General features: G+C 38.0%; 108 protein-coding genes, 2 rRNA genes, 1 pseudogene and 2 riboswitches. Of the genes and pseudogenes, 87 read left to right on the forward strand and 24 right to left on the reverse strand.

What is annotated here, in order from left to right; all coding sequences use genetic code 11:
• The first annotated feature begins 1 nt into the window (after position 1).
• From rrf to purD, 14 genes are all read left to right on the forward strand, one after another.
• Positions 2-117 (forward strand): 5S ribosomal RNA (gene rrf, locus AC3WSK_RS18145).
• Positions 118-1148: 1031 nt separating this feature from the next.
• Positions 1149-1343: an NETI motif-containing protein gene (locus AC3WSK_RS18150; RefSeq protein ID WP_079562643.1), complete on the forward strand. Its 195-nt coding sequence runs from the start codon at positions 1149-1151 to the stop codon at positions 1341-1343.
• Positions 1344-1436: 93 nt separating this feature from the next.
• Positions 1437-1535, forward strand: a riboswitch (purine riboswitch).
• A 323-nt stretch (positions 1536-1858) separates the two neighbouring features.
• A complete protein-coding gene (purE, locus tag AC3WSK_RS18155) occupies positions 1859-2347 on the forward strand; it encodes a 5-(carboxyamino)imidazole ribonucleotide mutase (protein ID WP_079562644.1) in 489 nt (162 codons plus the stop codon).
• Positions 2344-3468: a 5-(carboxyamino)imidazole ribonucleotide synthase gene (gene purK / locus AC3WSK_RS18160; RefSeq protein WP_492414302.1), complete on the forward strand. Its 1125-nt coding sequence runs from the start codon at positions 2344-2346 to the stop codon at positions 3466-3468. Before purE ends, purK begins: the two co-directional genes overlap by 4 nt.
• A 13-nt stretch (positions 3469-3481) precedes the next feature.
• Positions 3482-4777, forward strand: coding sequence for an adenylosuccinate lyase (purB, locus tag AC3WSK_RS18165; protein ID WP_079562646.1), 1296 nt, complete (start codon positions 3482-3484; stop codon positions 4775-4777).
• 104 nt (positions 4778-4881) lie between these two features.
• Positions 4882-5592: a phosphoribosylaminoimidazolesuccinocarboxamide synthase gene (purC, locus tag AC3WSK_RS18170; RefSeq protein ID WP_492414301.1), complete on the forward strand. Its 711-nt coding sequence runs from the start codon at positions 4882-4884 to the stop codon at positions 5590-5592.
• A gap of 2 nt (positions 5593-5594) precedes the next feature.
• Entirely contained in the window at positions 5595-5843 is a 249-nt protein-coding gene (purS, locus tag AC3WSK_RS18175; protein WP_079562648.1) for a phosphoribosylformylglycinamidine synthase subunit PurS, read from the forward strand.
• 2 nt (positions 5844-5845) lie between these two features.
• Positions 5846-6529, forward strand: a complete 684-nt coding sequence (gene purQ, locus AC3WSK_RS18180; RefSeq protein WP_079562649.1) for a phosphoribosylformylglycinamidine synthase subunit PurQ — start codon at positions 5846-5848, stop codon at positions 6527-6529.
• The gene (gene purL, locus AC3WSK_RS18185; RefSeq protein WP_079562650.1) at positions 6516-8750 is read left to right on the forward strand and encodes a phosphoribosylformylglycinamidine synthase subunit PurL; all 2235 of its coding nucleotides are present in this window, start codon (positions 6516-6518) and stop codon (positions 8748-8750) included. Before purQ ends, purL begins: the two co-directional genes overlap by 14 nt.
• Positions 8726-10150: an amidophosphoribosyltransferase gene (purF, locus tag AC3WSK_RS18190; protein ID WP_427484221.1), complete on the forward strand. Its 1425-nt coding sequence runs from the start codon at positions 8726-8728 to the stop codon at positions 10148-10150. The genes purL and purF overlap by 25 nt, the downstream gene beginning before the upstream one ends.
• Positions 10151-10217: 67 nt before the next feature.
• The gene (gene purM / locus AC3WSK_RS18195; protein WP_079562652.1) at positions 10218-11273 is read left to right on the forward strand and encodes a phosphoribosylformylglycinamidine cyclo-ligase; all 1056 of its coding nucleotides are present in this window, start codon (positions 10218-10220) and stop codon (positions 11271-11273) included.
• Positions 11273-11842 (forward strand): phosphoribosylglycinamide formyltransferase, encoded by a 570-nt coding sequence (gene purN / locus AC3WSK_RS18200; RefSeq protein WP_079562653.1) that lies wholly within the window; start codon positions 11273-11275, stop codon positions 11840-11842. The genes purM and purN overlap by 1 nt, the downstream gene beginning before the upstream one ends.
• Positions 11843-12227: 385 nt before the next feature.
• Complete coding sequence (gene purH, locus AC3WSK_RS18205; RefSeq protein ID WP_079562655.1) at positions 12228-13754, forward strand: bifunctional phosphoribosylaminoimidazolecarboxamide formyltransferase/IMP cyclohydrolase; 1527 nt, start codon at positions 12228-12230, stop codon at positions 13752-13754.
• A gap of 74 nt (positions 13755-13828) precedes the next feature.
• Positions 13829-15085: a phosphoribosylamine--glycine ligase gene (purD, locus tag AC3WSK_RS18210; protein WP_079562656.1), complete on the forward strand. Its 1257-nt coding sequence runs from the start codon at positions 13829-13831 to the stop codon at positions 15083-15085.
• 601 nt (positions 15086-15686) lie between these two features.
• Here the strand turns inward: purD and AC3WSK_RS18215 are convergent.
• Positions 15687-16133 (reverse strand): hypothetical protein, encoded by a 447-nt coding sequence (locus tag AC3WSK_RS18215; RefSeq protein WP_492414300.1) that lies wholly within the window; start codon positions 16131-16133, stop codon positions 15687-15689.
• Positions 16134-16330: 197 nt separating this feature from the next.
• Between AC3WSK_RS18215 and AC3WSK_RS18220 the strand changes: the two genes are divergently transcribed.
• The 17 genes from AC3WSK_RS18220 to AC3WSK_RS18300 all read left to right on the forward strand — a co-directional run bounded on the left by AC3WSK_RS18220 (position 16331) and on the right by AC3WSK_RS18300 (position 37229).
• Positions 16331-18052, forward strand: coding sequence for an adenine deaminase C-terminal domain-containing protein (locus AC3WSK_RS18220; protein ID WP_079562658.1), 1722 nt, complete (start codon positions 16331-16333; stop codon positions 18050-18052).
• A 70-nt stretch (positions 18053-18122) separates the two neighbouring features.
• Positions 18123-19178: a DUF3048 domain-containing protein gene (locus AC3WSK_RS18225; RefSeq protein ID WP_492414299.1), complete on the forward strand. Its 1056-nt coding sequence runs from the start codon at positions 18123-18125 to the stop codon at positions 19176-19178.
• A 15-nt stretch (positions 19179-19193) separates the two neighbouring features.
• Positions 19194-19514 carry a YerC/YecD family TrpR-related protein gene (locus tag AC3WSK_RS18230; protein WP_004225717.1) on the forward strand — a complete coding sequence of 107 codons (321 nt, stop codon included), beginning with the start codon at positions 19194-19196 and terminating at the stop codon, positions 19512-19514.
• A 110-nt stretch (positions 19515-19624) separates the two neighbouring features.
• Positions 19625-20314, forward strand: coding sequence for a heptaprenylglyceryl phosphate synthase (gene pcrB, locus AC3WSK_RS18235; protein WP_079562660.1), 690 nt, complete (start codon positions 19625-19627; stop codon positions 20312-20314).
• 153 nt (positions 20315-20467) lie between these two features.
• Positions 20468-22720, forward strand: a complete 2253-nt coding sequence (gene pcrA / locus AC3WSK_RS18240) for a DNA helicase PcrA (protein WP_079562661.1) — start codon at positions 20468-20470, stop codon at positions 22718-22720.
• Positions 22721-22734: 14 nt separating this feature from the next.
• Positions 22735-24741, forward strand: a complete 2007-nt coding sequence (gene ligA / locus AC3WSK_RS18245) for an NAD-dependent DNA ligase LigA (RefSeq protein WP_079562662.1) — start codon at positions 22735-22737, stop codon at positions 24739-24741.
• Between the two features lie 284 nt (positions 24742-25025).
• Complete coding sequence (locus AC3WSK_RS18250; RefSeq protein ID WP_079562664.1) at positions 25026-26159, forward strand: CamS family sex pheromone protein; 1134 nt, start codon at positions 25026-25028, stop codon at positions 26157-26159.
• A 410-nt stretch (positions 26160-26569) separates the two neighbouring features.
• Entirely contained in the window at positions 26570-26857 is a 288-nt protein-coding gene (gene gatC / locus AC3WSK_RS18255; RefSeq protein ID WP_010857153.1) for an Asp-tRNA(Asn)/Glu-tRNA(Gln) amidotransferase subunit GatC, read from the forward strand.
• A gap of 24 nt (positions 26858-26881) precedes the next feature.
• On the forward strand, positions 26882-28345 hold the full coding sequence (gene gatA, locus AC3WSK_RS18260; RefSeq protein WP_492414298.1) for an Asp-tRNA(Asn)/Glu-tRNA(Gln) amidotransferase subunit GatA: 1464 nt from the start codon (positions 26882-26884) through the stop codon (positions 28343-28345).
• A 1-nt stretch (position 28346) separates the two neighbouring features.
• Positions 28347-29774 carry an Asp-tRNA(Asn)/Glu-tRNA(Gln) amidotransferase subunit GatB gene (gene gatB, locus AC3WSK_RS18265; protein WP_079562666.1) on the forward strand — a complete coding sequence of 476 codons (1428 nt, stop codon included), beginning with the start codon at positions 28347-28349 and terminating at the stop codon, positions 29772-29774.
• Between the two features lie 280 nt (positions 29775-30054).
• On the forward strand, positions 30055-30615 hold the full coding sequence (locus AC3WSK_RS18270; protein WP_079562667.1) for a thioredoxin family protein: 561 nt from the start codon (positions 30055-30057) through the stop codon (positions 30613-30615).
• Between the two features lie 125 nt (positions 30616-30740).
• Complete coding sequence (locus tag AC3WSK_RS18275; RefSeq protein WP_079562668.1) at positions 30741-31658, forward strand: diacylglycerol kinase; 918 nt, start codon at positions 30741-30743, stop codon at positions 31656-31658.
• Between the two features lie 369 nt (positions 31659-32027).
• Positions 32028-33374 carry a cytochrome ubiquinol oxidase subunit I gene (locus AC3WSK_RS18280; RefSeq protein WP_079562669.1) on the forward strand — a complete coding sequence of 449 codons (1347 nt, stop codon included), beginning with the start codon at positions 32028-32030 and terminating at the stop codon, positions 33372-33374.
• Positions 33371-34396 carry a cytochrome d ubiquinol oxidase subunit II gene (locus AC3WSK_RS18285; protein ID WP_492414297.1) on the forward strand — a complete coding sequence of 342 codons (1026 nt, stop codon included), beginning with the start codon at positions 33371-33373 and terminating at the stop codon, positions 34394-34396. The genes AC3WSK_RS18280 and AC3WSK_RS18285 overlap by 4 nt, the downstream gene beginning before the upstream one ends.
• A 13-nt stretch (positions 34397-34409) precedes the next feature.
• A complete protein-coding gene (cydS, locus tag AC3WSK_RS18290) occupies positions 34410-34532 on the forward strand; it encodes a cytochrome bd oxidase small subunit CydS family protein (protein ID WP_256469478.1) in 123 nt (40 codons plus the stop codon).
• Positions 34533-34704: 172 nt separating this feature from the next.
• Complete coding sequence (gene rlmD / locus AC3WSK_RS18295; RefSeq protein ID WP_492414296.1) at positions 34705-36069, forward strand: 23S rRNA (uracil(1939)-C(5))-methyltransferase RlmD; 1365 nt, start codon at positions 34705-34707, stop codon at positions 36067-36069.
• Between the two features lie 191 nt (positions 36070-36260).
• Positions 36261-37229 (forward strand): tRNA dihydrouridine synthase, encoded by a 969-nt coding sequence (locus tag AC3WSK_RS18300; RefSeq protein WP_079562672.1) that lies wholly within the window; start codon positions 36261-36263, stop codon positions 37227-37229.
• A gap of 89 nt (positions 37230-37318) precedes the next feature.
• Here AC3WSK_RS18300 and AC3WSK_RS18305 read toward each other — a convergent pair whose 3' ends face one another.
• Complete coding sequence (locus AC3WSK_RS18305) at positions 37319-37516, reverse strand: alpha/beta-type small acid-soluble spore protein (protein WP_079562673.1); 198 nt, start codon at positions 37514-37516, stop codon at positions 37319-37321.
• Positions 37517-37722: 206 nt separating this feature from the next.
• Here AC3WSK_RS18305 and AC3WSK_RS18310 point away from each other — a divergent pair, with 206 nt between their 5' ends.
• From AC3WSK_RS18310 to AC3WSK_RS18325, 4 genes are all read left to right on the forward strand, one after another.
• Entirely contained in the window at positions 37723-38217 is a 495-nt protein-coding gene (locus AC3WSK_RS18310; protein ID WP_492414295.1) for a YehS family protein, read from the forward strand.
• A gap of 316 nt (positions 38218-38533) precedes the next feature.
• Entirely contained in the window at positions 38534-38731 is a 198-nt protein-coding gene (locus AC3WSK_RS18315; RefSeq protein WP_079562675.1) for a hypothetical protein, read from the forward strand.
• A 449-nt stretch (positions 38732-39180) separates the two neighbouring features.
• The gene (locus tag AC3WSK_RS18320; RefSeq protein WP_427484231.1) at positions 39181-40926 is read left to right on the forward strand and encodes a methyl-accepting chemotaxis protein; all 1746 of its coding nucleotides are present in this window, start codon (positions 39181-39183) and stop codon (positions 40924-40926) included.
• Between the two features lie 86 nt (positions 40927-41012).
• Positions 41013-41693: a hypothetical protein gene (locus tag AC3WSK_RS18325; protein WP_079562677.1), complete on the forward strand. Its 681-nt coding sequence runs from the start codon at positions 41013-41015 to the stop codon at positions 41691-41693.
• Between the two features lie 91 nt (positions 41694-41784).
• Here AC3WSK_RS18325 and AC3WSK_RS18330 read toward each other — a convergent pair whose 3' ends face one another.
• Positions 41785-43479, reverse strand: coding sequence for a methyl-accepting chemotaxis protein (locus AC3WSK_RS18330; protein ID WP_427484232.1), 1695 nt, complete (start codon positions 43477-43479; stop codon positions 41785-41787).
• Between the two features lie 483 nt (positions 43480-43962).
• Here AC3WSK_RS18330 and AC3WSK_RS18335 point away from each other — a divergent pair.
• Positions 43963-44687: pseudogene (locus AC3WSK_RS18335) on the forward strand (copper amine oxidase N-terminal domain-containing protein).
• A 127-nt stretch (positions 44688-44814) separates the two neighbouring features.
• Here AC3WSK_RS18335 and AC3WSK_RS18340 read toward each other — a convergent pair.
• The gene (locus AC3WSK_RS18340) at positions 44815-45819 is read right to left on the reverse strand and encodes a M23 family metallopeptidase (protein WP_079562680.1); all 1005 of its coding nucleotides are present in this window, start codon (positions 45817-45819) and stop codon (positions 44815-44817) included.
• Positions 45820-46403: 584 nt separating this feature from the next.
• Between AC3WSK_RS18340 and AC3WSK_RS18345 the strand changes: the two genes are divergently transcribed.
• From AC3WSK_RS18345 to AC3WSK_RS18360, 4 genes are all read left to right on the forward strand, one after another.
• A complete protein-coding gene (locus tag AC3WSK_RS18345) occupies positions 46404-48299 on the forward strand; it encodes a PrkA family serine protein kinase (protein ID WP_492414304.1) in 1896 nt (631 codons plus the stop codon).
• A 149-nt stretch (positions 48300-48448) separates the two neighbouring features.
• Positions 48449-48694, forward strand: a complete 246-nt coding sequence (locus AC3WSK_RS18350; RefSeq protein WP_492414294.1) for a hypothetical protein — start codon at positions 48449-48451, stop codon at positions 48692-48694.
• Between the two features lie 158 nt (positions 48695-48852).
• Positions 48853-50010 carry a sporulation protein YhbH gene (gene yhbH / locus AC3WSK_RS18355; protein WP_079562682.1) on the forward strand — a complete coding sequence of 386 codons (1158 nt, stop codon included), beginning with the start codon at positions 48853-48855 and terminating at the stop codon, positions 50008-50010.
• Between the two features lie 33 nt (positions 50011-50043).
• Positions 50044-51441, forward strand: coding sequence for a SpoVR family protein (locus tag AC3WSK_RS18360; protein WP_079562731.1), 1398 nt, complete (start codon positions 50044-50046; stop codon positions 51439-51441).
• A 464-nt stretch (positions 51442-51905) separates the two neighbouring features.
• Here the strand turns inward: AC3WSK_RS18360 and AC3WSK_RS18365 are convergent, their stop codons facing one another.
• A complete protein-coding gene (locus tag AC3WSK_RS18365) occupies positions 51906-52178 on the reverse strand; it encodes a hypothetical protein (RefSeq protein WP_240518325.1) in 273 nt (90 codons plus the stop codon).
• Between the two features lie 185 nt (positions 52179-52363).
• Between AC3WSK_RS18365 and AC3WSK_RS18370 the strand changes: the two genes are divergently transcribed.
• The gene (locus tag AC3WSK_RS18370; protein WP_079562683.1) at positions 52364-53239 is read left to right on the forward strand and encodes a radical SAM/SPASM domain-containing protein; all 876 of its coding nucleotides are present in this window, start codon (positions 52364-52366) and stop codon (positions 53237-53239) included.
• A 210-nt stretch (positions 53240-53449) separates the two neighbouring features.
• Here the strand turns inward: AC3WSK_RS18370 and AC3WSK_RS18375 are convergent, their stop codons facing one another.
• A complete protein-coding gene (locus AC3WSK_RS18375) occupies positions 53450-53839 on the reverse strand; it encodes a helix-turn-helix domain-containing protein (protein WP_079562684.1) in 390 nt (129 codons plus the stop codon).
• Between the two features lie 212 nt (positions 53840-54051).
• Here AC3WSK_RS18375 and AC3WSK_RS18380 point away from each other — a divergent pair, with 212 nt between their 5' ends.
• Positions 54052-54687: a restriction endonuclease subunit S gene (locus AC3WSK_RS18380; protein ID WP_427484234.1), complete on the forward strand. Its 636-nt coding sequence runs from the start codon at positions 54052-54054 to the stop codon at positions 54685-54687.
• 69 nt (positions 54688-54756) lie between these two features.
• Here AC3WSK_RS18380 and AC3WSK_RS18385 read toward each other — a convergent pair whose 3' ends face one another.
• Positions 54757-56430, reverse strand: coding sequence for a ribonuclease J (locus AC3WSK_RS18385; RefSeq protein WP_079562686.1), 1674 nt, complete (start codon positions 56428-56430; stop codon positions 54757-54759).
• Positions 56431-56600: 170 nt separating this feature from the next.
• On the opposite strand from AC3WSK_RS18385, the gene AC3WSK_RS18390 reads away from it, so the two are divergent.
• A complete protein-coding gene (locus AC3WSK_RS18390) occupies positions 56601-57365 on the forward strand; it encodes a DUF2935 domain-containing protein (RefSeq protein WP_079562687.1) in 765 nt (254 codons plus the stop codon).
• Between the two features lie 167 nt (positions 57366-57532).
• Here AC3WSK_RS18390 and AC3WSK_RS18395 read toward each other — a convergent pair whose 3' ends face one another.
• Positions 57533-58027, reverse strand: a complete 495-nt coding sequence (locus AC3WSK_RS18395; RefSeq protein WP_492414293.1) for a L,D-transpeptidase family protein — start codon at positions 58025-58027, stop codon at positions 57533-57535.
• 147 nt (positions 58028-58174) lie between these two features.
• Between AC3WSK_RS18395 and AC3WSK_RS18400 the strand changes: the two genes are divergently transcribed.
• The 5 genes from AC3WSK_RS18400 (at position 58175) to AC3WSK_RS18420 (ending at position 59869) form a co-directional block, all read left to right on the forward strand.
• On the forward strand, positions 58175-58408 hold the full coding sequence (locus tag AC3WSK_RS18400) for a hypothetical protein (RefSeq protein ID WP_079562689.1): 234 nt from the start codon (positions 58175-58177) through the stop codon (positions 58406-58408).
• A 44-nt stretch (positions 58409-58452) separates the two neighbouring features.
• Complete coding sequence (locus AC3WSK_RS18405) at positions 58453-58662, forward strand: YczO family protein (RefSeq protein ID WP_079562690.1); 210 nt, start codon at positions 58453-58455, stop codon at positions 58660-58662.
• Between the two features lie 15 nt (positions 58663-58677).
• Complete coding sequence (locus AC3WSK_RS18410) at positions 58678-58875, forward strand: gamma-type small acid-soluble spore protein (RefSeq protein WP_079562691.1); 198 nt, start codon at positions 58678-58680, stop codon at positions 58873-58875.
• 134 nt (positions 58876-59009) lie between these two features.
• Positions 59010-59183 (forward strand): cysteine-rich CWC family protein, encoded by a 174-nt coding sequence (locus AC3WSK_RS18415; RefSeq protein ID WP_079562692.1) that lies wholly within the window; start codon positions 59010-59012, stop codon positions 59181-59183.
• Positions 59184-59287: 104 nt separating this feature from the next.
• Positions 59288-59869: a DUF305 domain-containing protein gene (locus AC3WSK_RS18420; protein ID WP_079562693.1), complete on the forward strand. Its 582-nt coding sequence runs from the start codon at positions 59288-59290 to the stop codon at positions 59867-59869.
• 110 nt (positions 59870-59979) lie between these two features.
• Here AC3WSK_RS18420 and AC3WSK_RS18425 read toward each other — a convergent pair whose 3' ends face one another.
• Complete coding sequence (locus AC3WSK_RS18425) at positions 59980-60576, reverse strand: metallophosphoesterase family protein (protein WP_079562732.1); 597 nt, start codon at positions 60574-60576, stop codon at positions 59980-59982.
• Positions 60577-60979: 403 nt separating this feature from the next.
• On the opposite strand from AC3WSK_RS18425, the gene AC3WSK_RS18430 reads away from it, so the two are divergent.
• The 9 genes from AC3WSK_RS18430 to AC3WSK_RS18470 all read left to right on the forward strand — a co-directional run bounded on the left by AC3WSK_RS18430 (position 60980) and on the right by AC3WSK_RS18470 (position 73948).
• The gene (locus tag AC3WSK_RS18430; RefSeq protein ID WP_492414303.1) at positions 60980-62482 is read left to right on the forward strand and encodes a class I adenylate-forming enzyme family protein; all 1503 of its coding nucleotides are present in this window, start codon (positions 60980-60982) and stop codon (positions 62480-62482) included.
• Between the two features lie 303 nt (positions 62483-62785).
• A complete protein-coding gene (locus AC3WSK_RS18435) occupies positions 62786-63772 on the forward strand; it encodes a C39 family peptidase (RefSeq protein ID WP_079562695.1) in 987 nt (328 codons plus the stop codon).
• Between the two features lie 194 nt (positions 63773-63966).
• Positions 63967-65196 (forward strand): carboxylate--amine ligase, encoded by a 1230-nt coding sequence (locus AC3WSK_RS18440; protein ID WP_492414292.1) that lies wholly within the window; start codon positions 63967-63969, stop codon positions 65194-65196.
• Positions 65196-65897: a cysteate racemase gene (gene cuyB / locus AC3WSK_RS18445; protein ID WP_492414291.1), complete on the forward strand. Its 702-nt coding sequence runs from the start codon at positions 65196-65198 to the stop codon at positions 65895-65897. The genes AC3WSK_RS18440 and cuyB overlap by 1 nt, the downstream gene beginning before the upstream one ends.
• Before the next feature lie 261 nt (positions 65898-66158).
• Positions 66159-67307 carry a DEAD/DEAH box helicase gene (locus AC3WSK_RS18450; RefSeq protein WP_427484239.1) on the forward strand — a complete coding sequence of 383 codons (1149 nt, stop codon included), beginning with the start codon at positions 66159-66161 and terminating at the stop codon, positions 67305-67307.
• Between the two features lies 1 nt (position 67308).
• Positions 67309-68538 carry an aminopeptidase gene (locus AC3WSK_RS18455; protein ID WP_079562699.1) on the forward strand — a complete coding sequence of 410 codons (1230 nt, stop codon included), beginning with the start codon at positions 67309-67311 and terminating at the stop codon, positions 68536-68538.
• A 30-nt stretch (positions 68539-68568) separates the two neighbouring features.
• Entirely contained in the window at positions 68569-69378 is an 810-nt protein-coding gene (locus tag AC3WSK_RS18460; RefSeq protein ID WP_492414290.1) for an SGNH/GDSL hydrolase family protein, read from the forward strand.
• A gap of 335 nt (positions 69379-69713) precedes the next feature.
• On the forward strand, positions 69714-70871 hold the full coding sequence (locus tag AC3WSK_RS18465) for an exonuclease SbcCD subunit D (protein ID WP_492414289.1): 1158 nt from the start codon (positions 69714-69716) through the stop codon (positions 70869-70871).
• Positions 70868-73948 carry an AAA family ATPase gene (locus tag AC3WSK_RS18470; RefSeq protein ID WP_492414288.1) on the forward strand — a complete coding sequence of 1027 codons (3081 nt, stop codon included), beginning with the start codon at positions 70868-70870 and terminating at the stop codon, positions 73946-73948. Before AC3WSK_RS18465 ends, AC3WSK_RS18470 begins: the two co-directional genes overlap by 4 nt.
• A gap of 41 nt (positions 73949-73989) precedes the next feature.
• On the opposite strand, the gene AC3WSK_RS18475 is transcribed toward AC3WSK_RS18470, so the two are convergent.
• Positions 73990-74106, reverse strand: coding sequence for a hypothetical protein (locus AC3WSK_RS18475; RefSeq protein ID WP_492414287.1), 117 nt, complete (start codon positions 74104-74106; stop codon positions 73990-73992).
• A 48-nt stretch (positions 74107-74154) separates the two neighbouring features.
• Entirely contained in the window at positions 74155-74487 is a 333-nt protein-coding gene (locus tag AC3WSK_RS18480) for a magnetosome magnetite crystal formation protein family (RefSeq protein ID WP_427484242.1), read from the reverse strand.
• A 127-nt stretch (positions 74488-74614) separates the two neighbouring features.
• Positions 74615-74722, forward strand: a riboswitch (TPP riboswitch).
• A gap of 130 nt (positions 74723-74852) precedes the next feature.
• Between AC3WSK_RS18480 and thiT the strand changes: the two genes are divergently transcribed.
• The 3 genes from thiT (at position 74853) to map (ending at position 77280) form a co-directional block, all read left to right on the forward strand.
• Positions 74853-75413 carry an energy-coupled thiamine transporter ThiT gene (gene thiT / locus AC3WSK_RS18485; RefSeq protein WP_427484243.1) on the forward strand — a complete coding sequence of 187 codons (561 nt, stop codon included), beginning with the start codon at positions 74853-74855 and terminating at the stop codon, positions 75411-75413.
• Positions 75414-75657: 244 nt separating this feature from the next.
• On the forward strand, positions 75658-76203 hold the full coding sequence (locus AC3WSK_RS18490; RefSeq protein WP_079562705.1) for a DUF7010 family protein: 546 nt from the start codon (positions 75658-75660) through the stop codon (positions 76201-76203).
• Between the two features lie 321 nt (positions 76204-76524).
• Entirely contained in the window at positions 76525-77280 is a 756-nt protein-coding gene (map, locus tag AC3WSK_RS18495; RefSeq protein WP_079562706.1) for a type I methionyl aminopeptidase, read from the forward strand.
• Positions 77281-77304: 24 nt separating this feature from the next.
• Here map and AC3WSK_RS18500 read toward each other — a convergent pair whose 3' ends face one another.
• Entirely contained in the window at positions 77305-78018 is a 714-nt protein-coding gene (locus tag AC3WSK_RS18500) for a TspO-related membrane protein (protein WP_079562707.1), read from the reverse strand.
• Between the two features lie 203 nt (positions 78019-78221).
• Here AC3WSK_RS18500 and AC3WSK_RS18505 point away from each other — a divergent pair, with 203 nt between their 5' ends.
• Both AC3WSK_RS18505 and AC3WSK_RS18510 read left to right on the forward strand, forming a co-directional pair.
• The gene (locus tag AC3WSK_RS18505; RefSeq protein WP_427484245.1) at positions 78222-79052 is read left to right on the forward strand and encodes a polyphosphate kinase 2 family protein; all 831 of its coding nucleotides are present in this window, start codon (positions 78222-78224) and stop codon (positions 79050-79052) included.
• Positions 79053-79339: 287 nt separating this feature from the next.
• A complete protein-coding gene (locus tag AC3WSK_RS18510; protein ID WP_427484246.1) occupies positions 79340-79927 on the forward strand; it encodes a GNAT family N-acetyltransferase in 588 nt (195 codons plus the stop codon).
• A gap of 51 nt (positions 79928-79978) precedes the next feature.
• Here AC3WSK_RS18510 and AC3WSK_RS18515 read toward each other — a convergent pair whose 3' ends face one another.
• Both AC3WSK_RS18515 and AC3WSK_RS18520 read right to left on the reverse strand, forming a co-directional pair.
• The gene (locus tag AC3WSK_RS18515) at positions 79979-80542 is read right to left on the reverse strand and encodes a beta-class carbonic anhydrase (RefSeq protein ID WP_427484247.1); all 564 of its coding nucleotides are present in this window, start codon (positions 80540-80542) and stop codon (positions 79979-79981) included.
• Between the two features lie 180 nt (positions 80543-80722).
• Entirely contained in the window at positions 80723-80857 is a 135-nt protein-coding gene (locus AC3WSK_RS18520) for a hypothetical protein (RefSeq protein ID WP_276207769.1), read from the reverse strand.
• 878 nt (positions 80858-81735) lie between these two features.
• On the opposite strand from AC3WSK_RS18520, the gene motA reads away from it, so the two are divergent.
• Together motA and motB are read left to right on the forward strand one after the other, a co-directional pair.
• Positions 81736-82539: a flagellar motor stator protein MotA gene (motA, locus tag AC3WSK_RS18525; protein ID WP_079562711.1), complete on the forward strand. Its 804-nt coding sequence runs from the start codon at positions 81736-81738 to the stop codon at positions 82537-82539.
• Entirely contained in the window at positions 82523-83293 is a 771-nt protein-coding gene (motB, locus tag AC3WSK_RS18530) for a flagellar motor protein MotB (RefSeq protein ID WP_079562712.1), read from the forward strand. The genes motA and motB overlap by 17 nt, the downstream gene beginning before the upstream one ends.
• 66 nt (positions 83294-83359) lie before the next feature.
• Here the strand turns inward: motB and AC3WSK_RS18535 are convergent, their stop codons facing one another.
• Positions 83360-83581 carry a DUF1128 domain-containing protein gene (locus AC3WSK_RS18535; protein WP_079562713.1) on the reverse strand — a complete coding sequence of 74 codons (222 nt, stop codon included), beginning with the start codon at positions 83579-83581 and terminating at the stop codon, positions 83360-83362.
• A gap of 205 nt (positions 83582-83786) precedes the next feature.
• Between AC3WSK_RS18535 and AC3WSK_RS18540 the strand changes: the two genes are divergently transcribed.
• Positions 83787-84113, forward strand: a complete 327-nt coding sequence (locus tag AC3WSK_RS18540; protein ID WP_079562714.1) for a hypothetical protein — start codon at positions 83787-83789, stop codon at positions 84111-84113.
• Between the two features lie 24 nt (positions 84114-84137).
• Complete coding sequence (locus AC3WSK_RS18545) at positions 84138-85076, forward strand: YihY/virulence factor BrkB family protein (protein ID WP_427484248.1); 939 nt, start codon at positions 84138-84140, stop codon at positions 85074-85076.
• Between the two features lie 55 nt (positions 85077-85131).
• Here AC3WSK_RS18545 and AC3WSK_RS18550 read toward each other — a convergent pair whose 3' ends face one another.
• Positions 85132-87036 (reverse strand): heavy metal translocating P-type ATPase, encoded by a 1905-nt coding sequence (locus tag AC3WSK_RS18550; protein WP_427484249.1) that lies wholly within the window; start codon positions 87034-87036, stop codon positions 85132-85134.
• A gap of 392 nt (positions 87037-87428) precedes the next feature.
• The gene (locus AC3WSK_RS18555) at positions 87429-88967 is read right to left on the reverse strand and encodes a fumarate hydratase (protein WP_492414286.1); all 1539 of its coding nucleotides are present in this window, start codon (positions 88965-88967) and stop codon (positions 87429-87431) included.
• A 434-nt stretch (positions 88968-89401) separates the two neighbouring features.
• On the opposite strand from AC3WSK_RS18555, the gene AC3WSK_RS18560 reads away from it, so the two are divergent.
• Positions 89402-90193 (forward strand): YwqG family protein, encoded by a 792-nt coding sequence (locus AC3WSK_RS18560; RefSeq protein WP_492414285.1) that lies wholly within the window; start codon positions 89402-89404, stop codon positions 90191-90193.
• A 46-nt stretch (positions 90194-90239) separates the two neighbouring features.
• On the opposite strand, the gene AC3WSK_RS18565 is transcribed toward AC3WSK_RS18560, so the two are convergent.
• Positions 90240-90425 carry an SE1561 family protein gene (locus AC3WSK_RS18565; protein ID WP_049668848.1) on the reverse strand — a complete coding sequence of 62 codons (186 nt, stop codon included), beginning with the start codon at positions 90423-90425 and terminating at the stop codon, positions 90240-90242.
• A gap of 368 nt (positions 90426-90793) precedes the next feature.
• On the opposite strand from AC3WSK_RS18565, the gene AC3WSK_RS18570 reads away from it, so the two are divergent.
• Positions 90794-91972 carry an MFS transporter gene (locus AC3WSK_RS18570; protein ID WP_079562719.1) on the forward strand — a complete coding sequence of 393 codons (1179 nt, stop codon included), beginning with the start codon at positions 90794-90796 and terminating at the stop codon, positions 91970-91972.
• A 551-nt stretch (positions 91973-92523) separates the two neighbouring features.
• Here the strand turns inward: AC3WSK_RS18570 and rlmD (AC3WSK_RS18575) are convergent.
• Together rlmD (AC3WSK_RS18575) and AC3WSK_RS18580 are read right to left on the reverse strand one after the other, a co-directional pair.
• Complete coding sequence (gene rlmD / locus AC3WSK_RS18575) at positions 92524-93903, reverse strand: 23S rRNA (uracil(1939)-C(5))-methyltransferase RlmD (protein ID WP_427484252.1); 1380 nt, start codon at positions 93901-93903, stop codon at positions 92524-92526.
• 44 nt (positions 93904-93947) lie between these two features.
• Complete coding sequence (locus AC3WSK_RS18580) at positions 93948-94766, reverse strand: polysaccharide deacetylase family protein (protein ID WP_079562720.1); 819 nt, start codon at positions 94764-94766, stop codon at positions 93948-93950.
• Between the two features lie 139 nt (positions 94767-94905).
• Here AC3WSK_RS18580 and AC3WSK_RS18585 point away from each other — a divergent pair, with 139 nt between their 5' ends.
• The 4 genes from AC3WSK_RS18585 to AC3WSK_RS18600 are packed head-to-tail and all read left to right on the forward strand — an operon-like array spanning position 94906 to position 96618.
• Complete coding sequence (locus AC3WSK_RS18585; protein WP_492414284.1) at positions 94906-95196, forward strand: hypothetical protein; 291 nt, start codon at positions 94906-94908, stop codon at positions 95194-95196.
• A 22-nt stretch (positions 95197-95218) separates the two neighbouring features.
• Positions 95219-96022 carry a recombination regulator RecX gene (recX, locus tag AC3WSK_RS18590; protein WP_492414283.1) on the forward strand — a complete coding sequence of 268 codons (804 nt, stop codon included), beginning with the start codon at positions 95219-95221 and terminating at the stop codon, positions 96020-96022.
• Positions 96019-96348, forward strand: a complete 330-nt coding sequence (locus AC3WSK_RS18595) for a YfhH family protein (protein WP_079562722.1) — start codon at positions 96019-96021, stop codon at positions 96346-96348. Before recX ends, AC3WSK_RS18595 begins: the two co-directional genes overlap by 4 nt.
• Positions 96349-96618, forward strand: a complete 270-nt coding sequence (locus tag AC3WSK_RS18600) for a YfhJ family protein (RefSeq protein ID WP_079562723.1) — start codon at positions 96349-96351, stop codon at positions 96616-96618.
• Between the two features lie 39 nt (positions 96619-96657).
• On the opposite strand, the gene AC3WSK_RS18605 is transcribed toward AC3WSK_RS18600, so the two are convergent.
• Positions 96658-97644 (reverse strand): metal-dependent hydrolase, encoded by a 987-nt coding sequence (locus AC3WSK_RS18605; protein ID WP_079562724.1) that lies wholly within the window; start codon positions 97642-97644, stop codon positions 96658-96660.
• Positions 97645-97849: 205 nt separating this feature from the next.
• Between AC3WSK_RS18605 and mutY the strand changes: the two genes are divergently transcribed.
• The 10 genes from mutY (at position 97850) to nikC (ending at position 108568) form a co-directional block, all read left to right on the forward strand.
• Positions 97850-98884, forward strand: a complete 1035-nt coding sequence (gene mutY / locus AC3WSK_RS18610) for an A/G-specific adenine glycosylase (RefSeq protein WP_079562725.1) — start codon at positions 97850-97852, stop codon at positions 98882-98884.
• Positions 98885-98966: 82 nt separating this feature from the next.
• Positions 98967-99143 (forward strand): gamma-type small acid-soluble spore protein, encoded by a 177-nt coding sequence (locus tag AC3WSK_RS18615; RefSeq protein ID WP_079562726.1) that lies wholly within the window; start codon positions 98967-98969, stop codon positions 99141-99143.
• Positions 99144-99490: 347 nt separating this feature from the next.
• A complete protein-coding gene (gene ntdP, locus AC3WSK_RS18620) occupies positions 99491-100039 on the forward strand; it encodes a nucleoside tri-diphosphate phosphatase (protein WP_079562727.1) in 549 nt (182 codons plus the stop codon).
• Between the two features lie 115 nt (positions 100040-100154).
• Entirely contained in the window at positions 100155-100379 is a 225-nt protein-coding gene (locus AC3WSK_RS18625; protein ID WP_079562728.1) for a hypothetical protein, read from the forward strand.
• A 192-nt stretch (positions 100380-100571) separates the two neighbouring features.
• Positions 100572-102317, forward strand: a complete 1746-nt coding sequence (locus AC3WSK_RS18630; RefSeq protein WP_079562729.1) for an ABC transporter ATP-binding protein — start codon at positions 100572-100574, stop codon at positions 102315-102317.
• Between the two features lie 345 nt (positions 102318-102662).
• Positions 102663-103676, forward strand: a complete 1014-nt coding sequence (locus AC3WSK_RS18635; RefSeq protein WP_079564303.1) for an ABC transporter ATP-binding protein — start codon at positions 102663-102665, stop codon at positions 103674-103676.
• Positions 103651-104634 carry an ABC transporter ATP-binding protein gene (locus AC3WSK_RS18640; protein ID WP_079564305.1) on the forward strand — a complete coding sequence of 328 codons (984 nt, stop codon included), beginning with the start codon at positions 103651-103653 and terminating at the stop codon, positions 104632-104634. Before AC3WSK_RS18635 ends, AC3WSK_RS18640 begins: the two co-directional genes overlap by 26 nt.
• A gap of 202 nt (positions 104635-104836) precedes the next feature.
• Entirely contained in the window at positions 104837-106456 is a 1620-nt protein-coding gene (locus tag AC3WSK_RS18645) for an ABC transporter substrate-binding protein (RefSeq protein ID WP_427484255.1), read from the forward strand.
• 198 nt (positions 106457-106654) lie between these two features.
• A complete protein-coding gene (locus AC3WSK_RS18650) occupies positions 106655-107659 on the forward strand; it encodes an ABC transporter permease (protein ID WP_079564309.1) in 1005 nt (334 codons plus the stop codon).
• 15 nt (positions 107660-107674) lie between these two features.
• On the forward strand, positions 107675-108568 hold the full coding sequence (gene nikC, locus AC3WSK_RS18655; protein WP_349661103.1) for a nickel transporter permease: 894 nt from the start codon (positions 107675-107677) through the stop codon (positions 108566-108568).
• 54 nt (positions 108569-108622) lie between these two features.
• On the opposite strand, the gene AC3WSK_RS18660 is transcribed toward nikC, so the two are convergent.
• Both AC3WSK_RS18660 and AC3WSK_RS18665 read right to left on the reverse strand, forming a co-directional pair.
• Positions 108623-109711, reverse strand: a complete 1089-nt coding sequence (locus tag AC3WSK_RS18660) for an FUSC family protein (protein WP_079564315.1) — start codon at positions 109709-109711, stop codon at positions 108623-108625.
• A gap of 285 nt (positions 109712-109996) precedes the next feature.
• On the reverse strand, positions 109997-111283 hold the full coding sequence (locus AC3WSK_RS18665; protein WP_492414282.1) for a glutamate-1-semialdehyde 2,1-aminomutase: 1287 nt from the start codon (positions 111281-111283) through the stop codon (positions 109997-109999).
• Positions 111284-111414: 131 nt separating this feature from the next.
• Between AC3WSK_RS18665 and bcp the strand changes: the two genes are divergently transcribed.
• From bcp to perR, 3 genes are all read left to right on the forward strand, one after another.
• Positions 111415-111891, forward strand: a complete 477-nt coding sequence (bcp, locus tag AC3WSK_RS18670; RefSeq protein ID WP_427484256.1) for a thioredoxin-dependent thiol peroxidase — start codon at positions 111415-111417, stop codon at positions 111889-111891.
• Positions 111888-112832, forward strand: coding sequence for a D-2-hydroxyacid dehydrogenase (locus AC3WSK_RS18675; RefSeq protein WP_492414281.1), 945 nt, complete (start codon positions 111888-111890; stop codon positions 112830-112832). Before bcp ends, AC3WSK_RS18675 begins: the two co-directional genes overlap by 4 nt.
• Positions 112833-112993: 161 nt before the next feature.
• Entirely contained in the window at positions 112994-113437 is a 444-nt protein-coding gene (perR, locus tag AC3WSK_RS18680) for a peroxide-responsive transcriptional repressor PerR (RefSeq protein ID WP_139377005.1), read from the forward strand.
• Positions 113438-113462: 25 nt separating this feature from the next.
• On the opposite strand, the gene AC3WSK_RS18685 is transcribed toward perR, so the two are convergent.
• A complete protein-coding gene (locus AC3WSK_RS18685; RefSeq protein WP_079564327.1) occupies positions 113463-113813 on the reverse strand; it encodes a YgzB family protein in 351 nt (116 codons plus the stop codon).
• Positions 113814-114022: 209 nt separating this feature from the next.
• On the opposite strand from AC3WSK_RS18685, the gene AC3WSK_RS18690 reads away from it, so the two are divergent.
• Together AC3WSK_RS18690 and AC3WSK_RS18695 are read left to right on the forward strand one after the other, a co-directional pair.
• Positions 114023-114916 (forward strand): nucleotidyltransferase-like protein, encoded by an 894-nt coding sequence (locus AC3WSK_RS18690; RefSeq protein ID WP_079564329.1) that lies wholly within the window; start codon positions 114023-114025, stop codon positions 114914-114916.
• Positions 114917-115261: 345 nt separating this feature from the next.
• Positions 115262-115337: ribosomal RNA gene (locus AC3WSK_RS18695) — 16S ribosomal RNA — on the forward strand; the annotation flags it as partial.

A 115337-nucleotide genomic window follows, 5' to 3' on the forward strand; every position in this document is an offset into this window, starting at 1 on the left:
GTCTAGTGATGATGGCAAAGAGGTCACACCCGTTCCCATACCGAACACGGAAGTTAAGCTCTTTAGCGCCGATGGTAGTTGGGGGCTTCCCCCTGTGAGAGTAGGACGTCGCTAGGCACCTTAAAAAGTCGAGGATATATTCCTCGGCTTTTTTGTTTTATAAAAAGATAAAATTATTAAAAGTTAAAATTCACATAATGAAAAAATAGGTTGTATACTATACGTCGAGAAATGACTATAATGGAGCGACACTCCTGCCGAGAAAACTGGCATAGCAGACTGTCTGTGTAGTGTTTATGGAGGAAGCTACTCATTCTGTCTATAGAAACAAAGGCTACAGATAGGAATCTAACGAATAGGTGGATAGAACGTCGTACAACTTGCTGAGATGCTTGAAAATATGCGTAGTCGGTCGCCAGAACGTTTCAAACGGAAGCCTCACAGTGTGCATCGCCTCAATATATAAAATATATCCATCACTTATTGCTCAAAGAATGAAATAGGGCAAGTTTTACTAGCAAATTATGTAGTTGAAAATTGTTTGTATCTATAATATATATCTAGGAGGACTAGGAATAATTAGTGCGATTTTTGGCATTAAAGCTGATTTTCGTCGAGTTCTTATTGTGCTTAATATTTTTTATTGTTCCTTTTCTTAGGTGTATACGTAATGGGGTTTCAACACCTTAATAAAGAACTGCAGATATTGTCTCTGCAGTTCTTTTAATTTTTTTTAAAATTGTAACTGTAAAGCACAGATTACCAAAAGTTAAGAATGGCATTTATTTAACGTAGACCATTACCAAATAGTTGAAGTGAAGGTGTTCGGCTCCTTGCGAAATAGCGTCACAGACGAGTCCCTGTAGAGAGCCAGAAAGGGAATGAAGGTTAAACCTATCACATCCTGTGAGAACGCCTTTGTGACCAACATCGCGTCGTTGCTGAGGCTTCTCTTTCTCACAACTACTGGCGCAAGCGGTTTATCGGACACCCTCAGGAAAGTGCCCAGTCAGAATGGAAATCAACCTAACGTTAGGGTGAAGAGCATTTTATTAACAAATCAAACATACTAATGGGTCAAACTAAAGGTATAATGAAACTCATAAGAGGAAAAAATTATTGGATACAAGATCGAAAGGAAGAAAGATTTGGGAAAAAAGCAAATTTGGTATGAAGTAGAAGAAAATGAGTCAATTGAAGATTGTTTGGAAAGAATGCGTCAAGATGGCTATATGGCAGTGGGAAGAAAAGAAGAACCTATTTTTCACTTAGTCAATGGAGAACCAACGTATTTGCGTCAAAAAATACAATTTAAAGCGATGAACTGCCAAGAATCCGAGTGATTTTGACTAAAATCCGAACGTTTATAAATACCTAAAATAAAATGTTCGCATTTTTGCATTGACGATAGTGGAATGACTTGTTAAAATGTGAGAAGGAAAAACAAATAAATCCCACATATATGCTAGAGGATTGGCTCTAGTGTCTCTACCCGGCACCGTAAATGCCGGACTATGCGGGAAAGCACTTTTGGCATGTTACGGAAGGGTGTGTGTACAGAAATGTACATTCGCATATTCTTTTCATAATAAGTCCTCAAGTAAGCTGCTTTCACGTGTATGGTAGGGAGTAGTTTATTTGAGGATTTTCTTTGTTTAATTTAGATCAGAGGGTGTAACATCCACTGATATAAGTTAAAGCCTCCGGCGGATGTCACGGAAATCGGAAAGGAGTTCTTTGTGCTAGCACAAAACCGATTTCGGACGCAATTATGCAGAGGCCTAATTGATTAAGTAAAGAATTGTAGTAGCTTTAATATATTTGATCATTTTTCTAACGTTAAAAAGGAGCGACAATCATGAATCCGAAAATCGGTGTCATTATGGGGAGTTCAAGTGACTGGGAAACAATGAAACATGCATGTGATATTTTAGATGAATTACAAGTACCATACGAGAAAAAGGTAGTGTCTGCACATCGTACTCCTGACTTAATGTTTGAGTATGCAGAATCAGCACGTGAGCGAGGAATTCAAGTAATTATCGCTGGTGCAGGTGGAGCTGCACATTTACCAGGAATGGTAGCAGCTAAAACAACGTTACCGGTAATCGGAGTACCTGTGCAATCTCGTGCTCTTAACGGTCTTGATTCACTATTATCAATCGTTCAAATGCCTGGAGGTGTACCTGTAGCAACAGTAGCGATTGGCAAAGCAGGAGCGACGAATGCAGGCTTGCTTGCAGCACAAATTTTATCGACAACAGATGCACAGCTTGCTAATAAACTAGATGCTAGACGTGAAGCCACGAAGCAACAAGTACTGGAAAGCACAGGTGACTTAGTGTGACAAAGATAATTTATCCAGGGCAGACGATAGGCATTATCGGAGGAGGGCAACTTGGTCGTATGATGGCACTTGCTGCAAAAGAGGCCGGCTTTAAAGTTGCTGTTCTTGAACCATTAATGGATTCACCATGTGGACAGGTTGCGGATGTTCGTATTGTAGCACCATATGATGATGAGGCAGCTTTAGAAGAACTTGCTGAGGTAAGTGACGTTATAACGTATGAGTTTGAAAACATCGATTATGATGGCTTAAAACGTTTAACACACATGGCTTACGTACCACAAGGAGCAGAGCTAGTACGCATTACACAGAACCGTGTGACTGAAAAAGAAGCGATTATGAACGCAGGTTGTCCGGTAGCCCCTTATTTGGTTGTAAATACATATGAAGAATTACTAGCCAATATCGATATGATTAGTTATCCTTGTATAGTCAAAACAGCAAGAGGTGGTTACGATGGCAAGGGACAGCAGCTTTTAAAATCTGCAGAAGACCTATCGTTAGCAAATGGGCTTTTCTCTCATTCACAATGTATTGTTGAGGGATTTGTACCTTTCGTTAAAGAGGTGTCTGTCATTGTTCAAAGAAACGGTAATGGTGAATCATATTGTCAGCCAGTTGGAGAAAATATTCATGTTCATCATATTTTACATGAAACGATCGTGCCAGCTCGTATAAAAGAGAAAACAGCAAAGGCTGCAGAGCGCGAAGCTTTGAAAATAGCTGATTACTTAAATTTAGTGGGCACATTAGCAGTAGAAATGTTTGTATTAGAAGATGGTGGAATTGTTATTAATGAATTAGCACCAAGACCTCATAATTCAGGTCACTATTCAATAGAAGCATGTAATGTTTCACAGTTCCATCAGCATATACGCGCTATTTGTGGTTGGCCATTGCGTAAACCACAACTTTGGGCACCATCAATTATGATAAATGTTTTAGGGCAACATGTCATGCCACTTAGTAACTCAATTGCTAAATATCCTGAATGGTCTATACATCTTTATGGGAAAGCTGAAGCTAAGGTGAACCGTAAGATGGGCCACGTAACGATTATGACGAAAAACTTAGAAGAAACACTACAACAAATCGAGAGTTCTGGTATTTGGCCAGAATAGAAGGAGAAACGCAATGATCGAACGTTACACAAGACCCGAAATGGGCGCAATTTGGACAGAACAAAATAAATATCAAGCTTGGCTAGAGGTTGAAATTTTAGCATGTGAGGCTTGGGCAGAATTAGGCGACATTCCAAAAGAAGATGTAGCTAAAATCCGTGAAAATGCTTCATTCGATGTGGATCGTATTTTAGAGATTGAAAAAGAAACACGTCATGATGTTGTAGCATTCACTCGTGCCGTATCTGAAACACTTGGTGATGAGCGAAAATGGGTGCACTATGGTTTAACTTCAACGGACGTAGTCGATACAGCCCTTTCTTTTTTAATTAAACAAGCAAATGATATTCTACGTAAAGACATCATGAATTTCATTGACATTATAGCAGCGAAAGCGAAAGAGTATAAGCATACGGTCATGATGGGACGTACACACGGTGTTCATGCTGAGCCAACAACTTTCGGCTTAAAATTAGCTTTATGGTATGAAGAAATGAAGCGTAACTTAGAGCGCTTTGAAGCAGCAGCAAAAGTAATTGAAACAGGAAAAATGTCTGGTGCAGTTGGAACATATGCCAATATCGATCCTCGAGTTGAGCAATATGTATGCGCTAAATTAGGACTTACAGCATCACCTATTTCAACACAAACATTACAACGTGATCGCCATGCACAGTATTTTGGGGCGTTGGCATTAATCGCAACATCAATAGAGAAATTTGCAACAGAGATTCGAGGCTTGCAAAAATCTGAAACACGTGAAGTTGAGGAAGGATTTGCAAAAGGGCAAAAAGGTTCGTCAGCGATGCCTCATAAACGAAATCCAATCGGGTCTGAAAACATGGTTGGTATGTCACGTTTAATGCGTGGCTATATGCTAACGGCTTATGAAAACGTAGCATTATGGCATGAGCGTGATATTTCACATTCATCTGCAGAGCGTGTTATTTTACCGGATGCAACAATTACACTTAACTATATGTTAAATCGCTTCGGTAACATTGTGAAAAACTTAACAGTATTCCCTGAAAACATGAAACGTAATATGGGTCGCACTTTTGGTCTAATTTACTCTCAACGCATCTTATTAGCACTTATCGATAAAGGGTTAGTGCGTGAGGAAGCGTATGATACAGTACAACCTTTAGCGATGCAGGCGTGGGATGAGCAAGTTCAGTTCCGTACGTTAGTCGATGCAAGTGAAAAAATCACATCGTATTTAACGAAAGAAGAGCTTGATGAGTGCTTCGACTACAACTACCATTTACAGCATGTAGATATGATTTTTGAGCGTCTTGGACTTAACTAACATTGATTGAGTAGAGCCACTAGCGGATGTTACAGAATTGAATCGTATACGATTCAATTCTGAACAATACGCGTGTATTTCATAATATCAGGGGGAGTAACGAAATGACTACAGGTCAACTTTTGTATGAAGGTAAAGCAAAAAAATTGTATACAACAGAGGAGCCAGATGTGTTACTCGTTGAATACAAGAATAGTGCAACAGCATTTAATGGTGAGAAAAAAGAAGAAATTGAAGGTAAAGGCGTATTAAATAATCGCATTACCTCTCTAATTTTCGAAAAATTGCAAGCTAACGGAATTGCGTCACATTTCGTGAAACAATTATCTGATACGCAGCAGCTTGTAAAAAAGGTAGATATTATTCCTATAGAGGTCGTAGTTCGTAATAAAGCAGCAGGTAGCTTAGCGAAACGTCTCGGTTTGGAGGAAGGTACACCATTAAAACGCCCAATCGTTGAGTTTTATTATAAAGACGATGAACTAGGCGATCCGCTCATTACGACGGAGCATATTGACGTACTTGATCTTGCAACACCTGAGGAAGTGACAGCCATTTATGATGGAGCAATTGTAGTTAACGAAGTTATGCAACCTATATTTGCAGATGTCAACGTTACACTAATTGACTTTAAATTAGAGTTTGGACGTGACAATGATGGAAATGTACTGTTGGCAGATGAAATATCACCAGATACATGCAGACTTTGGGATGCAACTACAAAGCAAAAGTTAGACAAAGATGTCTTTCGTAGAGACCTTGGTAATTTAACTGAAGTTTATACTATTATACTTTCTAGACTCGGAGGCAAATAACAATGAAAAAAGTTAAAATTTACGTAACATTACGTGAGAGCATTCTTGATCCACAAGGTTCAGCTGTACAAGGTTCTTTAGTGAAAATGGGTTACGCTGAAGTAGAAGATTTACGTATTGGTAAATATCTTGAACTAGCAATTAAAGATACAGAACGTGATATTGATACTCTAGTAAAAGAAATGTGTGAAAAGGTTTTAACTAACGTTGTAATCGAAGACTACCGTTACGAAGTCGAGGAGGCTAACTAATCATGAAATTCGCAGTACTCGTGTTCCCTGGGTCAAACTGTGATATCGATATGTATCATGCGATTAAAGACGAGCTAGGTGAAGAAGTAGAATATGTATGGCATACAGCAACAGATTTAAGTGGCTTTGATGGTATTTTAGTACCGGGAGGCTTCTCATACGGAGATTACCTTCGCTGTGGTGCGATGGCCAATCAATCTAATATTATGGCAGAGGTCAAAAAGGCAGCTGATGCTGGGAAGCCGGTATTAGGAGTATGTAATGGATTCCAAATCCTAACTGAAGCAGGTTTATTACCAGGTGCATTACTTCGAAACAAAAATTTGAAATTCATGTGCCGCACAATCCAGCTTAAAGTTGAAAACAATAATACATTATTCACAAACCAATATGAGCAAGGTCAAGTAATCAATATTCCAATTGCACATGGTGAAGGTAACTACTACTGTGACGAGGAAACTTTACAAGCATTAAAAGATAACAATCAAATCGTGTTTACATACTCAGGCGAAAATCCAAACGGTTCTTTAGAAGATATCGCGGGGATTATAAACGAGCGCGGCAATGTACTAGGTATGATGCCTCACCCAGAGCGAGCTGTTGATGCACTGGTGGGCGGAGCAGACGGTCTAGCAGTATTTAAATCAATTGTGAAGCAGTGGAGGGAAAATCATGTCAACAACTAAGTTTGAGCCAACAGCACAGCAAATTAAAGATCAAAAGCTATACGCTGGTATGGGAATGTCAGACGAAGAATTTGCAATGGTAGAAGGTATTTTAGGACGTCTACCAAACTGGACAGAGACAGGTCTTTTCTCAGTAATGTGGTCTGAGCACTGCTCATACAAAAATTCAAAACCAGTGTTACGTAAATTCCCTACGAAGGGTCCACAAGTTTTACAAGGTCCAGGTGAAGGTGCTGGTATCGTAGACATTGGTGATGAACAAGCAGTTGTATTTAAAATGGAATCGCATAACCATCCTTCAGCAATTGAGCCTTATCAAGGTGCTGCCACAGGTGTTGGTGGTATTATCCGTGACGTTTTCTCAATGGGTGCGCGTCCAATTGCAATGCTGAACTCACTACGATTTGGCGAATTAAAGTCAGCACGTGGTAAATATTTATTTGAAGAAGTTGTTGCTGGTATCGCAGGCTATGGTAACTGTATCGGAATTCCTACAGTAGGTGGCGAGATTCAATTCGATCCTTGCTATGAAGGTAATCCATTAGTTAATGCAATGTGTGTAGGTTTAATTGACCACAAAGATATTCAACGTGGAATCGCAGCTGGTGTAGGGAATACAGTCATGTATGTTGGTGCTAAAACAGGTCGTGACGGTATCCATGGTGCAACATTTGCCTCTGAGGAGTTAACTGAAGAATCTGAGAACCAACGTCCTGCAGTACAAGTAGGAGATCCATTTATGGAGAAACTTTTACTTGAAGCATGTTTAGAAGTTGTAAAATCTGACGCTCTAGTAGGTATTCAAGACATGGGTGCTGCTGGTCTTACTTCTTCATCAGCAGAAATGGCTTCTAAGGCTGGTTCTGGTGTAGAAATGAACTTAGACTTAGTACCTCAACGTGAAACAGGTATGACAGCATATGAAATGATGTTATCTGAATCTCAGGAGCGTATGCTACTTGTTGTGAAAAAAGGTCGCGAAGATGAAATTAAAGCGATTTTCGATAAATATGATTTAGATGCTGTGGCAATTGGTCGAGTGACTGATGATAAAATGCTTCGCCTTTTACATAACGGTGAAGTTGTAGCGGAAGTACCTGCTGATGCACTGGCAGAAGATGCACCAGTTTATCATAAGCCATCTGCAGAGCCTGCTTACTATGCAGAGTTCCAGGCGATGGAAAACACAGAACCAGCGGTAACAGATTACAAAGAAACATTAAATGCACTTTTAAAAGCGCCAACAGTTGCTTCAAAAGAATGGGTTTACGATCAATATGATTATCAAGTTCGTACATCAACAGTCGTTGCGCCAGGTTCTGATGCAGCCGTTATCCGTGTGCGCGGTACGAACAAAGGATTAGCAATGACTACAGACTGTAACTCTCGTTATATTTTCCTAGATCCAGAAGTAGGCGGTGCCATTGCAGTAGCTGAGGCAGCTCGTAATATCGTAGCAACTGGTGGTACACCATTAGCGATTACTGACTGCTTGAACTTCGGCAATCCTGAGAAACCAGAAATCTTCTGGCAAATTGAAAAATCAGCTGATGGTATTTCAGCGGCTTGTACAGCACTGAATTCACCAGTAATCGGTGGTAACGTGTCTCTTTATAACGAACGTTCTGGTGAAGCGGTTTACCCAACACCAACAATCGGTATGGTTGGACTAATTGAAGATTTAGCACATGTAACAACTCAAGAAGTAAAAGCTGCTGGTGATGTAGTATTTGTGGTCGGCGATACAAAAACTGAATTCGGTGGTTCGGAACTTCAAAAATTATTCAATAATGGGGTTATTTCAGGGAAAGCACCAGCGATTGACCTACAGATCGAAGCTGCCCGTCAACAAGCATTACTTAAAGCAATTAAAGCAGGAATCGTACAATCTGCACATGATGTAGCAGAAGGTGGTCTTGCAGTGGCGCTAGCTGAAACAACATTTGGCGCTAATGACTTAGGTCTTGATGTGACATTAACAGGCTCTGCTACAACAGCATTATTCAGTGAAACACAATCTCGTTTCGTTGTAACAGTGAAAGAAGAAAATGCATCTGCATTTGTAGAAATTGTAAAAGACGCAAAGAAAATTGGTGTCGTAACAAACGATGCGCTTGTTAAAATCAACGGTGACAACGGTGTGCTTGTAGAAGGTACAGTGGAGGAATTCCGTTCTAATTGGAAAGGAGCAATCCCATGCTTGCTGAACTCAGAGGCTTAAACGAAGAATGTGGGGTGTTTGGTATTTGGGGTAACCCAAATCCAGCACACCTTAGTTATTACGGGCTTCATGCTCTTCAACACCGTGGCCAAGAAGGCGCTGGAATCGTCGTTTCTGACGGTCAGCATCTTCGCGCGGTGAAAGGCGAAGGACTAGTTAATGATGTTTTCAACGAAGACAAATTAAAGGCAGTGGACGGCAAAGCAGCAATTGCCCATGTCCGTTATACGACTGCTGGAGGTGGCGGTATTGAAAATGTACAGCCGTTATTATTCCACTCGTCAACTGGTAGCCTTTCAATTGCTCATAACGGTAATTTAGTCAATGCAGCGCACTTAAAACAGTATTTAGAGCGTCAAGGTAGTATTTTCCATTCTAGCTCTGATACTGAAGTGCTTGGGCATCTTATTAAGAAAAGCTCGCTTTCACCATTCCGTGCAAAGGTGAAAAATGCCCTTTCATTATTAAAGGGTGCTTACTCGTTCTTAATTATGACTAAAGATGAAATGCTTGTCGCACGTGATCCACATGGTTTACGTCCATTATCTCTTGGAAAGCTAGGAGATGGTTGGGTTGTGGCCTCTGAAACTTGTGCATTTGATTTAATAGGTGCAGAATTTGTTCGTTCTGTTGAACCTGGTGAGTTATTAATTATTAACGATGAAGGTGTAAAATCTGATCGTTTTGTAGAGATGGATAAACGTGCAATGTGCGCGATGGAGTACGTATATTTAGCACGTCCTGATTCTGATATTGATGGTATTAACGTCCACATGGCGCGTAAACGTATGGGAAAACAGCTTGCTCGTGAATGTGCACATATTGAAGCTGATGTTGTTACAGGTGTCCCTGACTCAAGTATTTCAGCAGCAATCGGCTTTGCAGAGGAAAGCGGAATTCCATATGAACTAGGTCTTATTAAAAATCGTTATGTAGGCCGTACATTTATCCAACCGACACAGGAATTACGTGAACGCGGTGTGAAAATGAAGCTTTCTCCAGTTGTTCAAGTCGTAAAAGGTAAACGAGTAGTGATGGTGGACGATTCGATTGTTCGTGGTACAACTTCACGACGTATTGTAAAAATGTTAAAAGATGCAGGGGCAGCAGAAGTTCATGTTGTGATTTCTTCGCCACCGATGACGGATCCTTGCTATTATGGCATCGATACTTCAACACATGAAGAATTGATTGCTTCTAGCCACAATGTAGATGAAATCCGTGAAACTATCGGAGCTGATTCACTAACATTTCTTTCCGTTGAGGGCATGGTGGAGACGATTGCAAGACCTTATGAAGATGAAAACCGAGGATTATGCCTAGCATGCTTTACAGGTAAATATCCAACAGAAATTTTCCCAGATACAATCTTACCGCATGAAAAAGAACTATTACGTTAAGAAAAACATCTAAATACATCTAGCAATGATGACAGATCTAGATTTGGATGATAAGGAGGAACTCTGCGTGTCAAAAGCATATGAACAAGCAGGTGTAAATATTGAAGCAGGCTACGAAGCCGTAAAACGAATGAAGTCTCACGTTGAACGTACAAACCGTCTAGGTGTGATGGGCACGTTCGGTGGTTTTGGTGGTATGTTTGACTTGTCAGAACTAAATCTTAAGGAACCTGTTCTTATTTCAGGTACAGATGGTGTTGGGACAAAGCTAAAGCTAGCGTTTATGGTGGACAAGCATGACACAATTGGTGTGGACTGTGTAGCGATGTGTGTCAATGATATCGTAGCGCAAGGTGCAGAACCATTGTACTTTTTAGATTATGTAGCCCTTGGCAAGGCAGAGCCAGCGAAAATTGAGCAAATTGTAAAAGGCGTTGCAGATGGCTGTGTGCAATCTGGTGCGGCATTAATCGGTGGTGAAACTGCAGAGATGCCAGGTCTTTATGAAGAAGATGAGTATGATTTAGCTGGTTTTGCAGTGGGCGCCTGTGAAAAATCAGCTATCGTAACAGGTGAGAACATCGTGGAGGGTGACGTACTTGTTGGTATTGCTTCAAGTGGGGTGCATTCAAACGGTTACTCATTAGTGCGAAAAATTGTCTTTGCAGATAATCAGTACGCTGTTGATTCGATTGTGGAAGGCTACGAGGATCTTGGTCCTATAGGAGAAGCCTTGTTAGTGCCAACAAAATTATATGCGAAACCTGTACTTGCAGCTTTAAAAGCAGCAGACGTTCATGGCTGTGCCCATGTAACGGGCGGTGGCTTTTATGAAAACCTACCACGTATGATGCCAGAAGGTTTAGCAACTGAAATTGACTTAGGTTCTTGGCCAGTCTTACGCATTTTTGAGTTTTTAAAAGAAAAAGGACAGTTAGAGGACAAGGATTTATATAATGTCTTTAACATGGGCATTGGCTTTGTGTTAGCTGTACCTGCAGCTGAAGTAGATAAAGTGCTTGCAACAGTAGAGGCAAATGGTGAAAAAGCATACAAAATTGGTCGCGTTGTGAAAGGCGAAGGTGTTGTATTCAATGGCTCACATGATGGGAGTTTAGTGTAATGACTGCACCGACTAAAATTGCCGTTTTTGCTTCAGGTAGCGGCAGTAACTTTCAAGCTATTCAAGATGCCATTGAACGTGGCGAACTACATGCAAAGATTGAACTTGTTGTGACAGACAAGCCTAGCGCATATGTAGTGACACGTGCTGAAAACTATAGTATTCCAGTGCTTGCTTTAAGTCCGAAAGAGTTTTCATCAAAAGCAGATTACGAAACTGCTATTATCGAGGCTCTTCACGAACGTCATGTAGAATGGATTGTGCTTGCAGGTTATATGCGCTTAATTAGTGAGGTATTGCTAACTGCCTACCCTCAGCGCATTGTGAATATTCATCCTTCACTATTGCCGGCCTTCCCAGGTAAAGATGCCATTGGTCAAGCGATGGAACACGGAGTCAAGATAACTGGGGTAACAGTCCATTTTGTAGATGAAGGTATGGATACAGGGCCTATTATTGCACAAGCGGCAGTTCAAGTCGTTGAAGGTGACCGTGAGGCAACAGAAGCGGCAATTCATAGGGAAGAGCATGTACTATATACAAAAGCTTTACAGCAATTGTTAAAGTAATTCAGTGGTGAGGAGTTAGGTTTCTGGAACAATACAGCCTAACTCTACTCTATCAATAATAGCAAGACATTTTCGTGGCAAACACGATAAAAATTGGTTCATCACCAAAAGTTGTGGATGACTTTTGTTAAAACGTCTACTATGTAAGTAAGTTGATTGGAGTGGAGGCTGGGCGACTCCTTGGGGATTAGCGATAGGGGAACGAAGGCTAAGAGCATCACATCCTGTGATAACGCCTTCGTGACCAACGTCGTGTTGGCCCGAGACCCTGGAGCGAGCAACGCGAGTGAAGCGGCTCATCGGACGCCCCCAGGAAAGCGCCCAGCCGGAACGGAAATCAAGCATACGTTTAGGTGGTGATCCTAAAAATTAGGAGGATATTGTTGTGACAAAACGTGCATTAATCAGTGTTTCCAATAAAGATGGTATTTTAGAATTTGCAAAAGAACTAGTAGCATTAGGTTATGAAATTTTATCAACTGGTGGTACGAAAAAAATGTTACAAGACAATCATGTTGCCGTAACAGCAGTAGATGAAGTAACTAAATTCCCTGAAATTTTAGATGGCCGTGTAAAAACTTTAAATCCAATGATTCACGGTGGACTATTAGGAAAATTTGACGATGCTTCTCATCAAGCTCAAATGAATGAGCATGGAATTGAGCCAATTGAGATTGTTTGTGTCAATCTTTACCCGTTCGTTGAAACAATTTCAAAGCCTAATGTAACATGGGATGATGCGATCGAAAATATCGATATCGGTGGTCCAACAATGTTACGTTCTGCAGCAAAAAACCATCAATATGTAACAGTAATTGTGGATAGCAATGACTATGCGAACGTATTAGAGGAACTGAAAGCTAATGGTGCAACGACTATTGAAACACGTCGTAAATTAGCTGCAAAAGTTTTCCGTCACACAGCTGCTTATGATTCATATATATCAAACCACTTAACAGAAGAAGAGTTCCCAGAGAACTTAACAATGACATATGAATTAAAACAAAACTTACGCTATGGTGAAAATCCTCATCAAAAAGCAGCGTTCTATCAAAAACGTCTAGGTTCTGATTTTTCATTAGCTTATGCAACGCAATTGCATGGTAAAGAATTATCTTACAACAATATTCAGGACGGGAATGCAGCATTGCAAATTGTGAAAGAGTTTGAAATGCCTGCTGCTGTAGCTGTAAAGCACATGAATCCTTGTGGTGTTGGAACTGGTGCAACATTAGAAGAAGCGTTTGATAAAGCATATGAAGCAGATTCAACGTCTATTTTTGGTGGCATTATTGCTTTAAATATGGAAGTGGATGCAGCAACAGCTGAAAAATTAAGCCATATATTTTTAGAAATTATTATTGCACCAGCTTTCTCCCAAGAAGCACTTGAAATTTTAACGAAGAAGAAAAATATTCGTCTATTAACAATTCCTTTCGGGCAAGCAAAACAAGACAAATTCAATGTTGTATCAGTTGAAGGCGGCCTTCTCGTACAAGAACCAGATCGCTACGGCTTTTCTAATGCAGATATTAAAGTTGTCACAGACCGTGAACCGACAGCACAAGAATGGGAAGCATTACAACTAGGCTGGGCAGTTGTGAAGCATGTTAAATCTAATGCTATCGTCGTTACAGATTCTCAAATGACACTGGGTGTTGGCGCTGGCCAAATGAACCGTGTTGGAGCAGCTAAAATCGCATTTGAGCAAGCTGGCGAAAAAGCAAAAGGTGCAGCGTTAGCATCAGATGCATTCTTCCCAATGAGCGATACTGTAGAAGCAGCTGCAGCGGCTGGAATTACAGCAATTATTCAACCAGGTGGCTCTATAAAAGATCAGGATTCAATCGATAAAGCAAATGAATACGGCATTGCAATGGTATTCACTGGCGTACGTCATTTCAAACACTAATTAAAACACGTTAAAAACTAGACCGAGATGTTGTTTCATCTCGGTCTTACTTACAAATAGGAGGATTCCCTAAAATGAAAGTATTAGTCATTGGAAGCGGCGGTCGTGAGCATGCTATCGCCAAACAATTTAGTATTTCACCATCTGTGAATAAAGTATTTGTAACACCTGGTAATGATGGCATGAGAAATGATGCAGAAATCGTTGCAATAGATACGATGGATTTTGCAGGTCTTGCACAATTTGCAAAAGAAAATGCAATAGATTTAACCTTTGTAGGACCTGAGCAACCACTTGCTGAAGGTATAGTAGATTTCTTTACTGCTCGCGGTTTACGAGTATTTGGTCCAACAAAGGCAGCGGCCCAAATCGAAAGCAGTAAATCATACGCGAAAGATATTATGAATAAATATCATATCCCAACAGCGGCCCATGAAACGTTTACTGAGGCTGCAAAGGCTATCGCTTATATTAAAGAGCAAGGTGCACCGATTGTGATCAAAGCGGATGGGTTGGCAGCTGGTAAAGGTGTAGTTGTAGCAATGACTGAAGATGAAGCAATTGCAGCTGTAGAGGATATGATTGGGAACCAACGTTTTGGTGAATCCTCTTCACGTGTTGTCATTGAAGAATTCCTGGACGGGGAAGAATTCTCCTTTATGTCGTTTGTCCATAAAGGTCACATATATCCAATGGTCATTGCTCAAGACCATAAACGTGCCTATGATGGCGATAAAGGACCTAACACAGGTGGTATGGGCGCCTATTCCCCGGTGCCTCAAATTTCACAAGACGTAGTGGATGAAGCTTATAAGACAATTGTCGAACCGACCGTGAAAGGTATGGAGGCAGATGGTGTATCGTTCACAGGAATTTTATATGCAGGATTGATTTTAACGAAAAATGGTCCAAAAGTGATTGAGTTTAATGCACGCTTCGGAGATCCCGAAACACAAGTAGTTTTACCACGTATGGCATCTGACTTTGGCGAATTTATGATGGCATTAATGGATGAAAAGCCATTTGATTTGCAATGGTCTGAAGAAGCAATGCTTGGTGTAGTAATTGCCGCAGAAGGTTATCCAGGGGACGTTGAAAAAGGCAATGCATTACCAAACTTAGAGTCTCTATCAGCTTCACATGCGGTATTCCACGCAGGTACAAAGCTTGTAGATGAGAAGTTTGTAGGGAATGGTGGCCGAGTTTTATTAGTTGGAGCAAAAGCCTCCACTTTAAAGGAAGCACAAGAAAAAGTATACGCAGGCATTGCAACAGAAAAATGGGACAATTTCTTCTTCCGTAAAGATATAGGCTGGCGTACGTTTAAGTAGTGACTGAGTTAATGATAAAATAAATATCAAGCGCATAGAGTAGGGAAATATAGAGATTTATAATTGCCCGATAAAAGGATAATTTTTTCACATTTTGCTTTCTATCATAGCGTGTGGTTGATTTCCGTTTCGACTAGGCGCTTTGTTGTTGCTGTCGCTTCGCTGCGGGGTTTCATCTGTGACGCTGATCCCCAAGGAGTCGCCCATTCGAAACGAAGATCAACTTATTTACATCGCGAATGTTTTAATAAATGTCGTCCCAAAGTTTTATTATTGAGGGATAAAAGGATTTTTTTATTGCTATTTTGGCAAATATATTTCCATTTTTAACTGATTGTAGCGTAAGGCTACTCGACTCCCGCGGGAAAGCGAGACAGACGAGACCCTGCACGGAGCATAGCGGAGGAAGCGGCTCGACGTTCGCCCGCAGGAAAGCGAGTAGCCCGTAGCGGAAATCAGAGCCTTTGAATTAATGAAAATGATTAATATCGAACCTAAATTAAATATTTTAATCATACTGTGAAACTTCTTATTGTTTTCAAACGTATGATTTACAAGGGTGAAAGCCGTCTCAACTGTATAGTTGAGACGGCTCCTTTGACTAAGAAGGATTTTGTGCATTATTTGTGGAACTTTTACTTTCTGAGGAAGTTTGATTGGAAGTGCTGGAGTCAGATTGCTTTGACGCAGTTGCGCTTGATCCTGACATATTTCCAGTTATAACAGAGGAGAAATCCTTCATGAGTTTTTCGATTTGTTCAGATGACATAGAATTTTGGCCACTGAGCATACTTTGCATAAAAGAGTTGCTATTATTGTTGCTGGTGTTCATAGCACTCTCCATACTTGAGCTCAGTAAAGATTTAGTCGGGCAATACTTAAAGATACCCTCAGCCATTTTCATGGCACCAAAAGCAATCATCAATCGACCTGCCGTACAGTTAGGATTTCTTGAGACCTTAGCGATACCAAATGCCGTTAAACTTGTACCCATTGCAAAGCGACAGAAGGCATTTTTTTCGCTTAAATTCGTTTCCTGCATCATCATATTTCCTCCTTTAGTCATTGTGGAAAAAATAAAGCGGGGGGCACTTTGCTTTATGAAAGTGCTGTGTTACGATTGAAACAAGATGATTGCATAAAGCACTAAATTTATGAAAGAAAGCGTTTATGCAGTAGTAGTATGTGATTTCAAATAGGATTTACACGATGAAATTTTACGTAATTTAGGAAGGGGCGAATAGAATGGGTCCAGTATGGAAAATTACAGAATTACGCCAACAATTAGCTGTAATTGATGGTAAAAAAGCACCTGATATTGTATTAAAAAATGCGCGTTATTTACATAGCATGCTCAAACAATGGGTAGTAGGGAACATTTGGATTTTAGGAAATCGTATTGTCTATGCTGGTGATAGAATGCCTCCGTTATCAGAGGGAGCAGAGGTGGTCGATTGTACGAATAAAACAATTGTGCCAGGATATATTGAGCCACATGTTCATCCGTTCCAGTTATACCATCCACAATCTTTTGCTGACTTTTGTGGACAGCTAGGCACTACAACTTTTATTTCAGATAATTTAAGCTTCGTTTTATCTTTAGAAAATAAGAAAGCGTTTTCAATTTTGGATGATTTGAAAAAACTACCGTTTTCATTTTATTGGTGGACTCGTTTTGATTCGCAAACTGAGATGGAGCAGGAGGAAGAGATTTTTTCTAATACGTCCATTTTAGAATGGTTAGAACGAGATGATGTTTTACTTGGTGGAGAATTAACAGGCTGGCCAAGGTTGTTACATGGAGATGACCAAATGCTTTATCGCATGCAAATGGCTAAAGGCTACGGAAAAAAAATAGAAGGGCACTTCCCTGGCGCATCAGAACGAACTTTAGCACGTATGAAGTTACTTGGTGCAGATGGTGATCATGAAGCGATGACAGTTGAAGAAGTGGAGCGACGTATTATGCAAGGATATGCTGTAACGCTGCGTTATTCTTCAATACGTCCAGACTTACCACATCTATTAAAAGGAATTGTCGAAAAAGAGCTGCCTATTTTTGATCATTTAATGATGACAACAGATGGCTCAACACCTTCTTTCCATGAAGATGGCGTGATGGATAAATGTATTCAAGCAGCCTTAGATGCAGGTGTAGCACCAATCGATGCTTATCAAATGGCTTCCTATAATGTGGCACGCTATTATAATATGACCAGCTTACATGGCTTTATCGCAACTGGTCGATTTGCTTCCTTAAATATTTTACAAGATGAATGGCACCCAGTTCCTGAGAGTGTACTATCGAAGGGTGTTTGGTTAAAACGCGATGGAGAGCAAGTGCAAAGACTTGCTGCAATTGACTATTCAGCGTTACCTGCGTTTGACTTAGATTTTTCATTAACGTCTCATGATTTTCAATTTTCGATGCCGTTTGGAATTGAGTTAGTAAATGATGTTATTACCAAACCATATAACTCATTAATTACTAGAGAAGGGCAGTTAGCAGATCATGATGAATGTTATTTAATGCTTATTAATAGAGATGGCAATTGGCATGTTAACACGATGATTAAAGGTTTTGCTACTAGTGTACAAGGCTTTGCTTCATCATATTCGAATACAGGCGATATTTTGCTAATCGGAAAAAATAAAGATGATATGATTACAGCTTTTGAAGAAATGAAGGCAATGCGTGGTGGGATTGTACTTGCTGAAAAGGGTGAAGTAATTGCAGCTATTCCATTAACGATTGGTGGACTTTTACATGATGGAGATGTTAAGGAACTATCGGAAAAAGAGAAGGTCTTAAAACAAGCATTAGCGGAACGTGGTTACCACTTAGGAGACGCCATTTATTCTTTATTATTCTTACAATCTACACATTTACCATATATCCGGATAACACCAAAAGGGATTTTCGATGTTATGAAGAATAAGTTATTATTACCAGCAGTGATGCGTTAGTTGAAGCTTCCTTATGGTATAGCCACAACAATTACAGTTAGGTGTAATTGATTAAAGGAGAGTAATGCTTGTGTTCAAATCGAAGAAACTATTTATCGCAATGGCTTTTAGTACTTTGTTGATAGGAGGATGTTCTAAAGATTCGTCGGAAGTAAAGGAAGACGATACGAACAAGGTTGATGAAGAAACTGTTATGGAAGATCCTGCTCAACAGGGGGATAAGTTTGCTCCATTAACAGGTGAAGCTGTGAAGGAAGAAATTACGCAACGCCCAATTATGGTTACAATTAATAATCATCCGAAAGCACGTCCGCAATCAGGAATTGAAGCGGCGGATATTATTTATGAAATGCTAGCTGAAGGCGATGTTACGCGTTTATTAGCAGTGTATCAAAGTGAACTTCCAGAAACTGTAGGGCCAGTTCGAAGTGCTCGATCTTATTTTATTGATCTTGCAAAAGGCTTTGATGCATTTTATGTAGCACATGGCTATAGCCCTGAGGCAAAATCGATGCTTACTAATGATGTAGTCGACAATATAAATGGCATGGAATATGATGGCACACTTTTTAAACGTTCGAAAGATCGTGTTGCTCCGCATAACTCGTATATTACGTCTGAAAATATAGTAGATGGGGCGAAAAAAGTAGGCGCTTCAATGAGTTACCGTGAAAAAGTAAGTCAGGCTTTTTATGAACCCGATGAACGTGGTAAAATAGGCATTGAAACAAGTCGAGTTGACGTTACCTACGGAAATAGTGAGTATTTCCATAATTCGTATTTGTATGATCATCAAAATAATCGTTATGGACGACAATCGGCTGGCGTTGACACAAAGGATATGTTAACAGGTGACACATTATCTATTGCAAATGTTCTATTTTTTGAAATGAAACATCGGACGATTGATAATGAGGGGCGCCAAGAAATTGATTTAACTTCTGGTGGAAATGCGTATGTATTTCAAAATGGCTATATGAGAGAAGTCAAATGGGCTAATATTGATGGAATACCAATGGCTGTAGAAGAGTCTGGGGAACTTGTGAAGCTAGTACCAGGGAAATCTTGGGTTCACTTCATACCAACTTCACCAGGGTTAAAAGCAATGGTGAAAACGCAGCCTTAAAGGGAGGAAGATTGCATGCAAATCGAAAAAATTCGTGGGCATCAAACAGATCAATTATTTAAAGCAGTGTTAGAGCTGAAAGACATCGAAGAATGTTATAAGTTTTTTGATGATTTATGTACGATTAGTGAAATTCAATCGTTGGCACAACGCTTTGAGGTTGCGCATTTACTACGTTTAAAGAAAACGTACGAATCCATTAAAAAGGAAACAGGTGCAAGTACAGCAACTATTTCGCGTGTACGTCGTTGCTTTGATTATGGGAACGATACATATGATGAAATGTTAGGTCGTTTGTATCCAGATGAAAAGCCATTTCAAGCACCAAAAGAATAGTAGGTAAAGAGGCTGGGTAGAGGTTCTGCTCAGTCTTTTTCATTTTTTTGTAGACAGTCATAAGCTATACTTGTAAACGAATAGATAGAAAATGATAGGTGGTAAAATAGATGGATTATTTAGAATGGAGACATGTGTTCAAGCTTGACCCAGCTAAGGATATTTCAGATGAGGCACTAGAAAGAATTTGCGAATCAGGGACAGATGTTATTATAGTTGGCGGAACAGACAATGTAACTTTAGATGGCGTATTAGATTTGCTTGTTCGTGTAAGACGCTTTGAAGTACCGATAGCGCTTGAAATTTCTAATATTGATTCGGTAACACCAGGTTATGACTATTATTTCATTCCAACCGTGTTAAATAGTGATGATCCAAAGTGGATTAAAAATCTACACCATGAAGCAATTAAAGAATATGGAGATATTATGGTATGGGATGAATTAGTAGCTGAAGGTTATTGTATTTTAAACCCGACTTGTAAAGTAGCGGAAGTAACGAAGGCGAAAACCGATCTATCCATTGATGATGTTGTTGCCTACGCACGTATGGCTGAAAATTTCTTTAGATTACCTGTATTTTATGTAGAGTATAGCGGTACTTATGGTGATATTGAAGTTGTAAGTGCTGTTAAAAATGAACTGAAAAATACACGACTGTTTTACGGTGGCGGCATTACATCTGCTAAGCAAGCAGCAGAGATGGCAAAATATGCAGATACAGTAGTAGTTGGTAATATTATTTACGAAGATTTAAAAGCTGCACTTGCGACTGTTAAGGCTGTAAAAAATAATATATAATTTAACTTTTTCAGCAGGTTGCTGAAAGAAGTTAAAGCCTCCGGCGGATGTCACGGAATCGAAAAGGAGTGCTTTGTGAAAGCACAAAGCCGATTCCGGACGCAATTATGCCGAGGCATAATTGATAAATAAACGTTTGTAAGGCGGTGCGAAATGGAGCAGTTAACGAAAAACTTATTAGCAGGTATGAACACTGAGCAGGAAAATGCGGTCAAAACAACTGAAGGACCGCTTCTAATTATGGCGGGTGCTGGATCAGGGAAAACACGTGTATTGACACATCGTATTGCATACCTAATCATCGAAAAAGAGATATATCCGTCAAAGATTTTAGCTATCACATTTACAAATAAAGCTGCACGTGAAATGCGAGAGCGTATAGATGGCATTCTCGGTAATGGAACTGGCGATAGTATGTGGGTATCGACTTTCCACTCCATGTGTGTGCGAATTTTACGACGCAATATTGATCAGCTAGGGATATCACGTAACTTTTCAATTTTAGATTCCACTGATCAGCTATCAGTTGTTAAAAATGTTATGAAGGATGAAAATATTGACACGAAACGTTTTGAACCTCGTGCGATTTTAAATGCGATTAGTTCGGCAAAAAACGAATGTATAGCTGCGGACGATTATGCAGGTCAAATCAATGAAAATAATCCTTACGAAAAAACAATCGCCCGAGTTTATAAAGGGTATGAAAAAAGACTACGCCGCAATCAATCACTCGATTTTGATGATTTAATTATGACGACTATTACATTATTCAAGCGTGTACCAGAAGTGCTTGAATACTATCAAAATAAATTCCAATATATCCATGTAGACGAATATCAAGATACGAATAAATCTCAATATTTACTTGTTCAGATGCTTGCCAAGAAATTTAAAAATATTTGTGTTGTCGGTGATTCAGACCAATCGATTTATCGTTGGCGTGGTGCGGACATTGGCAATATTCTTTCATTCGAAAAGGATTACCCAAGTGCTAAGGTCATTATGCTTGAGCAAAATTATCGCTCCACAAAACGCATCCTACAAGCAGCAAATGACGTCATTCAAAATAATACAACACGTTATCCAAAAGAACTGCGTACAGAAAATGCAGAGGGTGAAAAAATCGTATTGTACAAAGCGTATAACGAGCAAGAGGAAGCACAATTCGTTGTACAAACAATCCAACAACATATTCAAAAAGAAAATCGTTCATTTGATGACTTTGCAATACTCTATCGTACAAATGCGCAGTCTCGTGTGATGGAGGAAGTGCTTGTTAAGTCTAATATGGCTTATCAAATAGTTGGTGGTACTAAGTTCTATGATCGTAAAGAGATTAAGGATTTACTTGCCTACTTGCGTCTTATTGCCAATAATGATGATGATTTATCACTTGCTCGTATTATTAATGAACCAAAGCGTAGTATAGGTGCAACTTCCTTTGAAAAAATGGCGCGCTATGCGATTGATCAAGAGCGCTCAATTTTTGATGCCATGAATGATCTTGTATTCATGGGGCTTACAGGGAAGGCTGCTAATTCAGCTGAGCAATTTTATGCGATGATTAAAGGTTTTACAGAGATGCAAGAATATTTATCGGTGACAGAAATTGTAGAGCAGGTCATTGACAAATCTGGTTATCGTGCAATGCTACAAAACGAAAAGACGATTGAAGCAGAAAGCCGCTTAGAAAACATTGAAGAATTTTTATCTGTAACAAAGGCTTTCGAGGAGCGTAGTGATGATAAGAGCTTAGTTGCCTTTTTAACAGATTTAGCGCTAATTGCAGATATAGATGCACTTGATAAAGATGATGCATCGAAGGGCAATATTATTTTAATGACAATGCATGCCGCAAAGGGCTTAGAATTCCCAATCGTCTTTATCATTGGAATGGAGGAAAATATCTTCCCGCATTCTCGTTCACTTGATGATATGGATGAAATGGAGGAAGAACGTCGTTTAGCGTACGTAGGTATAACACGTGCAGAAGAACGTTTATATTTAACGAGTGCACAAAGTCGTACGATATTTGGTCGTTCTAGCTATAACAATGTCTCGCGTTTCTTAGGTGAAATTTCGGAGGATATTACACAATCGGTTTCCAAGGGTGGTGCGAAGCCTGAAGTTCCGTTTGCCTCTAGCAATCGTTCAGCAGGTGGCTATCAAAAGCGTTCACTTGGAGCAATTCAGAAAACACAGCCTGCAACAGCTCGTTTACAAACAACTGGTGGAGACCAATTTGGCTGGAAGGCTGGAGACAAAGCAATCCATAAAAAATGGGGAACAGGTATGGTTGTTAGTGTAAAAGGTGAGGGTGATAGTACAGAGCTAGATATTGCCTTTCCACAACCTATTGGTATTAAGCGATTACTAGCGCAATTTGCACCTATTGAAAAAGGGTAACCGGGGGAACTTAAATGAACGAAATTGAACAGCGCGTTGTTGAATTAAATAAATTGTTACATGAATATGGTCATGCCTATTATGTATTGGATAAACCTGTCGTAGCAGATAGTGTTTACGATCAATTATTACATGAACTTATTGCATTAGAGGAAGCAAATCCGTCACTTATTTATCCAGATTCACCGACACAACGTGTTGGTGGAGCGGTGGTAGAAGGCTTTAAAAAAGTGACGCACGATTACCCTATGCTAAGTCTATCAAACGCTTTTAATGAAGAAGACTTACGTGAATTTGACCGTAAAGTGCGTCAAGCAATCGGTGATAAATTCTCCTATGTTTGCGAGCTGAAAATCGATGGTCTTGCTATTTCTTTAAAATACGAAAACGGCGTTTTTGTACAAGGAGCAACACGAGGAGACGGTGTTGTAGGGGAAGATATTACAGCAAATTTAAAAACGATTCGAGCAATACCACTTCGATTGAAGGAGCCACTTACAATTGAAGTACGTGGTGAGGCGTATATGCCTAAAAAATCATTTGAAAAATTGAATTCTCTACGTGCTGAAAATGGAGAAGAATTGTTTGCAAATCCGAGAAATGCGGCTGCAGGCTCTTTACGCCAGTTAGATCCTAAAATAGCAGCGAGTCGTCAACTATCTACCTTTATTTATGCAATTGGGGGAGATGGTGAGGCATATGGTATTGACGGTCATGCAGAGATGCTTGATTATTTAGAGGGACTAGGTTTCCCATCAAACAAAGAGCGTCAACGCTGTTCAACGATAGAAGAGGTACTAGCATTTATCGAAAAATGGACTGAAAACCGTCCGAATTTAGCCTATGAAATTGACGGTATTGTCATTAAGGTGGATCGTTATGCCCAGCAGGATGAGCTAGGTTATACAGCAAAGAGTCCACGTTGGGCAATTGCTTATAAATTCCCTGCTGAGGAAGTAGTCACAACATTACTTGATATTGATTTAACGGTTGGGCGAACAGGGGTTGTTACACCAACTGCTATTTTATCGCCTGTTCAAGTGGCAGGTACGACGGTTCAACGTGCATCATTACACAATGAGGATTTAATTCGTGATAAAGATATTCGTCTAGGGGATACAGTCATTATCCGAAAAGCCGGAGACATTATTCCACAAGTTGTCGGTGTAATACTGGAGCAGCGACCTGAGGACTCAGTTCCGTATGTAATGCCTGAAAATTGTCCTGTTTGTGATAGCGAACTTATTCGTATTGAAGGGGAAGTGGCCTTACGTTGTGTAAATCCAGCATGTTTTGCACAAATCGCGGAGAGCATTAAATATTTTGTATCGCGTAATGCGATGAATATCGACGGACTTGGTGATAAGGTCGTTGAACAATTATTACGTGCAGATTTAATTCATGATGTCTCTGATTTGTATCACTTAACGGAGAAACAGCTTGTCGAGCTTGAGCGTATGGGAGAAAAATCAGCGGCGAATTTAGTCAATGCTATCCAGGCTTCTAAGGAAAATTCGATGGAGCGTTTACTAATTGGATTAGGAATACGACATGTTGGTGAAAAGGCTGCGAAAATTGTTTCAGAGGAGTTTGGAACAATGGAAGCGGTGATGGTAGCAACAGAGGAGCAACTCGTGGCGATTTACGAAATCGGCGATAAAATGGCTTCATCACTTGTCGAGTATTTTTTAAATGAGGATGCACGTGCAGTCATCGGGCGCCTTGCTGAAGTAGGCGTCAATATGAAGTATAAAGGTAAAAAGGTAGAGGTAGCTGTAGGGGATAATCCTCTTGCAGGAAAAACAATCGTATTAACTGGTAAACTTGAGCAATTGACACGTAACGAAGCAAAGGCGAAAATAGAAGAGTTAGGTGGTATTGTTACAGGCAGTGTCAGCAAAAAAACTGATCTTGTTATTGCAGGAGCAGATGCGGGTTCTAAACTAACAAAAGCCGAGCAGTTAGGTATTGAAGTTTGGAATGAAGATCGCCTGATCGAACAATTTAACCTTGCCCAATAATGGATACTATCAGGTTCATCACCAAAAGTTGAGGATGGCATTTGTTTAAATGCATACTTTATAAATTGATTGGAGTGGAGACTGGACGTCACCAGGAAGCTTTGCTCTGTAGCGAAAGCAAAGCGGCAGCTACAAAGCGCCCAGTTGGAACGGAAATCAATCACACGTTATGGTGATGATCTAAATATTATAGTAAAGAAAGATGAATTGTTCGTCCTTTCCACAGATAGGTACGAACAATTCGTCAAGCAAAATCTGAACATCAGTAAAGGAGTACTAAAATAATGAAGTCATTTCGACTCATTCCAGCAATTATCGCTGCTGCAATGCTAGTCGGCTGTGTGCCTTCTGATAAGAAGGAGACAGAGCTAACACAGGAGACGCAACAGGAAAAAGCGGAAACAACAATTATTCCAAGCTTACAGATTGATAAATCATATTATAGAACGCTAACACCCTATAAACAAAGTGCTAGTAGGGGATTAGTAGTTTCGAATATTTATACAAAATATGATATGAAGGAAGTTGAAACAGGTTTAATGCGTCTTTCTCAAAATGAGTTTGACACAGAAAACTATTTCTTCCAAGAGGGGCAATATTTAGCGGAAAATACAGTGGAAAATTGGCTTGCCCGAAGTTCACAAGAGAAAGACGGCTTAAATCCTCCGACGACGGACTCAATGCCTGCAGAGGAACGTGCAGAAAAGGCTCCAATCTATTTATCACATATTGTTGAGCAAAATTATTTAACAAAAACTAGTGATAACAAAGTAAAATTAAGTGGTATTTCGATAGGACTTGCCTTAAACTCTATTTATTACTATCAAAAAGAAAAGTATGGGGAATACTATGAGAAACCAATTTCGGAGGCAGAACTGATTGAGCAAGGGAAGAAGATGGCCTCAGAAATTGTGTCTCGTCTAAGAACCCGTGATGAATTGAAAGATGTACCGATAGTAGTAGGCTTATTTAAACAAAAAGCGCGCAATGATATTGTTCCAGGAACATATTTTAACTATGGCGTAGCTAAAGCTGGACAAAACGAAGTATCTGATTGGAAAGCTGTGGATGAAGAATATATTCTGTTCCCAACGAGTGAATCACAGGATGTATACCGTGATGACAGCAAAAACTTTGAGAATTTTAAACAAGATGTAGATAAGTATTTTTCAAACTATACTAGTGTAGTAGGAACAGGCTTCTACCAAAACAAAAAAATTCAAAAATTATCGATTGAAGTGCCCATCCAATTCTTTAGTAAACCTGAAATTATTGGATTCACTCAATATTTAACAGGTGTCCTGATCAAACAATTTGATAATATTCATGTTGAAGTAAGTATCACCTCAATTAACGGTCCAGAGGCATTGATCGTAAAGAATGCCAACGAAAAAGAACCATACGTCCATATCTATTAGAAATATAGTCAGCCTTGTGCTGACTATATTTTTTTATGGGATGAATATGAGTTGAAAGCGACGGAAAGAATCCTTGGAACGACGGAAAGCTCCCCGAAGTGAAGGAAAACCTCACCGAAATGATGGATAGAAAAGCAAAAATGGATAGACTCCTCAAAGTGACGGATACATAAGAAAGCACAACAACGCGATCGATGCTCCGCTCACAAAGAGCAAAGTCTTAATGGAGGACTCTAAAAACAGTCCATAAAGACGACACTTCGTCATAGTAGTGAAAGTTTCTTTATTTTTGGTGAAAGTTGTGATTTTTAATATGAAAAATGTTATGATTATTTGCATGGTTAACTTTATTCAACCCTATTGTTATCGACAAAAGCAATGAATTGAATGAGTATTCGGAGGTGTGAAAAATGGCAAAATTAACAAAAGAAGAAGTTAAGCACGTGGCAAACTTAGCACGTCTTGCAATTACGGAAGAGGAAGCAGAGAAATTTGCTGAACAGCTTGGTAAAATTACTGACTTCGCAGAGCAACTAAACGAGTTAGATACAACGAATGTTGAACCAACAACTCACGTTTTACCACTAGTAAACGTAATGCGTGAAGATGTGGCAACAAAAGGTTTAGACCGTGAAGTAATGATGTTAAACGTAAAAGAACAAGAAGATGGTCAAGTAAAAGTACCAGCTATCATGTAATACTAAAACATAGGAGGATTCCTCATGACGTTATTTGAACGTTCAGCGAAGGAGCTACAAGCTGATATTAAAGCGGGTAACTTAACAATCGCTGATTTAACAAAAGAAGCATTCGAACGTGTGGCGAAGCTTGACGGCGATGTACAAGCTTTCCTTGCTTCAAACGAAGAAAAAGCAACTGCACAAGCAGCTGAAATGGATAAAGTGCCATTTGAAGAGCGTGGACCACTTTTCGGTCTTCCTATCGGTGTTAAAGACAACATCGTGACAGAAGGCTTAGAAACAACTTGTGCTTCTAAAATTTTAGAAGGCTTTATGCCAATTTACGATGCAACAGTAGTTAAAAAGCTACGTGACGCAGGTATGGTCACTATCGGTAAATTAAACATGGACGAGTTTGCAATGGGTTCTTCAAATGAAAACTCATACTATAAAACAACAAAAAATCCATGGAACTTAAACCACGTACCAGGTGGATCTTCAGGTGCATCTGCAGCAGCAGTTGCAGCAGGTGAAGTACCATTCTCACTTGGTTCTGATACAGGTGGTTCAATCCGTCAACCAGCTGCTTATTGCGGTGTTGTAGGAATGAAGCCTACATATGGCCGTGTATCTCGTTTTGGTCTAGTTGCATTTGCATCTTCTTTAGATCAAATCGGACCAATTACACGTAATGTTGAAGACAATGCTCTTTTACTTGAAGCAATCGCAGGATTAGATGCAAACGATTCAACTTCTGCAGACGTAGAAGTACCAAACTACGCAGCAGCACTTACTGGTGACGTAAAAGGTTTACGTATCGCTGTGCCAAAAGAATTCCTTGGTGAAGGTGTTGGCGAAGCAGCACGTCAATCAGTGCTTGATGCATTAGAAGTATTAAAAGGCCTAGGTGCTACAGTAGAAGAAGTATCACTTCCTCACTCGAAATATGCACTTGCAGCATACTATATTCTTTCTTCTTCTGAAGCGTCTTCTAACCTTTCTCGTTTTGACGGTATCCGTTATGGTTTCCGTGCAGAAAACGTTGATAATTTGATGGACCTTTATAAAGAAACACGTGCACAAGGCTTTGGCGATGAAGTAAAACGTCGTATCATGCTTGGTACTTACTCGCTAAGTGCAGGTACGTATGATGCTTACTATAAAAAAGCTCAACAAGCACGTACACTTATCAAAGCAGACTACGACAAAGTATTCGAAGACTTTGACGTAATCATTGGACCAACTGCTCCTACACCAGCATTTAAAATTGGTGAAAACGTTGATGATCCAATGACGATGTATGCAAATGATATTTTAACGATTCCTATGAACTTAGCTGGTGTACCAGCCATCTCAATCCCATGTGGAATTGAAAATGGTCTACCACTAGGCTTACAAATTATCGGTAAATATTTCGATGAAGCAACAATTTACCGTGTAGCTCATGCTTTTGAACAAGCAACGGAGTTCCATAAACAAGTTCCTCAAATTTGGGAGGGAAAATAACATGAACTTTGAAACAGTCATTGGTTTAGAAGTACACGTTGAGTTAAAAACGAACTCAAAAATCTTCTCACCAGCACCAGCTCACTTCGGTGCTGAACCAAATACAAATACTACAGTTATCGACCTAGGCTATCCTGGGGTCCTACCTGTACTTAATAAAAATGTTGTAGATTTCGCAATGCGTGCAGCACTTGCACTAAACATGGAAATCGAACAAGAAACAAAATTTGACCGTAAAAACTACTTCTATCCTGATAATCCGAAAGCTTATCAAATTTCTCAATTCGATAAACCAATCGGTAAAAACGGCTGGGTTGATATTGAAGTAGATGGTTATACAAAACGTATTGGTATTACACGTCTTCATATGGAAGAAGATGCTGGTAAACTGTCTCACAGTGGAGACCACTCTTTAGTTGACTTTAACCGTCAAGGTACACCACTTGTAGAAATCGTTTCTGAGCCAGATATTCGCACGCCAAACGAAGCGTATGCGTATCTTGAAAAAATAAAATCAATCATCCAATATTCAGATGTATCGGACTGTAAAATGGAAGAAGGTTCACTTCGTTGTGACGCCAACATTTCACTTCGTCCATATGGTCGAGAAGAATTTGGTACAAAAACAGAGCTTAAAAACCTTAACTCTTTCAACTATGTTCGCCGTGGTTTAGAGCACGAGGAATTACGCCAAGCTGATGTCCTTCTTTCAGGTGGGGTAATTGAGCAAGAGACTCGCCGTTTCGATGAAAAAACAGGTAAAACAATTCTTATGCGTGTAAAAGAAGGAACAGACGATTATCGTTACTTCCCAGAGCCAGATTTAGTTCGCCTATCAATCGATGATGAATGGTTAGAGCGAGTAAAATCAGAAATTCCAGAGCTTCCAGATGCTCGTAAAAAACGCTATGTTGAAGAATTAGGCTTAACGCCATATGATGCAGGAGTTCTTGTTATTTCAAAAGAAATCTCAGACTTCTTCGAGGCGATGGTAGCTAAAGATGCGGATGCAAAACTTTCAGCAAACTGGCTTATGGGTGATGTTTCTGCATACTTAAATGCAGAACAAAAAGACCTTAAAGATACTGCATTAACGCCAGAAAACCTTGCGGAAATGGTGAAATTAATCACTGACGGTACAATTTCTTCTAAAATCGGTAAAAAGGTATTTGCTGAATTAGTAGAAAATGGCGGTTCTGCTGGAGAAATCGTTAAAGCAAAAGGTTTAGTTCAAATTTCTGATGAAGGTGCATTACTTGCTATCGTTACAGAAGTTCTAGACAACAATGCACAATCGATCGAAGACTTCAAAAACGGTAAGGATCGCGCTATCGGCTTCTTAGTTGGTCAAATTATGAAAGCAACTAAAGGTCAAGCGAACCCACCTATGGTCAATAAATTATTACAACAAGAAATTGCAAAACGTTAATTGTAATTGCAACGGAAGGTCAAGAGAGCAAATTTGCTTTCTTGGCCTTTTATAAATAAAAATTAATACATACTAAAGAATCTTTAGGGGCATCTATAACAATAAAAAGGCTTTTTTTGAGTAGAGGCTGGGAGATTTAAAAGCTCAGCAGGAACGGAAATAAACTCGAATTTATGGAGAAAAGAACTAAAAAATACCAAATTAGCACTTTATAGTTGTCTAAATGGAGTATTCATAGCAAAATATAGAAGAACATGATAAAACTTTAGGAGGTCTATCAATGAAAACGGAACAACAATATTTCAATGATGCGATTTCAATTCAACAATATATGGATCATATGACGACATTAAAAGAGGAAAGCTTCCGTATTTATGATGGTTTCGAAGTGCCAATAAACGATGGCTTTATCGAACTATTGAAGAACAATCAACTAAAAATTTTAACAATTACTGAGGACTGGTGCGGGGACGCAATGTTAAACAATCCAATCATTCGCCGAGTTGCAGAGGCAGCAGAACTAGACATGCGCGCAGTATTACGTGATGCGGATACAGATTTGATTGATCGTTATTTAACAAACGGTGGCCGTGCAATTCCGGTTTATATTCTATTAGATGATGCTGGTCAGGTTGTAGGAAAATGGGGACCACGAGCACCAGAATTACAGGAATTAGTAGTAAGTAAACGAGCTACTTTACCTGATAAAGAAGATCCTACATTTGAAGATGCACAAAAAGCGCTATATGCAGAAATTCGTGAAGAGAATATGACGAATAAATCATATTGGACATATGTTTACGAGGATTTTAAAAAGCAAGTAACAGCTGCATTGCAATAATTGTAAATCACAAGGCTGCATGTCAGAAAAATGAGGACATGCCTTGCTCTTGTTGACTTCAATGCAACATTTAAAAGAATAATTCGTTGAAAGAAATAGAATCTTATGAAGCAGGAAGGTATGTTATGAAACGAGCAAGAATCATTTATAATCCTACATCTGGGCGTGAAGTGTTTAAAAAGCATCTACCAGAAGTATTGGCAAAATTAGAGGTAGCAGGCTATGAGACATCTTGTCACGCAACAACCTGTGAAGGCGATGCGACCATTGCTGCAAAAAATGCAGTAGAACGTGGCTTTGATATAATTATTGCAGTTGGTGGAGATGGCACATTAAATGAAGTTGTTGCAGGTGTAAGTCCATTTGAGAACCGGCCGAAAGTAGGTCTAATTCCGATGGGTACAACGAATGACTTTGCCCGTGCCGTGCACATTCCTCGAAATATTGAAGCTGCCGTTGACATTATTATTAAAGGTGAATCGTTACCAGTAGATGTTGGTTTATTAAATGGGGAACGCTATTTCATCAATATTGCTGCTGGCGGACGTATTACAGAATTAACTTATGAAGTGCCAAGTAAAATGAAAACAATGCTAGGGCAGTTAGCTTACTACTTAAAAGCAGTGGAAATGATCCCATCGATTAAAGCTTCTCACATGCGTATTGAATACGATGGCGAAGTGTTTGATGGGGATGCCATGATGTTTTTATGTGGCTTAACAAATTCGGTGGGAGGCTTTGAAAAGCTTGCACCAGACGCAAGTATTAATGATGGCTACTTTACTTTAATCGTATTGAAAAAAGTAAACCTGCCTGAATTTATTCAGCTTGCTGCAATGGCATTAAGAGGCGAGCATTTAAATGATGATCGTGTAATTTATAAAAAAGCAAGTGTCGTCAAAGTATCTACTGAAGATGAAATTCATTTAAACTTAGATGGTGAATATGGTGGTGACGCGCCTGCAACATTTGAAAACTTAAAGCGTCATATTGAAATTTTTGTCCCACTAGCAGATATTCGTGAAGAAGACCGTGTACAATAAACATAAAAAATAGTTCTATTGAAGTTAAAAGAAATCCTTTTGTTATGGGTATTAATGGATTAAACACCACATATGCGTATATGCCCATCCTTTAAATGGTATTGTGAATGAATTAAGAAAAATGTTTGGCAAATGTGAGTATAATACTTGAACAAAATTTGAAACCTTTATAATAGGCCGAAATTCCGGTCCATTATAAAGGTTTTTTTCGTTGCAATAGTGGAAAATGGGGGTATGGATAAGGGAAAGGGAGTGTTGCCGTTGTATAAGTCACAGGAAAGAAAGCTCATTTGGCTAAGCTTTGGTGTTGCAATTATCATGCTACTTTCCATACTTGGAAGAATATTTGGAGGTTAGGGGGGCAATGAAATGGTGAATGAATCAGCAGTCTTTTGGAGTAGAGCATTAACGGAGCTAACTTTATCGTTCCATATTATTTATGCAACGATTGGGGTTGGTGTCCCATTAATGATTATGATCGCACAATGGACTGGGTATAAAAAGAATGATGAGCACTATATTTTAATGGCAAGACGTTGGGCGCGCGGCTTTGTTATAACAGTTGCCGTCGGAGTTGTAACAGGGACAGCAATTGGCTTACAGTTGTCTTTACTATGGCCGAATTTTATGCAGCTTGCTGGCCAAACGATTGCATTACCACTTTTCTTGGAAACGTTTGCCTTTTTCTTTGAAGCCATCTTCCTAGGCATCTACTTATATACTTGGGATCGCTTCGATAGTCAGAAAAAGCATATGCTACTATTAATTCCGGTTGCTGTCGGTGCATCAATGTCAGCTGTGTTTATTACAATTGTCAATGCGTTTATGAATGCACCACAAGGATTTGACATTGTGGACGGACAGCTTGTAAATATTCAACCTTTTTTAGCGATGTTTAATCCAGCGATGCCGACAAAGGTAGCACATGTACTCGTTACAGCCTACATGACGGCCGCATTTGTGTTAGCATCCATTGCAGGATACCGTCTACTTAGAGGTTCTAAGCATGTATACCATAAAAAATCTTTATACCTACTTATGAAGATTGGTCTGATTTTCTCTATTGCAGCAGCGATTATTGGAGACTTTTCAGGAAAATATTTAGCTGAATATCAACCAGAAAAATTAGCTGCAGCTGAGTGGCACTTTGAAACGGGAGATAAAGCTTCTCTTATACTATTGGGTGTATTAGATGGTGAAGAAGTAAAATATGCTATTAAAGTACCTTATGCTTTAAGTGTTTTAGCACATAATAATCCAAATGCAGAGGTAATTGGTTTAGATCAATTTGCTAAAGAAGATCGACCACCGCTGTATATTCATTATCTGTTTGACCTCATGGTGTTTATTGGCATGTTCATGGCACTCGTTTCATTGCTTTATGTAACCGGGAAAGCACGTGATTGGCAGTTTATTCATAGACGTTGGTTTAGATGGATTGTTGTTGCAGGTGGACCACTTTCCATTATTGCAATTGAAGCAGGATGGTGGCTTGCCGAAGTGGGACGACAGCCTTGGATCTTATATGGATTAATGCGAACACCAGAAGGGGCCACAACGAGTGATCATGTAGACTTAATGATGCTATTGTTTACTGGTGTATATGCGGTATTAGCAGTAGGAAGTATCGTAGTGTTGGTTCGCATGTTCAAAAAGAATCCAATTGAGCGTGAAATAGAAGATCGCCATGATGAAAAAGGCGGTGACATCTTATGACATTAGAGATTTTAGGTATTTCAGTTTTATGGATTTTCCTATTTGGTTATGTCATTGTAGCTTCAATCGATTTTGGTGCAGGCTTTTTTAATGCCTACAGCCTACTCATCGGAAAAAATCACATTTTAACGAATATTATTAAACGTTATTTATCACCAGTTTGGGAAGTAACGAATGTCTTTTTAGTATTCTTTTTTGTCGGGATTGTTGGATTTTTCCCACAAACAGCTTTCTATTATGGAACGATTTTACTTGTTCCAGTTAGTATTTCGCTAGTGCTTCTTGCAATACGAGGCTCCTACTATGCATTTGAATCATATGGCGCACGTGGGCATATTGGTTACACGTTGACATATGGTATAGCAGGATTACTCATTCCTGCCTCACTCTCTGTTGTATTCGCGATTGCTGCGGGTGGCTATGTTGATCTTATTGATGGGCAACCGGTCTTGAATTATTGGAAGTTGTATATGAGTCCGTTTGCTTGGAGTATTGTCGTGCTGAGCATTGCTGCGGTACTTTATATTTCAGCCGTGTTTTTAACTTGGTATGCACATAAAGCAAAGGATCGAGAAGCTACAAATTTAATGCGAAAATACGCGCTTGCTTGGGCGATACCATTAATGGTGAGTGCGCTCGGCATTATGTACGAAATGAAATTCATTAACCCTGAAAGTTACAATAACATGGTTAATTTATGGTGGATGTTTGCCATTTCTGCGGTGCTGTTTATTATTACTGTAGTGTTAATATGGATGCGAAAAAATTATGGTCTAGCGGTTAGTTTATTGATTGCCCAATTTGCAGTGGCATTCTTTGCATATGGAATTGCCCAATACCCATATTTACTGTATCCATATTTAACAATTTACGATAGCTTTACAAGTACACAAATGGCAATTGCGCTCGTCATTGCGTTTGTTTTGGGACTATGTCTGCTTATTCCATCACTGTTCTTGTTGTTGAAGCTATTCCTTTTCAACAAAAATTATGTGACAGGAAAAGAAGACAATCACGCATAGGAGGGATACAACTATGACAAGTTTTTTGATTTTTTATGCACCATTTATAGTCGTCATCCTAGGTGTAGTCGCTGCTTTCTGGTGGGCACCTAGAGATTACCATACAGTAAGGAAAGAGGGGAAGAGTCGCGAATAGCGGCTCTTTTTTCTACTCGTGGAAAGGTGATCAGTTTGAAGAGAGAGCGGTTCCCAATCTTGTCTAACCTGATCAGTCGCCGAAAACATTTGAGCCGTCAATATGAAGCCAAGTTCTTTTTTCATCCGCCTCAACATGCTACAATATAGAGATTGAAATGGAGGATGTACGAATGTCAGCACCCGTGAAAAAGAATGACCGACTAACAGTTTATATAGAAGATTTAACACATGATGGAAATGGCGTCGCAAAGGTTGATGGCTATCCGTTATTTATCCAAGGTGCACTTCCTAGTGAAACGGCGGAAGTACATGTTGTAAAAACGTTAAAAAACTACGGCTTCGCAAAGGTCGTAGAAATACTCGAACCATCATCAGATCGTGTTGATGCGCCTTGTGAATATTTTAAACAATGTGGCGGCTGCCAATTACAGCACCTGTCTTATGAAGGACAGTTAAAATGGAAAGAAAACATGGTGCGTAATGTCATGCAGCGCATTGGTAAAATTGATGCGCCTGTTCTACCAGTGAAGGGCATGGAAGAACCTTGGCATTATCGTAATAAAGCGCAAATACCTTTCTCCTCAAATGAAGCAGGACAAGCAATTGCTGGTTTCTACAAAACGAAGTCTCATAGCATTGTGGATATGGAGCGATGCTTAATTCAGACAGGAGAAGCGGACGCTATTCTTGTAGGTTTGAAAAAGGAACTAGCGGCAATCGGTGTTCGACCATACAACGAATTATCGCATGAGGGAATGCTGCGCCACGTAGTTGTTCGTAAGGCACGAGCAACTGGTGAAGTGATGGTTGTTCTCGTAACTAAAAAGAAAAAATTCCCGCAAAAAGATGCTGCTGTTGCGACAATCCAGAAGCTTGTCCCGAATGTCACATCTATTATGCAAAACGTTAATAGCGACAAAACGAACGTTATTTTCGGTGATGAAACCGTAAACCTGTGGGGCAAGGACGTTATTATTGATACAATTGGCGATGTTCGCTTTGAAATATCAGCCCGTTCATTTTATCAAGTAAACCCTGAGCAAACGGAAGTTCTATACAAACAAGCATTAGACTACGCTAACTTACAAGGTGATGAACGAGTAATCGATGCTTACTGTGGTATCGGCACAATTTCACTATTCCTTGCACAACAAGCAAAGGCTGTTATGGGTGTTGAAATTGTCCCGCAAGCGATTGAAGATGCAAAACGCAATGCAGCACTAAATGGGTTTACAAATACGTATTTCGAGGCCGGGCCAGCAGAAGAAGTCATTCCACGTTGGTATAAGGAAGGCAAAGAAGCGGATGTTTTAGTAGTTGACCCACCACGCAAAGGCTGTGATGAGGCGCTTCTTCAGACGATTTTAGTGCAACGTCCTAAGCGTGTTGTTTATGTGTCCTGTAATCCAGCTACACTAGCACGTGACCTTCGAATTTTGGAGGATGGGGGTTATCAAACACAGGAGATTCAACCTGTGGATATGTTCCCGCATTCGACGCATTGTGAAGCGGTCGCTTGGTTGGAGTTAGTATAATAGAAAAGCAGTTGATATAGAAAAAATCTATACCATCTGCTTTTTTCGTTAAAATAAACATTGCCGATTTTTGTGTTTGATAATCAGTTATTGAGCATGATATAAGTGTAAAAAGAAGTGGAACATTTGCTTCATATTTTTTTGATCGAGAGCTTAAAGTTGTATCCATATTGAGAGGAATTGAGTTTGAAATGATAGATAATTTTTGGCGTGATTTACCACGACCATTTTTTGTACTTGCACCAATGGAAGATGTGACGGATGTTGTTTTTCGTCATGTAGTAAGTGAAGCCGGTAAACCGGACGTATTTTTCACAGAGTTTACAAACTCAGATAGCTATTGTCATCCAGAGGGCATGAAAAGTGTGCGTGGCCGTTTGATTTTTACAGAAGATGAACAGCCAATGGTGGCGCATATTTGGGGGGATAATCCCGAATATTTCCGTCAAATGAGTATTGGCGTGGCGGAGCTAGGTTTTAAAGGCATCGATATTAATATGGGCTGTCCTGTCCCGAATGTGGCATCGAGAGGGAAAGGCAGTGGCCTTATTCTGCGTCCAGACGTTGCGGCCGAGCTTATTCAAGCAGCAAAAGCAGGAGGGCTACCTGTCAGCGTGAAGACACGACTTGGCTTTAAAGAGGTAAATGAGTGGGAGGAGTGGCTGACGCATATTTTACAACAGGATATTGCGAACCTTTCTATTCATTTACGTACAAGAAAGGAAATGAGCCAAGTAGATGCACATTGGGAGCTAATTCCGGAAATCAAAAAATTACGTGACCGTATCGCACCAAATACACTACTAACAATCAATGGAGACATTCCTGACCGTCAAACTGGGCTGAAGCTTGCTGAACAATATGGTATTGATGGTGTTATGATCGGGCGAGGTATTTTTAAAAATCCTTTTGCTTTTGAAAAAGAGCCAAAAGAGCATAGCAGTAAAGAGTACCTTGATCTTTTAAGACTTCAGCTGGATCTTCAAGATCAATATGCGGAAGTACTACCACGTTCAATCTCTGGGCTTCATCGCTTTTTCAAAATTTATGTCAAAGGATTCCGTGGAGCTGGTGAATTAAGAAATCAATTGATGAACACGAAATCAACAGATGAAGTGCGTACATTGCTTGATAACTTCGAATCAAACAATGTTGATTGAGATGGACGGGTAGAATGATGTAATAGCAAAAACATGAAAGAACGAATTCCAATTAAATAAAAGGGATTCGTTCTTTTGGATATTTATTATTATAATAAACCTTTTGAACGTTTTTCAGCCATTTCTACGAGGCGTTTTGTAATTTCTCCTCCGACTGAACCGTTTGCACGAGAAGAGGCTTCTGGCCCTAATTGTACATTAAATTCTTGTGCGATTTCATACTTCAATTGAGTAACAGCTTCATGTACACCAGGAACTAGAAGTTTATTTGAACTACGATTAGCCATTTTTCTCACCTCCTTGTGATTAGAATGGTCGAGAGTTGGCTAATCATACATTTAAAAAAGTAAAATGCGCATTCTAAATACTATAGTAAAGTAACTTTTGGAAAGCTAGCTAAAATTGTGAATGTCTCTGCTATAATAAAGTAATGCTACAATCTTGAAGATACGATTGTTAGGAGCGCTTTACAGTTAAAATGGAGGTTTTTTAAATGACGAACAATGATATTTTAATTCGTTTAAGATATGCATTAGATATCAAAAATAAAGATATGGTTGAAATTTTTAAGCTAGGCGGTATGGACTTTACGAAGGAAGAAGTATTGAACATGCTTATTAAAGTAAATGATGAGGAAGAAGCACCAGAAGAATACATCAAATGTAATAATAAAATGGTAGAGGCTTTTTTAAATGGATTTATTACATTTAAACGAGGTCCGCAAAAGCCTAAACCTGGTCAGCCAGAAGGACCACCCCCTGTTTCAGGAAAAGAAAGTCCTAATAATATGCTATTAAAGAAAGTGAAGATAGCGTTAGCCTTAACGAGTGAGGAGATGCTCGATATTTTATATGATGGTGGCGTTAACGTCTCGAAAGGCGAATTAGGTGCCATTTTAAGAAATCCAAGCCATCGTAACTATAAAGAATGTGGCGATCGCTTTGTAAGGAATTTTTTAAGAGGGTTAACATATAAATATAGAGACTAAAATGGCTCGAACTAAAATATATTATTGATTAAAAAGAAGCGTGAAGTCTGGAACGTTCTATTGATTTTAGTCAAGTGGAAATTTAAGTGAATAGCCAATGAATTACTCATAAATAAAGCAGCTGCAATTTTGCAGCTGCTTTATTTATGAAGGATTTTACGTAAATATCTATGATAAGTCGAAAATTTTCTGCAAAAAGCACATTTTTCTTAGTCGAATGTAGTTGACATTTTGTGACGGAATTGTGTACACTGAAATTGACATAAAGTTGTCACAAAGATGGAAAATAAATGTTCACGAACAGAGGGGTGCTTTTATGTTCAGTTTAAAAATTTTATTAGTTGCTATCGCATGTGTTACTATCCCACTTGTTGTTGCTGCAATTATGATAGACATTTTTTATGCAGAAAAGAAACAAGTTCGTTTTTCATTACGCCGTACATCGATGTGGTATGCGAGTATGTTTGCTGTGTCATTTATACCGGCAGTTTTAGTTATGACACTAAACGGATAAGTATTTTTAATATGAATAATCATTTAGGGGTAATTGATTATTTTAAATTATAGTAACAGCTACAATATTGTGTTGTAGCTGTTTTAACTTTTTTAAGGAAATGTCTTTTGTAGCGAAAGCAATGCGTAGACTTCTGCAGGATTATCTTGCGTGGAAAGCGTTAACTCGGAGTAGAAATCAATCTTTGCTTATTGATTTACATTATTTTATAGTTATTTTTATGTCGACAAGCTGACACGAAAGTATGGAAATTTCATGCTCTTGTGTTTTTTTTATGCAGAAAATAATACTCAAAAATGACCAATTCTAGCTAGTTTTAGCAAGTAAATTCGAATGTTTCGAAAATACCAACATTGGAGTAGGGAAAATATTGTAAAATTTATTGCTACTAAAATTTAAAATTTTACAGTAAGCATTCACATAGAAAAAAAGTTTAAAGGAGTTCAACGATGAGAAGTAGCTTAAAAATTAAAATGTTAATGGTATTTTCTATTTTACTTGTTGTTTCGTGTTTACTGATTAGCTTTTTTATTTATCGTTCGTCATTGGAGCTGGTGAAAGAGACAGTTGGTGAGCAAAATAAAAATATGATGGATCAAGCAATCTCAAAGATAGATGTTAAAGGCTATCAAAAATTAGAAATTGATGCAAAAAAAGATGACTTTTATTATGAATTACAAAAAGAATTAAGCTCTGTTAAAGAGCTTCATAAAGTATCTAGTTTATATTCGATGACTCGGATAAAAAATGGTGAGGGATATGACTACTATTATATGGTAGATAGTGTACCGAGTGAGGATTCAACGATTGGGGTTGAGGAGGAATCACCAGAATCTTATCCTAAAATGAAGCAAGTATTTGAAACAGGGCAAATACAATTTCAGTTATCAAATGATTCACAATACGGCGCTGTACTTGCCATATATGCACCGATAAAAAATGATGCTGGTGAAGTTATAGGCTTAGTAGGGGCAGATATAGATGCCACAGAAGTCTATACGGCCATGAATGCGAGTCAAATGAAAATTATATTGATTACGCTAATAGTATTAATAGTAGGAATCGGCATTGTTTATTTCTTTACAGATTATTTAACGAAGCCAATAAGAAAATTAACATCACAAGTAAAGCAAGTTGGTAATGGTGATTTAACAGTAAAAATAGAAACAGATCGAAAAGATGAAATTGGTGTTTTAACAAATGCATTCCAACAAATGGTGTTGGACCTGCAAAATATTATTATTGGAATCAATTCTGGCTCTAAGCAGTTAATCGATACGACGAACGGAGTAGCAAAAAGTAGTGAAAAGGCACATGAAGCAATTAGTCATATTTCAGCCTCCATCCAGGAAGTATCGGCTGGCGCACATGCACAGTATAAAAACTCAGAGGAAAGCTCAGCTACATTAGAGCAAATGTCGCAGGGGATTCAACAAATTGCCGAGGCTTCTTCAAATGTATCTCAATTATCATCTATTAGCTTACAAAATGTAGAGCTTGGAAATGGAAATATTGAAAAAGTAGTTCATCAAATGAATATTATTAATGAATCCGTTCAATTATCCGCAAATGCCATAAAAAAACTAGAGAGTCAATCAAATGAAGTATCACTTATTATAAATATGATTCGTGATATTGCTTCACAAACGAATCTACTTGCATTAAATGCTGCGATCGAAGCAGCTAGAGCTGGTGAATCTGGAAAGGGCTTTGCCGTAGTAGCTGAAGAAGTAAGGAAGCTAGCGGAGCAATCAGAAAAATCGGCGAATAGCATATCAAACTTGATTTCTAAAATAAATACGGATACAAGCTTAACCGTGCAAACTATGAATGTTGTCACTGAAAATGTAGAAGACGGTTTACGTGCTGTAGAAGAAGCCGGAAAATCATTCGAAAGTATTCTCCAATCTATTCAGGGCGTAGTATCTCATACAAAACAAGTTTCGGTAACCTCAGAAGAGATGTCTGCATTTTCTGAGGAGATTACAGCAGGAGTTGTGGAAACAACGATGCTTGCGAATAAGGCTGCAAAGGCAACAGAAAGTGTTGTAGAGCTAACGATGGAACAAGAAAGCTACAATCAAGATATCCTCCATTCTGTTTTAAAACTGAACAAAATGGCGGAGGAACTTGAAAAATCCGTTTCAAAGTTTGATGTGGATGCTAGCAGCACAAATAATTCCTATAGAAATTAAGAATGAAAAGATAATCGTTAGAATAAAATTTCAATTAATATGGATGAAATAATCCTATCGATTATCTTTTTGAGGGTGGGAGATGGATGAAAACCTTTTTTATTTTATTTCTTGGGATGATCTATATATTACTAGCAAACTCAGTCGAAACGGCTATATTTAGTAAGGTATATTTTGTAATTGGCTTAGGGCTAGTAATAGCAGGAATTTTTCGGTATGTGAAAGAACGATTTATCTATATTAATACATTAAATGAAATGAAAGAGGCGAGTGAGGAGGAGCTTATGGCTATCCCTCATACACAGTGCATCATCTCAAATGATTGTTTAAGTGCTTTATTATTAAATGAACCTACAAATACACTTATCCTAGCAAGTAGAGAAGATTTAGAAGAAGATTTGATAAAAAAAGAAATTCCATTCGAAAAAATATATGAAGTAGCTATAGTAGAGGACGACATGTACATTGCTAGGACGAGCAATAACTTCATAAGTGGTTTATTACTTGGCGAAGATACGGATATAGAAGAAGAGGAATTAGATGACGAGGACTCTGAGTCTGACACTATGTCTTCGTTGACGTTGAAAATTGTAACTGATAATTTATCTTACCCCATTTTAGAATATGTTTTTATGGATAACAGTGAGCCTCTATCAAGAGAAGAGGATGAGTATCAAGAAGTGCTGGAACAATGTGAGGAATGGTTTCAGAAGATCAGCGTGATAATCAATCGTTATGAGCTGGAAAGGGTACCAGTTAGGCATTAGTATTAAGGTAAAAACAGCTATCTCGACCGTAATGTCGAGATAGCTGTTTTAAGTAGAATCGCCCTGAAGTGATCAGGTACCACCTTGAACCTTAAATTTTAAATTGCTGTAATTGGCTATTTAGTTCTTCGGCCATACTAGCGAGATGATTTGCACCCCTTGAAATTTCCTCCATAGTAGCAGCTGTTTCCTCTACAGTTGCTGTTGTTTGTTCTACACCAGCTGCAGACTCTTGTGAAATAGAAGCCATTTCATCGATGGAGACATTGATGGATTCGGAATTTTGAGCAACTTTATTTAAATTGCTTGAAATGGTATTTATGTTAAGAATCATTTCCTCAACAGCTTCCGAAATTTGTTCAAATGTTTCATTTGTTTGATTTAGTTGTACGGTTCCTCTTTTTACTTCCTCGTAGCCGGATTGTAGAGCGGTTGTTACATTGCCAGTTTCACCTTGTATTCGGTTGACGATTGTTGAAATATCCGTGACAGAATACTGTACTTCTTCTGCAAGCTTCCGAACTTCATCGGCTACAACTGCAAAACCTTTTCCGTGCTCACCTGCGCGAGCTGCTTCAATGGCAGCGTTTAAGGCTAGTAAATTTGTTTGATTTGAAATATCATCAATGACAGAAACAAGCTTGGAAATTTCCGCAGACTGCACATTTAAGCCTTCAACTTTTTTCACTGAATCTAAAACAATTTCATTAATGGTTGTCATTTGTTGTGTTGATTGTACCATTAAGCCTTTACCTGTAGTTGTTAGTTCTTGTACAAGATTGGAATGCGCTTTTAATTCAATGCCTTCCTGTGTTGTTTCATGAATACTACGTTGGAAAGAAGTCATTGTTTCGGCTAAATCACCTGCAGTAGATGCTTGTGTTTCAGTGCCAGAGGCTAGCTCCTGCATAGTTACGGTAATTTGCTCTGTACCTGATTGTACTTCATTAGCCGATTGGGCCAGTTCTTCGCTACTAGCTGCTACTGTTTCGGAAACAGTATGAATGGAGCTAATTGTTTGCTTTAACTTTTCATTCATATTATTTGCGGAAAGCATTAATTGACCAATCTCATCTCGATGAGTTACTGGAAGTAGTTCATGTTGCAGATTACCATCCGCTAATTCGCTCATGCGCTTTGAGACAATTGTAATAGGTTTAGAAATATTGCTAGCAGTAACAATAGCGATTAGGATACCTGCGACTGTCAATACAATGCTAACAATTAGCCCAACTGTTTTATTGCTTAAACCTGTTGATACTACGTCATCCCCTACCTTAGTAATGGCGACTGAGCGTTTATCGGCCAATTCTTCATAACCAAGACGAACATCGGTTACGAGATTATTGATAGCTGTTAAATTTTTTAATGCTAATTCTTTATCCCCTTTTTTATAAACATCGAATACTTCGGTATTTACGCGATTGCTCCATGTACGTGCCATTTCTACTAGTGCCACACGTTCAGGTGTATTTTCGTATTTTTCTACAATACTATTACTTTCCTCAGCAATTTTACGATATTCATTAAAAGTTTCTATGTATTTTTCATCACCTGATACAACATAACTTAAAGCTGCAGAGAGACGAACACTCATAGACATTGCTAAATCTTTACTTGCTGTTAAGACTTGTAAATCTTCTTTCACTAAACCTTCTGCTTGTTTTTCCATCTTATTATTAGAAATGTACGTATAGGCTGTAAAACCAACAACTAATACAATCAAAAAAAGAAATGCACTTAAAATTCGGGCTTTAAGTGTTTTAAACTGATATATTCCCTTCATCTTTTCCCATCCTTTTATTGTTCATTTTCAATGTAGAACTGTAAAAAAATCGAAATCATAATTGTTATAGTACAAATATATTTTATAACTAATTAGATATATACATAAGCCCTTTTAATGGAAAAAATTAAAAATGGTTTTTTAGTACAATAACAATTTCTAGTTATGAATGATAGATAGTTAAATATATACGTCTAAATAGAAATTCTGATGTTTTTTTAATGCCTTTATGTATTTATACCTAACTGATGAGCTTTTATAAAGTTGTTGCTATTATTATCCATATTTTAGTTTGAATTATAATTGTTCAGAAAAACGATGCGATTATAGGAGGGATATGGTATGAACAAATGCTTCAAAATAATAGGCTTCGTGATACTTGTGAGCTTTATTGGCAATACGTCAGCACATGCGGCTTCCTCTAATTCTCTTTTTGTCAACGGTAAAGCTGAGTATGACTTTATTACGGTTGAAGGACGAACAATGGTTAAACTAAGGTCTCTGAGCGACCCGTCATGGCCTGTGCTCGCTTATAATCCTAAGACCGGTGTCGTCACGATTCAAAATAAAGATAAGAGTAAGAAAGTACAGCTTGTGGCGGGAAAAAAGACAGCAACGGTTAATGGGAAACAATAAAATTAGATGCTGCAGTAGTAAATAAAAACGGTAGCACTTATGTGCCAATTCGTTTCATTAGCGAGACACTTGGCGGTTATGTCTATTACAATAACAAAGATAAACGGGTTATTGTCCGTACACCTGCGGGTCAGGAAGAATACGAGACACTGATGCACGGGGATCTCATGAAGGCGCGTCATATTGCGCTCGGACTAGAAAAACTTACAGAGGAAGTGCCACCTCTTCATGCTGGTGAAGGGTATAATTACTTCTATTACACGTTTCCAGAAGGAGAAGCATTGCGTTTCCCGCTGGATCTCGCCGGCTCTGGCGATGCTTATTATGAAGTGAATAATGAAGGTCTGGCAGTCATTAAATGGCAGAAGGATGATGTGGCTAAACGAGAGTGGGGAGCGAAACCAACCTTTAAAAGCTATGTTTATTTCTTGGACGAGTATATGCGTGGCTTATTCACTTATGGAATTGTAGACGCTCAGGGCAAAGATACGGAGCTGGGAAAATTCCCTCAGGGAAATAGCAACAAGCTAGTTCTAAAAATTGAAGGGGAGAAACGGACAGATCAGAGGTAGAAAGCTTGTGGTAGATTAGCGACTGAGCTCGGCTAAAAAATCATAGAAGCTTTAGAAATTACCGGATATATGTAGCAAAAAAGAAGGATGGATAATTTTATCTATCCTTCTTTTTTGTGTGCAACATTTAATTACTGTTTTGCTTTGCTTTTTTTGCTTGTCGTTCCCATTGTAGTAAAGATGGATATGGATCAAATGCCCATTCTGTACGTCCATTGAATTTGTAAATGCCGTAGTGAAGATGAGGCGGGAATTTTCCGGAAGTTCCTTCTTTACCGTAGCCAGAGCTACCAACAGTACCGAGGACAGTTCCAGGTTCGACAAGGTCTCCTACTTTAATTTTCTTATTATAACTACCGAGATGGGCATAATAATGATAGGAGTTGTGATTATCTCGAATGCCTATGCGCCAACCACCAAATTGGTTCCAGCCCTTTATCTCTACTACCCCATAAGAGGTAGAGAGCACTGGAGTACCATAGCTAGCGAAAATATCTGTACCTTCATGAATACGTCGTCCACCCCAGCCCCTATTGGCACCCCATGTACTTCGATAGCTGTAATCATAATTAGTAGGGACTGGGAATGTGTGATCGTCAAGCTCAGTTGTTTTGAAATGACTATACATTTTGGAAATGGTGAAGATTTGATTTACAGCCTGTTCACTTCCGTAATACTCCCATAAAGCTAATTTAAAGTCTTCATCAGTTGTTCCAAATTTGCTTAAAAAAGTAGCCATGGAGAATATTGTATCGGTATCATCCTTTGGACTGGCAACTCCATCACCGTTGCCATCTAACCCCATTCCGCCAAAGTAACTAATAGTATCTGGGCGAGTATCATCTCTTACAGGATTTAAAGCGCCTGACCAATATTCATCAGAAAATTGAATGGAAATAATACCATCCCGTTCCGGAATATCTTTACGAACGGATTGCAAATTGCGTTCGTATTGGTCAATGGCTGCTAAGAAATGCCAAGGGATGAGTAATTCGTCAAATTGTACGTAGTAGGCCATACGTTGCTGCACAATTTCTTCTTGTGTAGGTTCTTCTTTTGCGAACGCAACAGTGGGGAGAGTAAAACTCCATAATAACATCCATGATAAAAGGAATATAAAATGGCGATTCAATAAAGGACCTCCTTTCTAACGTTAGAATAACCGAATTTTTTATCTTCATTCAGTACTTTTTGTGGGAAAACGAAGCGGTAAAAATGAGCAATTTTCGTGAAAAAAACCTGGCTCATAGCGTAGGGTTGATTTCCGTTCCGACTAGGCGCTTTGTAGCTGCCGCTTCGCTTTCGCTACAGAAAACATTTGTTGTTGCTGTCGCTTCGCTTTCGCACAGAGCAGAGCTTCCTGGGGCGTCGGGGCAACAGGATGTTGGTCACGAAGGCGTTATCACAGGATGTGATGCTTTTAGCCTTCGTTCCTCTATATTGCTAATCCCCAAGGAGTCGCTCAGTCGTAACGAAGATTAACTTATATTCAGGCATAGTTTCAAAAAAATAATCCCTGGAAATTGGCTAAAAAGCGTCAGGTGAAATGGTTCATGTTTAAATCCGTTATTTTTGTTTTTGCGATAAAATTCCTTATTCAGCAGGAAAAAATTAAAGGCAATAAGAAGAAACTTTGACAAAGAAAAAGTATTGGGTATCATAATGCCATTTCCTTCATACTATGTTATAAATCAAGCCCTGAATGGAGGGAAGGCTATTAACATTTTAGATAAAGTGAAAAGCTATCGCCAAGAAGAAAACCGGCTAAAGTGGGAAGGTACATTTGCAGATTACTTAAACATCATCAAGGAAAGACCTGAAGTCGCTCAAACAGCCCATTCACGCGTCTACAATATGATAAAGAGTAGTGGTGTAGAGGAACGCGATGGGCAAAAAATGTACAAATTTTTCGGGCAAGAAATTTTTGGGCTTGAAACAGCAATTGAAAGACTGGTGGAGGAATATTTCCATCCGGCAGCACGAAGATTAGATGTTAGAAAACGTATTTTGTTATTAATGGGACCAGTAAGTGGTGGTAAATCAACAATAGTGACCTTGTTGAAACGCGGACTTGAGCAATTTTCGCGAACAGATGAAGGCGCGGTTTTCGCAATTAAAGGATGTCCAATGCATGAAGATCCACTACATTTAATTCCACATCATTTGCGTAATGAATTTTACGAGGAGTATGGTATACGAATTGAAGGAAGTTTATCGCCTTTAAATACGGTGCGTCTTGAAAAGGAGTATGATGGACGCATTGAAAATGTGATGATTGAACGTATTACTTTTTCGGAAGACAAACGTGTAGGCATAGGAACATTTACACCATCAGATCCTAAATCGCAAGATATTGCTGATTTAACAGGTAGTATCGATTTTTCCACAATTGGCGAATTTGGTTCAGAATCTGATCCTCGTGCTTATCGTTTTGATGGTGAGCTAAATAAGGCAAACAGAGGTATGATGGAATTCCAAGAAATGTTAAAACTTGATGAAAAATTCTTGTGGAATTTATTGTCTTTAACGCAGGAAGGTAATTTTAAAGCAGGGCGATTTGCGTTAATTAGTGCAGATGAGTTAATTGTTGCACATACAAACGAAACGGAGTATCGCTCATTTATTTCAAATAAAAAGAATGAAGCATTACATTCTCGTATTATTGTGATGCCGATTCCGTATAACTTAAAAGTTAGTCAGGAAGAATTGATTTACGAAAAAATGATTAAAGAGAGCGATATGTCCCATGTTCATATTGCGCCACATGCATTAAAGGCCGCAGCAATCTTTTCGGTTCTAACAAGACTGGAAGTACCGAAAAAACAAGGTGTGGATCTTATTAAAAAAATGCGACTGTACGACGGAGAAAATGTGGAGGGATTTAATTCCGTTGACTTAGAGGAACTTAAAAAAGAGTTTCCGAACGAAGGCATGAACGGTATTGATCCACGGTATATTATTAATCGTATTTCTTCTGCTATTATCCGAAAAGAGGTACCATCCATTAATGCGTTAGATGTTCTGCGTGCACTAAAAGATGGGCTTGACCAACATGCTTCAATTTCTCAGGAAGATCGAGAAAAATATATGAACTATATTGCAGTTGCTCGAAGAGAGTATGATGATATTGCGAAGAACGAAGTGCAAAAAGCTTTCGTTTATTCATATGAAGAGTCTGCAAAAACATTAATGAATAATTATCTTGATAATGTAGAAGCGTTTTGTAATAAAAATAAAATTTTAGATCCATTGACTGGTGAGGAAATGAATCCAGATGAAAAATTAATGCGCTCTATCGAGGAGCAAATTGGCATTTCGGAAAATGCGAAAAAAGCATTCCGTGAAGAGATACTCATTCGTATTTCTGCTTATGCTCGAAAAGGTAAGCGTTTTGACTATAATTCTCATGAAAGATTACGAGAGGCAATACAGAAGAAACTATTTGCGGATCTCAAGGATGTCGTGAAAATTACAACATCTTCAAAAATGCCAGATGAATTACAGCTGAAGAAGATTAATGAAGTTGTAGCGAGACTTGTTGATGAACATGGCTATAATCCAACATCTGCTAATGAATTATTGCAGTACGTAGGTAGCCTGTTAAATCGTTAATAATTTTGACCTATTCAGAGGAAATTATAAGACTATTGATAGGAGTGAATAGGAGTGTCCATTTAAGGGCACTCCTTTTATCTTCATTCAGTGGGTGTCCAAACATCTACTGAAATAGAGGAACTCGCTATGTCCTGTGGCAAATTTCTGTGGGACAGCAACAAGGTTTTATCTGTGCGAAAGCGAAGCGGCAGCAACAAGGTTTTATCTGTGCGAAAGCGAAGCGACAGCAACAACAAGTTTATCTGTGCGAAAGCAAAGCGACAGCAACAACAAGGTTTTATCTGTGCGAAAGTGAAGTGGCAGCAACAACAAGGTTTTATTTGTGCGAAAGCGAGCGGCAGCAACAACAAGGATTTATCTGTGCGAAAGCGAAGCGACAGCAACAACAATAACAACAATTACGCCAAGGCGAAATTGATCTTCATTCACTTAGTTTTTGCCATAAGTGAAGTAACCACGAAGTGTAATTGATTTTTCTAAAAAAGTTCAAGAAAGTGAATCACTAGCATAGTATAGAAAAAACGAATTTGATAGATGGGTGAGGATAAAAATGACTGAAAACGAAAATAAACGTTTTGCCATTTCTCAGGAAAATTGGTCCCTCCATCGTAAAGGGCACCAGGACCAGCAACGGCATATGGAAAAAGTAAAAGATGCTATTAAAAATAATTTACCTGATTTAGTTAGTGAAGAAAGTATTGTCATGTCCAATGGTCGCGAGGTTATAAAAATCCCTATACGTTCACTTGATGAATATAAAATTCGATATAACTATGATAACTCCAAGCATGTTGGGCAAGGGCAAGGAGACAGTAATGTAGGTGATGTGGTTGCGCGTGATGCAAGCAAAGGCAATCAGGCTAATGGTAAAGGAAAAGAAGCTGGTGACAAGCCAGGCCATGATTATTATGAAGCTGAAGTAAGCATTGAAGAGGTTCAAAATGTATTATTTAACGAGCTTGAACTACCAAACCTGCAGCAAAAAGAAAAAGCGGATATTAAAACGGAAAAAATCGAATTTAACGATATTAGGAAAAAAGGTTTAATGGGAAATGTCGATAAAAAGCGCACCATCCTTAATGCGCTAAAGCGTAATGCGATGAAAGGAAAACCAGAAATTACGCCGATTCATAATGATGATCTACGTTTTAAAACGTGGGATGAAGTGGAAAAACCTGAATCAAAGGCAGTAGTTCTTGCCATGATGGATACAAGTGGCTCGATGGGTTCTTTCGAAAAATATTGTGCTAGGAGCTTCTTCTTTTGGATGACAAAATTTTTGCGCTCCAAGTATGAAACCGTGGAAATTGAGTTTATTGCGCATCATACAGAGGCAAAAGTAGTGACAGAAGAAGAATTTTTCACGAAGGGAGAAAGTGGAGGGACGATTTGTTCATCTGCCTATATAAAGGCATTGGAGCTAATTCGGGAAAAGTATAATCCTTCTCGCTACAATATTTATCCAGTACATTTTTCAGATGGTGAAAATATATCAATGGATAATGAAAAGTGCTTGAAGCTAGTGGGAGAGTTGATGGAAGTATCGAGCATGTTTGGATATGGGGAAGTCAATCAGCATAACCGCTTCTCTACACTTATGTACACCTATAAAAAAGTAGATGATCCTAAGTTTAGGTATCATATTTTAAGAAAAAAAGGCGATGTATACGATGCCTTAAAGAGCTTTTTCAAAAAAAATGAATCATAAACCATGTTCAAAGGAGGGGACTAAAAAGTGGAGATGAAAGAGCTTGAACGAGCGATTGATGAAATTACAGAAATTGCCTCAAGCTTTGGCTTAGATTTCTTTCCGATGCGTTATGAAATTTGTCCGGCAGATATTATTTATACATTTGGCGCATATGGTATGCCTACTCGATTTTCACATTGGAGCTTCGGTAAACAATTTCATAAAATGAAGCTTCAATATGATTTAGGGCTAAGTCAAATCTATGAGCTAGTGATTAACTCAAACCCATGTTATGCATTTTTACTTGATACAAATACGTTAACACAAAATAAATTAATTATTGCGCATGTATTGGCGCACTGCGATTTCTTTAAGAATAATGTACGCTTCTCCAATACTAGAAGAGATATGGTGGAGAGCATGACGGCAACAGCTGAAAGGATAGCTGGTTATGAAAGAGAATATGGAAAGGATGAAGTCGAGCAGTTTTTAGATGCGATTTTAGCGATTCAGGAGCATATCGACCCATCCCTTTTACGACCAAAATTGGCTTGGAATACGGAGGATGAATTTGAAGAGGAGATTTCTCAATCAAAATCGCCGTATGATGATCTATGGAAGTTAGATGAAAAGGAAAAAGAGTATAAATCGATCAGGCGAAAAATAAAGCACTTCCCCCCAAAACCAGAAAAAGATTTATTGCTATTTTTAGAGGAGCACAGTCGAGAGCTCGAGGACTGGCAGCGAGATATATTAACGATGATGCGTGAGGAAATGCTTTATTTTTGGCCACAATTAGAGACAAAAATTATGAATGAGGGTTGGGCTTCTTTTTGGCATCAACGTATTATGCGTGAGCTCAAGCTAACAACAGCTGAAACGATTGAGTATGCGAAATTAAATGCAGGTGTTGTGCAGCCTTCAAAAACGACGATTAATCCTTATTACCTTGGTGTGAAAATTTTCGAGGATATTGAAAACCGTTATAATCATCCGACAGAAGAGATGAGAAAGCTAGGCGTTCAACCTAACTCAGGTCGAGAGAAAATGTTTGAGGTAAGAGAGATAGAGTCGGACATATCCTTTATACGCAACTATTTAACGAAGGATCTAGCTAAGCGAGAGGATCTTTATTTGTTCCAGAAAAAGGGGAATGAATACCGTATTACAGATAAGGATCATGAAATGGTACGTGATCAGCTCGTATCGATGCGTGTAAACGGGGGATTCCCGTATATCGTCGTTAAAAATGGCGATTACCTTCGCAATGGAGAGCTCTATTTATCGCATGGCTTTGAGGGAACGGAGCTCGATCCGCACTATTTAGAGAACGTTTTGCCCTATGTTTATCAGCTATGGGGTCGTCCTGTTCATTTAGAAACATATGTGGATGGAAAGCCAATGCTTTATTCATATGATGGGACAAAAAACTATAAACGTAATGTGTAACAAAAAACTTCTATCTGTTGGTATAAAATATTCCAGCAGATAGAAGTTTTAATTTTTGAAAGTCTTACATAAAGGTTCATTTCCATAATGTAGGGTTGATTTCCGTTCCTACTGGGCGCTTTGTTGCTGACGCTTCGCTTTCGCACAGTTAAAACATTTGTTGTTGCTGTCGCTACGCTTTCGCACAGCTTCCTGGAGGCGTTATCACAGAACGTGGTGGTTTTAGCCTTCGTTCCTCTACCGCTGATCCCCGAGGAGTCGCCCAGCCGTAACGAAGATCAATTTATAACATAGCGTACTTTCAATATATTTTATCCAGAACTTTGGTGATGAGCCCATAAGTTTTATTCGTTTTTATATTCATCTAACAATGGAGAGGATTCATCTTCACTACTTTCACTATGTTTCGAAGATGAATGGATATCGCTGTTGATTACTAAGCTGTCCTTTACTTTTATTCTTTGTTATCCCCAAGTTTCATCATTATCGTCACCAGCGATTTCACTTCTGCCGTCTCCATCAGCCAATTGTGAGTTTACATTTCTAGTACTACCGTTTTTGGCGTTTTGGTCGCCTTGGTTGGCGTTAGTACCTACATCATTATTTATTTGTCCTCTACCTTCAGCCTTTTGTTTAACATGGTTATCTGTATTGCCAATATTAATAGTAAGATGGATGGTAATATTATTTTTAGCTGGCTCCTTTGAACGTTCATTATCAAATTTATCGTCAGACATAGTTTTCACCTCCTTATTTTCAGCATTAATACTAAGTTATTAATCTTTCTCAAGTTTACTTGTTCATGTAGCCCTAAGTTGATAAATAATGTGAGGGATGGAGACTGAAAAACTGTTCCTTATCGTAAAATTTGTTAAAATGAATAGGATTTGAATATAAGAAGAACTGGAACGGTGAATCAACGTTGAGAACATTTAAAAAGGTTTATATAGAAATAACGAGTGTCTGTAATTTAGCATGTAGCTTTTGTCCTCCAACAGCTCGTGCAAAGGGACTTATTAAAGTAGAACAATTTAATAAAATATTAGATGAAATACGACCTCATACGAAATATATTTATTTGCACGTAAAAGGAGAGCCTCTTTTACACCCGCGTATTGATCAGTTGCTTGACGCAGCACATGAGAAAGGTTTTAAAGTTAATATTACAACGAACGGTACACTGATTAAAAAGAATCGTGAAAAGATATTAGGGAAACCAGCTTTACGCCAAATCAATTTTTCATTGCATAGTTTCGACGGTCATGAGGGATCGGAAAATCGTGAGAAATACTTAGGGGATATATTAGACTTTGTGCGTGATTCAAAAGATTATAATACGATTATTTCATATCGTTTATGGAATTTACAAAAGGATCATATGACAGATATCGCGGCACGAAGAAATCGTGAAACACTCGAAATTCTAGAAAATGAATATAATCTGGATTATCGCATCGAAGAAAAAGTACAGCCTGGTAAAGGTGTAAAGATTGCTAATAATATTTATTTAAATCAGGATCATGAATTCAAGTGGCCAAGTTTATTGGAGCCTGAGGATGAAGGAAAAGGCTTTTGCCATGCACTTAGAAGCCAAGCCGCTATTTTAGTGGATGGTACAGTAGTGCCATGCTGTCTTGACGGTGAGGGCGTCATTAATTTGGGGAATGTGAACGAGAAATCCTTCACAGACATTGTTCAAGGTGAACGTGCGAATAATATTGTCGATGGATTTTCACGTAGGGAAGCAGTCGAAGAGCTATGTAGAAAATGCGGCTATCGTCAAAAATTTGGAATGTAATAAACAGATCCATTTGGTTTTAAACTAAATGGATTTTTTGTATAGGGGGATTTTACTCTATTCAAGCAAATAGAGAAGTCCACATTAAAAATAGGGCACTTGTTCATACGTATGCGATTTATTAAATGTGAGCGAAGCGGGTCAACCAAAGCCCTACACATTAAGTAGAACTTTAGAAAAAAATTGTAGCTCGCTAAAATAGCTCCAACGTTATTGATTATTGGAGCTATTTTTCTTTGATTGTGAATCAATAGTATTTAAAAAATCATTCGTAATACGTACTACGTATTTCACCTCGTCTAAATTGCGCTCCCTTAATAATGATCGATGTATGTCGAGCATAATGTTCTTTTCTTCAATATCAGTGACACCAGATAATTTTTGAAAATTAAAAAGCTCCTCAGGTGCAATATCTAATGCTTTCATCAGCGTTTCTAAAGTACTTAATGTGATATTAGATTGCCCATGTTCAATGTTTGAGATTCGTCCTTTACTAAAACCTAGTTTCCCTGTTTTTTCTGCTACTTCTTCCTGACTAAGCCCCTTTGAAACTCTAATAATACGGAGTTGTTCGCCTACTAGCTTTAAAAAGTCTGACATATGATTCACCTCTATGTAAAAAGCTAGTGAAAAACATTAAAAATGCCTATACCATTATAGTGGTATAATAGACAAAATGTTATAGTAAAATGGTACAATAATTAGTAGGGGTTTTTATTATGAGGAAAGACTTGTGTAAAACAGTGTGGTTGATTCTTCAGTAGCTTGTTTTAGAGTATACCTAATTAAGTGAAGGATTGGAGGATTCAGGCATGGTAAAGTGTTATCGATTAGATGAGGTTGCTACAATAGAAGAGGGAAAAATAATACCGAGCAAAAAGTATTTTACAAACATCGGTGTACCTCTCATTACAGCAGATAATTTAAAAAAGTTAATGCTAGACGGTGATATTGAGCAATTACCAAAAGTTAATATTACCTTTGGAAAACATTGTAAATGTGTACCGGTACCAGCTAAAACCATCATTCTTACTAAAGCTAATTTGAAGGACACCAATAAATATATATATCAGAGTGAAACTGAACTATGTATCGCAAGTGAGATCGTTGCTATTATTCCAAATGAAACAATTGTTTTAAGCGATTATTTATTACATTTTCTTAGATGGTATAAAATGAATAAAGAATGGCAGCATTTGTACCATATACCGATTAATCTTCCGATGATAGATATCCAACATAAAATAGTGCAAACTTTAAATACGATTCAGCTTTTATTAAAAAGTAAAGAGCCGTTGCTGACAGCAGTAGAGGGGCTACCGCAGCATTTTGACAATGTTTCGGTGCAAGTTGAACATCATTCAAAAAGTTTACATTATGGGTTTCAACAGGCTCAGTATCTTTACAATCATATGTTATATAAAATTTTTAAGGGTGAGCATAAATAAATTCATCACAGCCTCAATTTACGGGATAAAAATGTCGGTGTTTGGGCTTGTGCCTTTACACCGACATTTTTAAATTTCAATGATTATTGGTAAAATCATTGGTTTTCTTTTTGTTTGCGAAAATAGATACTGACCGACAGCTCTTTTGATTTCTCTTTTTAAAACATGTATTTGCTGCTTATTTTCTTCTTGAAGCTCATTTACCGTTTCTTTCACGAGAATATTTACTTTCGTTAAAAGCGCCTCAAAGTCTTTAGCATAAACAAAGCCTCGTGAAATTGTATCTGGTTCTGAAATAAAAGCACCATCTACTTTATTAAGTGTGATCACGATGACAAGCATACCGTCTTCAGAAAGCTGTTTACGATCGCGTAAAACTATTCCTTCGACTTCACCGATACCGATTCCGTCGACATACGTATCCCCTGAAGGAATTTTACGTGTTTGTCTAGCCATGGAATTTTCAATATCAACAACATCCCCGTTTTTCATAATAAACGTATGTCCTCTTTTGACACCAACGGACTCAGCTAGTAAACGATGCTGATGTAACATACGGAATTCACCATGAATCGGAATGAAAAATTTAGGTTTCATTAGTGTCAGCATCAGTTTTAAATCTTCCTGATGACCATGACCAGAAACGTGCATACCTGTATGACTAGAGGAACCATAAATAACTTTCGCACCTAGCTGGAATAAATTATCAACGATCCGTGAAACACCTTTCTCATTCCCTGGAATAGGGGATGAAGCTAAAATAACTGTGTCCTCAGGTAAAATTTTCACTTCGCGATGATTGCCGCTTGCTAAGCGAGAGAGTGCAGCTAATGGCTCTCCCTGACTTCCCGTACATAGTACAACAATTTCTTCAGGGGGGAGATATTTCACTTCGCGTGCATCAATTAACAAATCCTCTGGAACGTCTAAATAGCCTCGCTCAAGTGCGACATCTACAACATTCACCATACTACGGCCAAGTAATGCAAGCTTTCTATTTGTAGCAATCGTTGCATTTACAATTTGCTGTATGCGATTAACATTAGAGGCGAAAGTAGAGATAACAATTTTACGGTCGGCATGTAAAAAAGCATCTTCAATATGATTACCGACAAGCTTCTCGGAAGGAGTTAGACCAGGTCGTTCTGCATTTGTACTTTCAGAAATAAGTAATAGTACACCTTCTGATCCAATCTCGGACATCTTATGAATATCTGCAAACTGATCATTGACAGGTGTTAAATCAAATTTAAAATCGCCAGTGTGTACAACATTTCCTTCAGGTGTATTCATAACGATACCTAAGCAATCAGGTATACTATGGTTTGTTCTAAAGAAACTAACATCAACTTGTCCGAAATTTAAAGATGAATCGGAATTAATTTCAATTAATTCTGACTCTCTTAAAAGCTTATGCTCTTTCAGCTTTAGTTGGATTAACCCAAGCGTAAAGCGTGTAGCATAAATAGGGACATTTATTTTTTTAAGCAGATAAGGGATACCGCCAATATGATCCTCGTGACCATGTGTCACAATTAATGCTTTAATTTTCTCTTTATTTTCCTGTAAGTACGTAATGTCAGGAATGATTAAATCGATGCCTAATAAGCTTTCGTCTGGAAATTTAGCGCCACAGTCGATAATTAAAATATCATTCCCAACCTGTACTACATACATATTTTTACCAATCTCATTAATGCCACCTAAGGCGAAAATTGATACTGTATTGTTTTTTGTGGACAAGTATATCTCCTCCTAATTTTCAAGTGTTTTGGATGTCATTGGATTTATTTCGCATTATGTAGTATAGCTTGAAGCGTTTCATCCTATACGAAAAGAACATTTGGCAATAATATTAGGTTTTCAAGAAGAATAGAATAGAGGAACGTAGAGCATAAAGGGGATGTGACTGGTTGTCGAATTACTTACAGCATGCGATGTTTGAACATAGGTTTTGGCTAAGAATATTAAAAGACCATTCTCAATTTATTCATGATTCATTGTATCCATCGGAAACAGAGGATATAAAAAGAGCAAGTTCATTTATTCATCAATTTTCTCAGCTTCTTACCTATGTGAATTCAATTGATGCCAATAATGCGGCTTCTTTTTCACTTACTGTCGATGAAGCTGTAACGCAATTAAAGCAATTTAAATTTTATATCCTTCGAAAGCAATTATCGGGAAATATTAATATCCATTTATCACCTTCCTTTATTAATCACATGGTGAATGAACTAGAGGAATATCAAAATGTACTTAGCTATCTGAAGAAAGGGGAAGTCCCGCCAATCTTTCATGAGCTACATCATCACTTACTCTGGCTTTTAGATGCTTCAGGACATGCAGGTATTATTCATGACGATTTGGATGGCGTAGAAAGAAGATTGAGACAAAAAAGTACTACCTTTGCCCAACATTTTGAACAGTTTTATTTAAAAGCAGTGGAGCTTACAGGATATTTACGTTCAAATATAGACTCTTTCCCTGCATTAACTCGCTTTAATCAAGATGTAGATCTAGAAATGAAATTATTCAAAACGTTTTTACGCGAGTTAGAGGAAATGGAGTTAAGTGCAGAAGTATTAGGAACGTTTACAGCTCTAATGGCGGATCATATGCTAAGAGAGGAGCAATACTATTTATCGAAGCTTGCACAATCTAGAGGTGAAGGTTAAAAGCGATGGCAATCTGAGGTTTGATTTCAGGTTGCTTTTTTATTCCAATAAATCAGCATAATGTACCGATGAATTTGGAAAACATTCCGATAAATCTACATAATGTTCCGATAAAACTAAAAAACATTCCGATAAAATTTTAGGAATGTTTTTAGTCTGGAGGCTTTTTATGGATGAATAAAAACTCCAGTACCGATTGGGACAATGCTTGCAAGCTCTTCGACATCCTTATTATGCATACGAATACAGCCACGTGAAACAGCATGACCAATAGAGCTAGGATCATTAGTTCCATGAATACCGTAATGCTCTTTAGATAAACTCATCCACATTGTTCCAAAAGGACCACCGGGATTTGGAGCCTTGTTAATGATTATAAAATCGCCAGTAGGTGTATCTTGTAACATCCTTCCAACCGCAATTGGGTATTGCTTTTGAAGAACATTATCCTTATATAACCGTAGCCATCGATTTTCAGTAGAAATATCTATTCTATAAGGGATCGTATTTGGATTAGGGAATCCAGGAATAACAATTTGTTGTCCTATATAAAGTACATTCGGATCTATCCCTGGATTAGCAGCAATTATGGACGATAACGGTGTACGATAATTTCTAGCTATTTGGGACAAGGTTTCGCCTACTTTAACTGTATGGATCAAAATCATCACCTCCTATAAAGTGGTTGCATTAATACAGGTTATGCCGTAGATATAAAAAATACCTTTATATTTTCATGAGAATAGCAACTGTAGTTAGTTGGATAGGATAAGCAGTAACAAACCATTTCCAGTAATCGAGGAGTTATTATGAAAGAATTTAAAATTACTTATTTTTTTGATGAAATGCATTATGTAAGGAGATTTATCCATATAGAATCACAAGAAAAAGCAGAGGCATTAGTTCGAAGCGAACGAGATCAATATATATCCTTTACAGACAGTAGAGGGATGTATCATGAGCTGCATACAAGATATGTTCGGGTCATTCAAATATCTGAATATCATCGCATCGATAAAAGCTCGAAAACGAAAGGTACATGATTTGTTCAACACTGCACATTCTATTAGTAAAGGAGTGAGCAATGATGGACATAGAAAACTTACCACATGAAAAAAAGGTGTTTATGAACTTAGCAAGCAAGAACAAGCCAGACATGGTGGAATCTGATAATATAAGTATTTTCGATTTACACGAAGATATGCAAACGGTTGATGCTATACCGGTTAAGGAGCTCAATAAAAAAGTAGAACGAGAAGGCGATGAATTGATCGAATTGCAGCCAGATGAATTATAGAAGGTAGGGATTTTCATGACTGATCATAACGAAACTCAGTTTACTTCTGCTGGAACGGATATTAATGAAGTAAAAAGACAAAATGCGGAAAGTGGTTTATCTTACAATGAAGTGAAAAAACTGCTAGCCCAAAGCGGTGGGGTTGGTACGAGAAAATATAGTGATACAGATGTTGAAGAAGTAAAGCAAGAGATTCATGGGAAAAACCAATAAATTATTATGGGGGGAGTATGAAATGAAGTACTCCTCTCTTATTTATGCCGTAAAGCTCGATTGAAATGAAGAAAATTCACTGACTAACATCTCGCTATATTATAAAATATAAGCACATGTAAGGAGGTGGACGAATGAAGGAAAAACGTTGTCCGTTATGTGGGCAAGAAAATCATTGTGGGATAGTAAAGGGGCAAAAGGATTGCTGGTGTATGACAGAAAGTTTTCCTAAAGAAATTTTTGAAGCGGTACCTAAAGAGCGATGTATTTGTCAAAAATGCTTGGATACATATAAAAAAGATGATTAAAAATAACTTCAACTGCTGTTACGAAACAATAAAGGTCATTTGGTACAATTGTCTACCGCACAACAACCTATCGGACATATATTACTCTGAAAGGAGTGTGTCTAATGACTAAACCAATTGTACTTAGTAATGTAACAAAGGCATATTTAGAGGAATACGAAAGAATCCTCAATAAAATGATGCAGGGTATGACCTATGTGACAATTACCTGCAGTATTTCAGAAAATTTTATTAAGCAAATATTACCGCATCAAGTAGCTGCAATTAGAATGTCGGAAAATGTTTTACGATATACCACTAATATATTTGTGCAAAATCTCGCATTAGAAATAATAGCAACTAGTACAGAAATTGTTGAATGCCTGGAAGCGATACAAAATAGGTGCTGTATCGTACAAAATTCGGAATGTGAATTGTATGAATATATGTGTGCATACAAAGAAATTACCGGGGCTATGTTCCAAGCAATGAGTTTACCACCAGTATCTAATAATATTAATATAAACTTTCTTCGAGAAATGATTGTTCATCATCAAGGAGGCGTTCGACTAGCACAAAATGTTTTAAGGTTCTGTATTTGCCAGGAATTAATACCGATTCTTCAAAATATGATTAAAACTATGTGCGATCGTATTTGTGAAATGGAAAAATTACTGGATGCTTTAAAGGATTGCGAAAATTGCTAGTTGAGCATGGAGCTAAAAAACGCTAGGGTCGAAGCCGACTTTAGCGTTTTTTGTGAGTGCTATGTATATTAGCGAAACTACAGAGTAAGGCTTACCTAGGATTTAAAAAATTAATCATTCTCAACAGATGGAGCGCACATAAATGTTACTGTTCGTTTATGACTATCGTAGAGACACCATTCACGGTGATCGACAACTGATCCAACATTGATGCCATACTGCTTTTCTTGTAATGCGATTGGTTCGCCAAAGCGAATACGAATACGTAACTTTTTATTGCGATGATAAAGACCTGATTCATGACTATGTCCGAAGAAAAGGAGCGATTTTTTGAATGGCGGAAATGTTGGTTGCCACGTCACACTCCATTGAAATTGATGGCCATGCATAAGCGTAGCACCATCAATCTCCATTGTTTCAGGTAGCTCTTTAAAACGTTCGATGCCAGTTACGCGCGTAATTCGCTCCTCTTGATTGCCACGAATAGAGGGGAACGTTAGCAAACTTTCAAAATCATTTTCCACTATTGCAGCTTTTTGAAGCGGTAAACCCGACATTGTTTGTGCTTTTTTCTTACTTACAGTACATTCGTATAAATCACCTAATCCCAATACTTTTGCATCTTTCGCAGTGTGTTGAATATGGGCTAGAACTGCCTTCGTATCTTCTATATTAGAATGTAAATCTCCTAAAAGTGCGTACAGCATTTTAATCAGGCCTTTCTTAAAACTTTTTTCAGCGGGTGTCAAAGCACCTGTACCTGTCGCTTTGCTTTCGGTACATAAAACATTTGCTGAAAGAAGCTAATCATTATACAAATATCATACACCTAACAGAAATTGATAGAAAAGTAAAATGTTTATGTATATTTAGTTACATATTCGTCATATTTTCGTTCATCACTATAACGCGGAGTTAATTTCAGTTCCCAATTGGGGCCCTCAGGGCTTTCACTCAGAATCTCAACTTTTTTATGGGAAGAAAAATTGCCAACCTTTTCATAGATTGATAAAATATAATTGTAATTTTCTGAATTTTATTAGTGTTATTTAATTTATGGCGATTTTGTACGGTAAGAGGGAAATGAATTAAAGATTTGGGGGGCTTATGATGACGATGTTAATGACAGACATTTTACAAAACTATGCTATGCAACAACCAAAAAGGATTGCGACGATATACGATGGGACAGAGCTATCCTATAGTGAATTTTATAAAAGTGCAGAAAAATTCGCAGCGTACTTACAAGAGCAAGGCTTTGAAAAAGATGATGTAATTGCAATATACACGCTCAATTCAGATTTATTTTTAATTGCTTATATCGGTGTTCAGTTAGCGGGTTACGTTGTCATGCCCATTAATACAAAATTAGCAGCTCCAGAGGTCGAATATATTTTTAATCATTCAGAAGCTAAAGGACTTATTTATGATGAAAGGTTAGAGGATGTACTCACAACGATTGCGAATCCATTTCAACATATTGTAGGGCTCAATGAAATGAAAGACATTATTAAAAACAATTCAGGTCAAAGAAAAGATATCAAATTGGAGCCTCATGATACTGCTGTTGTTATGTATACTTCTGGCACGACGGGAAAACCAAAAGGAGTAATGCTAACTCATCAAAATATTGTTTCAACTGCGGATATATGGTCGTCATCAATGGATATGAGCAATGAGGATCGCATGTTTATTTGTACGCCTTTATTTCATTGTGCAGGTCTTCATGTATTTGCGATGCCGATGTTTTATAAAGGCGGTACGATTTTTATAGAAGAGGCGTTTTCTTCGTCAAATACATTAGAACAGCTTGCTGCTACAGCTGCGACAATTTTCTTTGGTGTTCCATCAATGTATACAATAATTTTAAACACACCTAATTTTAAGGAACATACATTTAAAAATTTACGTTTATTATGTTACGGGGCGGCACCGATGCCTTATGAACTTGTTAAGCAAGTGAAAGAGACTTTTCCTAATGTGAAAGTACAAAACCTGTATGGACAAACTGAAAATTCGCCTGCGACCTCTTCCCTTTTAGATGCCGATGCCTTGACGAAAATTGGTTCGGTAGGAAAACCTTTAGCACAAACAGAAGTCCGTGTTGTTGATAGCTTTGGTGAAACTGTACCAACGGGTGAGGTAGGAGAAATATGTATCAAAGGACCCCAAGTAATGAAAGGCTATTTACGTAATCCTGAAGAAACAGCTAGAACAATTAAAGATAGCTGGCTCTATTCAGGAGATTTAGGGCGTTTTGATGAGGAAGGTTATCTCTATATTGTAGATCGTAAAAAGGATATGATCATTCGAGGTGGCGAAAATATTTATCCTATCGAGATAGAAGAGGTTTTATATCAACTGCCAGAAATTTTAGAGGCAGCCGTTGTAGGTTTACCACATGAAGTGTATGGCGAAGTTCCGAAAGCGTTTGCCGTATTGAAGGAAGGGGAGTCTTCCGATGAAGAGGCGATATTGGCTTATTGTCGGACGCAGCTTGCAAAATATAAAGTGCCACATGAAATTGAATTTTTAACTGAACTGCCGCGCAATGCTTCTGGTAAGGTTTTGAAGCATACATTACGACCAAGCGTAAGCAGCACCATAAACTAAGCGTGTAAAGTGAAACCCGAAAGTAGCAAAGCCAATAATACCTTTATCGGTAAAGTGTGAATGAAGATCAATGATGTCTCGGCCTAATTCCGTAACTTTCGATAGAGGTTTTAGGCCAGTGGCAGTCTTTCATTCCAAAAAACATCTGTAGCTGACGCTTCGCTTTCGCTCCAAAAAACACTTTGCTGAAAGAGGTTAAAATAGGAACGTCTATGAAATTAGCGTATAATAGAGTCTACGACAAATTGAAATATAATAGAGTTGAAGTTATTGTCTTCAAACAAGATAGGAGCGGAATTTGTCTTGTGGACGAGGTATAAACGCCTTTTACTAATAGGTATTATGATCATCATGCTACTTTCGAGTTGCAATTCGTTTTCTCAGCAGGAAACGCAAAACAATGGATTAACTGTGTTAACGGTAGAGTTTAATAGTGGTGCACCGATACCTAACCTTTATATCACTGCTACAGATGTAAAGACAGGTGAGGTAGTGGAGGATGCAGTTGGCTCTGAAGAGGGCGAAGCGAAATTTTCGAAACTTAAAGAGGGGCAGCAATATGCGATAGCTGCAACTACACTTGAAAATAGTACGAAAAACGATGGTTATACGACAATCGAACATTTTACATATGATGCGACAAAGCCGTATTATCGATTGCAAACACATTTTTCAAGAGACGAGCAGGAGCTAGATGTACCAGTTGTTATGCAAAATCCGGAACTACCACATGGATGTGAAATAACATCATTAACAGCTGTATTAAATTATTATGGGCTGGATGTTACGAAGCTGGAAATGGCTGATCACTATTTACCAAAGCAAACAATAAGCACTGTCAACGGACAGCGATTTGGTCCAAATCCAGAGCAGGCTTTTGCAGGCAATCCTCGTGATAAAACACATGGAATGTATGTCTTTGCAGCTCCGATTGTCAAAGCAGCAGAAGCAGTCATAGCGGATAAACAGGCAGATTTACGAGTGACAAATAAGAGCAATGCCTCGCAGGATGAGATTTTACAGCTTGTTCGAGATGGAGTCCCTGTTGTGACATGGGTTACATTGGATTTATCAAAGCCGGAGGAAAATTCAGAAAAGGGCTGGGTATATGAAGGTGAAACATTGCCGCATGAAGCGTATATGAACTTACATGCTGTTGTTTTAACTGGGCATTTAGGTGATAAAGTAGTTGTCATGGACCCATTAAAAGGCTTTGTCACGTATAATGTGGATCAGTTTTTTAAAAGCTATAGAGAGTTAGGTAAACATGCTGTAGCCGTTCATAAATGATTCAAAGAAGAGGTATAAGGAGTACAAGGAAAGTATGTTACACTTATAAAAAAGACTCATCACCAAGTAATAAGGATGACATTCGTTAAAAAGTCCATTTATATAAGTTGATTGGGGTGGAGGCTGGTAGCCAGAACGGAAATCAACCCCACATTATGGTGATAGGCCTAAAAAACTAAAGTGAGTTGAGCAGAATGGTCATTGAGCACGCTTTTTTACCGGTTTTATTAGGAGATGAAATGAATGCTTATGGCATGGCGAGAGCATTTTACGAGTCCTATGGCGTTAAACCACTTGCATTAAATCATACGAATATGGAAAAAATACAGCACAGTGATTTATTAACATTTCGTGAAGTTCCAAGACTCCATATTGAAGATCGTTTTGTCGTGGCGTTAAAGGCAATTGCAGAGGAATTTACAGGTAAAAAATTGCTTTTATTAGCCTGCGATGAATTTTACGTAAAAAAAATTGTACAACATAAAGAGGAGCTAGCAGAGTATTTTGTAGTTCCTTATGTGGATGCAAACCTTGCGCAAGAGTTATTAACACGCGAGAGTATGTATGAACTTTGTGCAAAGTTCGGCTTTCGCTATCCGGCAATGCATGTTTGCACTGTCAATGACTATGAGGAACTTGACATCCCTTTTGAATATCCAGTAGTCATTAAACCGCTGAATATGACAAAGTATGCTGCATGTATTTTTCCAGGTAAGAAAAAAGTGTATATTGCGAAAGATAACGACGAAAAGGATGCTATTTTCCACGCCATTTATAAGGAATCTGCATACCGAGATGACATAATGGTACAGCAATATATTCCAGGCGAAGATGCTCATATGTGTGTCGTAAATGCTTATGTTGGGCAAGATAATAAGGTAAAGTTGCTTTCTGTAGGTAACCCGATTTTAGAAGAGCATTCTCCAGAGGGGATTGGTCGCTATGTAGCCATAATGACAGCATATGATCAAGACTTAATGGAACGCGTCAAATTGTTTCTAGAGGAGATTCGATTCCAAGGCTTTGCCACGTTTGATATGAAGTATGATGAACGCGACGGTCAATATAAGTTATTAAGTATTGAATTACATAATGAACTTTCTAATTATTATGTGACAGCAAGTGGCTATAATTTAATGCAATATGTTGCGGATGATTTTATCCGAGGAAGTAAGCAACAGCTAACTTATGTTCAGAATAAGCATCTTTGGACGATTGTGCCAAATGGTGTACTCTTTAAATATGTACAAAATGAACAGCTAGTAATTGAAGCGAAGAGCCTTATTCGCCAAGGAATGGCTACGGATTCCATCTTTAATTATAAGGATATGAATGCGAAGCGTTGGTTGAATATAACGCTCGATAATTTAAGTTTTTATCGCCAATATAAGAAATATTTTAACAACAAAGGTCTGTCAAACTAATGAAAAAACAAACTTTAGGTATAATAGGTGGCGTAGGTCCACTAGCAACGATGTTTATCGGTGAAATGATTGTAAGACGTACGAAGGCATCGAAGGATCAGGAGCATTTACATACAATCATTGATAATGATACGAATATCCCTGATCGTACTGCCTTTATTTTAGATGATACAAAGGAAAATCCTGTACCAGTAATAGTCGCAGATGCTAAAAAGCTTGCTTCTGTTGGGGCAGATATGATTGCTATTCCATGTAATACAGCACATACCTTTTACGATGAGATTGTTGAAGGTTCTCCAGTCCCTGTATTACATATGATAAAGGAAACAGCAAAGCGTGCCTCTGATTTAGGGGCTGAGCGTGTAGGTATTTTAGCGACAACAGGTACATTGACTTCACGTATGTATCAAGATGCGTTAGAGGAATTTGGCATAACACCAGTTGTCCCAGACGATGTGATGAAAGAAAAAGTCATGTCTATTATTTATGATTATGTAAAGGCTGGGAAAGATGTCTCTCAAGAGGATTGGCAACCGATAGAAGAGGCAATGCTTGCACTTAATTGTGATCGTATCGTATTAGGATGTACAGAATTATCTGTCGTCAATCGAGATTTAAAATTAAGTGACACCTATATCGACTCATTAATTGTTTTAGCAGAGCGTGCTATAGAAGCATGCGGCTATGAAATAGTAGATTAACAATTGAATCAACCAAATAAAAATCTGCTCGCTCTACGCGGGTAAGCTGTAAACCTTCAAAGAAACTCCGGTGTCTATGAGGGCTTGTAGGCTTACAATTCCCGTGGATGAATCGGGCAGATTTTTTTCGCATTATTGTGCAAGAAGACGCCCATCTCAAAATTCGTTAGGTGAGTTTATAAATTGGTTTATGTACATATGAAGTAGGAAAATGATTAGTGTGTTAAACTAGTGTCAAGTAGATAGAAGGTGGGAAATTACATGTCAGTAATAAATTTATTAAATGAAGATTTACAAGCAAAATGGAAATTTGAAGAACCGATGAAAATTCAAGAAGAAATGATTCCAGCAATGCTTGAGGGCAAGGATATTGTAGCTGAATCGCCGACAGGATCCGGGAAGACGTTAGCATATGTACTTCCTTTACTAAATAAAGTAAACGGTTCAAAAAAACAAACACAAGGACTTATCGTAGCCCCGTCACAGGAGCTAGCAATGCAAATTGTAGAGGTTATCCGTGAATGGACAGCAGGTTCTGATATTTCGGTTCAGCAACTAATTGGTGGTGCAAACTCTGCACGTCAAATCGAAAAGTTAAAGAAAAAACCGACGATCGTTGTAGGAACACCAGGCCGATTAAATGAATTAGCACGTGCTGGAAAATTAAAGCTAAAAGAAATAGAAACAGTTATTTTAGATGAATGTGATCAGTTACTTAGTCGTGAATATCGCGTTGTCGTAAAATCCTTTATCGAAGGTTCAGCATATGGACGACAAGTAGTTGTTGTTTCAGCAACAATTACGGAGGAAATTGAATTAGTAGCTAGTCGCATGATGTTCGAGCCAGTACGCTTCAAAATTAAACCTGAAGATATGTTGAAGGTTGGTAAAGTTGTACACTCTTTCGTGAAAGTAGAGGAGCGAGATAAAACTGATTTCCTACGTCGACTATCACATACTGAAGGATTACGTGCACTAGCTTTCGTCAACAATATAGATCAATTGCTGATGAAGGAAACGAAATTACAATACCGTGCGGCACCGATTGTGACATTACACTCTGACATGAAAAAAGAAGAACGTAAAAAGACATTAGATGCATTCCGTAAAGGAGAAGCGCGTGTTTTAATTGCTACTGATATTGCTGCACGTGGTTTAGATATTGCAGGTTTAACACATGTTATTCATGTCGATGTTCCAAGAACAATTGAGCAGTACTTACATCGTTCTGGCCGTACAGGTCGTGCTGGAGCAGATGGCGAAGTATTAACATTATTATCATATCGTGATGAAAAAACGTATAAAAAATGGACTAGAGAAATCTCTGGAAAACCTGTGCAAAAAGTTTGGCATGAAGGCAAGCTAATGGAGGGCAATTCAAAAACAATTGGACAAAAGCGAGGTAAATAATATGACGTTTGAAGAAAAATTACAAGCATATGCAGAACTTGCGGTAAAAGTCGGTGTTAATATTCAACAAGGGCAATATTTATTAATCAATACATCAGTCGATGCATTGGATTTCGCCCGTTTAGTCGTGAAAGAGGCTTATAAAGCTGGGGCAGGACGTGTTCATGTTAATTTTTCAGATGATGAAATGGATCGAGCTTATTTTGAGAATGCCTCAGATGAAGAATTTAATCGTTTCCCAGAATGGGTAGTTAAAATGCGTGATGAGGTGATCGAACGTAAAGGAGCACTATTATGGATTGATGCTGCAAACCCTGATAAATTAGCAGGTATTTCAGCAGATCGTCTAGCTACCCATCAAAAAGTATCAGGAGCTGCTCTGAAAAATTATCGCAATGCAATAATGAAAGATTTAATCGCCTGGTCGATCGTTGCCGTCCCTTCACTAAAGTGGGCTTCGAAGGTATTCCCGAACTTAGCTGCTGAGGAGCAAGTACCAGCATTATGGGAGGCTATTTTTAAAACTGTTCGTATCGGTGAAGGCGATGCTGTTGAAAACTGGAATGAACATGTAACAAATTTAGAATCTCGTGCGACCCTACTGAACAGTAAAAAATATGCGAAGCTTCACTATACAGCGCCAGGTACGGATTTAACAATTGCCTTAGCGCCACAGCATAAATGGATTACTGGAGGTGGTAAAACGCCAGATGATACGATCTTTATTGCTAATATGCCGACAGAAGAGGTTTATACGTTACCGATGAAACAAGGTGTTAATGGCTATGTCAGTAATACAAAACCATTAGTTTATCAAGGGAATATTATCGATGGATTTAAGCTAACATTTGAAGAAGGAAAAATTGTTAATGCTGAAGCACAGGTAGGGCATGATTTATTACAGGAGCTTATTAATGTAGATGAAGGCTCTTGCTATTTAGGTGAGGTAGCGCTTGTACCGCATGAATCACCAATTTCAGCATCAGAGATTTTATATTTTAGTACATTGTTTGATGAAAATGCATCGAACCATTTAGCGATTGGCGAAGCTTATCCAACTTGCTTAGAGGGTGGAAGAGATTTAGAAAAAGGGCAGCTTGAAGCATTAGGTGCAAATATTTCAGTAACACATGAGGACTTTATGATTGGCAGCGGTGAGATGGACATCGACGGTATTTTACCAGACGGAACTGTAGAGCCAATTTTCCGCAAAGGTAGCTGGGCATTTTAGGCTCTTGATTTAAAGAAGGGAGTTGAGCAGATGAAACGATTATTAACCATAATTGGTACAGTTATACTCACGATGGTATTTAGTATTTCATCTGCTTTAGCTCAGACCGAAAACTACCTGCCAATTGGAGATTCCTTGGCGGCTGGTCAAACACCTTATCAACAGATTGATACAGGCTACAGTGATTTAATCGCCATGAAATTAGGAATGACTGGACAATTGAGCTTCTATACGAAGGAGCTCGCTTTCCCAGGCTATACAACAGCCGATGTTTTGAAACGAGTAAAATCAGAGGAAGCAAGTGACTTATTAGAAAATGCAACACTTATTACTGTTTCGGCAGGCGCCAATGATTTACTGCGGCTAGTGCAAGTTAATCCAACTGCTGGTACATTAGCCTTTTCACAGCTACAAACCGATTATGCATTAAACATTGCCAGAAAAAATATGGAGAAGATTTTAGAAGCGTTAAAAGAGCGAGCACCTAAAGCAAAGATTTATGTAATGGGCTATTATTTTGCTTATCCAAATGTTCACCCTTCGCAAAAAGAAGGAACAAATGCACAGCTCGTTAAGCTAAATAAGATTTTACAGCAACAGGCAGAGCATGCTGGAGCAGCTTATGTAGACATATATGATGCTTTTGGGTTAAACGCTAGAAACTTTTTATCCAATATCTCTGATGTACATCCTAATTTTGAAGGCTATCGCCAAATGGCAAATGCATTTTTACATGAATATAGTGGAAGTAAAGCTCTAGCCATTTCTTCAAACGAATTGCCAAAGCCCAACCCTATTTCATTTGACCAGATTTTAGAACAACTGGTGAAGGCAGAGTAGAAACGAGAGGAAAAAGAAAAAAAACTCCTACAGCGCGTGCCCTCCCAAGTTTTAAAGGATATGCTACTTTTATGGAGAAGGTAAGAGCTAAAGAAAATTTTTAATGTAACAGGGCATTCGATAAGGATGCTCTTTTTTATGTTGAAGATCTATCAAAATATAGGCGACGGAAAGAATCATCGAAGTGACCGATACAGCCCGAAACGATGGATACACCCTGACACGTCAGAACCCTAAGTTATGATGAGGGCCCTATTATAATTTTCAAACTAATAAAAGGAAAAACAAACAATCCAACAGCCATGATAAAATGAAATAGATAGGAGGCGCACAAAATGAAAATATTTCATACAGCAGATTGGCATTTAGGGAAGCTTGTACAAGGCGTCTACATGACCGAGGATCAACATTTTATTTTACAGCAATTTAAGCTAGCTATAGATGAAGAGAAACCAGATGTTATCGTTATAGCAGGTGATTTATATGACCGTTCGATGCCTCCGATTGAGGCAGTGAATTTACTAAATGATATTTTGGCGGAAATTGTGCTTGATAAGAAAATTCCTGTGTTAGCAGTTGCCGGGAATCACGATAGTGCAGGTCGATTAAACTTTGGCAGTAGTTTAATGAGTGATAGTGGATTACATATTAAAGGCCAGTTTACGAAAGACCATGCACCGATCGTTTTACATGATGAATATGGTGAAGTACATTTTCATCTCGTACCTTATGCAGAGCCAGCGTCAGTACGGACGATTTTAGAGGATGATTCCATTCGTTCTCATCAAGAGGCGATGGAAAAAATTATTGAATATATTGGGCAAAGTTTAGATTCTACAAAACGTAATGTTTTTGTGGGACATGCCTTTGTGACGAAGTATGGAGAAGAAGAAGCAAATACGAGTGAATCAGAGCGACCTTTATCAATAGGGGGCTCGGATTGCATAAATGCGGCATTGTTTAAGCCTTTTCATTACACGGCACTTGGACATTTGCATAAAGCGCATTTTGTGTTGAATGAAACGATTCGATATGCCGGTTCTCCATTGAAGTATTCATTATCAGAGCACCTACATGAGAAGGGCTTTTTAATAGTTGAGCTAGATGAACAGGGAGAAATAACAGTTACGAAGCGAAAGCTTATACCGAGACGAGATTTACGAGTGGTAGAGGGGATACTGGATGATTTATTGCAATTACCACCAAGTGATGATTATGTATTTGTACGTTTAACAGATACTACGCCAGTAACTTCGCCGATGGAACGTATTCGTACAGTGTTTCCTCATGCGATGCATGTTGAGCGTAAAACAATACGCCAAGAAGTAGCACAAGAAATTCAAGCGGTTGAGACAGAGAAGATAGAAGACATCGATTTATTCCGATCATTTTTTACAGATATAATAGGTATACAGCCAGATCAAGATACAGAGCGTCTATTTACAGAGATGCTGCAAGAATTATTAGATGAGGAGCGAGAATCAGTAAAATGAAGCCTTTAAAGTTAACGATTACTGCATTCGGTCCATATAAAAATACAGAGGTTATTGATTTTCAACAGCTAGGTGAACATCGTCTATTTGCGATATCTGGAAAAACAGGTGCGGGGAAAACGACGATTTTTGATGCTATATGCTATGCACTTTACGGATCGGGTAGTGGTGAAGACCGTCAAGATACGGCAATGTTACGAAGCGGGTTTGCAGATGATGATGTGTATACTGCTGTGGAACTTGTTTTTGAAATGCATGATAGAGTGTATCAAATAGTACGTCAGCCAGGTCATATTAAAGAAAAGAACAAAAGTGTTACTGGTAAGAAAATAGAGCTGGCTGAAATCAAAGGAGACACACTTGATTATAGTATTGTAGAAAAACAGCAAACACTTGAGGTAGATAAAAAGCTACAGGAAATAATAGGCCTGACAAAGGATCAATTTAGTCAAATTGTTATGCTGCCACAAGGTGAATTTCGCAAACTATTAACTTCAGATTCTACGAATAAAGAAGTCATTTTGCGCAAGATTTTTAAAACAGACCGTTTTGGTGCTATGACAAAAAGACTTGATGCGAAACGAAAAGAAACAGAAAGTGATTTACTGCGCGCGAAGCAATTAAAAGAGCATCTTCTTGGCCAAATTGCGGGGGCTTTGCCACAGCGCACGTCATCTCTATTTACTTGCATTACTAATAATACCGAAAATATGCATCAGCTAAAGAAGGCTCTGGAAGAAGAGCAGACCTACTATACTGAATGTATACAATTGGAACAGCAGCGTTATAAAGCAGCTTATGCGCATCATCAAAAAGAGCAAGAGTTTTATAGTATGGCGAAAACATTGAATGAGCAATTTGATGAGCAAACGAATCGCCAGAACCGTCTGCAAGCATTGCTACAAGAGCAAGGTGTATATAGCGCAAAAGAACGTGAAATTGCATTAGCAGAAAAAGCAGAACGTCTTGTTATACTTGAGCAACAATGCGTCGATTTACGTGCTGAGCAAAATCGTAAAGAACAATCCTGTCAACAAGCAGTGACAGAGCAACAAAACGCAGAAGCTCAGTTAAAAATAGCGCAAGAAAGATTTAATGTTGAAGAGGCGAAGGAACCTGAACGCCAACACGTTTTACAACGGGAGTTACAGCTCCAAGCATTATTACCAACTTTCGAGGCGTATGAGAATAATCTTCAGCAACTGCAAATAGCTGAACAATATGTTACAACAGCCAAACTAGCAGTAGACGATAATCGTAAAATTGTAGAAACAGGACAAATGCAAGTTCAGCATCTAGCAACAACAATTGAACAATATGAAAAACAACTTGAGCCATATGAAGGTTTTTTAGAACAGTTACCGAAGCTAAAAGAGCAAGTATCATACTTAGCGCAAGTTGAAAAATACACTAGAGCAGTAGAAATGGCAGAGCAGGATGTAGCCACGACTAATGTTCACTATCAAGAAAGTAAGAAAGCTCTTCAAAAGTTGGAGCAGCAATGGATTGCGAGTCAGGCAAGTATTTTAGCACAGCAGCTTAAGGATGGAGAGGCTTGCCCAGTGTGCGGTAGTACAACACATCTCGAAACACATCGTGAGCAATTAGAGATGATCGAATTAGCACAGGTGGAAGTTTTGCGAGTAAAGGCTACTGATGCTGAGCGCAAGTTTTTAGAGAAAGAAGCTTTATTGAATTCTTCAAAGCATCTTCTGCAAGAGGCATTAGAACAGTTAGAGTTGAGTGAGGTTGATCAATCGAACCAAGCACAAATTGTAGCTTCCTTACAAAATATAGAGCAACAAATTACTATCTTAAAAGTAGTAAGCAATCAATTGTCTGATGTACGCATGCAACAAAAGGATCATCGTGCACGAATGGAGCAGCTACAAGAAAAGCAATTAAAGCTAGAGCAATATTTAGCTGAAAAGACGAAGGAATTGACTAAACAACAAGTAGTTGTGGAAGAGCAGCAAAAACATATTCCAGAAAATCTTACGACGCTACATGCAATGAAACAGGAAATTGCTCATATAGGTTCTCAAAAGGTTGCCTTACAAACTGCGTGGACTATTAGCCAACAAAGTTTGCAAGCTGCCAAGGAAGCAGCAAACAATGCTAGAATGACCGTCGAAATAGCGAAACAGGCTTTTGAGGAGCTAAAGCTGAAAATGGATGAAAAGCGCGAACAATTTTCAGTAAGTATGAAGGAAGCCGGCTTTGAAAGCTATGAAGAATTTGCTACTGGGAAGCGTAGCGTGTTGCAAATAGAAGCTTTACGGAAGGCATGCAGTGATTATGCTATGCAAATCCACACTTTACAGGTGCAAATTACTGAGGGAGCGAAGCACCTTAAAGGACAAGAGAAACAAGATTTAACGGCAATGGAAGAAAAGTTAGAGATGCTTCGTGTAACCTATGAGGAAGCCTTTAAAGTATTGCAGCAGATGGAAGGATTTGCGAAAGCTTGCACAGACTTTATCGAAAAAGTAGAGGAAGCGGAGCTGGAAATACGCTTACTTGAAAAAGAAGCGGGACGAGTAAAGGAACTTTATGCAATGTTAAATGGGCAAAATGTGAAAAAGCTGTCCTTTGAGCGTTATATTCAAATCAATTATTTAGATAAAATTACAGAGGCAGCAAATGTCCGGCTTTATCATTTATCCAACGGTCAATTTGAGCTACGACGTTCAGATCGTTTAGAAAAGCATGCTAAGCAAAGTGGACTTGGGCTAGATGTGTATGATGCCTATACAGACCAATTACGTGATGTAAAAACATTATCAGGGGGAGAAAAGTTTAATGCTTCTTTAAGTCTTGCCCTTGGGATGGCAGATGTCATTCAAAGCTTTCAAGGTAATATCCGTATTGAAACAATGTTTATTGATGAGGGCTTTGGTTCTCTTGATGAAGAGTCATTAAATAAGGCGATTGATACGCTTATTGATTTACAAGATTCTGGACGCATGATTGGCGTCATTTCGCACGTTGCAGAGTTAAAAGCTACAATGCCTGCAGTGTTGCACGTTGAAAAAACAATGAATGGTCACAGTCAAACATATTTTGAAGTGAAATAAAAAAGAGGCGTATTTCCGATGTGTGGAAATACGCCTTTTTATTACTTTTTATTTACGTTAGGATATGTTCCTTTTTTTGCAGCGATTACTTTTTTTACAATTGGAATAACGATTGGTGCTAATTTTACGGCGGTTTTGACAACTTTAGATACTTTCAAAAAATAACAGCTCCTTTTAGTACTCTCTGTTCAAGGTTGAAATGAAACTTATCGGATAACGCGAACTGCTTGAATAATATTCCAAATGACAATTCCGATTGAAACAAGAATGTAAATCAAAAATGAAACTAACCAAATGATAAGAAAAGAACTACTACCTGAATCTGGTTCAAAAGTGTTGAATGATAAAGTTGAGAAAATAAAGACTGCAAAAAATATTATTCCAAATACGACTGGGATTAAATGTGATATTAATGCTCGAAGAGAATGACTCTTTACGTCGTTATCTTTTGAAACAAAGTAAACGACTAATGGCACAATAAAGGGTGCAAAAAAGATACTGAGATAACTAAAGGCAGATAAAATTTTTTGGTTCTCCATAGTTGTACCTCCTTTTTAAATATTTACGCATGAAAAACAGTAAAGTTTCAAAAAAAATTAATGTGGAAGAGGTTGTAATCGTTACAGTGTTTGCGTACAATGAGGTTGTTCAACTAAATTAAGATGTAACGACCACAAGGGGAGCTGATGATGTCAGCTGAGACTGGGCACGTAATGCCTTAACTCTTTGAACCTGTAAGTTAACGCTTGCGTAGGGATGTGGATAGAAACCGACACTTTTACGATGTGAGGCTCTGTCCTGGCATCGTTTTTTTATCTTTATTGATGCTAGATAGGGACATATTTGCCAACTGATTTCTATTCCTGCTCTTGTATCCTACATCGGAACAAAGGAGAGAATAATTATGGACAATAAAAAACTATTAATGCTTGTGGAAATTGCGATATTCGCAGCGATTGGCCTTGTGCTTGATCAGGTTTCCTTTAAAGTATGGGCACAAGGAGGCTCTGTTAGTCTCGTAATGGTGCCAATAATGTTAATAGCATTTCGCTGGGGCCTTATTCCAGGCATGGTAACGGGTTTACTTATTGGTGTTATGCAAACAATGTTTGGTGCCTATATTATACATTGGCTTCAAGGAACACTTGATTATGGTGTTGCCTTTACGGTAGTAGGCTTAGCGGCCGTAGTGCGTGGGCCAGTGCTTGAGGCAGCAAAAGATTTAAACAAAAAGAAAATGGCGCTTTATATTATTGTAGGAACGGTATTAGCGGGCTTTTTACGTTATGCAGCACATACCATTGGAGGCGCTGTATTTTTCGCAGAGTATGCTGGCAATCAAAATGCATGGGTTTATTCAATCATCTATAATGGAACATATATGCTACCAGCAACGATTTTAACAGCGATTGTCGGTGTTTTGTTATTTACGGCAGCACCTCAATTAATGCAACGAAAATCATAATGATTATGCCCTTCACATGAGTGAAGGGTTTTTATTTTTAGGCTGTTAAAGATTGTTGCTATCAAAACATAAAGACAGATTAAATTTAGATACTGTGCAGTAATCAAGTTTCCCTTCCTAAGCAATTTCTCCATAGCTTTCAGTTATGACAAAAATTGCATTATTGAATAATCAATGGTAAAAATAGTTGAATGATGGTATATTATATAAATCTTTTGCCGATTTTACGAAAGGGAGCGCGTTAATGAATAAAACACTTGAAAATTTACAAAAAGAAATTATATTTGAAGCAAAAAAAGGATACCCCATTTTGCTTTCTGGCGCCGTTGTCTTTTTAATTTTCGCCTTTATGCCCTTAGTTTTCCCAATAGAAGCTATACGTTTAATTTGGATATTTGGCTTAGGTGTCATCTTTCCTATTGGGATTGTCATTAGTAAAATTCTGGGTGTTAATTTACTCTCTACTGACAACCCTTTAGGTACTTTAAGTGGAATAGTAGCAGCTCCTCAAGCTTTTTATATACCTGTATTTATAATTGTGTATATGAAAATACCTGAATACCTGCCCTTCACAATTGGCCTACTAGCAGGCTCTCATTTTCTGCCTTACATATGGATTTATAAAAGCAAAGCATATTTATTTGTTACTTTAGGAATCTGTCTTTCTGCTCTAATTTTAGGTGGCTTCTTTGTTGGTCAAGCTTTCACTCTAGTACCTTTAGCAATGTCTATTGTTTATGGAGTTGGTGCTCTTTTAATTCTAAGAGAACTCAAAGTCAGTCATGTTTAAGCACCTATTGTCAGTTGAATAACAGTAAACCACTGAATCTTTTTAAAAAGCATCTGAATAAAGGTGCTTTTTGTCTTTTCTAATGCTGCAACTGTGAAATAGTTAGATTCAGTTAGCGGAAAATAAAAAAGCAGAGTTAAGCGAAGCGCCAGCAACAAAGCGCCCAGCCGGAACGGAAATCAATCTCACGTTATGGAGATAAGCCTGTTTTCAGCACTTTATAATTTAAGATGGCATATAATATTTAAAGCGTTTAGCGTTTTAAGCATAGAAAGTTATGTTATATTAAATAGTAGATATTAGATGAAAGGGACGTTAAAAATGATTGTAAAAACGCAAGAAGAAATTGAAGCCTTTAAAAAAATCGGCCGTATTTGTGCTGAAATTCGTGAAGCAATGAAGGCTGCTACAAAACCAGGTGTAACAACACTAGAACTAGATGAAATTGCAGGCCGTATGTTTGCTGAGGCCGGAGCAGTTTCTGGACCTAAAGGGGAGTATGATTTCCCAGGATACACATGTATTAGTGTTAATGAGGAAGTCGCACATGGTATTCCAGGTGAACGTGTGATTAAAGAAGGAGATATCGTCAATATAGATGTATCTGGTTCATTAAACGGCTATTTTGCTGATACAGGCATTTCATTTGTAGTTGGTGAAGGTTATGAGGATAAAGAAAAGTTGTGTCGCGTAGCCAAAAGTGCTTTTGATCGTGCGATGACAAAAGTAAAAGCTGGATCAAAATTAAACCAAATCGGAAAAGCTGTTGAGCGTGAAGCATATGCTAATGATTTAACAGTGATTATGAACCTAACAGGACATGGTTTAGGTCGTTCTTTACATGATGAGCCAAACCATATTTTAAACTATTATGATGCATGGGATTCTACAATTATGAAAGAGGGTATGGTTCTTGCAGTTGAGCCATTTATCTCAGCGAAAGCGGAGCATATTGTGGAGTCTGGTGATGGCTGGACATTCGTTACGCCAGACAAATCATTAGTTGCTCAAATCGAGCATTCAATTATCGTTACAAAAGACAAACCAATTATTTTAACTTCACTTGATGAACAATAAAAAAGCTAAAATCCTGCTACCAATTTATTTTTGGTGGGCAGGATTTTTTTTAATAAATAATATACCGACAAGTAGCACCCCACATAAAAACAAGGCTGCCGTTGACACAAGTAGCTCATCAAAACCATTATGTAATACGACCCCTATATAGGACCAGATAAATACACTTGGATAGATAATATCAAAATAATGGAATCGAATATGTAGTGCTATTGCAACCCCAAGTGTCAGTAAAATAACTGCCCACAATGGATCACTAAGTCCAAAACCATTCCATTGGTAGGATGTTAGCGTGAAGCTTACATTTGTCATCAGGCTGAATGTAACCCATGCGAAGTAAATCGAGAAGGGTAAACGACCTGTAAGTGAGTTATTGCTGAAAGGGTACGTTTTGTACAACTTTGATAAATACAGTACTAAAATAAACGTACTGACGATTGACATGATAAATAATTCGTGATGCCAAACAACAATTGCTAGCGCCTGCATGATACATATGCTACTAAAGAGAACAGTCTGTTTAATAGATGTCTTTTTTAGATTCATGACTAACCAATAACCAAGTAACATGTAAACCACAATCCAAATCACATAACTAACATTAAAAGGTGCAAATATTACTGGAAAACGATTTGAAATCTCTAAGGAAGATTGACCGTTTATTTTCATGAAATAGGATGAAAAGGTTAGGATAAGTGAGACAATGTAAGTGATTGTCATCAAAAAAAATCGAGGCATGTTTTCCTCTCCCTTCGTGTTAAATTGTATAGGGAAAAGACAAATAAGTATAGGACTGTAACGTACTATTTTCATTATAACGGAAATTTCCAACAATGTATCGTGTTGTTTCGCTAAAATTATCTACAATTTACCATTTAAATAGGCGTTCATATATTTCTTTAGTACAATGGAAGTATACAAATGTAAGGAGTGAAGTTTTAATGACTCAAAATTTAAATGATCTAGATCTAACAGTTAATCTAGATAAGAAAATGTATAAAAAGAAATTAAAAGTACTCCAGTATGAAATGTTAAATGCTCAACAGTTTTTATTAAACAATAAAATAGGGTTAATTTTAGTATTTGAAGGTATGGATGCCGCTGGTAAGGGGGGCGCTATTAAGCGTCTAATTGAACGTGTTGATCCACGTGGTTATGTCGTACACCCGATTTCAGCGCCTCAGCCCCATGAACTACGCTACAATTATTTACAACGCTTTTGGAGAAAGCTGCCACAGCATGGACAAATCGCAATTTTTGATCGCTCTTGGTATGGTCGTGTATTAGTTGAGCGTATTGAAGGATTTGCAACAAATGAAGAGTGGTCTCGTGCATACGGAGAAATGAATAATTTTGAAAAGATTTTAACGGCAGGAGATTATATTGTCATTAAGTTTTGGCTTCAAGTATCAGATGAGGAGCAACTTAAACGTTTTAAAGAACGTGAGCAGGATCCATATAAGTCTTGGAAGCTAACAGATGAAGACTGGCGAAATCGTGAAAAAACACCACTGTATGTAGAGGCTGCAAATGAAATGTTTGAGAAGACTGATAAGAAAAATGCTCCATGGGTTCTAATATCAGGAGACGATAAAAAGTATGCTCGTGTACAGGTACTGCAAGAGACACTAGCACATATCGAACGTGAAGCAAAAAAACGTGGCCTTCATTTAACGAATGTCTTAGACAAAACGCATTTAGAAGATGCTGAATCGTCTAGCCTTGAATTGCTAGAAGAGAAGCCTAAAAAACAAAAACAAAAAGTGAAATAATGTTATTGATGCTGTAACAACAAGACGAGATGTTTTAGTTGTAGCAGCATCTTTTTTTACATACAATAAAATAAAACTTCAATTCGGTGGGTGTTTACCCACAAATTGTTAGTGAGCATAATAGTCAGCTAATCGTCGACTATGTTGATTGAAAATCAATTTAAAACAGGGAACGACAGTTATTGACCTTTAAAGTGAGATACAGTGAAACTTCAGGCTATTAGGGTTAGATCCATTGAAAATTGAATGCAGGCTTTAAACAATTATCGGAAGGTTAGTGTGGAGAAATGGTGCTTAAAATTTGGAGACTATTGAGGAAAAAGGGTGAAAATGTGGTATCAATTCAGGGGGATAAATGCTACATTCGCACATTTTACGAAAAAGATGCACAAAGTTTAACTGATCTCGTAAGCCGCAATAAATATTTTTGGTCTACATACGAACCGTTACAACGACCTGAATATTATACAATTAATGCTCAATATAAAAAAATTCAAGAAAGCTTATACTTAATGGACTCAAAGAGGGAGTTTACTTTCGGTATTTTTGAGCCGGGTACAAATAATCTAATAGGACATATTGCTCTTTATGCAGTAAAACGTTTACCGTATTCCAGTGCATTTGTTGGCTATGCGATGGATGAAATTTATGTGGGGAAAGGGATCGTAACAGAAGCGGTTAATATGGTTGTGCAATTTGCGTTCGAGCAAGTAGGCTTACATCGTGTAGAGGCTTATGTTTCAACACAAAATAATCCTTCTATCCGTGTTTTAGAAAAGTCTGGGTTTCAGCAAGAAGGCCTCTTGAGAAAGCTGCTGTACATTAATGGCAAATGGGTGGATCATTACATGTATGCACGTTTAGAGAACGAATAAAAAGAAGCGTCTAACTTTCAAGTCATGAAGGATAGACGCTTCTTATCTTTACTATTGTTTGCTACCGTCTATGATTAAGTCAAGGCGACCTGTATTTGGATCAACTACTAATCCATGAACGGGCACATCTTTCACCATTAACGGGTGATTGCGAATTGTATCTACGCTTTTCTTAACACTTGTTGCTACGTCGCCAAAGCCACGTAAAAACTCTTTTAAATCAAGACCTGAATTTTCTACCGTTTTGATAGTTTCAGGGTTAATTCCTCTAGCAACCATTTTACTTAGCATTGCTTCTGGGTCAACTGCGCTCATACCGCAGTCGTAATGTCCAACAACATACACTTCATCTGCTTGTAGTTCATAAACAGCTACAAGTAAACTACGCATAATTGCACCAAAAGGGTGACTAACTAATGCCCCAGCACTTTTAACGATTTTTACATCGCCATTACGTAAATTCATAGCTTTAGGTAACAGCTCTACAAGTCGAGTATCCATACACGATAACACAACGATGCGTTTATCAGGATACTTTGTTGTAATAAAAGGCTCATACTTTTTTTCTTGAACGAAATCTTCATTAAATTTAAGAATATCTTGTAACATTGTCATGAAAGATTGCTCCCTTCCCTACAGAAATATTTTAGAGCAAAATGATCAATATGCAAATAATAATGACAATATTCACGCAATTTTTTTAAGAAAAAAAGAAGTTTAGTAATCTTTTAGCGAAATGAAATAAGTAAAAAAATAAAAAACAGCTACGTTATGTAGCTGTTTTTTATAGATAGATTAGAATTTTTCACTTGGTTTTGGATCTATAGTTACTGAAGACTTAGTATCTAAACCAACTTGTAGGTAGTGGATGAAGAATCCCGTAGAAATTAGTAAAACGGCTGAAAAGCCTAGTACAGTCGTAATGAACATAATAAAAGCTCCTCTCTACTGAAATAATCTACAATAATATCTAAAGTAATTATACAATAGGTTGCTAGGAAAATCTAAGGAGAATTTATGACATCCATAAGATACCTAGTCTGGACTAAGATTAGTAGGTATAAAATACTTAAAATGCCTAGTTTTTATTACAAAGAACAGATTCTTTTTTCCCTATCCGCAGTAATGTTATTTATATTCATTTACCTCAAGATTGATCGTAAAGTCATGCGTCAAGCTTTGATTTAGCTCATTCTTCAATAGCTCTCCAAACGACATTCTCTTTCTACCCTCCATACGAAAATAATAGGCAGCATTCTCTGTAGCAAGACAGTGAAATAGGTAATTCCGTACCTTTAGGTGGTGAAAAAAGTTTTTTGCCCAAGCATAAAGCCGAATCCATACGCAATTATGCCGAGGTATAATTGATTAAATAGAGGAAAAAAATAAATGATTCTTTAGAAGTACTTTAATTGTGAGAGTGAAAAAAAGTATCGTCTGACACATCAATAAACAGTTGTTTTACACTATTTTCTTATAAAATTTTAGTAATTATCTGAAGTTGTTTTTGATTGTCCGTCGAATAGCTTATATAGTGAAATTGATATTTTTAGGTATTTACTCCTTCTTTTACGACTCATTCAGCAAATTTTAATAGTTTTGTGTTGAAGGATAATAACAAATTCTTAAGTGATTTCAAATAAAGACAATTTAATGTATTATTCTTAATTCGATATAATCAAATATGGTCGGAAAGTGAATAAAAAGTATTTATTACATCGAAAAAAATGTGAAATACATTTATACTATATTAAAATTATGGAAAAAAAGACGAAATAAAGCTTAATAGGAGATTTGGAGGTTCTAGAATGGATATATCGTCGATTGTAGGGTTAATACTTGCGCTAGTAGCGCTATTAACAGGAATGGTGCTAAAGGGTGTAAGTTTAAGTGCGTTTTATAACCCAGCTGCCATTCTAATTATCATCTTCGGTACAATTTCCGCAGTAACAATTGCCTTCCCAATGAAGGAGTTAAAGCGTGTACCAAAGCTATTTAAAATTCTTTTTAAAGAAACAAAATTAGCGGATGATATTGAGATTATTAAGATGTTTTCACAATGGGCTGATTTAGCTCGCCGTGAAGGTCTACTAGCGCTTGAAAGTAAAGCTTCAGAAATAGAAGACCCATTTTTGAAAAACGGACTTACGTTAGCAATTGATGGTCAAAATGCGGATTATATTCGTGACGTCCTAACAGAAGAAGTCGAAGCAATGGAAGAACGTCATGCTAGTGGTTCTGCAATCTTTACACAAGCTGGTACATATGCCCCGACTTTAGGGGTACTCGGTGCGGTAGTAGGTTTAATCGCCGCGTTAGCAGATATGAATGACATAGAAAAGCTAGGACATGCTATTTCAGCTGCTTTTATGGCTACATTACTAGGTATTTTTACAGGTTATGTTTTATGGCATCCATTTGCGAATAAATTAAAACGTAAATCTGCTATCGAAGTTAAGCAAAAAAGAATGATGATTGAAGGCATCCTTTCTGTCTTAGAAGGGGAGGCGCCACGTGTTATCGAACAAAAATTATCTTCTTACTTAACAATGGAAGAACGTCGTCAAATTTCTGATGAAAGCGGGGCGGGCGGCCTTGGCAAAGAAAGCTAAGAAAAAAAAGCATGATGAGCATATCGATGAGTCTTGGTTAGTTCCGTATGCAGATATTTTAACGCTGCTATTAGCAGTATTTATCATATTATTTGCATCAAGTTCAGTAGACCAAGAAAAACTAGAGAGAATGTCAGCTGTGTTTAATCAAGTATTTGATGGTGGTACAGGCTTTTTAGAGCAGCCTGCACCGATAGAAAGTCCAAATGCAGAAAGTGACAAAACACCACAACAAGCGCAAAACTCCGCGTATTTAAAGGATCAGAAGGAGTTAGCTGAAATTAAAGATAACGTTGATAATTTTATCGCAGTTAATGAGATGGAAGGTCAATTTGCAACAGCGATGACTGATGAGGGTTTACTTGTAACAATTCGTGATAGTATTTTGTTTGATCCAGGGAAAGCAGAGATTAAACCAGAATATAATTCGATAGCTAAAGAACTTTCAGATGTATTAGTATCTAATCCACCGCGTAGTATTGTGATTACGGGCCATACGGATAATGTTCCAGCTGGTCCTAACTTCACTTCTAACTTACAACTCTCAGTATTGCGTGCAGTGAACTTCGCAGAAATTTTAATAAACAGTAACTCGGAGTTAAATCGTCGAAACTTTAGTGCACAAGGTTTCGGTGAGAACCGTGCCATTGCACCAAATGATTCTGCAGAAGGACGTTCTAAAAACCGTCGTGTAGAAGTCTTAATACAACCTCTTGTCACTGAGGATGGTACTGCTGCAAAAAAAGCAAAATAGAAAAAAGCTATTAGTAACAGGCTTTGATGCCTTATTGCTAATAGCTTTTTATTTACAAAATCCTATTTATTTGCGCAAAGCGCCTAATTCAGCAACGATAGCCTGCATTTCGCTCGGACTAAATGTATCACGCTTCATGACCATTTCGTATAAATAAACAAGATCTTCGTAATCAGCTTCATTGAAATTTTCCGATTTCATTGCATCGACATTCACCATACGAAGCTTTTCTTTCATTTGATCAACCATATAAATAACGTTCTCTTTTGACGGTACTGATAAATCCATTATTTAAACCTACCTTTCATCATCCTCGGAAATATCATTTCATTGAATAAAAAAAATGTCAACACTGATTTGGGCATTGCTTTAAAAATAGACTGTTATTGGGTAGAATAAGGGCAGTAAGAAGTTAAAGCCTCTGGACGGCAAGTATGTCGAGGCGTAATTAATTTATTATTCTAAAACACATTTAAAACAGGGGGTATTTAATATGGGACGAAGTAAATTATTAGCATCCATCGTAGTTGGTGCTGCAGTTGGTGCTGCGTTAAGCATGTTGGACCGTACAACGCGTGAAAAAACAATAGCTACAACGAAACAGATGAAAGAAGCAATCACGTATTATGCAGCCAATCGAGAGGAATTACAAGTGCTAGTTGAGGAAAAAGTATTGGCCGCAAAAGTGCTATGTGAAGGTGTGTCAGAAAATGTAAATTCGATTGCTGATAAAGTGGATGAATTTAAAGAATTACCTTCCACAATCGAAAGCATGATTAATGATACAAAAGCAGCCTTTGCTTTACCTGATAAAGAATAGTTGTTCGTACAGGAGGAAATTTGTATGAAAAAGAAAAAAGCATCGATACGTACAGCTGTTGGTGTGGTGAAATCATTTGTCTCACCAGACGAAGACACTGTAGATGTAATGACATCGAGAGGCTTTATGCAAGATTTAATTCTCCGCTTTCAACGAGTGGAAATATCAGCTCTTGCCGCAGAATTGGCTTATTTCTTTTTACTATCTTTTTTCCCGCTATTAATTTTTTTAGTTACATTACTACCGTATTTGAATTTAGAGACGACGCAAGTGTATTCCTTTCTGGTGAATGTTATGCCGGACGAGGTATATAGGCTTATTGAAAATACATTAAATGAAATTTTAACAAGTCGTAATAGTAGTCTATTATCCATCGGGGTGCTTGGAACAATTTGGTCTGCATCTAAAGGGATTAATGCGTTGATTAGAGCCTTGAATAAGGCCTACGATACAGAAAATAGGGGGAGTATATTAGAACGAGGGTTATCCCTTATTTTCACTATAGCATTTGTCGTTGTTTTTGCTGTCGCACTACTTTTACCGGTTTTTGGGCAACAAGTGGGGCATTTCTTATTTTCGATTGTTGGCATTGAGGAGCAATTTGAAATTATCTGGCATAGAATGCGCTGGTGGATACCACCTTTACTTATTTTTATCGTATTAATAGGGGTCTATAGATTTATTCCGAATACAAATCCACGTTTGAAATTAATGAGTGTTTGGCCGGGTGCATTGTTTTCGACTTTGGGCTGGCTGGCAGTTACGTTCGCTTTCTCCTTTTATATTAATAATTTTGCGAATTATTCCGCTACATATGGCAGTATTGGGGGCGTAGTTATTTTAATGCTTTGGCTATATTTCACGGGAATTATTGTGATTTCTGGTGGCGTTTTAAATGCGACGATGCAGAAAAAAGCATTGCAAAAAGAACTTGTGATGCAGGAGACTTTAACAAATAGTTAGGAATATTAAAAAGGACAGCCTCGAAATCACGTTTTGTGATACGAGGCTGTTTGTTTTAGACGTTTTTATTCAGCATACGTAAGCCGTTTAAAATAACTAAAATGGTGCTACCTTCATGACCGATTACACCTAGGGGTAAATCGACGACTTGTAAAAAGTTTGAGGCAATTAATAAAACGATAACGCCGATTGAGAAGAAGATGTTTTGTTTGACGATCCGTTGCATTTTGCGTGATAAGCGTACGGCATAGGCAATTTTTGATAAGTCATTTTTCATTAAAACGACATCAGCTGTTTCTAAAGCAACATCTGTTCCTTCTCCCATAGCGATTCCGGTAGTGGCGGTTGCTAATGCGGGTGCATCATTAATGCCGTCACCGACCATGCCCACAAATTTATGTTCAGAAAGAAGTCGTTTCATCTCAGTCACTTTTGTTTCAGGGAGACACTCTGCGACGTATTCTGTCACACCTGCTTCCTTGGCAATTACCTTTGCTGTCTTCTCATTGTCGCCCGTTAGCATGACAACATTAATACCTAGTTCTTTTAGTAATGAAACTGCTTTTTTTGCTTCGTTTCGCACGGTATCCTTTAAGGCTGCCAATGCAACGATGCCATCTTTGTCACGAATGAAAATAACCGTTTTTCCTTCTGAAGCGAGTTTTTCTGCTACGCCATTTGCAAATTTATTTGCCTCATCTACACCAACAAAATCTGGTTTACCAACAAGGTACTCGACCTCATTAACGTAACCTTTAATACCCCAACCTGGAATATCTTTAATAGTGGTCTGAGGAAATTGTATGATCCCTTCTTTTCTTGCGAATAAAGTAATTGCTTGAGCAAGTGGATGGTTCGATTGAGCTTCAATACCCGCAAGGATGGACATTGTATTTTTACGGTCTGATCCTTCGCGAACAATGAAATCAGTAACGGTTGGTTTACCTTGTGTTAAAGTGCCTGTTTTATCTACTGCAAGTGCACGCAATGCACCTAGGTGCTCTAAGTGTAAGCCTCCTTTGAATAGCACACCATGTTTTGCACCATTTGAAATGGCAGCAAGTGTTGCTGGCATAATAGATGCAACAAGTGCGCACGGAGAAGCAACTACTAGGAGTACCATTGCTCGATAGAATGTTGTCGTCCAGTCCCAACCTAGTACAAAGTGAGGTAGAAACATCATGAGGGCAACGGCAAGTAGCACGAATTTCACATAAGTACCTTCGAATTTTTCTATAAACTGTTGTGATGGAGATTTTTCACTCTGAGCACTTTGTACAAGTTGAATAATTTTTTGGAATAGTGTTTCAGAATTTGGTTTTGTCATTTCCATTGTAATGGCACCATTTAAGTTCACTGTTCCTGCAAATAACTCGTCGCCTTCCTGTTTTGCTACTGGAAGTGGTTCGCCGCTAATTGCAGATTCATCGATAGATGACTGCCCTTTAAAGATTACACCGTCTGCCGGTACACGTTCACCGGGCTTAATAAGTAGGTGATCACCAATTTGTAGAGTTGATACAGCAACTTTCATTGGTTCAAAACCACCACGAACAAGCCATGCCTCTTCGGGTTGTAAATTCATGAGTGCAGAAATTTCACGGTGACTTTTGTTCATTGCGTATGTTTCAAGAGCACCACTCACAGCAAAGATGAAGATTAGAATAGCACCCTCCGTCCAATAACCTATTGCTGCTGAACCAAGCGCGGCTAATACCATCAATAGTTCAACGTTAAGCGCCTTATTCTCAATGGTTTCTTCAATACCTTCTTTTGCTTTAGCAAATCCACCAACGCAAAATGCAATAATATATAAAAGAATAGAAGCTGTTGTTTGCTCGCTAGTATCTAAACGCCATGCAAGCAAAATAAACAAACCTGCTATAAGGGCGGCGATTAATTCAGCATGTTCTTTTGTTTTCTCAATTAAACTAATGTTTTCTCGATTAGTATACTCCATTTTTATCCCTCCTGATAATGAAAATCAATATCAAAATCTATATAAATCAATGATTATAAACTTTTTATAATTGAAAATAGATTTCAATTAACTTCTTTCTAATTTAGAATTATTATAACAAAGGAATTTGGAAAAAGAAAGTGTGAAATTAGAAAGGACTTTAACTTTTTTCAGCAGGCCTAAGCACGAAGTCGATTTTAAACGCAATTATGCCGAGGTATAATTGATAGAAAGTGGAATATAAGTGGAATTAGATGGAGTTTGGGGTGATTGTGAGGCTTTTTGAAATGTTTTTGAACAAATGAAAAGCACAGATATTCATAGGAATATTCTGTGCTTTTCAAATTTGTGTAGTAAAAATGGCTTAACTTCTGAAAGAAATTGCTTCTTTATTAGAATACTCGTTCTGAGTGAAGAGCAAGTTTTTCTAGAGATGATTTATCTACATCTGCGTGTAGTGAGTTACCGTGAGAGTCCATTGTTACAACAGCTGTGAACTTCTCAACGTTTAAGTGCCACATCGCTTCTGGAATACCGAATTCCATTAGGTCAACACCGTCAACACCTTTAATGCAGTCTGCGTAGTATTGTGCAGCACCACCGATTGCATTTAAGTAAACGCCACCGTGTTCTTCTAATGCAGCAAGTGTTTTTGGTCCCATACCGCCTTTACCGATTACAGCGCGGATACCGAATTTTTTCATGATGTCACCTTGATATGGCTCCTCACGAATAGAAGTAGTTGGACCAGCTGCTTTTACTGTCCAGTTACCTTCTTCGTCTTTTGCCATTACAGGGCCACAGTGATAAATAACTTGTCCATTAAGATCAACTGGAGCATCGTGGCTCATTAAATGATGGTGAATTGCGTCACGGCCTGTATACATACGACCAGTGATTGATACAACGTCACCAACTTTTAGAGAGCGAATTTGTTCTTCAGAAATAGGAGCAGTAAGTTCCACTACATCTGTAGTAGTATCTTCTGTTGTTGCTGCAACTTCATCTTCTTTAAATGTAATTTTTTCGCCTTCTTGATAATGCCAGTTAATAATTTCGCCAGTTTGAGGATTGATGTCCACAGCCATACGACGGTATGCCCAGCAGTTATAAGCTACTGATACGTAGAATGAAGCAGGGATACGGTGCATAACACCAATTTTACAACCAAGTAATGTTGCTTCACCACCGAAGCCCATTGTACCGATTCCAAATGTATTAGCAGTTTTCACTACATACTCTTCTAACTTAGCAAGTTCAGCATTTGGATTTGTATCTTCCACATGACGGAATAATTGTTCTTTCGCTAAGTCGTAACCAGAAGAGCGGTCGCCACCGATACCTACACCGATGAAACCAGCTGAACAGCCTTGACCTTGCGCTTGGTATACTGAGTGAAGGATACATTTACGGATACCATCTAAATCACGACCAGCGCGGCCAAGACCTTCAACCTCACAAGGTAGGCTATACTGAATGTTTTTATTTTCACAGCCGCCACCTTTAAGGATTAATTTAATTGTGATATAGTCTTTTTCCCATTGTTCGAATTTCATAACAGGTAGACCGTCACCTAGGTTATTACCGCTGTTAGCACCTGTTAATGAATCAACCGCATTTGGACGCAATTTTGCATCTGCAGAAGTATCGACAATAGCTTTTTTAATAGCTGCTTTAATTTCTAATTGGTTTACACCAATAGGAGTATAGATTTTGAATGTTGGTAGACCAGTATCTTGACAGATTGGTGATACATTATCTTCTGCCATAATAATATTATTTGAGATTGTGTCTAAGCTCATTGCCGCACGAGTACCTGAATTCTCAGCTTCTTTAGCTTTCTTAATAGCACGACGTACGTCTTTTGGTAGATTCGTAGACGTTTCAGTAATTAAATCATAAAGACTTTTCTCCAAAGTTTGGATATTCATTTAGTATTGCCCCCCATAAAAATTTGATTATTCCCACGTAATATTATACTCTTTTCAACTAATGAAAAAAAGAGTTCAACTCATTGTGGTCGGAATTAAAGGCCTATTCTCAAAAAGAGGAAATATAAATGTGAAATTATGTTAATCAATTTATTGTTAAGGTTGTAATAAGATAATTGCAGCAGGGTAATAAATAATATCTTAAGAGGAATATAGTAGGAATCGAAGTCGTTTTCACGAGAAGCAGATGGATTTAAGAACTGGTAAGATAAAACTTCCGAGAAGCACTTGATTTATGGACTTATTTGATTATACCTACCGCTGAACGGAAGTTTCTTGCCTTATTCATAAGCTATCGATTCATCATAATTAAGATTGTTAAAACAGAACGTTTGTTCTATAATTAATGTGAATTTACTTTAGGAGGTAATAGAATGAAGTTACTTAATTTACCTGAAGCATTTGAACAAAATAGGACTGTAATAGAGGATACGATACAGCCGACTGTATTGATTGAAACGGAAGTACGAAAAACTTCTTTATTTGAAAGTAAGTTTGCTGGCGATCCGTATTTTCCACTGTCAATGGAGTATCCGAAAAGTCCAGAAGGGCAACCATTAAAATTACTAGCTCAAATTAATTTTGCAGATGTTCCGAAGCATTTACCAAACTTCCCTAAAGAGGGAATCTTGCAGTTTTATATTGATGGCTACGATGATGTACTTGGGATGGATTTTGACAATGGTCAAAATCATGAGGGCTTCCGCGTTGTTTTTCACGAACATATTGTTAGTGATGAGTCACAGTTAGTACAAGATTTCTCGTTTGTTGAAGCGAACGAAGAAGAATTATACTTTCCTGTGGAAAAAGAGATGGCATTGTCCTTTGGAACAGGCTATGAACCATTATCAGCAAATGACTTTAGAAGTGAAAAAACATATGCGAAGATCCTTGTTGCTATAGAAGACGATGATCAATTAGTAGACTCATTTTATGAAACATTAGATAGTACAGGTCATAAAATCGGGGGATACCCATTCTTTACTCAAGAAGATCCAAGAGCTTATGGTGACTATACAGATTCAACAATTTTGTTGCTTCAAATTGACAGTGTAGGTGATCATATTCTGTGGGGGGATGTCGGGGTCGGCAACTTTTTCATCACAGAGGATGAACTAAAACGTAAAGATTTTAGTAAAGTTCTATATAATTGGGATTGCTATTAATTTAAATAAAAAGCAAGTGGATGCGTTTCCACTTGCTTTTTATCAGTTATTGTTCACGAGCATTAAATTGCTCCATTTTGTCCTCTAAATCATCCATCATTTGAATTAAACGATCAATATCCTCTAATTCAGTTGTTTCAGGATCGATGGCATCTAAAACTTCTAAAAACATTTCAAGACGCTCTTTTAAGTAATTCATTTGCTGTTTTTTATCAGTGATTGGATTTGACATACGTACACCTCATTTCGTCCCCTCCATCTTAGCTGATTCGGGACTAAATTTCAATGTTTAGGTAAACACCTAGGACTTAGCGATTATTTTAAAAAAAAATAGACGGAATATTTACAATATTGAGGGCGTGTGTTAAATTAATATTAAGAAAAAGCAAAGGAGTTGATTTAAAAAATCTAAAAAGACTCTAACTCGAAAAGGAGGGAGTTTAAACAAGTACTCGGCCAATATAAAAGCCGAAATTCGTGTTTATACAATTAAATGGAGATAAGTGTTAGTTAGGCCTTAGCGTAAAATCACATGTGGTGAGCGCTAAGGCTTTTTGGTATGCTGTTCTTTGGAATAATGATTGGATGTTGGAGGAAAAGATGACGTACTTCTCAGATTACAGCAAAAAAAGATTTGCCGTTCTAGTGTTGATTGTATCTATTTCAGGCTTTTCACAAGGGATGCTTTTACCGTTAATTTCAATTATTTTCGAACGTGATGGGGTATCCTCCGCGTTGAACGGATTGAATGCAACAGGTCTATACATAGGAACTTTATTAATCTCACCATTTATCGAGCAGCCATTACGAAAATGGGGCTATAAACCGATTATATTAATTGGCGGTGCATTTGTGTTTGTTTCACTGCTAATATTTCCTTTATGGAAAAGTGTGACTTTTTGGTTTGTCCTACGCTTACTCATTGGAGTAGGAGACCATGCATTACACTTTGCGACACAAACGTGGATTACAAGCACCACAGATCATAAAAGCTTAGGAAAGGGTATGGCCATTTACGGCCTGTCCTTTAGTACAGGTTTCGCAGTTGGACCTTTAATGGTGAAACTTATACAAGTTGCAGAAGCATTACCGTTTATTGTGTCCTCTGCTATGTGTTTATTTGCATGGGCTTTTGTATTCCTTTTACATAATGAAAAACCAGAGCGTTTAACGGGAGACTTACATGCAAGAGGCTGGCATCGTTATAAAATAGCCATTGCATTTGGATGGATTGCATTTTTAGGGCCATTCACTTATGGATTTTTAGAATCTGCTTTAAATGCTTTGTTCCCGGTCTATGCTTTACGTAAAGATTTTGACGTCAATATGATTCCTATTATGTTATCAGTCTTTACATTTGGCGGAATATTAACGCAGGTGCCGCTTGGTGCAGTAGCGGATAAAATAGGACGACGTTATGTCCTGATGATTGGGTCATTTGGAGGGGCTATTATTTTTGGGATTGCCAGTTTTTTAGAGTATTCTCAAATGGCAGTAGCCGTAGCATTTTTCTTTACAGGTACATTAGTCGGTTCGATGTTTTCATTAGGTATTACTTATATGGCAGACCTAACACCAAAAGAGCTTCTACCAACAGGAAATCTGCTTTGTGGCATTGCCCTTAGTATCGGTAGCTTAACAGGGCCATTTTTAGGCGGCATTTATTTAGAATATGTAAATTATAGCTTCCTTTTATTAGTAGCGATGCTTTTGCTAATTATAGCTATTATTTTGTTAGTATTTGGACGAAATAAAAATAAGCGAATAGTGTCGATGTAATGTCTTTTTGAAATCATCCTTGAAGTGGAAAGAAGAGAGTCAGTCAAATAGTTCGGGTAGAGGAAGTAACAGCTCGAGTAAATTGCTAGCTTGGAAGCTTTTGCGCTATGTATAATTTTGGGCAAAATAAAAGAGCGGGGCTCATCTTCCCGCTCATAAAACAAAAAACGCCCAGCAAATCCGTGCTGTTATGGCGTTCTTTGCGTGACAAGGATGTTCCGTCCAAGTCACATAGGTTTGGCACCTAGAATGATATTATACAGACAAGCAAACATAAAATCAAATAAAATTTGCTGACAAGTAATATTTGGACTTTGATGTCTATCGCTATATAATAGAAGAACTTTAACTTAGATGACTAATCCATGCAGCCAGAGCTGTCCATTACATAGTAAAATAAAATACAAAACGGGCGTCTCTTAATTTTAGGAGACGTTTGTTTTGCTTTTATAAGAACTCATTTTTTAGGGTGCATCGAATTAGTATATAAAATGGACGATTTTAAAACGAAAAGGACGCCTAGCGTATACCTCAAGACGTCCTTCTTCACATTATTTATTTTTCAACACGAGCTTCGCAACGCATTCCACCTGTGCCGTCTGTGCAAACATATCCACTGGCTGGATATACTCTACATCATAAAACTTCGATAATTCATTTAAATCCTTCGCTAATGTTGACGGATTACAAGACGTATAGACAAAGCGCTTCGGTTTTAGCTTCAACACCGTGCGGATAAACTCTGGTGCTAGACCTGTGCGTGGTGGATCCACTGTAATAACATCTGGTGTAAATCCTTCCTTGCGCCATTTTGCTAAAACACTTTCTGCTGTCCCGACTGCGTATTTTGTATGCTTGAAGCCATGGTTACGTGCATTTTTACGTGCATCCTGAATGCTTTCTGGAATAACATCCATCCCACGAACTTCTTTTGCTTTGTCAGCTAGCCATAAACCGATTGTTCCAACACCGCAGTAAGCATCAACAACTGTTTCTCTGCCTGTTAATGCTGCTGCTTTTTTGATTTCATCATAGAGATGAACAGTCTGTGTTGGATTCAGTTGGAAAAAGGCACGAGCTGATAAATCAAAGGCTAATTCACCAAGCTCCTCGTGAATCGTTTCCTTACCGTCGAGGACAATCGTTTCGTCGCCAAAGATTAACGATGTTTTCTCACGATTAATATTTTGAGCGATCGACACGATGCTTGGGTCGGTTTTTTTAATACGTGCAATGAGCTCGGCTAGATGTGGAATTTCCTTACGTGTTGTGACAAGCACGACTTGTGTTTCACCTGTACGAATCCCTGTACGAACAACAATCGTACGCACTAAGCCATCAAGCGTACGACCATCGTAAATAGTAATATTCAGTTTTTGTAAAATTTTACGTGTTGCCACCGTGATTTTTGATGTAATCGGATGTTGCACTAGGCAATCATTGATGTTCAGTAACTTGTTGCTACCTTCTGCAAATAGCCCTGCATAGACACGCTTACCCTCTTTACGTACTTGATATTGACTTTTGTTTCGGTAATTCCATGGATTATCCATCCCTAGAGTTTTACGAACTTCGACTGAATTAGCTAATGGTTTAGCATAACGTTCTAATGCTTGAACGACGATATCACGCTTTTCAATCAGCTGTTTTTCATATGTCATATGTTGAAGCTGACAGCCGCCGCATTCGTTGTAAACTGGGCATGGTGCTTCCTGGCGATGTTTTGAAGCTTTGCGAATCGTTACTATTTCTGCTTCAGCAAAATTTCGCTGTGTTTTAGTCACTTGTGCTGTAATTTCTTCACCAGGAATGGCACCCTTTACAAATACGACATTACGCTTATAAAAGCCTACGCCTTCACCATTAATACCTAGTCTTTTTATTATTAGAGGAAATTTTTGTCCTACTTCCATTATTGTTTGTTGCGTCAAGCTTTCCACGTCCCTGTTCTTTTAATATCATCTCCCCATTATAACTAAGGAGTAGACGATTGCAAAGCGACAGGGAAATCTTCATGTTCTAAAACTAAGTCGTTAAGGGATAAAAATGTATAGCCTTGTTTTTTCGCTTCAGCAATAAACCTAGGAAGAGCTTCAGCGTTATCCTGCGCAACAGTATGCATTAATATTACGGCACCAGGATGAAGCTGTTCCATTAATGCGTTATACGCATAATCTGCGCCACGTCGTACATCCCTTTCCCAATCCTTAAAGGCAACAGACCAGAAAATATGACGATAGCCTTCAGCATTGCCTATTTCTAATAATTTCGCATTAAATGTACCTTCAGGCGGGCGAGCATATGTTGTACGTTCAATACCTGTCAATTCACGTAGTTTATCGTCAAGCTTTTTCCATTCTGTACGCATACCATCGGGAGTTAGTCTCGCCATATTTGGGTGACCATATGAATGGTTGCCGATCATATGGCCATCTTTAACCATGCGTTTCACTAAATCAGGGGCACTTTCTAAATAATGACCAGTTAAAAAGAAGGTAGCTGGTGCGTTTTCTTTCTTCAACGTATCCAAAATGCTTTCCGTAAACCCATTTTCATATCCGTTATCAAAGGTTAAATAAGCAACTTTATTATCAGGCTTTCCTTTATAAATGGCACCATATTTCTCAACTATCTGATCAAGCTGTGCCCCAGCTTCAGCTGGTTCACCGTTTTTCGCTCGTTTAATGCCCCAGTTGTATTCATCAGAGCCGGAGGCCGAAAATGGATTAAAGCTAATTGCCGCGGCAATAATAAAAGTAGCAATTACCGATCCCACTATATGCTGTTTCCACATAAAAACGCATCCTTTCTTTTTTATTAGAATGTGTTATTTTTTTAAAAATTATCCTACTTGATTTCATTAAAAAAGTTCCTTTTAAATAGGGAAATTTAACTTTTTTTAGCGGGAGTCTCCCACTTCTATAGGAAGAGAGGTGAATACTCGCGGAAGAGAAGTGAATACCCGCGGAAGAGAAGCGAATACTCGCGGAAGAGAGGTGAATACCCGCGGAAGAGAAGCGAATACTCGCGGAAGAGAAGCGAATACTCGCGGAAGAGAAGCGAATACTCGCGAAGGAGAAGCGAATACTCGCGGAAGAGAAGTGAATACCCGCGGAAGAGAAGCGAATACTCGCGGAAGAGAGGTGAATTACCCGCGGAAGAGAAGCGAATACCCGCTAACCAAGAAAGTACCTAAAAAGCAATACTCACGAAAAATGTTATAATGGTTATAGTGAGGTGTTACGAATGCGTGTTATTACGAAGATTGCACGTCAAAAAAACAATCCAGAACGTTATAATATATATTTGAACGAAGAATACGCTTTTCCTGTAGATGAGGCAATTCTCATTCAATTTGGGTTAACGAAGGGCAAAGTGCTTGAGGAATTTGATATTCAGGAAATTGCCTATGAGGATGAGATTCGAAAAGCTTTTAATAAAGGGTTAAATTTTTTATCTTATCAAATGCGCAGTGAGCATGAGGTTAAGAAAAAGCTGCTCTCGTTAGAATTTGGGGAAGCGGTTATTTTAGAGGCTATACAAAAGCTTAAATCGTATGGCTTTTTAAATGATGAGACTTACTCCAAGGCGTTGCTCGATACGAAAAAGGCTACGATGAAAAAAGGACCCAAAGCAATTAGGCAAGACCTTATGAAAAAAGGGATTGATAAAAGCTTACAGGATGAGGTATTGGCTACATATAGTCATGGGGAACAGGTAAAGCTTGCGACACAATTGGCTGAAAAGGTCATTCGATCGGAAAAAAAGAAAACGCCAACACAAATAAAAGTTAAAATTCAAGATTTTTTAATGAGAAAAGGTTATTCTTTTAGTGTTGTAGATGAGGTGCTTAGTCAAATAGAGATTGAGCAAGAGGAAGATGAATGGCAACAGCTACTTGATGTGCAAGGGGAAAAAGTTTGGAAAAAGTATTCATCGAAGTATACTGGTTTTGAATTAAAAATGAAAATAAAGCAGGCGCTCTATCAAAAGGGTTTTCCTATAGAAGTTATAGATCGTTTTATAGAAGAGAAGGAGAATGAGGAATGAACGAAAAAAATTATGCTGCGATGTCAGAGCATGAATTACGTGAAGAAATAGCTAGGATAAAGGAAAAAGCACGTAAGGCGGAACAGCTAGGCATCATTAATGAATTCGCAGTATACGAGCGCAAGGCGTTAATGGCTGCAGCTTATTTAGTGGATTTAGATACAATAATTCCTGGAGAAATGTATCGTATTGACGGTTCTGAAAATGAATTTTTCCAAGTGGATTATTTAAAAGGACGTTTCGCATGGGGCCATCGCTTAGGGGGCGAAAAATACCAAGAGGCATTACCTGTTTCAATGCTATCACCTGTAAAGGTGGGCAAATAAATGGATGAAAAAATTGAAAAGCTAACAGCTGAGTTGCTTGCAAAAAATCCAGAAATGTCAGTAGGGCGTGCACGAGTATGGATCGAGCTTTTATGGAGTGATTTTGAATCGACTTCTGCGAAAGCTGGTTACGCTTATCGCGGTACGGAATACACTGAAAATTTGGTGCGTCAATTAATTGCCAGCTATGGCGATAAACTGCATGCATTTGCGGGACGTAATCCCAAGTACGCACATTTACTTGATGCTAGTGATGATATGGTACAATAACAAAACCCTGGCCAAATTATGGCCAGGGTTTACTGATGTTTAATTACTTGCGCCAACTTGTAATTTTTTCTGGAGTTTATCTTCTGTAAAAATCCAGCCTGTGTATGAAGTGATAATTTCATTGTCCTCGTTTAAATGAGCGACAGCTACGAAAGGATAGCGATTATCACTACGGTAACGCAGATCAATTAATCTAACTTCTGTTAAGCCATTATCGAGTTCTGAAATTTCCCAACGATACAATGGTGAGAATGACACGAATGCAGCGAGATTGGGATCTTTCAATGCTATTTCAATAAGAGGCGTTTTCGGTAAAGGTTTTATTTCGAATTTATCGTAAATATTAACAGCTCGCCCATAAGCACGGCCAACATAATAATGCGTTTTAGATTTTGCTGCAATTCGCCAGTGGAAGAACCGCATTGTAGGGGCTACAATAACATACTCTTCATCCTGAATGGTATTATGCACAGCTTTCTTTACAGCCTTTTGGACTGCGAATCGTAAAATGTAGTAAACGATAATAATGAGATACATGATACTAAATGTCCAAACAGGATTAACACCAAATGCCCAAAGCAAAATGCCGATGCAATGTAGGGTGAAAATAATAGGATCAAATGTATTAATGACACCAAGTGCAACCCATCTTCTAGAAAACGGTCGAAGTGCTTGTGTACCATAAGCATTGAAAATATCAACAAAGACGTGAAGTGCTACAGCTAAAAATGTCCAAAGCCATAAATGAAACACATTTGCGTCTTGAATAAGAAGTGCTAAAACCGCTGTAATTAAGATGGGCCAAATAGCTACTGCTGGTAGTGAATGTGTAATTCCACGATGATGTCGAATATAAATTGCGTTGTTGCGCAGTTTTAAAACTGTATCGACATCAGGTGCCTGCGAGCCAATAATTGTACCTGCCATTACTGCGGTAAAGGTCATCGAATGACTTGCTACAACGGGATCAGCTAACGCAAGACCACCGAGGGCTATACCCATAACGAAATGTGTGCCTGAATCCAAAAATATCCACTCCTTGTATGCATCTAAATAGAGTACAATTTGCATACATGTATATTTCAATAATCCGTAATACTTATTAAGACTGTCGTGTTAAATCTTGAAGCTAGAAAATAATGGCGCTTTTTGTCGTTTTATACAGATGGTCTTTTTTTAATTGTATACTCTTTTTACTATAAATAAAATCGTAAAAACACTGGAGGTCACTGTGAATTATCCATATGTAACAGAATTTCGACAATCTTTAGTCGAATGGTTTAATGTTGAGAAACGTGATTTACCTTGGAGGCATACGACGGACCCTTATAAAATCTGGGTATCGGAAGTGATGCTACAGCAAACACGTGTCGACACAGTTATTCCTTATTACAATCGTTTCATGGAAAGTTTTCCAACATTAGAATTACTCGCGGAAGCTCCACAAGAATACTTATTAAAGCATTGGGAAGGCCTCGGCTATTATTCCCGTGCACGTAACTTACAAGCGGGTGTTCGTGAGGTATTAGAAAACTACGGTGGGGTAGTACCCGATAATCGCCATGAGATTTCAAAATTAAAAGGCGTAGGTCCGTATACTGCTGGAGCTATTTTAAGTATTGCCTATAATAAGCCCGAACATGCAGTGGATGGGAATGTTATGCGTGTTTTAAGTCGTGTGCTTACTATTCATGATGATATAGCCGTTCCAAAGACTAAAAAGATATTTGAAGAGGCTGTTGAAGAACTAATTGATCCTAAAAATGCATCGTCCTTCAATCAAGGCTTAATGGAGCTGGGTGCACTTATTTGTACGCCAACTTCACCAAAGTGTTTATTATGTCCAGTTCGGGAATACTGTACTGCTTTTAATGAAGGCGAGCCTGAAAAATTACCTATCAAATCTAAAAAAATAAAGATGAAGCATCTCACATACGATGTGCTTGTATGTCAAGATGACAAAGGGCGAATTTTATTAGAGCAGCGTCCAGCAGAGGGTTTACTAGCTGATCTATGGCAGTTCCCAATGCTAGAGCATGGTAAAGATTCAATAGATACTTTTATTAATGATTATGCTATGAATGTTCAATCGCAACAGGATTTGCTGACATTTAAACATATTTTTTCACATTTAACATGGCATATAAATAGCTATTTTATGAAATGTAATTCAGCAGAAAAGGGCGAATGGCTGACTCGTGAACAAATAGAATTGTTACCAATGTCCGTTCCAATGCTAAAAATTTGGCAGGAAATAAAGGATTAATCTAGAAAATTATTTATATAAAATTTTTAGGCATAAAAGCATTCACCTCGGTACACAATAATGAGCGTGGAGGTGAATGAAAATGAAAAAGCAAAACAACCAGAATTTCCAACCGAATAAAAACATGCAACGTCAAAGTCAAGAATTTGGTTATGAAACAGACGTTAATGAAGTGCAAAAGCAAAATGCTAAAGCAGAGCAGAAAAAAGCTCAAGCTTCAGGTAACTTCAATAAAACTAACCAAGATCTTGGTGAATAACACTTTGTAATTGCATAATTGCATTTACCTCTGAGGAGCTGTCTAAAATCGAAAAGATTAAAAAAGGCAGCTCCTTTTGAATTTTTTTATAGCAAGATAGAAAACGGTTCAGGTGATAAGGAACTGCTCGGGTAGCTGATAAAACCATGCTCCGATACATGAATTTAAACAAAAAATTCCAATTAGGTTAGTGTTATGATAGCTTTAAATTAACGAAATTTAGTACAAATTTAAAAGAGCGCAGGGAAATTTGTGGTTTTCTAACTACACCTTTCGCCTACACATTGCTATAATATACTAGAGACTGCTAGATTTAGGTAGCATAGACGAAAAGGTGGGCTTCAAAGATGGCAATACCGGTAGAAGGAGAAACGATACAAATACATAGTTATAAACACAATGGCCGTATCCACCGTGTTTGGCAAGAAACAACGGTTTTAAAAGGAACAAAAAATATCATTATCGGTGCGAATGAGCGGACACTTGTGACAGAATCCGATGGTCGAACGTGGCTAACGAGAGAGCCTTCTATTTGTTATTTCCATGCGGAGTACTGGTTTAATATCATTTGCATGCTACGTGAAGATGGTGTGTATTATTATTGTAATCTAAGCTCACCATTTGTTTTCGATAATAATGCCATTAAATATATTGACTATGATTTAGATATTAAAGTTTTCCCAGATCTGTCTTATTCACTCTTAGATGAGGATGAATATGAGCTGCATCGTAAGGAAATGTCTTATCCAGATGTCATAGATAAAATTTTAAAGCGCAATGTCGATAAATTAATTAGCTGGATTCAACAAAAAAGAGGACCCTTTGCACCTGATTTTATCGATGCCTGGACAAGTCGATATAAGTTTCAGCTCGATATGCAAGCAGATGATTGTTAGTAGCACCTATTAGTTTTACTAATAGGTGTTTTTTTATCGGAAAAATAAGTAATTCTCTACCAGTGTTTTTGTTATAGTAATATTGTAAAGTATTACAAATATTTGGAGGGAAACTATGAATACAGGTTATATTATAGGTACATTATTTTTTTTGACTGGTAGTTTTATGTTGTTCATGCACAGACTTGTAGCTGAGGCGGTCCGATATTTGGGTCACTTTGTGAATGATTCTATACATATGAATAAGGAATTATACGTACCTTCTTTCGGGTTCATACTAGTAGGTTTAATCTTTATATTACTAGAATTTGTATATAAAAGATTAAAGGAAAAAATGTAAAAAGGAATGTTACATAAGCTGTTTGTAAAATAGTTCGTGACAAAGCTAAATTAACTGTATTTAAAACAAAATATTGCTATAATACGTTTGGGCATTCATTTTGTGGATGTCTGTTTCTTTTTATGTACGAAGTGATACAAGGAGTTCCCCTTGCATTTGCTAAAGGTTTTTTGATAAGGATGTGATAATGAATTGGGTAGTATAAAGCGTTATATGAGATTTGTAAAACCATATACATGGGAAATAATTTTAACGATTTTAATTGGTATAGTGAAATTTGCAATTCCGTTATTTATTCCATTACTCATAAAAATTGTGTTAGATGATATTATTGCTGCAGATCATTTAACGGATGCAGAGAAGACTAAAGAACTGTTTTATTGGTTAGGTGGCACGATCATTGTATTCTTTATTATTCGACCACCGATTGAGTATTACCGTCAATATTTTGCTCAAAATGTCAGTAACAAAGTGCTTTTCGATATTCGAAAACAAATATATGCACATTTACAGCGACTAAGTTTAAGATATTATGCCAATACAAGAGCTGGCGACGTGATTTCAAGAGTGATTAATGATGTGGAACAAACAAAAAACTTTATTATGACAGGCTTGATGAACGTTTGGCTGGACCTTGCGACAATTGTTATTGCAATCGGTATTATGTTTGCTATGGATGTAAAGTTAACGCTAGTAGCATTGATTGCGTTCCCATTCTATGCGTTTAGCGTAAAGTTCTTCTTTGGCAAGCTTCGGTCTTTAACACGTAAACGTTCACAAGCACTAGCTGGAGTGCAAAGCTATTTACATGAACGTGTAGCTGGAATGAGTATTATTAAAAGCTTTACGCTCGAAAAACATGAGCAAAAATTATTCGATGAAGCAAATGGAGAATTTTTAGAGAAAGCGCTGGATCATACGAGATGGAATGCTAAATCGTTTGCAGTGGTGAATACAATCACGGATGTAGCACCACTCCTAGTCATTGCTTATGCAGGCTATCAGGTTATTAATGGATCTCTTTCAATCGGGACGATGGTTGCCTTTATTGCCTATATCGAACGACTTTATGGTCCACTTCGTCGCCTTGTAAGTTCATCAACAATGTTAACACAGTCCATTGCATCAATGGATCGAATGTTTGAATTAATAGATGAACCTTATGAAATAAAAAACAAGGCTAATGCGTTAGAGCTACCTCGGGTAAAAGGTGAAGTTCGTTTTGACAATGTGAACTTTCAATACGAAGAAGAGGGCTCACAAATTTTAAACAATATCAATTTTACAATTAAACCTGGCGAGACAGTTGCGTTTGTAGGAATGAGTGGTGGAGGAAAATCAACGATCATTAGTTTAATTCCTCGTTTTTATGACACAACGAGTGGCACCGTATGTATTGATGACTATAATGTGCGTGACGTATCTCTACATTCTTTACGCTCACAAATTGGAATAGTCCTACAAGATAATATTTTGTTTAGTGATTCCGTAAAAGAAAATATTTTAATGGGTAAGCCAGATGCTTCTGATGAAGAGGTTATTGCTGCGGCAAAAGCAGCCAATGCACATGATTTTATTATGAGCTTACCAGATGGTTATGACACAAAGGTCGGGGAGCGCGGTGTGAAGTTATCAGGTGGACAAAAGCAGCGGGTAGCGATCGCTCGTGTGTTTTTAAAAAATCCTCCTATTTTAATACTGGATGAAGCAACCTCTGCATTGGATTTAGAAAGTGAGGCACTTATTCAAGAATCATTGGATGTACTTGCACATGAACGTACGACAATAATAATTGCTCACCGACTATCTACGATTACACATGCAGATAAAATTATTGTTATAGATCATGGACAATTAATTGAAAGTGGTACGCACGAGCAATTAATGCAAAAAGAGGGCACCTACTTTAGTTTATTCCAGGTGCAACATTTAGATTGATACACCACGTTATAATAGAAAAAATCTATAACATGGGATTAATTTCCGTGACCTATGGTTTTTAGCAAAAATATCATCCCAATATTTTATTAATGAGTCAATAATTTAAAAATAGCCTTCCGTTTAAGTATAAATGGAAGGCTATTTTTTTGTCTTATTTATAAATTAGTATCAATTAATAAGACATTATTAATATGAAACTCGAACGATGTAGAAAATCTATGTTTATTGCAGAACAATTATGATTGAAAGAGCGATGTTTTTTGGTTAGAATTATCTGAAAATAGGGAATTGAGTGATAGTTAGAGTGATTAAGTAAAAATATAGGACGATGGGAGATTGATCATGAGAAAAAAGCTGCTAGAAATAAAAGGCTTAAAGACAACCTTTTTTACAGATGATGGACAAATTCCTGCCGTAGATGATATTGATTTTTCTGTTCATGAGGGAGAAATATTAGGGATAGTAGGGGAATCAGGAAGTGGAAAAAGTGTTACATCCCTGTCCATTATGGGCTTAATACCGTCACCACCTGGAAAAATAACAGGAGGGGAAATAAGGTTAGATGGCAAAAACCTCGTAACATTATCTGATAAACAAATGCAGAAAGTTCGTGGGAAAGATGTGGCGATGATTTTCCAAGAACCTATGACATCCTTGAATCCTTTGTTTACAATTGGGGATCAGCTAAAAGAAGCGATTTTAATCCATAATCCAAAATGGTCGAAAAAAGAAGCCTTCGCAAGGGCAGTTGAAATTATGAAGCTTGTAGGTTTACCTCGTGCTGAGGAATTATTAAAAGATTATCCACATCAGCTATCTGGGGGAATGCGACAACGGGTCATGATTGCGATGGCGCTTGTCTGTGATCCGAAGGTGCTGATTGCTGATGAGCCGACTACCGCGCTAGATGTTACGATTCAAGCTCAAATCTTGCAGCTGATGAAAGATTTAAATAAACGTTTAAATACAGCTGTTTTATTAATTACGCATGATTTAGGCGTTGTGGCAGAAACATGCGAGCGAGTGATTGTGATGTATGCAGGTCAGATCGTAGAGGAGGCGCCTATTCAGGAGATATTCGTTAATCCAAAGCACCCTTATACACAAGGACTTATTAAGTCTGTACCAGATATGCGTTATAAGAAGGACAACCTTTACTCTATACCAGGCAGTGTACCAAAACCCGGAAGTATTCAGGTAGGCTGCCGTTTTGCAGCACGTTGCGAATTTGCGATGGAACGCTGTGTACAAGAAACGCCACCTTTATATGAAGCAGGAGAGCAGCATAAATCAAGATGCTTTTTACTAGAGAAACAGGAGGTGGAGCAACATGTCGAAAACTTTATTGAAAGTTGATGGTTTGAAAAAGTACTTCCCCATTCGGAAGGGGGTCCTTAATAAACAAGTTGGGGACGTAAAGGCAGTAGATGATGTTTCCTTTGAAGTTTTTGAAGGAGAAACATTAGGTATTGTAGGTGAGTCCGGGTGCGGTAAATCAACGACTGGTCGACTTTTAATGCGATTGCTTGAGCCAACTGAGGGCAAAATTGAATTTGCAGGAAAGGTAATTTCTGAATTATCCAATAATGAGATGCGCAAAGCCCGTAGAGATATTCAAATGATTTTCCAAGATCCTTATGCTTCTCTTAATCCTAGACATAATATTGGGAAGATATTGGAGGAGCCCCTTATTGTTCATGGGATGGGCAATGCAAAAGAACGGAAGAAGAAAGTGTTAGAGCTTCTCGAAATTGTTGGGTTAAATGAATATCATGTGAAACGGTATCCACACCAATTTAGTGGTGGTCAAAGACAGCGTATCGGCATTGCCCGTGCGCTGATGACGAATCCGCGCTTGATTATTGCGGACGAGCCTGTCTCAGCTCTCGATGTATCTATACAGGCTCAAGTATTGAATTTATTGCAAAACCTACAAAAGGATTTAAAGCTAACTTATATTTTTATCTCCCATGATTTAGGGGTTGTACGCCATATTAGTAATCGTGTAGGTGTGATGTATTTAGGGAAATTAGTGGAGTTGACAGCAAGTGAAGATTTATATGCTGAGCCACTTCACCCGTATACACAGGCGTTGCTATCCTCGGTACCTGTTCCAGATCCTATGTTTGAACGTGAACAGCTTGTTATTTCTGGAGATATTCCGAGTGCTTCGAATCCACCAAGTGGGTGCACTTTTCATACGAGATGTCCATTTAAAAAAGAAGAGTGTTCTCAAGTAGTTCCGAAAATGCAAGAGGTGAAACCGGGTCATTTTGTTGCTTGTCATCTTTATCCAGCATTAACGGGGCAGTAATTTATCTAAAGCTTAGCGATAGGTACAAGACTCCTTCCTAAAAATTCAATGAAAGTAAAGAAGCTAGGTGGGAGAGTAACCTGCCCGTAAATGCCCGATTGGTGAAAACTAATACAGTGGGGATGAAAAAACACTTATTAAACTTTCACTTTACGATGCAATCCAACATTCAATGATATAAAAAAACTTAGGGGGAAATTGAATGAAGAAAAAAAAGCTTTGGACTTTGGGTGTAATGCTTATCCTTGTTCTCTCGACAATCTTAGCTGCTTGTGGCGGTTCAGATTCTAAGGATACGGGTAGTAAAGATACATCAAGTGGTGGTGACTCAACTAGCAGTAGTGGACCAAAAACATTAGTATATGGTCGTGGTGGCGATTCTACTGCTCTCGATCCAGCGACAGTAACAGAAGGTGAATCGTTTAAAGTTACCGTAAATATCTATGAGACTCTAATTAACTTTGGAGAGAACGATGTAACGTTGCACCCAGGGCTAGCAAAATCTTGGGAATCTTCAGAAGATGGGTTAACGTATACTATGCAACTTGAAGAAGGGGTTAAGTTCCATGACGGTACTGACTTTAATGCTGAAGCAGTCGTGAAAAATTTTGAGCGCTGGAAAGCTGGTGGTGCTGATAAATTCCCATACTACGCTTCTCAATTCACGGTAAATGAAAAGTCAGTAATTGAGTCGATCACTGCTGATGGGGATTATAAAGTTATATTTAAACTAGCTCAGCCACAAGCACCATTCTTGAAAAACTTAGCGATGTCACCATTTGCTATTGCCTCACCAACAGCATTTGAAAAGAATGATGAGGCACTTAAAGATCATCCAGTAGGTACAGGTCCATTTAAATTTGTAGAGTGGAAACGAAATGATTCTATCACTATTGAGAAAAACCCTGATTACCGTATTGCAGATTTGCCGAAATTAGATAAAGTTATTTTCCGTTCTATTCCAGATAACTCCGCACGATTCAATGCATTAACTAACGCTGAGGTTGATGTAGTTGATGGCTTAAGTCCATCTGATAAAGCTTCAATCGAATCAAATGCAGATTTACAATTAATCGAACGTCCTTCTATGAATGTTGGTTATCTTGGATTAACAGTAACTCGTCCACCGTTCGATAATGTAAAGGTTCGTCAAGCAGTAAATCATGCAATCGATAAGCAAGCATTAGTAGATGCATTTTATGAAGGCTTAGGCGAGACAGCAAAAAATCCGATGCCTTCAATAATTGCAGGCTACAACGATGAGGTTGAAGGCTATGACTATGATCCAGAAAAAGCAAAAGCATTATTAGCTGAAGCTGGCTATGATGGTAAAGAAATCGAGCTATGGGCAATGCCTGTACCACGTCCGTACATGCCTGACGGTCAAAAAATTGCAGAAGCCATTCAGAAGAATTTAGCAGATGTTGGTATGAAATCTAAGATTGTAACGTTTGAATGGGCTACGTATTTAGAAAAGGCGGAAAATGGAGAGGCAGATGCGTTCTTACTTGGTTGGACAGGTGATAACGGGGATGCAGATAACTTCCTTTACACTTTATTAGACGGAGATAATATCCATTCTAACAACTATACATTCTATGACAACAAAGAAGTGCACGAATTATTTGTTGCAGCACAAACTGAAATGGATGAGGACAAGCGTAATGACCTTTACAAGCAAGCACAAGTGATTATCTCTAAAGATGCACCATGGGTTCCGCTTGCTCACTCTACGCCAATTTTAGCTGCTAATACTAAAGTTACAAACTATGTTGCACATCCGACAGGTTCTGACCGTTTAGATACAGTAGATGTGAAGTAGGTTTAAACGGCTATCCCAACAGGTTTTAATTTAAGAAGAGAAGAAATTTTAAAGAATCTGCTTGCTTTCTGCGGGTAAGCCGTAGAAATCTAGCGGATTCTTTTGTTGGTGAAAGCTGACCCTTTCTACAGTATGTGTAAAGACCTCAATGCTTTTAGTGCAAAAGTATATTATGAAAATAACAGAGGGGTGAAAAAAATGGTTCACTATATGGGGAAACGATTATCCCAACTAATCCCAGTTTTGCTTGGAATGACTTTCATCGTCTTCATGTTAATTCGTGCAATTCCTGGTAATCCAGCACAAGTAATTTTAGGGCAGCAGGCAACGAAAGAAGCGGTCGAAGCGTTAAACGCAAGTTTAGGATTAAATAAGCCGTGGTATACACAATATTTTAGTTATTTAGGTGGCATTTTTCAGGGGGATTTAGGAGTATCATTACGTACTAAATTACCCGTATCAGAGGAAATTTTCCCGTATTTAGCGGCAACAGCTGAGCTAGCGCTGTTTGCCATGATTATTGCAGTGATTATTGGCGTAAATGCAGGCATTATTTCTGCATGGTTCCAAAATTCTTGGTTCGATTATGTGGCAATGGTAGTTGCTTTAGTCGGGGTGTCTGTACCGGTTTTCTGGCTCGGTTTAATGGAACAATGGGCTTTCAGTAATCAGCTTGGCTGGTTCCCGACATCCGGGCGAGAAGATGTGCGAGACCCAATAACCGCCATTACTCATTTTTATTTACTAGATACGCTCATCCAAGGCCGCTTTGATCAATTTACCGAGGTAGTAAAACGATTAGTATTACCGGGCATGGCTCTTGCGACAATTCCAATGGCGATTATTGCAAGAATGACTAGGTCTTCTATGCTTGAAGTAATGCGTTCTGACTATGTACGCACCGCTAGAGCAAAAGGGCAAAAAATGTTTATTGTTGTTTATAAGCATGCATTGAAAAATGCAGTTATCCCAGTGTTAACTGTCATAGGGTTGCAAACAGGATTGCTACTAGGTGGTGCTATTTTAACAGAGACAATTTTCAGCTGGCCTGGAATTGGTCGTTATATATATGATGCCATTGGCTTCCGAGACTACCCTGTTATTCAATCAGGTATTTTAGTAATTGCTTTTATTTTTATCGTGATTAACTTAATTGTGGATTTACTGTATACAGTGATTGATCCGCGGATTAAATACAAATAGAGGGGAGAAGCACTAATGACTGGAGCCATGGATGTAAAAACAGAAGCAGCACCAAGACGTGAACGAGCGGCAGGTCCTTGGAGAGAAGGCTGGCGTAGCTTTAAAAAGAGTAAAATCTCCCTGGTAGGTGCAGGTATTGTACTATTTTTTATTTTTCTTGCTATATTTGGTCCACAGATTGCTCCTGAAGGAATGAATGAACAAAACCTTTCGATGCGTTTATTAGCACCATCAAGTGAGCATTGGTTTGGAACGGATGACTTCGGACGGGATATTTTCTCTAGAGTTATTCATGGAGCTCAAATTTCTTTGAAAGTAGGCTTTTTATCGGTTATTCTTTCTGTTATTGTAGGTAGTTTCCTTGGCATTATTGCGGGGTATTATGGAAGATGGGTTGATACGATAATCTCGCGAATTTTCGATATTTTGTTAGCATTTCCTAGTATTTTACTAGCGATTGCGGTAGTAGCAGTACTTGGACCATCATTACAAAATGCACTGATTGCCATTGCCATTATTAACGTACCGAATTTTGGGCGCTTAATTCGTTCGAAAGTATTGAGTGTTAAAGAAGAGGAGTATATCGTAGCAGCAAAGGCGATTGGAATGCGTGACTCGCGAATTTTGTTTTCGCATATTTTGCCAAACTCGATGACACCAATCATCGTACAAGGAACACTAGCGATAGCGACAGCGATTATTGAAGCGGCAGCACTAGGCTTCCTTGGATTAGGAGCTCAAGCACCCGCACCAGAATGGGGGAAAATGCTGGCGGATGCCCGCGTATATTTATTAAAGGCTCCGTGGACGATGATTTTCCCAGGCTTAGCTATTATGTTAACGGTTCTCGGGTTTAATCTAATGGGTGACGGCCTCCGTGATGCACTTGATCCGAAAATGAAAAGCTAATAAAAAAGGGCGAAGAGATGGACATCATGCCAACTCTTCGCTCTCTTTAAATTGTTAAACAAATTCCTCTTCAAATTCCACATTGATTTCATGGCCGTGATGAGTTTGATACGACACAATGAGCGTATCCAAATGCTCTAGGTTTTCTTCGTAATCTAAAATACGCGATAAAATATAAAGCAAGTGATAGCTCGAAAATTCTGTATCGCCTTCCTCATGCGCATAACTGATCTGCTTGATGAATATTTCCATTAACTCGTTACGCTGAACATAATCGATGTTTTTACTCCACTCCGAATGTTCGGGCTTTAACTTCCCTGTGTATTTTAACAGTAGCTGCTCATGGTAAGTTAGCAGAAAATCAAGCCGCTCTTGAATCATTAAATGAAATTGTGTCGGAAGCTGGGCCAATTCGTTTTCATGATTATGAAGACGATGAAGAAGCTCTAAACTTTTCTTTGACGTTGTGATCATTTGACGATACACAACTAATTTACGTGCTTTTACAAATTTTTTATTTTTAAAGTAATTACGCTCTTCCTTATAAAAATCATACAGTGTATCAACGCGTTGCATACGCGACTTAAATTTGCTTAATGCTTCTTTAGTAGAAGTATGCTCAGATGCTTGACGAACAGCAAGTCGCGTCCATCGAATAATATCATCCTGTAAAAAGTAAATCTTACGGAATAGCTTTACTTCATACTTTGGCGGTAGGAAGAACAGGTTGACAACAAATGCTGCTAACACCCCAACTAATATGGTAAGAAAGCGAATAAGACCAAATGTAAGAAAGTCATCTCCTTGAATCTCCATAATAGCTACAACAGTAACAAGTGCTAGAGACAACGATTTTTCAAGTTTAAATTTCAACATAATACCGATAGCAACAATGACTGCAATGCCGATTGCTACTACATGGTGACTAAAAAGTAAGCCAAAAATGACCGCGATGGTAGCTCCTATAATATTGGCTTGTATTTGCTCCACAATTGTTTGATAGGAGCGATAAATAGATGGCTGAATCGCAAAGATTGCTGCAATTCCTGCAAAAACAGGTGAAGGAAGCTCTAGCAACTCAGCAATAAATAGTGCAAACACGATGGCAACACCAGTTTTAAATACACGGGCACCTAATTTCATAGAAAATGGATGTCCTTTCTGTCTAAAATTTTTAACTTCAAGTCTCCCGATGCAGACTTAGTTACTATTCAGCAGGTGTTCAAACATCCGCTGAAATAGAGGGACTCAGGCTGCATAAATAATGCTTCTTTACATTATAGAAGGAAGTGCTCATAAAATACATAGATTTGTATGTCATTTAAAGAAAAAGACGACTCGCATGGGAGTCGTCTTTAAAAGTTAGATAATCTAGATGCTATTATAAATTGCGTTTCTCACTAGGCGTTTAGCCTTTACAATTACAAATTACAATTGTGAAAATGAAAGATCTACTGCTTTGATTGTTCCAAGAATATCAGCTTCTGTATGCTCTGTTGTTAAGAACCATGCTTCATATTTTGATGGTGCTAAATTAATGCCTTGTTCAAGCATTAATTTAAAGAAGCGTCCAAAGATTTCACCATTTGAGTTTTCAGCCTGCTCATAGTTTTCTACTTTCACATCTGTAAAGTAAATAGTAAGAGCACCTTTAAGGCGATTAACAGTAATTGTTACATCGTGTTTTTTTGCTGCAGCTAGGATACCTTCCTCTAAAATAGCTCCAAGACGATCCATTTCATCATAAATACCTGGAGTTTGTAATACTTCTAGGCAGGCAATACCAGCTTGCATAGAGGCGGGGTTTCCTGCCATTGTACCCGCTTGATAGGCTGGTCCAAGTGGAGCAACTGTATCCATAATTTCTTTGCGGCCGCCGTATGCACCGATTGGTAAACCACCACCGATTACTTTGCCTAGTGCTGTTAGGTCAGGTGTTAAACCTAACAAGTTTTGGGCACCGCCGTAGTGGAAGCGGAAAGCAGTAATAACTTCATCGTAAATAGTTAATGCATCTTTTTCCTTCGCTGTAGCATGCACTAATTCTAGGAAGCCAGGGTTAGGCTCTACAATACCGAAGTTCCCAACAATAGGCTCTATTAAAATGGCAGCGATTTGATCGCCCCATTTATCCATCGCTTCTGTAAATGCTTCAGGGTTGTTGAATGGTACTGTGATTACTTCTTCGGCTGTTGAAGTTGTAACACCCGCTGAGTCTGGAGTACCTAATGTCGCAGGACCAGAACCAGCAGCCACTAATACTAAGTCAAAGTGACCATGGTAGCATCCAGCAAATTTCATAACTTTTGTACGGCCAGTATAAGCACGTGCTACACGAATTGTTGTCATGACAGCTTCTGTACCAGAGTTATTAAAGCGTACTTTATCCATAGATGGCATTGCTTCTTTAAGCATCTTAGCAAAAGTAACCTCGTATTCAGTTGGAGTCCCAAATAAAGTGCCATTTTCAGCAGCGTGTGTAATAGCCTTTGCGATATGTGGGTGACCGTGACCAGTAACGATTGGACCGTAAGCTGCTAGATAGTCGATATAACGGTTACCATCGACATCCCAAAAATAAGCACCTTTCCCACGAGTCATAGCAACAGGTGAACCTCCACCGACTGCTTTATAAGAACGAGAAGGGCTATTTACACCACCAACGATATGCTGTAGCGCTTCTGCGTGTACTGCTTCAGATTTTGTGTGATTCATATATATTGCCTCCTAAATCTTTATACTTCATCTATTGTAGACCTATCAGTGCAAGAAATCCAAAGAAATTAAGGGATATGATTTGTTTTGCTATTTAGAGTAAAATAAAGCGTACAGAGGAGGAGATTGATATGGCTTTAATAGAAGGTAAAAAAGCACCGGATTTTTCCCTTATGAATGAAAAAGAAGAAGTAGTAAAGTTAGCGGATTTTAAAGGACGAAACGTTATTTTATATTTTTATCCTAAAGATATGACACCAGGCTGTACTACGGAGGCTTGTGACTTCCGTGATAAGCATGAGGATTTTAGTAAATTAAATGCAGTTGTGCTTGGTATTAGCCCTGACGAAGCTAAAAGGCATATTAAATTTATAGATAAACATGGATTACCATTCTCACTATTAGTGGATGAGGATCATGCCGTGGCAGAGGCCTATGGAGTTTGGGTGCTGAAGAAGATGTATGGACGTGAATATATGGGGATTGAACGTTCAACATTTTTAATTGATACCGAAGGAAATTTGATAAAGGCTTGGCGTAAAGTACGTGTGAAAAATCATATTGAAGAAGTATATACATATTTAGCAGAATGGGAGGCGAAGCAATGAGAATTTATTTTACGTTTGAACCAAGACCAGATTTACGTGAACCACTAATAGCAGAATTTCCACAAGTGGATTTTGTTTTTGAAAATGGTTTATCAAAAAATGAGCTACAAGAAGCAGATGTGCTTGTGACATATGGTGAAGATTTAAATGATGAAAATATTCAGTATGCGACAAAGGTTAAATGGATTTTTGTAGCCTCAGCAGGGATCGAAAAAATGCCAGCTCAAGCCATTATTGACCGAGAAATAGTAGTTTCGAATGTGCGTGGCATTCATAAAACGCCAATGGCAGAGTCAATGCTTGCTCATATTTTAGCGATTAAGCGTGCACTACCATGGGTGTATGAACAGCAGAAGAAAAGCGAGTGGTCAAAAAAAGCGAAACAAACCGAGTTGCGAGATAGCACAGCACTTATTTTGGGACCTGGAGCTATTGGCTCGGAAGTAGGTCGCTTATTGCAAGCTTTTGGTGTTGCAACAATTGGCTGTAACCGTTCAGGGAACGAAGCGGCATATATGAATGAATTGGTGAGTTTTGAGCAATTAGCCGAAGCTTTACCTAAGGCTGATATTGTCATTTCAGTTTTACCTAAAACAGAAGAGACGACACATTTATTGAAAGCAGACCATTTTAAAGCGATGAAAAATGACGCCATTTTTATGAATTTTGGTCGTGGGAATTTAGTAGAAGAGACTGTTATGATGCATGCCATTCAAACAGGTGAAATTGGTTACGCTGTTTTAGATGTATTTGAACAAGAGCCTTTAGCTGCGGATCATCCAATATGGACTTTGCCGAATGTCATTGTGTCTCCGCATATTTCAAGTCACTCTTCTCGCTATGTTGAACGTAGCTTAGAGATTTTTAAGCCGAATTTAGAGAAGTGGTTACGTGGTGAAACAGATGTAGAAAATAGGCTAGATTTATCAAGAGGTTATTGAAGCGGCGGTCCTAAATCAATTATACCTCGGCATAATTCCGTGACACCCGTTGACTGAAGTTAAAGTGAAATGTGTATGAATGTTGACAGAAGTAAGTTAAATTGGATACACTAATTATAACTATTATCAATTAATAATCTTTATGGAAGAGGTGCATGACGATGTCTGAAATGCATTTACAGGATGCACTTGACACGTTGAAAACAACTGGTGTTCGTATTACTCCTCAGCGTCATGCTATTTTGGAATATTTAATTCAAACAATGGCACATCCAACTGCCGATGAAATTTATAAAGCACTTGAAGGGAAATTCCCGAATATGAGTGTAGCGACTGTCTATAATAACCTTCGCGTATTTCGTGAAGTTGGTCTAGTAAAAGAGCTAACTTTCGGTGATGCTTCAAGCCGCTTTGATTTCGTTACAAACGATCATTATCATATGATTTGTGAATGCTGTGGAAAAATAGTCGACTTCCATTATCCTGGTCTCGACGAAATTGAACATTTTGCATCACAGGTAACAGGCTTTGATGTGCATGCGCATCGTTTAGAAATTTACGGCACTTGTCCATCGTGTAAAGATGTATCTGCAAAAGTACAATAAAAAATTCCTAGCTCTTCTATGAGGGCTAGGAATTTTTTGTCTTATTATAAGATTGATCGAACTCTTTTCCTTCTAGAGTTGGATCCAGAGTTAATGGTTCATTGCAGTACATACACATATCTACACGGCCTAATACTTTTGTATGCTTATGGCAATTAGGGCATTCGACTTGAACAGCTTTTGTTGAGAGCAGTCCAATCCATGCATAAACAACTGTACTACCAATAATACAAAGTACACCAAGGGTCATGAAAATTAAGACTAGAATAGGATAGTTTTTAAAGAAAATTCCCCCATACATAACTACAAAGCCGATAAAAATAAGTGCTAATGCGAATGAACGGATTTTATTAATTTTACTTTTGTAAGGTTTCATTTATCATCTTGCCTCCCAACCTAAAATCTACTATAACATATAAGAACAAAGTATTTTAGCTTTGAAAACGTGGAAAGAAGGATTACTTTTAGAGTATGTCGAAATTTTAACGAAATCAATTTCGCCTTGGCGTAATTGAGCACGGTGTAAATCCGTGACATCCACTGAATGAAGATAAAAGGTTACAAACAAATAGAGGGGGACTGAACATGGAACAAGTTTTGCGTCCAATATATCAAGAACGTGCAAGTCAGTCGAATACACTAGGCGTTATTTTAGTGGAAAAACGAGAGGAACAAAGTAATGTTACAGATACATTTGATACAATCTTACTTATTATCGTAAAAGAAGCAGAACAGCCAGTCTTTACGAAACATTACCTATATGAAGGAAATAAAGTAGCTTTACATACGGTTACCGAGAAAATAATACGAAAATGGTTGCTTATTGGCTCGAATAAAAAAGTGGTCGATTGGATTTTCTTTGGAAGAGTATTATTTGATCGTAATGAATTTCTTCATAAATTAAAAATTGAATTACAGGAGTTTCCGTTTAGTGGTCGTAAAATCAAAACAGGCATTCAATTTTCAAAATTAATTCGTCGCTACTTAGAAGGAAAAGAATACTTTGATAAAGGTAGCTATCTTGATGCTTATAATCATGTAGTAGATTCGTTACATCACTTAGGCCGTTTATCCATTATTGATAGTGGACTTTATCCTGAAGTAACTGTTTGGGCACAGGTGAAAAAAATAGAACCAGCGATTTATAAATTGTACGAGGAGCTCGTTACAAGTACTGAGCCAATAGAGAAACGATTAGAGCTATTGTTTTTAGCGAGTGAGTTTTTAATACATTCACGTACTCGAGACGGCGCCCAACATATTTTAGAAGTCATGCAAACAAAGGATACTTGGACTATTCAGGAATTGCATGATCATGGTGAGCTCATGAATTACTCAGTAGATTTAGAAGTATTTGTAGAATATCTAGTGGACAAAGGTTATATTCAAATTGAACCGATCGTTGCGAAAAGTGAAATGATATTCCACCGTCATTATAAGGTAAATAAAGAAGCTCTAGAAATGGAGCAAGGACTGTAGTATGCTAGTTATCGAGGTATGAAAAATACCTCGATATTTTTTATAAAAAAGTTATTGACTTTTAATTAATTGATATTGTATTATATTAATTGTCGCTAAGACATAATAAAAAACTCAACGAACGGAAAAAAACTTTTTAAAAAAGTTGTTGACATGAATTGAGTTAAATGTTAATATAAAGAAGTCGCTGAAAAAAACAACGACAACGAAATGAACCTTGAAAACTGAACAAGCAAAACGTAATCAATAAAGTTTTTAGTAACTAACCTTGAGTTAGTGAACGAAACAAAATTTTGGACATCAAACATGATGCCAGCAAAACAATTTGAGCTTATCAAATTTCTTTTTATGGAGAGTTTGATCCTGGCTCAGGACGAACGCTGGCGGCGTGCCTAATACATGCAAGTCGAGCGAACAGAGA

The organism is Lysinibacillus sp. EB271-A1-10B (genome assembly GCF_058791335.1).

Excerpts from the sequence above, each read along its gene's own strand:
- purE (WP_079562644.1), top strand. The coding sequence starts at position 1,859 with ATGAATCCGAAAATCGGTGTCATTATGGGGAGTTCAAGTGACTGGGAA.
- purB (WP_079562646.1), top strand. The coding sequence starts at position 3,482 with ATGATCGAACGTTACACAAGACCCGAAATGGGCGCAATTTGGACAGAA.
- purC (WP_492414301.1), top strand. The coding sequence starts at position 4,882 with ATGACTACAGGTCAACTTTTGTATGAAGGTAAAGCAAAAAAATTGTAT.
- purS (WP_079562648.1), top strand. The coding sequence starts at position 5,595 with ATGAAAAAAGTTAAAATTTACGTAACATTACGTGAGAGCATTCTTGAT.
- purQ (WP_079562649.1), top strand. The coding sequence starts at position 5,846 with ATGAAATTCGCAGTACTCGTGTTCCCTGGGTCAAACTGTGATATCGAT.
- purL (WP_079562650.1), top strand. The coding sequence starts at position 6,516 with ATGTCAACAACTAAGTTTGAGCCAACAGCACAGCAAATTAAAGATCAA.
- purF (WP_427484221.1), top strand. The coding sequence starts at position 8,726 with ATGCTTGCTGAACTCAGAGGCTTAAACGAAGAATGTGGGGTGTTTGGT.
- purN (WP_079562653.1), top strand. The coding sequence starts at position 11,273 with ATGACTGCACCGACTAAAATTGCCGTTTTTGCTTCAGGTAGCGGCAGT.
- purD (WP_079562656.1), top strand. The coding sequence starts at position 13,829 with ATGAAAGTATTAGTCATTGGAAGCGGCGGTCGTGAGCATGCTATCGCC.
- AC3WSK_RS18215 (WP_492414300.1), bottom strand. The coding sequence starts at position 16,133 with ATGATGATGCAGGAAACGAATTTAAGCGAAAAAAATGCCTTCTGTCGC.
- AC3WSK_RS18220 (WP_079562658.1), top strand. The coding sequence starts at position 16,331 with ATGGGTCCAGTATGGAAAATTACAGAATTACGCCAACAATTAGCTGTA.
- AC3WSK_RS18230 (WP_004225717.1), top strand. The coding sequence starts at position 19,194 with ATGCAAATCGAAAAAATTCGTGGGCATCAAACAGATCAATTATTTAAA.
- pcrB (WP_079562660.1), top strand. The coding sequence starts at position 19,625 with ATGGATTATTTAGAATGGAGACATGTGTTCAAGCTTGACCCAGCTAAG.
- pcrA (WP_079562661.1), top strand. The coding sequence starts at position 20,468 with ATGGAGCAGTTAACGAAAAACTTATTAGCAGGTATGAACACTGAGCAG.
- ligA (WP_079562662.1), top strand. The coding sequence starts at position 22,735 with ATGAACGAAATTGAACAGCGCGTTGTTGAATTAAATAAATTGTTACAT.
- AC3WSK_RS18250 (WP_079562664.1), top strand. The coding sequence starts at position 25,026 with ATGAAGTCATTTCGACTCATTCCAGCAATTATCGCTGCTGCAATGCTA.
- gatC (WP_010857153.1), top strand. The coding sequence starts at position 26,570 with ATGGCAAAATTAACAAAAGAAGAAGTTAAGCACGTGGCAAACTTAGCA.
- gatA (WP_492414298.1), top strand. The coding sequence starts at position 26,882 with ATGACGTTATTTGAACGTTCAGCGAAGGAGCTACAAGCTGATATTAAA.
- gatB (WP_079562666.1), top strand. The coding sequence starts at position 28,347 with ATGAACTTTGAAACAGTCATTGGTTTAGAAGTACACGTTGAGTTAAAA.
- AC3WSK_RS18270 (WP_079562667.1), top strand. The coding sequence starts at position 30,055 with ATGAAAACGGAACAACAATATTTCAATGATGCGATTTCAATTCAACAA.
- AC3WSK_RS18275 (WP_079562668.1), top strand. The coding sequence starts at position 30,741 with ATGAAACGAGCAAGAATCATTTATAATCCTACATCTGGGCGTGAAGTG.
- AC3WSK_RS18280 (WP_079562669.1), top strand. The coding sequence starts at position 32,028 with ATGGTGAATGAATCAGCAGTCTTTTGGAGTAGAGCATTAACGGAGCTA.
- AC3WSK_RS18285 (WP_492414297.1), top strand. The coding sequence starts at position 33,371 with ATGACATTAGAGATTTTAGGTATTTCAGTTTTATGGATTTTCCTATTT.
- cydS (WP_256469478.1), top strand. The coding sequence starts at position 34,410 with ATGACAAGTTTTTTGATTTTTTATGCACCATTTATAGTCGTCATCCTA.
- rlmD (WP_492414296.1), top strand. The coding sequence starts at position 34,705 with ATGTCAGCACCCGTGAAAAAGAATGACCGACTAACAGTTTATATAGAA.
- AC3WSK_RS18300 (WP_079562672.1), top strand. The coding sequence starts at position 36,261 with ATGATAGATAATTTTTGGCGTGATTTACCACGACCATTTTTTGTACTT.
- AC3WSK_RS18305 (WP_079562673.1), bottom strand. The coding sequence starts at position 37,516 with ATGGCTAATCGTAGTTCAAATAAACTTCTAGTTCCTGGTGTACATGAA.
- AC3WSK_RS18310 (WP_492414295.1), top strand. The coding sequence starts at position 37,723 with ATGACGAACAATGATATTTTAATTCGTTTAAGATATGCATTAGATATC.
- AC3WSK_RS18315 (WP_079562675.1), top strand. The coding sequence starts at position 38,534 with ATGTTCAGTTTAAAAATTTTATTAGTTGCTATCGCATGTGTTACTATC.
- AC3WSK_RS18320 (WP_427484231.1), top strand. The coding sequence starts at position 39,181 with ATGAGAAGTAGCTTAAAAATTAAAATGTTAATGGTATTTTCTATTTTA.
- AC3WSK_RS18325 (WP_079562677.1), top strand. The coding sequence starts at position 41,013 with ATGAAAACCTTTTTTATTTTATTTCTTGGGATGATCTATATATTACTA.
- AC3WSK_RS18330 (WP_427484232.1), bottom strand. The coding sequence starts at position 43,479 with ATGAAGGGAATATATCAGTTTAAAACACTTAAAGCCCGAATTTTAAGT.
- yhbH (WP_079562682.1), top strand. The coding sequence starts at position 48,853 with ATGACTGAAAACGAAAATAAACGTTTTGCCATTTCTCAGGAAAATTGG.
- AC3WSK_RS18360 (WP_079562731.1), top strand. The coding sequence starts at position 50,044 with ATGAAAGAGCTTGAACGAGCGATTGATGAAATTACAGAAATTGCCTCA.
- AC3WSK_RS18365 (WP_240518325.1), bottom strand. The coding sequence starts at position 52,178 with ATGTCTGACGATAAATTTGATAATGAACGTTCAAAGGAGCCAGCTAAA.
- AC3WSK_RS18375 (WP_079562684.1), bottom strand. The coding sequence starts at position 53,839 with ATGTCAGACTTTTTAAAGCTAGTAGGCGAACAACTCCGTATTATTAGA.
- AC3WSK_RS18380 (WP_427484234.1), top strand. The coding sequence starts at position 54,052 with ATGGTAAAGTGTTATCGATTAGATGAGGTTGCTACAATAGAAGAGGGA.
- AC3WSK_RS18400 (WP_079562689.1), top strand. The coding sequence starts at position 58,175 with ATGAAAGAATTTAAAATTACTTATTTTTTTGATGAAATGCATTATGTA.
- AC3WSK_RS18405 (WP_079562690.1), top strand. The coding sequence starts at position 58,453 with ATGGACATAGAAAACTTACCACATGAAAAAAAGGTGTTTATGAACTTA.
- AC3WSK_RS18410 (WP_079562691.1), top strand. The coding sequence starts at position 58,678 with ATGACTGATCATAACGAAACTCAGTTTACTTCTGCTGGAACGGATATT.
- AC3WSK_RS18415 (WP_079562692.1), top strand. The coding sequence starts at position 59,010 with ATGAAGGAAAAACGTTGTCCGTTATGTGGGCAAGAAAATCATTGTGGG.
- AC3WSK_RS18420 (WP_079562693.1), top strand. The coding sequence starts at position 59,288 with ATGACTAAACCAATTGTACTTAGTAATGTAACAAAGGCATATTTAGAG.
- AC3WSK_RS18425 (WP_079562732.1), bottom strand. The coding sequence starts at position 60,576 with ATGCTGTACGCACTTTTAGGAGATTTACATTCTAATATAGAAGATACG.
- AC3WSK_RS18430 (WP_492414303.1), top strand. The coding sequence starts at position 60,980 with ATGACGATGTTAATGACAGACATTTTACAAAACTATGCTATGCAACAA.
- AC3WSK_RS18440 (WP_492414292.1), top strand. The coding sequence starts at position 63,967 with ATGGTCATTGAGCACGCTTTTTTACCGGTTTTATTAGGAGATGAAATG.
- cuyB (WP_492414291.1), top strand. The coding sequence starts at position 65,196 with ATGAAAAAACAAACTTTAGGTATAATAGGTGGCGTAGGTCCACTAGCA.
- AC3WSK_RS18450 (WP_427484239.1), top strand. The coding sequence starts at position 66,159 with ATGTCAGTAATAAATTTATTAAATGAAGATTTACAAGCAAAATGGAAA.
- AC3WSK_RS18455 (WP_079562699.1), top strand. The coding sequence starts at position 67,309 with ATGACGTTTGAAGAAAAATTACAAGCATATGCAGAACTTGCGGTAAAA.
- AC3WSK_RS18460 (WP_492414290.1), top strand. The coding sequence starts at position 68,569 with ATGAAACGATTATTAACCATAATTGGTACAGTTATACTCACGATGGTA.
- AC3WSK_RS18465 (WP_492414289.1), top strand. The coding sequence starts at position 69,714 with ATGAAAATATTTCATACAGCAGATTGGCATTTAGGGAAGCTTGTACAA.
- AC3WSK_RS18470 (WP_492414288.1), top strand. The coding sequence starts at position 70,868 with ATGAAGCCTTTAAAGTTAACGATTACTGCATTCGGTCCATATAAAAAT.
- AC3WSK_RS18480 (WP_427484242.1), bottom strand. The coding sequence starts at position 74,487 with ATGGAGAACCAAAAAATTTTATCTGCCTTTAGTTATCTCAGTATCTTT.
- thiT (WP_427484243.1), top strand. The coding sequence starts at position 74,853 with ATGGACAATAAAAAACTATTAATGCTTGTGGAAATTGCGATATTCGCA.
- AC3WSK_RS18490 (WP_079562705.1), top strand. The coding sequence starts at position 75,658 with ATGAATAAAACACTTGAAAATTTACAAAAAGAAATTATATTTGAAGCA.
- map (WP_079562706.1), top strand. The coding sequence starts at position 76,525 with ATGATTGTAAAAACGCAAGAAGAAATTGAAGCCTTTAAAAAAATCGGC.
- AC3WSK_RS18500 (WP_079562707.1), bottom strand. The coding sequence starts at position 78,018 with ATGCCTCGATTTTTTTTGATGACAATCACTTACATTGTCTCACTTATC.
- AC3WSK_RS18505 (WP_427484245.1), top strand. The coding sequence starts at position 78,222 with ATGACTCAAAATTTAAATGATCTAGATCTAACAGTTAATCTAGATAAG.
- AC3WSK_RS18510 (WP_427484246.1), top strand. The coding sequence starts at position 79,340 with ATGGTGCTTAAAATTTGGAGACTATTGAGGAAAAAGGGTGAAAATGTG.
- AC3WSK_RS18515 (WP_427484247.1), bottom strand. The coding sequence starts at position 80,542 with ATGACAATGTTACAAGATATTCTTAAATTTAATGAAGATTTCGTTCAA.
- AC3WSK_RS18520 (WP_276207769.1), bottom strand. The coding sequence starts at position 80,857 with ATGTTCATTACGACTGTACTAGGCTTTTCAGCCGTTTTACTAATTTCT.
- motA (WP_079562711.1), top strand. The coding sequence starts at position 81,736 with ATGGATATATCGTCGATTGTAGGGTTAATACTTGCGCTAGTAGCGCTA.
- AC3WSK_RS18535 (WP_079562713.1), bottom strand. The coding sequence starts at position 83,581 with ATGGATTTATCAGTACCGTCAAAAGAGAACGTTATTTATATGGTTGAT.
- AC3WSK_RS18540 (WP_079562714.1), top strand. The coding sequence starts at position 83,787 with ATGGGACGAAGTAAATTATTAGCATCCATCGTAGTTGGTGCTGCAGTT.
- AC3WSK_RS18545 (WP_427484248.1), top strand. The coding sequence starts at position 84,138 with ATGAAAAAGAAAAAAGCATCGATACGTACAGCTGTTGGTGTGGTGAAA.
- AC3WSK_RS18550 (WP_427484249.1), bottom strand. The coding sequence starts at position 87,036 with ATGGAGTATACTAATCGAGAAAACATTAGTTTAATTGAGAAAACAAAA.
- AC3WSK_RS18555 (WP_492414286.1), bottom strand. The coding sequence starts at position 88,967 with ATGAATATCCAAACTTTGGAGAAAAGTCTTTATGATTTAATTACTGAA.
- AC3WSK_RS18560 (WP_492414285.1), top strand. The coding sequence starts at position 89,402 with ATGAAGTTACTTAATTTACCTGAAGCATTTGAACAAAATAGGACTGTA.
- AC3WSK_RS18565 (WP_049668848.1), bottom strand. The coding sequence starts at position 90,425 with ATGTCAAATCCAATCACTGATAAAAAACAGCAAATGAATTACTTAAAA.
- AC3WSK_RS18570 (WP_079562719.1), top strand. The coding sequence starts at position 90,794 with ATGACGTACTTCTCAGATTACAGCAAAAAAAGATTTGCCGTTCTAGTG.
- AC3WSK_RS18580 (WP_079562720.1), bottom strand. The coding sequence starts at position 94,766 with ATGTGGAAACAGCATATAGTGGGATCGGTAATTGCTACTTTTATTATT.
- recX (WP_492414283.1), top strand. The coding sequence starts at position 95,219 with ATGCGTGTTATTACGAAGATTGCACGTCAAAAAAACAATCCAGAACGT.
- AC3WSK_RS18595 (WP_079562722.1), top strand. The coding sequence starts at position 96,019 with ATGAACGAAAAAAATTATGCTGCGATGTCAGAGCATGAATTACGTGAA.
- AC3WSK_RS18600 (WP_079562723.1), top strand. The coding sequence starts at position 96,349 with ATGGATGAAAAAATTGAAAAGCTAACAGCTGAGTTGCTTGCAAAAAAT.
- AC3WSK_RS18615 (WP_079562726.1), top strand. The coding sequence starts at position 98,967 with ATGAAAAAGCAAAACAACCAGAATTTCCAACCGAATAAAAACATGCAA.
- ntdP (WP_079562727.1), top strand. The coding sequence starts at position 99,491 with ATGGCAATACCGGTAGAAGGAGAAACGATACAAATACATAGTTATAAA.
- AC3WSK_RS18625 (WP_079562728.1), top strand. The coding sequence starts at position 100,155 with ATGAATACAGGTTATATTATAGGTACATTATTTTTTTTGACTGGTAGT.
- AC3WSK_RS18635 (WP_079564303.1), top strand. The coding sequence starts at position 102,663 with ATGAGAAAAAAGCTGCTAGAAATAAAAGGCTTAAAGACAACCTTTTTT.
- AC3WSK_RS18640 (WP_079564305.1), top strand. The coding sequence starts at position 103,651 with ATGTCGAAAACTTTATTGAAAGTTGATGGTTTGAAAAAGTACTTCCCC.
- AC3WSK_RS18645 (WP_427484255.1), top strand. The coding sequence starts at position 104,837 with ATGAAGAAAAAAAAGCTTTGGACTTTGGGTGTAATGCTTATCCTTGTT.
- AC3WSK_RS18650 (WP_079564309.1), top strand. The coding sequence starts at position 106,655 with ATGGTTCACTATATGGGGAAACGATTATCCCAACTAATCCCAGTTTTG.
- nikC (WP_349661103.1), top strand. The coding sequence starts at position 107,675 with ATGACTGGAGCCATGGATGTAAAAACAGAAGCAGCACCAAGACGTGAA.
- AC3WSK_RS18660 (WP_079564315.1), bottom strand. The coding sequence starts at position 109,711 with ATGAAATTAGGTGCCCGTGTATTTAAAACTGGTGTTGCCATCGTGTTT.
- AC3WSK_RS18665 (WP_492414282.1), bottom strand. The coding sequence starts at position 111,283 with ATGAATCACACAAAATCTGAAGCAGTACACGCAGAAGCGCTACAGCAT.
- bcp (WP_427484256.1), top strand. The coding sequence starts at position 111,415 with ATGGCTTTAATAGAAGGTAAAAAAGCACCGGATTTTTCCCTTATGAAT.
- AC3WSK_RS18675 (WP_492414281.1), top strand. The coding sequence starts at position 111,888 with ATGAGAATTTATTTTACGTTTGAACCAAGACCAGATTTACGTGAACCA.
- perR (WP_139377005.1), top strand. The coding sequence starts at position 112,994 with ATGTCTGAAATGCATTTACAGGATGCACTTGACACGTTGAAAACAACT.
- AC3WSK_RS18685 (WP_079564327.1), bottom strand. The coding sequence starts at position 113,813 with ATGAAACCTTACAAAAGTAAAATTAATAAAATCCGTTCATTCGCATTA.
- AC3WSK_RS18690 (WP_079564329.1), top strand. The coding sequence starts at position 114,023 with ATGGAACAAGTTTTGCGTCCAATATATCAAGAACGTGCAAGTCAGTCG.